Annotated in this window: 105 protein-coding genes, 3 pseudogenes and 1 riboswitch (2 of these 109 cut by a window edge); of the genes and pseudogenes, 39 read left to right on the plus strand and 69 right to left on the minus strand. The window is 61.5% G+C overall.

The window, feature by feature from the left end; all coding sequences use genetic code 11:
• Together aceB and JQN66_RS17015 are read right to left on the minus strand one after the other, a co-directional pair.
• Positions 1 to 560, minus strand: the beginning of a protein-coding gene (gene aceB / locus JQN66_RS17010) for a malate synthase A (protein ID WP_204676063.1). Its footprint begins 1,072 nt before the window's first position; the window shows 560 of its 1,632 coding nt (coding positions 1-560); the start codon lies at positions 558 to 560; the stop codon falls past the left edge of the window.
• An 80-nt stretch (positions 561 to 640) separates the two neighbouring features.
• Positions 641 to 2,026 (minus strand): NAD-dependent malic enzyme, encoded by a 1,386-nt coding sequence (locus JQN66_RS17015; protein ID WP_204676064.1) that lies wholly within the window; start codon positions 2,024 to 2,026, stop codon positions 641 to 643.
• A gap of 217 nt (positions 2,027 to 2,243) precedes the next feature.
• Between JQN66_RS17015 and JQN66_RS17020 the strand changes: the two genes are divergently transcribed.
• Positions 2,244 to 3,017 (plus strand): IclR family transcriptional regulator, encoded by a 774-nt coding sequence (locus JQN66_RS17020; RefSeq protein ID WP_188947994.1) that lies wholly within the window; start codon positions 2,244 to 2,246, stop codon positions 3,015 to 3,017.
• 91 nt (positions 3,018 to 3,108) lie between these two features.
• On the opposite strand, the gene JQN66_RS17025 is transcribed toward JQN66_RS17020, so the two are convergent.
• Complete coding sequence (locus tag JQN66_RS17025) at positions 3,109 to 4,266, minus strand: hypothetical protein (protein ID WP_204676065.1); 1,158 nt, start codon at positions 4,264 to 4,266, stop codon at positions 3,109 to 3,111.
• Between the two features lie 398 nt (positions 4,267 to 4,664).
• On the opposite strand from JQN66_RS17025, the gene JQN66_RS17030 reads away from it, so the two are divergent.
• Positions 4,665 to 6,386, plus strand: coding sequence for a 3-ketosteroid-delta-1-dehydrogenase (locus JQN66_RS17030; RefSeq protein ID WP_204676066.1), 1,722 nt, complete (start codon positions 4,665 to 4,667; stop codon positions 6,384 to 6,386).
• A gap of 308 nt (positions 6,387 to 6,694) precedes the next feature.
• Here the strand turns inward: JQN66_RS17030 and JQN66_RS17035 are convergent, their stop codons facing one another.
• The 4 genes and pseudogenes from JQN66_RS17035 to JQN66_RS17055 form a co-directional block, all read right to left on the minus strand.
• Positions 6,695 to 8,548: an ABC transporter ATP-binding protein gene (locus JQN66_RS17035; protein WP_204676067.1), complete on the minus strand. Its 1,854-nt coding sequence runs from the start codon at positions 8,546 to 8,548 to the stop codon at positions 6,695 to 6,697.
• 463 nt (positions 8,549 to 9,011) lie between these two features.
• On the minus strand, positions 9,012 to 9,977 hold the full coding sequence (locus JQN66_RS17040; protein ID WP_204677679.1) for an ROK family protein: 966 nt from the start codon (positions 9,975 to 9,977) through the stop codon (positions 9,012 to 9,014).
• A 60-nt stretch (positions 9,978 to 10,037) separates the two neighbouring features.
• Positions 10,038 to 11,231 (minus strand): annotated as a pseudogene (locus JQN66_RS17045) (low temperature requirement protein A).
• 140 nt (positions 11,232 to 11,371) lie between these two features.
• On the minus strand, positions 11,372 to 12,637 hold the full coding sequence (locus JQN66_RS17055; protein ID WP_204676070.1) for an MFS transporter: 1,266 nt from the start codon (positions 12,635 to 12,637) through the stop codon (positions 11,372 to 11,374).
• Positions 12,638 to 13,079: 442 nt separating this feature from the next.
• Here JQN66_RS17055 and JQN66_RS17060 point away from each other — a divergent pair.
• The 5 genes from JQN66_RS17060 to JQN66_RS17080 all read left to right on the plus strand — a co-directional run bounded on the left by JQN66_RS17060 (position 13,080) and on the right by JQN66_RS17080 (position 17,737).
• Positions 13,080 to 13,989 (plus strand): IS5 family transposase gene (locus JQN66_RS17060; protein WP_239464072.1). Its coding sequence is split into 2 segments (ribosomal slippage): positions 13,080 to 13,448 and positions 13,450 to 13,989, totalling 909 coding nucleotides; the frame shifts between segments, so codons are not numbered across the junction.
• Positions 13,943 to 14,494, plus strand: coding sequence for a cupin domain-containing protein (locus JQN66_RS17065; RefSeq protein WP_239464073.1), 552 nt, complete (start codon positions 13,943 to 13,945; stop codon positions 14,492 to 14,494). Before JQN66_RS17060 ends, JQN66_RS17065 begins: the two co-directional genes overlap by 47 nt.
• 42 nt (positions 14,495 to 14,536) lie before the next feature.
• Positions 14,537 to 15,439: an EamA family transporter gene (locus JQN66_RS17070; protein ID WP_239464074.1), complete on the plus strand. Its 903-nt coding sequence runs from the start codon at positions 14,537 to 14,539 to the stop codon at positions 15,437 to 15,439.
• Positions 15,440 to 15,493: 54 nt separating this feature from the next.
• Positions 15,494 to 16,186 (plus strand): SDR family oxidoreductase, encoded by a 693-nt coding sequence (locus JQN66_RS17075; protein WP_204676072.1) that lies wholly within the window; start codon positions 15,494 to 15,496, stop codon positions 16,184 to 16,186.
• A 558-nt stretch (positions 16,187 to 16,744) separates the two neighbouring features.
• Positions 16,745 to 17,737: a DNA-3-methyladenine glycosylase family protein gene (locus JQN66_RS17080; RefSeq protein ID WP_239464247.1), complete on the plus strand. Its 993-nt coding sequence runs from the start codon at positions 16,745 to 16,747 to the stop codon at positions 17,735 to 17,737.
• A gap of 176 nt (positions 17,738 to 17,913) precedes the next feature.
• Here JQN66_RS17080 and JQN66_RS17085 read toward each other — a convergent pair whose 3' ends face one another.
• On the minus strand, positions 17,914 to 18,861 hold the full coding sequence (locus JQN66_RS17085; protein WP_204676074.1) for a patatin-like phospholipase family protein: 948 nt from the start codon (positions 18,859 to 18,861) through the stop codon (positions 17,914 to 17,916).
• A gap of 268 nt (positions 18,862 to 19,129) precedes the next feature.
• Here JQN66_RS17085 and JQN66_RS17090 point away from each other — a divergent pair, with 268 nt between their 5' ends.
• Positions 19,130 to 19,924 carry a carbon-nitrogen hydrolase family protein gene (locus JQN66_RS17090; protein WP_204676075.1) on the plus strand — a complete coding sequence of 265 codons (795 nt, stop codon included), beginning with the start codon at positions 19,130 to 19,132 and terminating at the stop codon, positions 19,922 to 19,924.
• 126 nt (positions 19,925 to 20,050) lie between these two features.
• Here JQN66_RS17090 and JQN66_RS17095 read toward each other — a convergent pair whose 3' ends face one another.
• Together JQN66_RS17095 and JQN66_RS17100 are read right to left on the minus strand one after the other, a co-directional pair.
• Positions 20,051 to 21,415 carry an APC family permease gene (locus tag JQN66_RS17095; RefSeq protein ID WP_204676076.1) on the minus strand — a complete coding sequence of 455 codons (1,365 nt, stop codon included), beginning with the start codon at positions 21,413 to 21,415 and terminating at the stop codon, positions 20,051 to 20,053.
• A gap of 325 nt (positions 21,416 to 21,740) precedes the next feature.
• Entirely contained in the window at positions 21,741 to 22,430 is a 690-nt protein-coding gene (locus JQN66_RS17100) for a TetR family transcriptional regulator (RefSeq protein ID WP_204676077.1), read from the minus strand.
• Positions 22,431 to 22,528: 98 nt separating this feature from the next.
• On the opposite strand from JQN66_RS17100, the gene JQN66_RS17105 reads away from it, so the two are divergent.
• A complete protein-coding gene (locus tag JQN66_RS17105) occupies positions 22,529 to 24,148 on the plus strand; it encodes an amidohydrolase (protein ID WP_204676078.1) in 1,620 nt (539 codons plus the stop codon).
• Between the two features lie 63 nt (positions 24,149 to 24,211).
• Complete coding sequence (locus JQN66_RS17110; RefSeq protein WP_204676079.1) at positions 24,212 to 24,694, plus strand: hypothetical protein; 483 nt, start codon at positions 24,212 to 24,214, stop codon at positions 24,692 to 24,694.
• A gap of 153 nt (positions 24,695 to 24,847) precedes the next feature.
• Here the strand turns inward: JQN66_RS17110 and JQN66_RS17115 are convergent, their stop codons facing one another.
• The 4 genes from JQN66_RS17115 to uraD all read right to left on the minus strand — a co-directional run bounded on the left by JQN66_RS17115 (position 24,848) and on the right by uraD (position 28,292).
• A complete protein-coding gene (locus JQN66_RS17115; protein ID WP_204676080.1) occupies positions 24,848 to 26,383 on the minus strand; it encodes a nucleobase:cation symporter-2 family protein in 1,536 nt (511 codons plus the stop codon).
• A 75-nt stretch (positions 26,384 to 26,458) separates the two neighbouring features.
• Positions 26,459 to 27,382, minus strand: a complete 924-nt coding sequence (gene pucL, locus JQN66_RS17120; protein ID WP_204676081.1) for a factor-independent urate hydroxylase — start codon at positions 27,380 to 27,382, stop codon at positions 26,459 to 26,461.
• Positions 27,383 to 27,386: 4 nt separating this feature from the next.
• Positions 27,387 to 27,743: a hydroxyisourate hydrolase gene (gene uraH, locus JQN66_RS17125; RefSeq protein ID WP_188947979.1), complete on the minus strand. Its 357-nt coding sequence runs from the start codon at positions 27,741 to 27,743 to the stop codon at positions 27,387 to 27,389.
• Positions 27,744 to 27,797: 54 nt separating this feature from the next.
• A complete protein-coding gene (gene uraD, locus JQN66_RS17130) occupies positions 27,798 to 28,292 on the minus strand; it encodes a 2-oxo-4-hydroxy-4-carboxy-5-ureidoimidazoline decarboxylase (RefSeq protein ID WP_204676082.1) in 495 nt (164 codons plus the stop codon).
• Positions 28,293 to 28,612: 320 nt separating this feature from the next.
• Between uraD and JQN66_RS17135 the strand changes: the two genes are divergently transcribed.
• On the plus strand, positions 28,613 to 28,795 hold the full coding sequence (locus tag JQN66_RS17135; RefSeq protein WP_188947977.1) for a hypothetical protein: 183 nt from the start codon (positions 28,613 to 28,615) through the stop codon (positions 28,793 to 28,795).
• A gap of 90 nt (positions 28,796 to 28,885) precedes the next feature.
• Here the strand turns inward: JQN66_RS17135 and JQN66_RS17140 are convergent, their stop codons facing one another.
• From JQN66_RS17140 to JQN66_RS17150, 3 genes are all read right to left on the minus strand, one after another.
• Positions 28,886 to 29,221 carry a cupin domain-containing protein gene (locus JQN66_RS17140; RefSeq protein WP_188947976.1) on the minus strand — a complete coding sequence of 112 codons (336 nt, stop codon included), beginning with the start codon at positions 29,219 to 29,221 and terminating at the stop codon, positions 28,886 to 28,888.
• Between the two features lie 158 nt (positions 29,222 to 29,379).
• Positions 29,380 to 29,904, minus strand: a complete 525-nt coding sequence (locus JQN66_RS17145; protein ID WP_204676083.1) for a hypothetical protein — start codon at positions 29,902 to 29,904, stop codon at positions 29,380 to 29,382.
• 46 nt (positions 29,905 to 29,950) lie between these two features.
• Positions 29,951 to 30,652 (minus strand): TetR/AcrR family transcriptional regulator, encoded by a 702-nt coding sequence (locus JQN66_RS17150; RefSeq protein ID WP_204676084.1) that lies wholly within the window; start codon positions 30,650 to 30,652, stop codon positions 29,951 to 29,953.
• 121 nt (positions 30,653 to 30,773) lie between these two features.
• On the opposite strand from JQN66_RS17150, the gene JQN66_RS17155 reads away from it, so the two are divergent.
• Together JQN66_RS17155 and JQN66_RS17160 are read left to right on the plus strand one after the other, a co-directional pair.
• Entirely contained in the window at positions 30,774 to 33,020 is a 2,247-nt protein-coding gene (locus tag JQN66_RS17155; RefSeq protein WP_204676085.1) for an ABC transporter permease, read from the plus strand.
• Between the two features lie 164 nt (positions 33,021 to 33,184).
• A complete protein-coding gene (locus tag JQN66_RS17160; RefSeq protein ID WP_204676086.1) occupies positions 33,185 to 33,949 on the plus strand; it encodes an SDR family oxidoreductase in 765 nt (254 codons plus the stop codon).
• A gap of 32 nt (positions 33,950 to 33,981) precedes the next feature.
• On the opposite strand, the gene JQN66_RS17165 is transcribed toward JQN66_RS17160, so the two are convergent.
• From JQN66_RS17165 to JQN66_RS17175, 3 genes are all read right to left on the minus strand, one after another.
• Positions 33,982 to 34,422, minus strand: a complete 441-nt coding sequence (locus JQN66_RS17165; protein ID WP_204676087.1) for an SRPBCC family protein — start codon at positions 34,420 to 34,422, stop codon at positions 33,982 to 33,984.
• Between the two features lie 54 nt (positions 34,423 to 34,476).
• Positions 34,477 to 34,737, minus strand: a complete 261-nt coding sequence (locus JQN66_RS17170; protein WP_188947970.1) for a hypothetical protein — start codon at positions 34,735 to 34,737, stop codon at positions 34,477 to 34,479.
• Between the two features lie 96 nt (positions 34,738 to 34,833).
• Positions 34,834 to 35,286 (minus strand): MarR family winged helix-turn-helix transcriptional regulator, encoded by a 453-nt coding sequence (locus tag JQN66_RS17175; protein WP_204677683.1) that lies wholly within the window; start codon positions 35,284 to 35,286, stop codon positions 34,834 to 34,836.
• A 171-nt stretch (positions 35,287 to 35,457) separates the two neighbouring features.
• Here JQN66_RS17175 and JQN66_RS17180 point away from each other — a divergent pair, with 171 nt between their 5' ends.
• Positions 35,458 to 36,459: a pirin family protein gene (locus JQN66_RS17180; protein ID WP_204676088.1), complete on the plus strand. Its 1,002-nt coding sequence runs from the start codon at positions 35,458 to 35,460 to the stop codon at positions 36,457 to 36,459.
• A 24-nt stretch (positions 36,460 to 36,483) separates the two neighbouring features.
• A complete protein-coding gene (locus tag JQN66_RS17185; RefSeq protein WP_204676089.1) occupies positions 36,484 to 36,816 on the plus strand; it encodes a GNAT family N-acetyltransferase in 333 nt (110 codons plus the stop codon).
• A 10-nt stretch (positions 36,817 to 36,826) separates the two neighbouring features.
• Here the strand turns inward: JQN66_RS17185 and JQN66_RS17190 are convergent, their stop codons facing one another.
• The 5 genes from JQN66_RS17190 to JQN66_RS17210 all read right to left on the minus strand — a co-directional run bounded on the left by JQN66_RS17190 (position 36,827) and on the right by JQN66_RS17210 (position 41,729).
• Entirely contained in the window at positions 36,827 to 37,015 is a 189-nt protein-coding gene (locus tag JQN66_RS17190) for a helix-hairpin-helix domain-containing protein (RefSeq protein ID WP_204676090.1), read from the minus strand.
• A gap of 13 nt (positions 37,016 to 37,028) precedes the next feature.
• Positions 37,029 to 38,411: an MFS transporter gene (locus tag JQN66_RS17195; protein ID WP_204676091.1), complete on the minus strand. Its 1,383-nt coding sequence runs from the start codon at positions 38,409 to 38,411 to the stop codon at positions 37,029 to 37,031.
• A 53-nt stretch (positions 38,412 to 38,464) separates the two neighbouring features.
• Positions 38,465 to 39,208 carry a ZIP family metal transporter gene (locus tag JQN66_RS17200; protein ID WP_188947965.1) on the minus strand — a complete coding sequence of 248 codons (744 nt, stop codon included), beginning with the start codon at positions 39,206 to 39,208 and terminating at the stop codon, positions 38,465 to 38,467.
• A 61-nt stretch (positions 39,209 to 39,269) separates the two neighbouring features.
• The gene (dnaB, locus tag JQN66_RS17205) at positions 39,270 to 40,625 is read right to left on the minus strand and encodes a replicative DNA helicase (RefSeq protein ID WP_188947964.1); all 1,356 of its coding nucleotides are present in this window, start codon (positions 40,623 to 40,625) and stop codon (positions 39,270 to 39,272) included.
• Between the two features lie 603 nt (positions 40,626 to 41,228).
• Entirely contained in the window at positions 41,229 to 41,729 is a 501-nt protein-coding gene (locus tag JQN66_RS17210) for a flavin reductase family protein (protein ID WP_204676092.1), read from the minus strand.
• 94 nt (positions 41,730 to 41,823) lie between these two features.
• A riboswitch (SAM riboswitch) is annotated at positions 41,824 to 41,940 on the minus strand.
• 254 nt (positions 41,941 to 42,194) lie between these two features.
• Between JQN66_RS17210 and JQN66_RS17215 the strand changes: the two genes are divergently transcribed.
• Positions 42,195 to 43,136 carry a DMT family transporter gene (locus JQN66_RS17215; RefSeq protein WP_239464075.1) on the plus strand — a complete coding sequence of 314 codons (942 nt, stop codon included), beginning with the start codon at positions 42,195 to 42,197 and terminating at the stop codon, positions 43,134 to 43,136.
• A 758-nt stretch (positions 43,137 to 43,894) separates the two neighbouring features.
• Here the strand turns inward: JQN66_RS17215 and JQN66_RS17220 are convergent.
• The 4 genes from JQN66_RS17220 to JQN66_RS17235 all read right to left on the minus strand — a co-directional run bounded on the left by JQN66_RS17220 (position 43,895) and on the right by JQN66_RS17235 (position 47,493).
• Positions 43,895 to 45,025: a ferrochelatase gene (locus JQN66_RS17220; protein ID WP_204676093.1), complete on the minus strand. Its 1,131-nt coding sequence runs from the start codon at positions 45,023 to 45,025 to the stop codon at positions 43,895 to 43,897.
• A 1,225-nt stretch (positions 45,026 to 46,250) separates the two neighbouring features.
• On the minus strand, positions 46,251 to 46,505 hold the full coding sequence (locus tag JQN66_RS17225) for a hypothetical protein (RefSeq protein ID WP_188947961.1): 255 nt from the start codon (positions 46,503 to 46,505) through the stop codon (positions 46,251 to 46,253).
• Positions 46,506 to 46,517: 12 nt separating this feature from the next.
• Entirely contained in the window at positions 46,518 to 47,039 is a 522-nt protein-coding gene (locus JQN66_RS17230) for a hypothetical protein (protein WP_204676094.1), read from the minus strand.
• Positions 47,040 to 47,211: 172 nt separating this feature from the next.
• Positions 47,212 to 47,493 (minus strand): hypothetical protein, encoded by a 282-nt coding sequence (locus JQN66_RS17235; RefSeq protein ID WP_204676095.1) that lies wholly within the window; start codon positions 47,491 to 47,493, stop codon positions 47,212 to 47,214.
• Between the two features lie 224 nt (positions 47,494 to 47,717).
• On the opposite strand from JQN66_RS17235, the gene JQN66_RS17240 reads away from it, so the two are divergent.
• The 3 genes from JQN66_RS17240 to JQN66_RS17250 all read left to right on the plus strand — a co-directional run bounded on the left by JQN66_RS17240 (position 47,718) and on the right by JQN66_RS17250 (position 49,991).
• Positions 47,718 to 47,954, plus strand: a complete 237-nt coding sequence (locus tag JQN66_RS17240; protein ID WP_188947958.1) for a hypothetical protein — start codon at positions 47,718 to 47,720, stop codon at positions 47,952 to 47,954.
• A 251-nt stretch (positions 47,955 to 48,205) separates the two neighbouring features.
• Positions 48,206 to 49,303: a fatty acid desaturase family protein gene (locus tag JQN66_RS17245; RefSeq protein WP_204676096.1), complete on the plus strand. Its 1,098-nt coding sequence runs from the start codon at positions 48,206 to 48,208 to the stop codon at positions 49,301 to 49,303.
• Positions 49,304 to 49,787: 484 nt separating this feature from the next.
• A complete protein-coding gene (locus tag JQN66_RS17250) occupies positions 49,788 to 49,991 on the plus strand; it encodes a cold-shock protein (protein ID WP_131089371.1) in 204 nt (67 codons plus the stop codon).
• Between the two features lie 154 nt (positions 49,992 to 50,145).
• Here the strand turns inward: JQN66_RS17250 and JQN66_RS17255 are convergent, their stop codons facing one another.
• Together JQN66_RS17255 and JQN66_RS17260 are read right to left on the minus strand one after the other, a co-directional pair.
• Complete coding sequence (locus tag JQN66_RS17255) at positions 50,146 to 50,331, minus strand: hypothetical protein (protein ID WP_204676097.1); 186 nt, start codon at positions 50,329 to 50,331, stop codon at positions 50,146 to 50,148.
• Between the two features lie 455 nt (positions 50,332 to 50,786).
• Positions 50,787 to 52,577, minus strand: a complete 1,791-nt coding sequence (locus JQN66_RS17260; RefSeq protein WP_204676098.1) for an NAD(P)-binding domain-containing protein — start codon at positions 52,575 to 52,577, stop codon at positions 50,787 to 50,789.
• 343 nt (positions 52,578 to 52,920) lie between these two features.
• Here JQN66_RS17260 and JQN66_RS17265 point away from each other — a divergent pair, with 343 nt between their 5' ends.
• Complete coding sequence (locus JQN66_RS17265; protein WP_204676099.1) at positions 52,921 to 53,481, plus strand: hypothetical protein; 561 nt, start codon at positions 52,921 to 52,923, stop codon at positions 53,479 to 53,481.
• Positions 53,482 to 53,658: 177 nt separating this feature from the next.
• Positions 53,659 to 54,492 carry an IS5 family transposase gene (locus JQN66_RS17270; protein WP_204676100.1) on the plus strand — a complete coding sequence of 278 codons (834 nt, stop codon included), beginning with the start codon at positions 53,659 to 53,661 and terminating at the stop codon, positions 54,490 to 54,492.
• 321 nt (positions 54,493 to 54,813) lie between these two features.
• Here the strand turns inward: JQN66_RS17270 and JQN66_RS17275 are convergent, their stop codons facing one another.
• On the minus strand, positions 54,814 to 55,329 hold the full coding sequence (locus JQN66_RS17275; RefSeq protein WP_204676101.1) for a hypothetical protein: 516 nt from the start codon (positions 55,327 to 55,329) through the stop codon (positions 54,814 to 54,816).
• Positions 55,330 to 55,962: 633 nt separating this feature from the next.
• Here JQN66_RS17275 and JQN66_RS17280 point away from each other — a divergent pair.
• Positions 55,963 to 56,595: a hypothetical protein gene (locus JQN66_RS17280; RefSeq protein WP_204676102.1), complete on the plus strand. Its 633-nt coding sequence runs from the start codon at positions 55,963 to 55,965 to the stop codon at positions 56,593 to 56,595.
• 14 nt (positions 56,596 to 56,609) lie between these two features.
• On the plus strand, positions 56,610 to 57,206 hold the full coding sequence (locus tag JQN66_RS17285; RefSeq protein WP_204676103.1) for a hypothetical protein: 597 nt from the start codon (positions 56,610 to 56,612) through the stop codon (positions 57,204 to 57,206).
• A gap of 610 nt (positions 57,207 to 57,816) precedes the next feature.
• On the opposite strand, the gene istB is transcribed toward JQN66_RS17285, so the two are convergent.
• Together istB and istA are read right to left on the minus strand one after the other, a co-directional pair.
• Entirely contained in the window at positions 57,817 to 58,581 is a 765-nt protein-coding gene (gene istB / locus JQN66_RS17290) for an IS21-like element helper ATPase IstB (protein WP_204676104.1), read from the minus strand.
• The gene (gene istA / locus JQN66_RS17295) at positions 58,578 to 59,819 is read right to left on the minus strand and encodes an IS21 family transposase (protein WP_204676105.1); all 1,242 of its coding nucleotides are present in this window, start codon (positions 59,817 to 59,819) and stop codon (positions 58,578 to 58,580) included. The genes istB and istA overlap by 4 nt, the downstream gene beginning before the upstream one ends.
• A gap of 423 nt (positions 59,820 to 60,242) precedes the next feature.
• Here istA and JQN66_RS17300 point away from each other — a divergent pair.
• A protein-coding gene (locus JQN66_RS17300) for an IS5 family transposase (protein ID WP_239464072.1) occupies positions 60,243 to 61,152 on the plus strand; the annotation gives its coding sequence in 2 pieces (ribosomal slippage) (positions 60,243 to 60,611 and positions 60,613 to 61,152; 909 coding nt in all).
• Here JQN66_RS17300 and JQN66_RS17305 read toward each other — a convergent pair.
• From JQN66_RS17305 to JQN66_RS17335, 7 genes are all read right to left on the minus strand, one after another.
• Positions 61,080 to 61,919 carry a hypothetical protein gene (locus JQN66_RS17305; RefSeq protein WP_204676106.1) on the minus strand — a complete coding sequence of 280 codons (840 nt, stop codon included), beginning with the start codon at positions 61,917 to 61,919 and terminating at the stop codon, positions 61,080 to 61,082. The two genes, JQN66_RS17300 and JQN66_RS17305, sit on opposite strands and share 73 nt — an antisense overlap.
• A 532-nt stretch (positions 61,920 to 62,451) precedes the next feature.
• Entirely contained in the window at positions 62,452 to 62,610 is a 159-nt protein-coding gene (locus tag JQN66_RS18550; RefSeq protein ID WP_239464076.1) for a helix-turn-helix domain-containing protein, read from the minus strand.
• Positions 62,603 to 63,727: a tyrosine-type recombinase/integrase gene (locus JQN66_RS17315; RefSeq protein WP_239464077.1), complete on the minus strand. Its 1,125-nt coding sequence runs from the start codon at positions 63,725 to 63,727 to the stop codon at positions 62,603 to 62,605. The genes JQN66_RS18550 and JQN66_RS17315 overlap by 8 nt, the downstream gene beginning before the upstream one ends.
• 370 nt (positions 63,728 to 64,097) lie before the next feature.
• Positions 64,098 to 64,334: a hypothetical protein gene (locus JQN66_RS17320; RefSeq protein ID WP_161447939.1), complete on the minus strand. Its 237-nt coding sequence runs from the start codon at positions 64,332 to 64,334 to the stop codon at positions 64,098 to 64,100.
• Positions 64,335 to 64,362: 28 nt separating this feature from the next.
• A complete protein-coding gene (locus JQN66_RS17325) occupies positions 64,363 to 65,544 on the minus strand; it encodes a hypothetical protein (protein ID WP_204676107.1) in 1,182 nt (393 codons plus the stop codon).
• A 1,218-nt stretch (positions 65,545 to 66,762) separates the two neighbouring features.
• Positions 66,763 to 67,569, minus strand: coding sequence for an IclR family transcriptional regulator (locus tag JQN66_RS17330; protein WP_239464078.1), 807 nt, complete (start codon positions 67,567 to 67,569; stop codon positions 66,763 to 66,765).
• Positions 67,570 to 68,024: 455 nt separating this feature from the next.
• Positions 68,025 to 69,401 (minus strand): MFS transporter, encoded by a 1,377-nt coding sequence (locus tag JQN66_RS17335; protein ID WP_204676109.1) that lies wholly within the window; start codon positions 69,399 to 69,401, stop codon positions 68,025 to 68,027.
• A gap of 305 nt (positions 69,402 to 69,706) precedes the next feature.
• Here JQN66_RS17335 and JQN66_RS17340 point away from each other — a divergent pair, with 305 nt between their 5' ends.
• Positions 69,707 to 70,501, plus strand: a complete 795-nt coding sequence (locus JQN66_RS17340) for an N-carbamoylsarcosine amidohydrolase (RefSeq protein WP_204676110.1) — start codon at positions 69,707 to 69,709, stop codon at positions 70,499 to 70,501.
• Positions 70,502 to 70,967: 466 nt separating this feature from the next.
• Entirely contained in the window at positions 70,968 to 72,320 is a 1,353-nt protein-coding gene (locus JQN66_RS17345; RefSeq protein WP_204675975.1) for an integrase core domain-containing protein, read from the plus strand.
• Between the two features lie 596 nt (positions 72,321 to 72,916).
• On the opposite strand, the gene JQN66_RS17350 is transcribed toward JQN66_RS17345, so the two are convergent.
• Positions 72,917 to 74,089 (minus strand): helix-turn-helix domain-containing protein, encoded by a 1,173-nt coding sequence (locus JQN66_RS17350; protein ID WP_188949339.1) that lies wholly within the window; start codon positions 74,087 to 74,089, stop codon positions 72,917 to 72,919.
• A 243-nt stretch (positions 74,090 to 74,332) separates the two neighbouring features.
• Here JQN66_RS17350 and JQN66_RS17355 point away from each other — a divergent pair, with 243 nt between their 5' ends.
• From JQN66_RS17355 to JQN66_RS17365, 3 genes are all read left to right on the plus strand, one after another.
• Positions 74,333 to 75,937, plus strand: coding sequence for an acyl--CoA ligase family protein (locus JQN66_RS17355; protein WP_420870939.1), 1,605 nt, complete (start codon positions 74,333 to 74,335; stop codon positions 75,935 to 75,937).
• A 77-nt stretch (positions 75,938 to 76,014) separates the two neighbouring features.
• Positions 76,015 to 76,593 carry a dihydrofolate reductase family protein gene (locus tag JQN66_RS17360; RefSeq protein ID WP_188949337.1) on the plus strand — a complete coding sequence of 193 codons (579 nt, stop codon included), beginning with the start codon at positions 76,015 to 76,017 and terminating at the stop codon, positions 76,591 to 76,593.
• An 87-nt stretch (positions 76,594 to 76,680) separates the two neighbouring features.
• A complete protein-coding gene (locus tag JQN66_RS17365) occupies positions 76,681 to 77,775 on the plus strand; it encodes a PQQ-dependent sugar dehydrogenase (protein ID WP_204676111.1) in 1,095 nt (364 codons plus the stop codon).
• Between the two features lie 79 nt (positions 77,776 to 77,854).
• On the opposite strand, the gene JQN66_RS17370 is transcribed toward JQN66_RS17365, so the two are convergent.
• Positions 77,855 to 79,330, minus strand: a complete 1,476-nt coding sequence (locus JQN66_RS17370; protein WP_204676112.1) for an acetyl-CoA hydrolase/transferase family protein — start codon at positions 79,328 to 79,330, stop codon at positions 77,855 to 77,857.
• Positions 79,331 to 79,639: 309 nt separating this feature from the next.
• On the opposite strand from JQN66_RS17370, the gene JQN66_RS17375 reads away from it, so the two are divergent.
• The 4 genes from JQN66_RS17375 (at position 79,640) to JQN66_RS17390 (ending at position 82,104) form a co-directional block, all read left to right on the plus strand.
• On the plus strand, positions 79,640 to 80,113 hold the full coding sequence (locus JQN66_RS17375; RefSeq protein WP_204676113.1) for a hypothetical protein: 474 nt from the start codon (positions 79,640 to 79,642) through the stop codon (positions 80,111 to 80,113).
• 98 nt (positions 80,114 to 80,211) lie between these two features.
• A complete protein-coding gene (locus JQN66_RS17380; RefSeq protein ID WP_204676114.1) occupies positions 80,212 to 80,817 on the plus strand; it encodes a DUF305 domain-containing protein in 606 nt (201 codons plus the stop codon).
• Between the two features lie 14 nt (positions 80,818 to 80,831).
• On the plus strand, positions 80,832 to 81,473 hold the full coding sequence (locus JQN66_RS17385) for a CueP family metal-binding protein (protein WP_204676115.1): 642 nt from the start codon (positions 80,832 to 80,834) through the stop codon (positions 81,471 to 81,473).
• A gap of 265 nt (positions 81,474 to 81,738) precedes the next feature.
• Entirely contained in the window at positions 81,739 to 82,104 is a 366-nt protein-coding gene (locus tag JQN66_RS17390) for an SPW repeat domain-containing protein (protein WP_188949331.1), read from the plus strand.
• Between the two features lie 144 nt (positions 82,105 to 82,248).
• Here the strand turns inward: JQN66_RS17390 and JQN66_RS17395 are convergent, their stop codons facing one another.
• From JQN66_RS17395 to JQN66_RS17425, 7 genes are all read right to left on the minus strand, one after another.
• Positions 82,249 to 82,566, minus strand: coding sequence for a helix-turn-helix domain-containing protein (locus JQN66_RS17395; protein ID WP_204676116.1), 318 nt, complete (start codon positions 82,564 to 82,566; stop codon positions 82,249 to 82,251).
• 260 nt (positions 82,567 to 82,826) lie between these two features.
• Complete coding sequence (locus JQN66_RS17400) at positions 82,827 to 83,669, minus strand: bifunctional hydroxymethylpyrimidine kinase/phosphomethylpyrimidine kinase (protein ID WP_204676117.1); 843 nt, start codon at positions 83,667 to 83,669, stop codon at positions 82,827 to 82,829.
• Positions 83,670 to 83,795: 126 nt separating this feature from the next.
• A complete protein-coding gene (gene rplI / locus JQN66_RS17405; protein WP_188949328.1) occupies positions 83,796 to 84,254 on the minus strand; it encodes a 50S ribosomal protein L9 in 459 nt (152 codons plus the stop codon).
• A gap of 18 nt (positions 84,255 to 84,272) precedes the next feature.
• Positions 84,273 to 84,512 (minus strand): 30S ribosomal protein S18, encoded by a 240-nt coding sequence (gene rpsR / locus JQN66_RS17410; RefSeq protein WP_013350683.1) that lies wholly within the window; start codon positions 84,510 to 84,512, stop codon positions 84,273 to 84,275.
• A gap of 62 nt (positions 84,513 to 84,574) precedes the next feature.
• On the minus strand, positions 84,575 to 85,138 hold the full coding sequence (locus JQN66_RS17415) for a single-stranded DNA-binding protein (protein ID WP_204676118.1): 564 nt from the start codon (positions 85,136 to 85,138) through the stop codon (positions 84,575 to 84,577).
• Positions 85,139 to 85,193: 55 nt separating this feature from the next.
• On the minus strand, positions 85,194 to 85,490 hold the full coding sequence (rpsF, locus tag JQN66_RS17420) for a 30S ribosomal protein S6 (protein ID WP_047120541.1): 297 nt from the start codon (positions 85,488 to 85,490) through the stop codon (positions 85,194 to 85,196).
• 200 nt (positions 85,491 to 85,690) lie between these two features.
• Positions 85,691 to 87,757 carry an acyltransferase family protein gene (locus JQN66_RS17425; RefSeq protein ID WP_204676119.1) on the minus strand — a complete coding sequence of 689 codons (2,067 nt, stop codon included), beginning with the start codon at positions 87,755 to 87,757 and terminating at the stop codon, positions 85,691 to 85,693.
• 180 nt (positions 87,758 to 87,937) lie between these two features.
• On the opposite strand from JQN66_RS17425, the gene lhgO reads away from it, so the two are divergent.
• On the plus strand, positions 87,938 to 89,146 hold the full coding sequence (gene lhgO / locus JQN66_RS17430) for an L-2-hydroxyglutarate oxidase (RefSeq protein WP_204676120.1): 1,209 nt from the start codon (positions 87,938 to 87,940) through the stop codon (positions 89,144 to 89,146).
• Here the strand turns inward: lhgO and JQN66_RS17435 are convergent.
• The 3 genes from JQN66_RS17435 to JQN66_RS17445 form a co-directional block, all read right to left on the minus strand.
• A complete protein-coding gene (locus JQN66_RS17435) occupies positions 89,143 to 89,691 on the minus strand; it encodes an LURP-one-related/scramblase family protein (protein WP_204676121.1) in 549 nt (182 codons plus the stop codon). The two genes, lhgO and JQN66_RS17435, sit on opposite strands and share 4 nt — an antisense overlap.
• 76 nt (positions 89,692 to 89,767) lie before the next feature.
• Positions 89,768 to 90,259 (minus strand): helix-turn-helix domain-containing protein, encoded by a 492-nt coding sequence (locus tag JQN66_RS17440; RefSeq protein WP_204676122.1) that lies wholly within the window; start codon positions 90,257 to 90,259, stop codon positions 89,768 to 89,770.
• A 198-nt stretch (positions 90,260 to 90,457) separates the two neighbouring features.
• Entirely contained in the window at positions 90,458 to 91,720 is a 1,263-nt protein-coding gene (locus JQN66_RS17445; protein ID WP_239464079.1) for a M18 family aminopeptidase, read from the minus strand.
• A 248-nt stretch (positions 91,721 to 91,968) separates the two neighbouring features.
• Between JQN66_RS17445 and JQN66_RS17450 the strand changes: the two genes are divergently transcribed.
• Positions 91,969 to 92,442 (plus strand): LapA family protein, encoded by a 474-nt coding sequence (locus tag JQN66_RS17450; RefSeq protein ID WP_204676124.1) that lies wholly within the window; start codon positions 91,969 to 91,971, stop codon positions 92,440 to 92,442.
• Here the strand turns inward: JQN66_RS17450 and JQN66_RS17455 are convergent, their stop codons facing one another.
• The 5 genes from JQN66_RS17455 to JQN66_RS17475 all read right to left on the minus strand — a co-directional run bounded on the left by JQN66_RS17455 (position 92,443) and on the right by JQN66_RS17475 (position 97,427).
• Positions 92,443 to 93,135: a response regulator gene (locus JQN66_RS17455; RefSeq protein WP_204676125.1), complete on the minus strand. Its 693-nt coding sequence runs from the start codon at positions 93,133 to 93,135 to the stop codon at positions 92,443 to 92,445.
• A 3-nt stretch (positions 93,136 to 93,138) separates the two neighbouring features.
• The gene (locus JQN66_RS17460; RefSeq protein WP_204676126.1) at positions 93,139 to 94,434 is read right to left on the minus strand and encodes a sensor histidine kinase; all 1,296 of its coding nucleotides are present in this window, start codon (positions 94,432 to 94,434) and stop codon (positions 93,139 to 93,141) included.
• Between the two features lie 25 nt (positions 94,435 to 94,459).
• Positions 94,460 to 95,314 (minus strand): ABC transporter permease, encoded by an 855-nt coding sequence (locus tag JQN66_RS17465; protein ID WP_113607306.1) that lies wholly within the window; start codon positions 95,312 to 95,314, stop codon positions 94,460 to 94,462.
• Positions 95,315 to 95,320: 6 nt separating this feature from the next.
• Complete coding sequence (locus JQN66_RS17470; protein WP_113607305.1) at positions 95,321 to 96,247, minus strand: ATP-binding cassette domain-containing protein; 927 nt, start codon at positions 96,245 to 96,247, stop codon at positions 95,321 to 95,323.
• A gap of 154 nt (positions 96,248 to 96,401) precedes the next feature.
• Positions 96,402 to 97,427, minus strand: a complete 1,026-nt coding sequence (locus JQN66_RS17475) for a YdcF family protein (RefSeq protein ID WP_239464248.1) — start codon at positions 97,425 to 97,427, stop codon at positions 96,402 to 96,404.
• Positions 97,428 to 97,610: 183 nt separating this feature from the next.
• Between JQN66_RS17475 and JQN66_RS17480 the strand changes: the two are divergent.
• A pseudogene (locus tag JQN66_RS17480) lies at positions 97,611 to 98,361 on the plus strand (transposase).
• A 253-nt stretch (positions 98,362 to 98,614) separates the two neighbouring features.
• On the plus strand, positions 98,615 to 98,836 hold the full coding sequence (locus JQN66_RS17485; RefSeq protein ID WP_204676128.1) for a hypothetical protein: 222 nt from the start codon (positions 98,615 to 98,617) through the stop codon (positions 98,834 to 98,836).
• Between the two features lie 36 nt (positions 98,837 to 98,872).
• On the opposite strand, the pseudogene JQN66_RS17490 reads toward JQN66_RS17485, so the two are convergent.
• The 9 genes and pseudogenes from JQN66_RS17490 to JQN66_RS17530 form a co-directional block, all read right to left on the minus strand.
• Positions 98,873 to 99,769, minus strand: a pseudogene (locus tag JQN66_RS17490) (IS982 family transposase).
• 495 nt (positions 99,770 to 100,264) lie between these two features.
• Positions 100,265 to 102,235 carry an acetoacetate--CoA ligase gene (locus tag JQN66_RS17495; RefSeq protein ID WP_204676129.1) on the minus strand — a complete coding sequence of 657 codons (1,971 nt, stop codon included), beginning with the start codon at positions 102,233 to 102,235 and terminating at the stop codon, positions 100,265 to 100,267.
• Complete coding sequence (locus JQN66_RS17500; protein ID WP_053799248.1) at positions 102,232 to 102,705, minus strand: cupin domain-containing protein; 474 nt, start codon at positions 102,703 to 102,705, stop codon at positions 102,232 to 102,234. The genes JQN66_RS17495 and JQN66_RS17500 overlap by 4 nt, the downstream gene beginning before the upstream one ends.
• A gap of 134 nt (positions 102,706 to 102,839) precedes the next feature.
• On the minus strand, positions 102,840 to 103,856 hold the full coding sequence (locus JQN66_RS17505; protein WP_204676130.1) for a fumarylacetoacetate hydrolase family protein: 1,017 nt from the start codon (positions 103,854 to 103,856) through the stop codon (positions 102,840 to 102,842).
• Positions 103,857 to 103,939: 83 nt separating this feature from the next.
• Positions 103,940 to 104,704, minus strand: coding sequence for an ABC transporter substrate-binding protein (locus JQN66_RS17510; protein ID WP_181728098.1), 765 nt, complete (start codon positions 104,702 to 104,704; stop codon positions 103,940 to 103,942).
• A gap of 62 nt (positions 104,705 to 104,766) precedes the next feature.
• Positions 104,767 to 105,798, minus strand: coding sequence for a fumarylacetoacetate hydrolase family protein (locus JQN66_RS17515; RefSeq protein ID WP_204676131.1), 1,032 nt, complete (start codon positions 105,796 to 105,798; stop codon positions 104,767 to 104,769).
• Positions 105,799 to 105,827: 29 nt separating this feature from the next.
• Positions 105,828 to 106,766 (minus strand): VOC family protein, encoded by a 939-nt coding sequence (locus JQN66_RS17520; RefSeq protein ID WP_053799251.1) that lies wholly within the window; start codon positions 106,764 to 106,766, stop codon positions 105,828 to 105,830.
• Positions 106,767 to 106,823: 57 nt separating this feature from the next.
• Positions 106,824 to 108,329, minus strand: coding sequence for a bifunctional 3-(3-hydroxy-phenyl)propionate/3-hydroxycinnamic acid hydroxylase (locus JQN66_RS17525; RefSeq protein ID WP_082344920.1), 1,506 nt, complete (start codon positions 108,327 to 108,329; stop codon positions 106,824 to 106,826).
• Between the two features lie 102 nt (positions 108,330 to 108,431).
• Positions 108,432 to 109,808, minus strand: a complete 1,377-nt coding sequence (locus JQN66_RS17530; RefSeq protein WP_053799253.1) for an aldehyde dehydrogenase family protein — start codon at positions 109,806 to 109,808, stop codon at positions 108,432 to 108,434.
• A 171-nt stretch (positions 109,809 to 109,979) separates the two neighbouring features.
• On the opposite strand from JQN66_RS17530, the gene JQN66_RS17535 reads away from it, so the two are divergent.
• Entirely contained in the window at positions 109,980 to 110,993 is a 1,014-nt protein-coding gene (locus tag JQN66_RS17535) for an ornithine cyclodeaminase family protein (RefSeq protein WP_053799254.1), read from the plus strand.
• Between the two features lie 41 nt (positions 110,994 to 111,034).
• Positions 111,035 to 112,054, plus strand: coding sequence for a dihydrodipicolinate synthase family protein (locus JQN66_RS17540; RefSeq protein ID WP_053799255.1), 1,020 nt, complete (start codon positions 111,035 to 111,037; stop codon positions 112,052 to 112,054).
• Positions 112,055 to 112,312: 258 nt separating this feature from the next.
• Here JQN66_RS17540 and JQN66_RS17545 read toward each other — a convergent pair whose 3' ends face one another.
• Positions 112,313 to 113,674 (minus strand): MFS transporter, encoded by a 1,362-nt coding sequence (locus JQN66_RS17545; RefSeq protein ID WP_082344921.1) that lies wholly within the window; start codon positions 113,672 to 113,674, stop codon positions 112,313 to 112,315.
• 12 nt (positions 113,675 to 113,686) lie between these two features.
• Positions 113,687 to 114,203: the end of a substrate-binding domain-containing protein gene (locus tag JQN66_RS17550; RefSeq protein WP_204676132.1), read on the minus strand. It continues 743 nt past the right edge of the window; the window shows 517 of its 1,260 coding nt (coding positions 744-1,260); its start codon lies beyond the right edge, outside the window; its stop codon occupies positions 113,687 to 113,689.

A 114,203-nucleotide genomic window follows, 5' to 3' on the forward strand; every position in this document is an offset into this window, starting at 1 on the left:
TCGACCAGCGCGCCGACGCCCGGCTTGCCGTCGATCAGCACGTTGTTCTCCGGCAGGTGCCAGCCGCGCGGGCGGACCACCACGGTGGCCAGCGGCTCGTCGGTGCGCAGCGCGTAGGACTTGCCGCTCTTCGCATCGGTGAAGGCCAGGTTGCCGCGGGCGGCATCCGACAGGTTCTTCACTGCGTCGATGACGTTGTTCCAGCTCGGGGTGGAGGCGTCCTCGAGGTCAGCCAGCCACACCTTGGCGCCGGAGTTCAGCGCGTTGATGGCCATCTTGGCCGGGGTGGCCGGGCCGGTGATCTCCACGCGGCGGTCGGTCAGCGCGGCCGGGGCCGGCGCGACCTTCCAGTCGCCGTTGCGGACCTCTTCGGTCGCCGGGTCGAAGTCGATGCTGCGGGCATCGGAGAACTGCTTGCGGCGCACGTCGCGCTGGGCCAGCAGCTCGTTGCGGGTGCCGGCGAACTTCTGGTGCAGCTTCTCGATGAATGCCAGCGCGTCATCCGAAAGGATCTCTGCCGCGCCCTCGAACTGGGGAATGCGGGATAGTGAAATGCTCATGTGGGTTGCTCCTTAACCTCTGTGCTCTGTTCCAGTGATGCGGCCCCGAAGGGCCAGGGGTGACGAGCCCCGGGTCTTGCCTAGTCCTTTTTCGCAGCGAGTTCCACGGCCACGGCTACGTCGGTGGCGACCTGTGGGTCGAACACCGAGGGAATGATGAAGCCGGGATTCAGCTCATCGTCGCTCACCCGGGCGGAAATCGCGTCTGCGGCGGCCAGCAGCATCTCATCGGTGATGTCTGCGACGCCGGCATCCAGCAGGCCGCGGAAGAAGCCCGGGAAGGCCAGGACATTGTTGATCTGGTTCGGGAAGTCACTGCGCCCGGTGGCGACCACCGCGGCGTGACGGCCCGCAACCTCCGGATCCACCTCTGGATCCGGGTTGGCCATGGCGAAGACGATCGCGCGCTCGTTCATCGCGGCAATATCGGCTTCGTCCAGGACATTCGGGGCGGAGACGCCGATGAAGACGTCCGCGTTGACGACGGCTTCCTTCAGCGATCCGGAGAAATTCTCAGGGTTGGTGTTCTGCGCCAGCCAGACCCGGTGCTCGTCGGCGTACTGCTCGTCGCGGGTGATCGCGCCGTTGCGGCCGCAGGCGATGATGTTCTTCGCGCCGCGCGCCGCCAGCAGCTGGATGATCGCGTTGCCCGCGGCGCCCACGCCGGAGACCACGATGCGCACGTCCTCGATCTTCTTCTCGACGACCTTCAGCGCGTTGTCCAGGGCGGCCAGGGTGACGATCGCGGTGCCGTGCTGGTCGTCGTGGAAGACCGGGATGTCCAGTTCCTCGCGCAGGCGGGCTTCGATCTCGAAGCAGCGCGGGGCGGCGATGTCTTCCAGGTTCACGCCGCCGTACACCGGGGCCAGGGCCTTGACGATCATGACGATCTCGTCGGTGTCCTGGGTGTCCAGGCAGACCGGCCAGGCATCGACGTCCGCGAACTGCTTGAACAGCGCGGCCTTGCCTTCCATCACCGGAAGCGCGGCGGCCGGGCCGATATTGCCCAGCCCCAGCACGGCGGAGCCGTCGGTGACCACGGCAATGGTGTTGCGCTTGACCGTCAGGTTGCGGGCATCGGCAGGGTTCTCCGCGATGGCCATGCAGACGCGGGCCACACCCGGGGTGTAGGCGCGGGAGAGGTCGTCGCGGTTGCGCAGCGCGACCTTGGGGACCACTTCGAGCTTGCCGCCCAAATGCATCAGGAAGGTGCGGTCCGAAACGTTGCGGACATTCACGCCGTCCAGCTCGTTCAGCGCGTCGCGCACCTGCTCGCCGTGGGCGACATCCATGGTGTTGCACGAAACGTCGACCACCATGTGGGTGTGGTGGGATTCGGTCACGTCGAGGGCGGTGATGTGGGCACCAGCCGAGCCAACCGCTGCAGCCAATTCGCTGGTCGCGGTGATCGACGCTGGGGTCTCCACGCGAAGCGTCAATGAATATCCCGGGCTAGGTGCTGCCATGAGGTCCTCCTGTAAAAGTTTCCGTATAGTGGATACTAATATCCTCAAAATGAAAACGCAAGGTCATTTTGTGCAGTGTGACACAACTTTTCACACTTATTTTTTTCGCATCATGGAATCCTTGCTCGCCATGGGGCTATTCTTAGAGAAAAGATTTCGCATCGCAGAAGTTAACTACCAACAACTTCCACGATCCAGAGGCTACGAGGAGTCATAAATGACGCAGACAACCAGCAAGTCGACGACCGGCGGCGTCCAGTCCGTTGAACGCGCGTTTGAACTCCTCGAAGTCATCGCCCGTGCCGGAGGGGAAGCGGCCCTGAGCGAACTGGCCGCTGACACGCCATTGCCGCTGCCGACCATCCACCGCCTGCTGCGGACCCTGGTCGGTGTCGGCTACGTGCGGCAGCTGCCCAACCGCCGCTACTCGCTGGGCCCGCGGCTGATCCGCCTCGGCGAGGTCGCCAACCGCCAGCTGGGGGCCCTGGCTTCCCCTGTTCTCAAGGAGCTGGTTGCCAAGCTGGGCGAATCCGCGAACATCGCAGTGCTGGACGGGGACATGGTCACCTACATCGCGCAAGTCCAGTCACCGCACTCCATGCGCATGATCACCGAGGTCGGCCGCCGCGCCATGCTGCACAACTCCGGCGTCGGCAAGGCGGTGCTGTCCGTCCTCGACGACGACCGCGTCCAGCGCCTGGTGGCCCAAGCCGGCATGCCGCCGAAGACCGCGAACACCATCACCACGCTGGGCAAGCTGTTCACCGATGTCGAAGCGACCCGCGAGCGCGGCTACGCCATCGACGAGGAAGAGCAGGAGCTGGGCGTGCGCTGCATCGCCGTCCCGGTTCCCGGTGCGCCGACCCCGATGGCCATCTCGGTGTCTGGGCCGGTCACCCGCGTGGACGAGGCCTTCATGGCGCACGCGGTGCCCGAGCTCCAGGAGGCCGCCCGCGAGCTCGGCCGCCAGCTCGTTGCCGCCGCGGACTAGCGCATCGGATCCTGCTGCCCGGGCTGCCCGCATTTCACCATGCGTGGCTCCCGGGCAGTTTCTCCTTAATGGGCGCGAAGCTGGATTCGCCCTACTTGAGGATCTCGCTGGCGAAGCTCACAGAGCCCGAGCCGCTCTTGGTACTCCACGCCAAGGCCTTGTCGTTGCCGAAAATATTCTCGAAGTTGTTTTCCGGGCTGAAGGCAAAGAGCTCGCCCGTCGCCGCATCGAGAGCTACCGCTTCATTGCCCAAGGCCCCCAGTTCATCCATCTGTTCTGCAGACCAGGCAATGAAGGAGTAGGATCCCGAGGTTGACTGCCCGAAGGGGATCCGGCCATCCGGTATCTCGATGAGCCAAGCCTGTTTGGTCTCGAAATTCAGCACGGCCACGTCGAAGCTGTTTTCACCCCTGTCAAGGTTGAAGCTCATGCTGGAACCGCCCTTCATGATCGGCCTCGGGCTATACGGGTCGCCGCTAAATCCTCCCAGTTCGAACTCGTCCGTGGCACGAAGCAATTCGGTGCCATCGAGAAGCCGCACGCCGCCGATTTGGTTCATTTTGTCCGCGGATCGAGGCTCTTCCTGCTTGAGCACGGCGATGCCCTGGTCGGTGCGGTAAACGGCCCCCGCGTTCTCGGCTTCTACTTTTTTGCTTCCACCGGCCAAGGGGATCGAAGCCACGCGGTAGGCATTCGCGTCCGCTTCGCTCCAGTACACCTTGCCGCTGTCCAGGACGAGGGACTCGCTGTTCGAGTCGCTGACCTTCTGGAAGTCCCTGATCTCCTGGATCCCGCCCTTGTCGTCGTAGGCCATCAGGGTGGTGGAGCTTCCGTCGCCGCCGCGGACTGTTGCCACAACGGCATCGCCGTGGATGGACCACGAGGTGTCGTCCGTGGCGGCGTCTCGCTTGGCATCGGACCAGTACAACGAGTACGTGCCTGATTCGTCGACGGTGTAAGGCAGACCCTTGCGCATCACGACGGGGCGGGCATCACTCAAGACGCCCAGCAGCTGCTCTCCCTCGGGAAGATCGTGCGCTGCGCGATCGGCGATTTCGTCGTCTGGCCGCTTCACCGCGTCCCCCACCGAAACAACCGAAGCTTCAACCGGAGTGCCGTCCGCCCAGCTCAGGCCCTCGATCCGGCGTCGCTGTTCAGCCGCAGGCGGGCTGGCATCCTGCGTAGTCGGGGTACTCGAAGCACTGGAGGAAACGCTGGGAGGATTCGAGGCTTCCGCAGACTGCTCCATGCCGTTTCCTCCGGTGGAGCAGGAGGCCAGCAAGAGTCCAAGTCCGCATAACCCGGCGATAACAGCCGGAGGGCAGAATGTTCGAGTCGATGGTGGCATGGATGGATTACCTCCATAGATATCGGAAGAGGTCCGTTCCGCCCATCGTTCATTAATCTATCGATGTTTGCAACCCCTTGCCGGGAATCGGGATCTTCGCGCTGCCGCACGATCATCAGCGGCCGGCCGACGAGCCAGCTCCCTGTTGGGGAGGCGGCGCCGCACCCCTATAGGACAGTTCCCCGGTCGTCAGGTTGCAAATCCCTGTTATCGGGACTGCACTTCGGACAGGGCTGTCGCTTGGCTAGCATGAACTAACTCAGGGCTCACGCCCGGCGTCGTTCATAGGAGACCGCTTCATGGCATCGAAAACCGCTCTTGCACCCGTCAAAATCGACCAGCTCGAAGTCGACCTGCTGGTCATCGGCTCCGGCACCGGCCTGGCCACCGCGTTGGCCGCCAAGGAACTCGGCTTGAACGTAGCCGTGGCCGAGAAAACCAAATACGTGGGCGGCTCCACCGCCCGTTCGGGCGGTGCCTTCTGGATTCCCGCCAACACGGTGCTCAAGCGCGACGGAGCCGTCGACTCCCTGGACCGCGGTGAGAAGTACATCGAGTCCGTCGTGGACGGCTCGGGGCCGGCCGAGCGCTGGAAGGCCTTCCTGGAGTACGGCGACGAGACCGTCAAGATGCTCGAACGCATGACCCAGCTGAGCTTCTTCTGGTCCAAGGGATACTCCGACTACCACCCCGAAAAGCCAGGAGGCAGTGCCGCGGGCCGCTCGGTCGAGTCGCGCCCCTTCGACCTGAACAAGCTCGGCGACCAGCTGCGCCGCTTCCAGCCGGCCACCATGGCCGCTCCCATGCCGATGCCGGTGACCGGCGCTGACTACAAGTGGATGAACCTCATTGCCAAGGCGCCGCACAAGGCATTCCCGCTGATTGTCAAGCGTCTCATCCAGGGTGCCGGAGGGCTTTTGATCGGCCGCAACTACAGCGCCGGGGGCCAGGCCATCGCCGGGGGCATGTATGCCGGGGCGCTGGATGCAGGCATCCCGGTCTGGACCGAAGCAAAGCTGGTGGATCTGGAATTCACCGACGGCGTTGTCACCGGGGCGCTCCTGGAGCAGGCCGGCGAACGCGTGAGCGTGCGCACCAAGTATGGCGTGGTGCTGGCCGCCGGCGGCTACGACCACAACATGAAGATGCGCCAGGAGCACCAGAGCCCCTCCCTCGTCGAGGACCTGAGCCTGGGCGCCAAGGGCAACCACGGAGATGCCATTGAAGTGGCGCAGAAGCACAACGCCCAGCTGGCGAGCATGCAGCAGTCCTGGTGGTTCCCGGCAGTGTCGCCGCTCAAGCCCGGATCCTCGGCAAAGATCCTGCTGGCCGAGCGCTCGCTGCCCGGATCCTTCATGGTCGACCAGTCGGGACGCCGATTCATCAACGAGTCCACCGACTACATGAGCTTCGGCCAGGAGATCCTGCGCCGCGAAGCGGAAGGCGACCCGGTGGGCCAGATGTGGCTGATCTTCGACCAGACCTACCGCGACAGCTACATCTTCGCCGGGCAGTGCTACCCGCGCATGGCACTTCCCGAGTCCTGGTACAAGGCGGGCGTCGCACATAAGTCTTCGTCAATCAGCAAGCTCGCCAGCAAGATCGAGGTTCCCGTGCAGGCTCTGGAGAAGACCCTGGATGCGTTCAACGAGGGGGCAGGAACCGGCATCGACGACCAGTTCGGCCGCGGCGAGTCCGCCTACGACCGCTACTACGGCGACCCGACCCAGCACCCGAACCCGAACCTGCGCGCGTTGGACGGCAAGACGTATTACGCGGTGAAGATCGTGCTCTCGGACCTGGGAACCTGCGGCGGCGTGATGACCGACGCCCATGGCCGCGCACTGGACACCTCGGGCGACGTCATCGAGGGCCTTTACGCCCAGGGCAACACCGCCGCGAACATCTTCGGCAACGTGTACCCGGGCGCCGGCGCCACCATTGGGCAGGGGCTGGTCTTCGGCACCATCATCGCCACCCACGCCGCGCAGAAGGCCCGCGACCTGGTCGCCAGCGCGTAGTCGTCGCCCTGCACCACGGGCAGCTGCGCGAGATGTGCGGCGGCGGACATGATGGAAATCGGCCGCGCTGGGCTGGACTGGCAGTAGCGGACGTTGGATCTTCGGACCCAGCCTCCGCTGCCGCCGCTCCGGCCCAGCGCGTCTGCGCCGGCAGGGCAGACGGCTTCCGGGGCCGGCGGGAATGTAATTGCCGCCCGAAGGATCTGCAATCATCCTTCGGGCGGAAAACTCCACCTTCCCTGCAAATACACGGATCCGCAGGGGCCTGCTGAACGTAGCGGGTTCGCCGGTGGTAAATAATGCAGAATCTACTGGGCGAACTGCGTCTCGTAAAGCTCGGTGTATTTCCCGCCCAGGGCCAGCAGCTCGCTGTGCGTGCCGCGCTCGATGATGCGCCCGCCCTCGACCACCAGGATCTGGTCCGCGGAACGGATGGTCGACAGCCGGTGCGCGATGATCAGCGCGGTGCGGTTCTCCAGTGCCTCGGTCAGGGCAGCCTGCACCGCCGCCTCGTTCGCCGAGTCCAGCGCCGCCGTCGCCTCGTCCAGGATGACCACCTGCGGGGCCGCCAGCAGCAGCCGGGCGATGGTCATGCGCTGGCGTTCGCCGCCGGAGAGCCGGTAGCCGCGCTCTCCCACCACGGTGTCCAGCCCGTCGGGCAGGGCGGCGATGACCGGCTTCAGCCGGGCGCGTTCCAGTGCTTCCCAGAGCTGCGAATCTTCGGCTCCGGGGCGTGCGAGCAGCAGGTTGGAGCGGATCGACTCATGGAACAGGTGCCCGTCCTGGGTGACCATGGAGACGGTTTCGCGCAGCGAATCGAGCTTCAGCTCGCGGATGTCGGTTCCCGCCAGTTCAACGGTCCCGGAATCCACGTCGTAGAGGCGGGCCAGCAGGGAGGCGATGGTCGACTTGCCTGCGCCCGAGGAGCCGACGAGCGCCACGGTCTGCCCGGCCTTCACCTCGAAATCGATGTCGTGCAGGACTTCCTGTCCGCCGCGGGTATCCAGCACCGCGACCTCTTCCAGGGAAGCCAGCGACACCTTGTCCGCGCTCGGGTAGGAGAAGTTCACGTGGGAGAACTTCACCGGTACCGGCCCGGGTTCCAGGCGGCGGGCGTTGGGTGCATCCTTGATCAGCGGTTCCAGGTCCAGCACCTCGAACACCCGGTCGAAGCTGACCAGTGCGCTGGTGATCTCCACCCGGGCGTTGGCCAATGCAGTCAGCGGAGCGTACAACCGGGTCAGCAGCATTCCCAGGACCACCACGTCGCCGGCGGCCAGTTCCCCGCGCACCGCATACATGCCGCCCAAGCCATATACCAAGGCCAGAGCCAAGGCGGCGACCAGGGTCAGGGTCGCCACGAAGTAGTACTGGCGCATGGTCATCTTCACGCCGATGTCCCGGACACGGCCTGCGCGCAGCGCGAACTGGTGGGATTCATCCTTGGGCCGGCCGAAAAGCTTGATCAGGGTCGCGCCGGGCGCCGAGAACCGCTCGGTCATCTGGTTGCCCATCGCGGCGTTGAGGTCCGCGGATTCCCTGCGCAGCATCGCGACGGATCGCCCGAAATGCCGCGCGGGAAGCAGGAAGAGCGGAAGCAGCACCAGCGCGATGGCCGTGACCTGCCAGGAAGTCGTGAACATGACTGCCGCGGTGAGGATCAGCGCCACGGTATTGGAAACCAGTCCGGACAAGGTTCCCGCGAAGGCGGCCTGCGCGCCGATCACGTCGTTGTTCAAGCGGCTGACCAGCGCGCCGGTGCGGGTGCGGGCAAAGAACGCCACCGGCATCTTCTGCACATGGTCGAACACCGCCGTGCGCAGGTCGAAGATGATTCCCTCGCCGAGCTTGGAAGAGAACCAGCGGACCACGATGGAGACGATCGCGTCCAGCACCGCCACCGCCGCGATGATCAGCGCCAGGTTGATGATGATCCGAATGCCGCTTTGGGCCACAATTTCATCCACGATCCGGCCCGCGAGCACGGGGGTGATGACCGCCAGCACCGCCGAACAGATGGAAAAGACCACGAAGATGAGCAGTCGGGTCTTGTAGCCCGCGGCAAATTTCAGAACGCGTTTCGGCGTCGTAGGGGCGTAGGCCTTGCCCTTGTCCCCCGACAGCCTCCAGAGGGAATGCCAAGCGGCATTTTCCATGCTCATTGTGTCTTCTCGCGTTCCTACTCGGGCCAATGCTGCAACTTACCTGCTCATGGTGTCAGCAAGCGGGCCGTTGCTTCCAGCTAGGGTCAGCTTAGGCGACGACCTGCATTCCAGGAGCTCCTGCCTGAGGAATTATCCAGACGCCCATCCGGAGCGCTCCCCCAGCCGCACGCAGGGCGGCTGCCGGGCGCAGCCAGCCTCGCAGGCTCCGGCAGATGGGCGACGCAATTCCCGTGCCGCTCCGGCGCTCCCTCCAGGATCGGCTACGCAGGCAAAAGAGCCCTCTGACTTGACGCCGCGCATGTCGCAGCAGCTTCCCGCCCGGGACGGCACGGCGCGCCATTGGCCTGTTCCTGGCTATGCCGTTCCACGAAACTCCGTTGTCAACCAACCCGCTGGCAACCACCCACGCCGCGCGCCGAGACCCGCGTTCCAGTTCATTTCCGAGATTCGGCGCGATTTTTCATGCCGCTGAGGCTGAAGCCCGAGCCAGGTCCGCGGCCCCGATCAATCCGGCCAAAGAGCCCAACTGCGCGCGGCAGACCTGCGCGAAGGGGCGGAATCCCCGCCCGGACAGGGTGCGCCGGTAGTGCGCTTCGGCCACGGCGAGCAGCTCGGTCTGCGCCGAACCCAGGCCGCCGCCGATGACCACCATGCCCGGATCCAGCACGGAGACCAGGTTCGAGATGCCAAGTCCCAGCCACTGGCCCATTTCCTCGACCAGGTCCCTGCAGGCCAGGTCACCGCTGGCCGCGAGCTCGGTCACCAGCGCGCCGGTCACCGCCTCCGGATCGTCGTTGCATGCCTCGCGCAGGTTGTGGGCGATGGGAGACTTGGATCGCACCAGTTCAGCGCCGTCGCGGCCCAGCGCGTTCCCGGAGGCGTACTGCTCCCAGCAGCCGCGGTTTCCGCAGGCGCAGCGGTGTCCGCCGGGCACGATCACCTGATGGCCGAACTCGCCGGCGATGCCTGAATTGCCGCGGTGCACCTCGCCGCCCAGGATGATCGATCCGCCGATCCCGGTGCCAAGGGTCAGGCAGACCACGTCATTGACGCCGCGGGCGGCGCCGAAGCGGTATTCGGCCCATCCGGCCGCGTCCGCGTCGTTGACCAGGGTGACCGGCTGGCCCAGCTGGCCTTCCAGCCGGTCGCGCACGGGCTCGTCGCGCCAGGACAGGTGCGGGCTGAACAGCACGCGGCTTGAATCGCGGTTCATCCACCCTGCGGCCCCCACGCCCACGGGGCAGCGCAGGTCCCCGTCGCCCAGCTCCCGGACGAGCTCCACGATGGCCCGTTCGGTGGCGGCCACGTCCCGGGCCGGCGTGGGGCGGTGGATCTGCCTGGTGACGGCGCCGCTGGAGTCAACCAACGCAGCAAGGATCTTGGTTCCGCCAATGTCGACGCCGATGGAAGGTTCGGAGGTTTGCATAGTCACACAGCATAAACCCGGCCGCGCCCAACCCGGAAAGCGGAGGATGCCCTTGAGCCGCTACCCGGCCGCTGGGGCCGCGGCGGACTCCTCCTGCTCGCGGACCCCGGAGGCCTCGATCAGCACCACCAGCAGCACCATGACTGCCGCGGCGCCCAGCACCGAGATCACCGCAATCTGGACGTCGGATTCGGCGGTGGGCGTCAGCTGCGCCAGCAGCGGAGCGCCGCCGATCAGCAGCGCGCCCACGGGGAAGAGCCACTTATACGCCCCGCGCAGGCACAGCCGAAGGATCAGCGCCCAGACGCCCAGGAGGAAAACCGACACCGGAATGCTCAATGTGGCCACCGCCGCGGCGGAGCTCAGCCCGGAGCTGCCGGCCTCATGGTCGAGCAGCACCTTGACCCCGGCGGAAAATGCGCCGGCGGCGGCGAAGACAAAGTAGTGGCCATAGCCGAAGATCATCGGCGCCCGCCGCGTGCGCAGCCAGGTGCTGGCGTTCGAAGAGAAGTACACCCACCAGAGCCCGGCGGCCAGGATGAATCCGCCCACGCCGAGCAGCGAAAACTGGAGCAGCTGGTTGGCGTTCTCGACCGCGTTGGCCGCCGCGACGGTGGAGGCCAGCACCGATTCGCCCAGCACGATCAGCGTGAAGCATCCGTAGCGGTCGGCGATGTGCTCCGGATGCCACGGCGTCTGGCCGCTCCGCTCGGCGATCAACGGCACCAGCAGCTCCAGGGCGACCAGGAGAAGGAACACCGGAATGGCCCATCCGGCGGGAGTCAGCGGATAGCAGACCCAGAACACCTGCACCACGGCGATGCCCACCGCATAGCGCAGGGCGGTTTTCCGCAGCCCCGGGTGGCTGCGCGATGCCCGGATCCACTGCGCCACCAGCGCCAGGCGCATCACCACATATCCGGCGATAATGAGGTGGAAGTTCCCGTCGGCCATCGCCGGGGTGGTTCCCACCGCGAGAATCACCACGCCGGCCATCTGGGTCAGCGCCAGCACCCGGTAGAGCCAGTCATCCGCATCGAAGGCGCTGGCGAACCAGGTGAAATTCATCCAGGCCCACTACACCGCGAAGAACACCATCAGGTAGGCCCGCAGCCCGCCGGCGATATCGGCGTGGGTTTCAGCGGCCACCAGCTGGGCCGATGCCAGCGAGACGGATACCGCGAAGATCAGGTCGAAGAACAGTTCCAGCGGACTGGAGGACCTGAAGATCTCCGAGGGATCCCTCGGGCGCATGCGCTTGACCCGCAGTTTGCCCGGGGCGTAGGGATGATTGTCCGGCACGTCGACCACGCTTCGTTCCTGAGTCTAAAAAATATCTGGTGCTCAAGAATACGAAGCACGGCGGCAAATAATCTACGGCTTGCGCAGATAAGCTACTGGGCCTCGCCGAGCAGCACGTCCTGCGCAACTTCCTGCGCACTCTCGTGCACGGCGCCGATGTGGCTGAGCCTGCGTCCGGCGAGGGCGAACACCAGGATGGACATCGCCACCGCGCCGGCGCCCAACCAGTACGGAGCCGCAGCGCCCAGGGCTGCCGCCAGCGGGCCCGCGACAGCCGGGGCCACCGCGCCGCCGAGGAATCGCACGCCGGAGTAGGTGCTGCTGGCCACGTTCCGCGGCAGATCGGTCGCTTCCATGACCGCTTCGGTCAACGCGGTGTTCATGACGCCAAGCACCAGGCCGGCAACGATGACCAGAATGACCAGCGTCGTCAATTGCTCGTGGAAGAGCGCCATCGAGCCCAGCAGGGCGGCAAGCAGACCCAGCATCGCGAACAGCACCGGACGCAGCCCGAATTTGCGGGTTGCCGGCGGCGCCACCAGCACCGAGGTGATCGCCAGCGCCAACCCCCAGCCGAAGAACACGAGTCCGAGCTCGGTGGCGCCGAAGTCCAGCCCGGCAGCATGCGCCGCGGCTTCCAGGGGGAAGGGAGTGTAGGCAAGCAGGATGAAGAAGCCGAAATTGTAGAACACCGCCGTGAGGGACAGGGCCAGCAGGGCCGGATTGCGCAGCGCCTTGAAGCTGGCGGCGATGGAGATCTTGGCAGGTGCAGGGGCCCCGGACGGCAGCTTGAGGAAGGCGAGGATCGCCACGAGGGCGATGCCCATGAGCACCGCGGTGCCGAAGAACGGGCCGCGCCACGACAGGTTGCCCAGCACTCCGCCAACCAGCGGCCCGACGGCCATGCCGACACCCAGCGCCGCCTCGTAGAGGACGATTGCCTGGCGGCTGCCCCCGCTGGCGGCGCCGACAATGGCGGCCAGCGCGGTGGAGATGAACAAGGCATTGCCCAAGCCCCATCCCGCGCGGAATCCCAGGATCTCGTTGACGCTGGAGCTGGCGCCGGCCAGCGCAGCGAATGCGACGATGAGGACCAGCCCGATGACCAGGGTTTTTTTCACACCCAGATGCCCGGACACCCAGCTGGTGAAGAACATCGCAATGCCGGTGATGAACAGGTAGCTGGTGAACAGCAGCATGGTTTGGGACTGGCTTGCCTCAAGCGCCCGGCTGATGGCCGGGAGGATGGGGTCGACCAGGCCGATGCCCATAAAGGAGACCATGCAGGCAAAGGCGATGGCCCAGACCGAGCCCGGCTGCTTCAGCAGCGACGTCCGTGTGCTTCCGGCTTGCGTCATTCGATCGTTCTCATTTCCCGCTGATGCGATGTCTTTCTCTTGCGCGCGATCTGCGCTCTTCGTGAATATTCATGGCGGCTGCCCCGGCACCGCCCACTTGCCGACCCGTGGAGCTCAAGGGCAATGAGCTATTACATAGTGACACTATACATTCGCTCACATAGCTTGGCTATGTAAAATCTGCAGGCTCTCAGGGGCCTTCGACGCGCTTCCTGAGAGCGGGCGCGCAGTAAATGTGGATCAGTGCACCATAAGTGCACTATTATGCATCCATGGACGAGAATACCCAGAGGCTTGCCAATTCCATTGGCGCGAGGGTCAGGCAGGAGCGCCTGTCCCTTCAGTGGACCTTGGACCAGCTGGCGGATCATGCCGGCATCAGCCGGCGCATGCTAGGGCGTGTCTCCTAAATCTAGTTGTGTGCACGCGCCATGATTGAGTCGTGGCACAAAGGTCTAGATTTACGCAGTTCACGAATGCGCAATGGGAACGAGTCGAACCACTCCTGCCATCGAACGAAGGCCGTAAAGGCCGTCCCTTCAGTGACAACCGCCGCGTCGTAGAAGGCATCATCTACCGTTACCGGACCGGAATCCCGTGGCGTGATCTCCCTGACCGGTATGGCCCTTGGCAGACCGTCTGGAAGCGGCATCGCCGCTACGCAACCGACGGCACCTGGGACCGCGTATTCGCGCACATCCTCGCCGAGGCCGATGCCGTAGGTGATATTGACTGGAACGTGTCGATTGACGCGACGATCAGCCGTGCTCACCAGCACGGCACGAACCTTCCGCGTCCGGACCAGGACACAGGGGGCTCTATCGAATTACAAGAATCTGCCGTTATGCGAGGTTGAACCGGAAGGTCATGGGATAGGGAGATCGCGCGGAGGGTTGAGCACGAAGGTGCATTTCGCGGTCGATGGGCATGGCCGCCCATTATCGATTGTGGTCACGGGTGGGCAACGTCACGACGGCGCGATGCTCCAGGAAGTAATCGGCGATATTCGAGTGCCAAGAACCGGGTCGGGGAACGCGCGGACGCGCCCCGAGTCGCTGCTTGCTGATCGTGGTTACACGTCACGAGTGAACCGCACGTACCTGCGTAAGCGGGGCATCACTGCTGTGATTCCGGAGAAATCTAACGAGATCGCTGCCAGGAAGCGTAGGGGTCGCGCGGGTGGGCGCCCGCCGGGGTTCGATGCTGAGAAGTATAAAGATCGCAACGTGGTCGAGCGGGCGTTTGGATTGATGAAGCAGTGGCGGGGGCTTGCGACTCGTTATGACAAGCTTGCGGTCACGTATCGTGCGGGAGTGGTGTTGGCAGCGATTCTGGTCTGGCTACGGATATAAGAGACACGCCCTAGTCAATGTCGAGCAGGGAGCCGCGAACCCCAGCGTCGGAACGCTGCTCCGACTCAGCGACTCCCTCGGGGTCGGCCTGCCTGCGCTGGTTGAGCCGCCACAGCTCAAAGCCGTCAAGATCACCCGCCGGGGTGAGGGCGCGGTACTGTGGGCCGGCAAGCACGGCGGCCGCGGCGTGCTTCTGGGTGGCACACGCTCCCCCAATGTCATCGAGCTCTGGGACTGGACCCTCAAGCCGGGCGAAAGCCATGACAGCGACGCGCACGTCGCGGGCACCGAAGAGCTCCTCCAGGTACTGGAGGGCGAACTCACGGTGCGGGTAGGCACCGAAACCCATGTGCTCGGAGAATCCGATGCACTGTGCTTCCCGGGCGACGAGCCCCACGCCTACGAGAACAATTCAAACGCACCATTGCGCTTCACGCTGACCGTCTTCGAGCCGGGGGTCGGAACGTCCCACCGCCAGTTGGGCTCCGATGCACCTGCCAATTAACTTCATCCGGGCTACGGCCGGGAACCGTTTGAGGAGTCGACGATGACGGCGCGCCTTACCGGCAACAGCCTTCCTCCATGGAGCATGGCGATCGCCGCCATGCTCTCCATCCAGCTGGCCAACGCCCTGTCCGTGGGAGTGCTGCGCGAAGTCGGCCCGGCGGGCACCGCATGGCTCCGGCTCTGTTTCGGCGTTGTGTTCCTCTGGATCATCTCCCGCCCGGCGATCCGTTCCATCCGCCGCAAGGACCTTCCCTCGCTGCTGATTCTGGGCACCGTCACCGGCTTCATGACGGTGTTCTTCCTGGGAGCAGTGGAACGCATCCCGCTGGGCACGGCGGTAGCCATCGAGTTCCTCGGGCCGCTGGCAGTTGCCGGCATCATGAGCGGCAACCGCAGGGCCCTGATCTGGCCCGCCACAGCACTGGTCGGCATCATCCTGTTGACCGAGCCCTGGTCCGGTTCCTTCGACCCCATCGGTGTCGGACTGGCTCTGGCCGCAGGCGCATGCTGGGCTTTGTACAACATCCTCACCCAGCGCGTCGGCGACCGATTCGCCGGCATCAGCGGCTTGTCGCTGACCATTCCCATCGCCGCGCTGGCCACCCTTCCGGTCGGGCTTCCCCAGGTAATCAACGGCAATCTCGTCTGGTGGGTACTGCCCGCGGCGGCCGGGATCGCCTTGATTACGCCGGTCATCGCCTTCGGGCTGGAGATGCTGGCGCTGAAGCGCATGAATCATACGTCCTTCGGCACGCTCCTGTCAGTCGAACCGGCTTTTGGCGTGCTCATCGGCCTGCTGGTTCTCGGCCAAGCCCCTTCGACTTACCAGGCTATTGGCGTCGTCATCGTCGTGATCGCCGGCGCCGCCGCCCAATGGGATGGAGCGCGAAAGTTCAGCGGCGAACTCACCGAAATCGCGGCCCCCACACAGGGCCCGCAGTAGCGTTCGCTCCCGGAACACCCCTATCGCACCGTCACAGCAAGCAAGGATGACAGCATGAAACCCAGCGCCCTGATCACCGGAGCCACCGGCGGCATTGGACACGCCATCGCCGGAGCGTTGGCACCGACCCATCACCTCTTTCTGGCGGGGAGGAATATCGAAGCGTTACAGCTCGTTGCTGCCAGCTTTCCGTCCGCCACGCCACTGCTCGCCGACCTCGGGTTCCCGGGCGGCATGGATCAGCTCGCTGCGCAGATCTCCTCCCTTGATGTCTTGGTGCACAGCGCCGGGATACTTCGCATGGGAACCGTGGAAGAGACAGCTCAGAATGACTGGGAGCAAAGCATGCAGGTTAATGTGCTTGCTCCGGTAGAGCTCACCCGCGCCCTACTGCCAGCCCTGCGCAGGGCGCACGGCCATGTGTTCATGATCAATTCAGGCCTCGGGCACCGCACCATTGCAGGGTCGGGTGCATACAGCGCCAGCAAATTCGCCATGAAAGCGTTTGCTGACACCCTCCGGCTCGAAGAAGCTTCGAATGGCCTCAAGGTCACTTCCATCCATCCGGGGCGTGTTGCCACACCGATGCAGGAGCAACTGCATTCTTGGGAAGAGAAGGCCTACGACGCGGAAAACTGGGTCCGCCCCGAACAAGTTGCTCAGGCTCTCATGACCGCGCTTGCTTTGGGTGGCCGCGCGAACTTGGATTCGATCGACATCAATCCTTCACCGCGGCCAAAAGCCTAAGGTTGCCGCGCGAAGTTGAACGAAAAATTTGTTCATCCTTGCCGGACTTCTACCAATGGCCCATCGGCGAATTGATCAAAAAATTTGTTCAGATGAGACTCAGCTCGAACACCCACCGATTGGCGGCTTCGAATCGGGCATCAGAAACCCTCCCGCCAATGCAACTGGCATTGGCTGGGCCGCTGGCAACGGAATCTGATCAAAAAATTTGTTCAGTGCGGTTTTCTGCTCGCGGATCGACACCCCCAACGAAAAGTCACGCTGATTCCACAGGCAGCGACCACTGAACAAAAAATTTGTTCACTTCAGTGCTTTCTGAAGGGTTTTCAGAGTAGTCTGGCGAGATCTGAACCCGCATCTCACGGGAACTGCCACCAGATCAAGATGAATCTAGAACAACAATGATGCAGTTAATTCGAATTTTTCACCACATTTTTCTTCCTATTTCGCATCCCAGTGAATTCTGCATCGAACGGTTACACTCGTTGTGATTTCGAATTCTCGACGTATTCTTTGGATGGCAACGTGACTGCTGATAGGAACCATGCGCTCCCCCGTGTGGGGTCGCCCTTTGGCCAGCAACGCCCCGACAGCGCTGAAACCCCGGTTCTCAACATCGAGCTGCCAGCTCGGCACCCCTTTGATGCCCGGGGGATTTTTTCGTTCCTGGAAGCAAGGGCGATAGCTGGGGTCGAGATTGCGGATCTTTCACAGCAAGACAAATTGATATATGCAAGATCATTCATACTCCCAAGTGGGCCCGCCGCCGTTCGACTTGTCGCACGCAATCATGGATCCGAAGGCTGGTCCCTGACTGCCGAGCTTGAACTCGCGGATTTGTGCGATCAGGCTGCTGCAATCTCCCGGATACGACGCCTCTTGGATCTTGACGCCGACTCCAGCGCCATCGATGCAGCGCTGCAGGAAGACCCCGCACTGGCTCCGAGTGTTCTTCGTACCCCGGGAATCCGGGTGCCAGGCGCGATCGACCCGCATGAGCTGGTCATCCGAGCCATTGTCGGCCAACAGATTTCGGTCAAGGCAGCTCGCACTCATCTCTCCAGGCTCGCAACTCAAGCCGGCGCCCTCTACACGTCGAACTTCGACGGTTTGGACAGGCTCTTTCCCACCTCCCGGGAGATCATTGAAACCGTGCCCGAACCGGCAGCAGAAACCCCGCTGGATCCCCAGCGCGTTCTGCGGCTCCCCCGCCGGTCGATCTCCGCACTTCGCGGTGCAGCCAGTGCGTTGGAGAGCGGTGAACTGGCTATCGGGTTCGAAAGCGATCCCGAACTGCTGCGGCAGAACCTGCTTCGCACCCCTGGCATCGGGCCGTGGACCGCCGCCTATCTCTCCATGCGCGTGCTCGCTGATCCAGATGCCTGGATGCGCAACGATGTCGCATTGGTTTCAGGAGCGGCACGCCTCGGCATTCTGGAGCCGCCGCATTCGAAGAGCTCCAGCCACCGATTGCTCGAGGACTACGCCCAGCGTTGGTCCCCCTGGCGCTCCTACGCTTCCATGCACCTGTGGCAGGCAGCTTCAGGCTGATCCCGGTCGCCGCCTACCGATATCTTGCCGCCGAAAGTGACGCTGTCCGCCCAAAGCCTCGAATGGCTGGATACGCGCTCGCGTCCCGGGCGGTCGGCGAGCGCCAGCAGGACATCTATTTCTGCAGTAGGCCGAACTACTGCGTTGACCTGCCCGGTGCAGGGTTCCGCGGCGGATCAGCACCAAATTGCCCGGAGCTCTCCGGCCAGTTCCCGGCCTTGGCGAAATCCCTCGCGGGCAGCCGCCGGGCGGAGTGCCTGGTTCATGGCGTTGACTCCCAGATGGGCTTCGGCGGCGGCATCCGGCACGATGACCTGGACCTGGCTTCCGGATGCGCGAAGCTGGTCCACCTGCGCCGACAGCTGCATACCCCAGCGCTCCGGGTGCAGGCTCCGCCCGCCGAGCGGTGAAAGCACCAGCACCTTGCCGTAGCCCTGCGCCAGATCGGCGTTCTCATTCCGGCGGTAGCCGCCGTCAATGTACGCGCGTTCCCCGAGCCAATACGGCGGACCGCTGGAACAACTGGCGGCCACCGCATCAACCAGCGGAACCCCGCTGGAGTTGTCGAAGACCACCGGCTCGCCGCCCTGCGCCTGCACCGCGGTGAGGTAGACCAGCCGCTGCGGCCAGTCCGTCTCCTCCATGCGTGATTGGACGATGGATCTCCAGCGAAGGCTCAGTTCCCTGTCGCTGGCACCGGGCAGATCCAGCGCCGCAGCACCCATCCTGCGGTGCATATCCCCGGGGCCGGAGGAAGCTGCGCTGATTGACGTGATGCGGGACAGCTGGTCGGGAACGCGGACCGAACCCGGCGCGGCCGCAGGACGCGGGAATGATGCAGATGGCGCCGGGCTGCCGATGATTGCCTGGTAGAGCTCTGCCGGGGTGGAGCTGGCCAGCTGGGCGGCCGCGGTGGAGCCGGCGGAGGTTCCCACGGTCAACTGCGGTGTGCTGACGTCCAGGTCTTCGGAGGCCAGACCTGCAAGCACGCCGATGAGCCAGGCGTTCCCCGTGGCCCCTCCGCCGCCGAGCACCAGGGCTCGTGCGCCGGTGGTTTCGGGCAGGTGGGAAAGGTAGGGGTACGCCGAGCTGGCGCGGGATGTCGGAAAGGAGAAAAAGTTCATGGCGGGTGCCTTTCGGAAGAAGTCCTCGGGCTCACCAGCGGCCGCGGCTAGGAGTGCCGGGCCGTCGTACGGGACAGGGGTGCGCCCACGGTCGGTCGTGCGGACATCGGGCACCACCTCCATGCAACGAGTACGAACTGCGTGCATTCATCATAAGTCCGAATCCGGCGCGCGCGACTGGCCGCATTGCCATTTTTCAGCCCGCCTACGTAGAGTCGAAGTAGATGCGGCGCGCTTCAAGCGCCGACGGCGAAGGGACAGGAACATCATGAAGATCGCGCTGGCACAGGTATTGAGCACCGGCGATCCCCAGCGCAATCTGGCGATCATCCGCGACCATGCCAAGCAGGCCGCCGAGGCGGGCGCGTCGCTGATCGTTTTCCCCGAAGCCATGCAGGTCGCGTTCGGCAACCCCGTGGAAAAGTTCGCCGAGCCCGTCAACGCCCGCTGGGCCGGGCTGCTGCGCCAGCAGGCGCGCGACCACAACATTGCGATCGCCGCTGGCATGTTCACCCCGGGCGAGGGCGGCCGGGTGCGCAACACCCTGCTGGTGGCCGGCCCCGGCGTGGACACCCATTACGACAAGATCCACCTCTACGACGCCTTCGGCTATCTGGAGTCGGATGCCGTCACCCCGGGCGACACCCCGGTGCAGTTCGAGCTGGACGGCGCCACGATCGGCCTGGCGATCTGCTATGACCTGCGCTTCCCGCAGCTGTTCGTGCGCAACGCCCGCGCCGGCGCGCAGATCAACATCGTCTCCGCCTCCTGGGGCGGCGGAGAGGGCAAGGCCGAGCAGTGGAAGGCGCTGGCCCAGGCACGCGCGCTGGACACCACAACTTTCGTGATCGCGGTGGACCAGGCGGATCCCGAAAGCGTCGGCCGCCCGCTGAAGGGCGCCGCGCCGCTGGGCGTGGGCTACTCGATGGCCGTCGACCCGCTGGGCCGCGTCATCGCGCAGGCCGGGCGCGAGCCCGAGCTGCTCATCGTGGACCTGGACCTGAACCTGGTCGATGAGGCCCGCAGGAAGCTTCCGGTGCTGGCCAACGCCGTCGACCTGTAGTCCTTTGCGCTGGGTACCCGCGGATAACGCGACGGAGCGGGCACCAGTGATAGTCAGATGCCCTCCCCAGAAGAGAGCTGCATGGATCACGGGTATGGCCTTACCCGGGCAGGCGATGCTCTCCCGCTACTCGGATAGATCCAGCATTGGTGCCTTGCGCTTGAATCCGCCGGTGACGTAGCCGAGGTAGGCAAGACCCAATACAATCCATGCCAAGCCGATCTGGAGAGACAGCGGGCTCAGGCTGGTCCAGAGCCAGATGGTCAGGCACAGGCCGACCAGCGGCAGCAAAAGGTAGTTCACGGTCGAAGCCAGACCTCGCTGACGGTGTGCTAGGAAGTAGTACTTGATCACGGCAAGGTTGACTGCGGAGAATGCAACCAAAGCGCCGAAGCTGATCATCGCCGACACCATTTCCAGGCTGGCGAACAAGGACGTGAGCGAAATGAGCGAGACGATCAGGATCACGAAGGTCGGTGTCTTGAATCGTGGGTGCAGATAGCCGAACACCTTGCGCGGGAGAACTCCATCCCGGCCCATGCTGTAGAGAATACGCGCCACCGAAGCCTGCGAAATCAGGGCGGATCCGAGTGCGCCGCAGATGAATCCTGCCGTGAAGAAGATGGTCAGGAAGTCTCCGCCCGCCGCGAAAATCACCTCGATCGATGCGGAGTCAGCATTTTCGAATTCGTGGCTGGGGTATACCAAGTGAGACAGGTAAGCCAGGCCCACGAACATGAGTCCGCAGATCAATGTGGTCAGTAGAATTGCCCGCGGCATGTCCCGTTTCGGGTTGCGTGCTTCTTCGGCGAAGGTCGTGATGGAGTCAAACCCGAGGAACGACAGGCACAAGATCGCTGCTCCCGCAGCCAGTGGCGCGAAGCCGCCGAGCTCTCCGTTCCCCCGGAACGGCGCCCAGAGATCCACGGAGGCCTGCTCCTTGAGGTAGGCAACCGAAAAAATGACGAACAGGATGATGAAGAGAAACTGGAAGCCGATGATAACGATGTTCGTCCGCGCCACGGAGACAATTCCAACGACGTTCAGCACCGTCACCACTACCATTCCAGCCAGCATGAACGCCCACGGCGGGACGGCCGGGAAGAACTCATGCATGTAGATCCCGAGCAGCAGGTAATTGATCATCGGCAGGAAGAGGTAGTCCAGCAGCAGGGCCCAGCCGGCCATGAACCCTATATTCGGGCCGAAGGATCGCTGCGTGTACACATATGCCGACCCGCCGACTGGGAAGGCCCGCGACATCAGACCATAGGAGCGCGCGGTGAAGATCATCGCCACCATGGTAATCAGGTACGCCAGCGGCAATCGCCCGCCGGTAATTTCGGTGACGATGCCGTAGGTGCTGAAAATAGTCAACGGAACCATGTAGACCATGCCGAAGAGCACCAGATTGGGCAGGCCTAGAACCCGGTTCATCTGGTCGGTGGCAAGCACTGCGCCACCCGGTGGCTTGAGTAGAGATTTCGACATAATGGGCACCTTTCCGTCCGCTACCCGGCATAATGCACCTGCTAGAAGTGCAGGGGCTGGAAGCCAAGGGCCAGATTTAAATGAAGAACGTTCACTAAAGGTAGTGACTGGAGTCACTTGGCGCAAGGGCGAGACTGGCGCCATCAGCAGCGCAAGGGGTCTCGGAAAGCCCGTCCAGCATAGTGAATGTGGCGCTCAATTCAGGGATAAAGGGCATTCGACTAGGTGAAACAGAGGATCGCCGACGCTAGAACCGGCCGGCTGAACACCGAGTGCGCGCCCGTGAAAGAAAATTTATACTGTTAATTTACACGCAACATTGGCGTTACATGCCGCCGCGATCTCGCTGTCCCACTTCTCGCTCAACGGCTGCGATGATGGCGCGCAGCCCGAAGTCGAACGATTGCTCGCTGACTGTCGAGCGCGCTTGTCGCGCAAATTTCCCACCCAGCTCCAGGACTTCCGCATGGCGGGTCTCGCGGGCTGCAGAATTCCCCTCGGGCACCACTGCAACATGGGCTCCGGGAGCTACGATGTCCAGAGCTGCGCCAACCACAAGGGATTCAAAGGCAATCATGATCATGAGGATCCGAGGAACGGCCACTCCGGCTCGGCGAAGAATGCCACCCAGCTCCTCATAGATGAGACCCGATTCGGATTCTTCCGTGATCGGCGTGGCTACTATCAGCTCGACGGCCGCAGGAACCCGCAGCAAGGCGTCCCGGAACAGCTGGCCGAAATGGAACAGCGCTTCTGGCCACGGGAGCACCGCGATCAGGCTCTGGTCAATGGAGCGAATCATGTCGCGACGCATGAGGTTGATCAGGTGCTGCCGGTTGTCCACGTGGTTATAAAGCGCCGGTGTTCGCACGCCCAGCGAACGGGCGAGCTTACCCATTGAGAAGTCTTCGGCCCCACCCTCATCGAGCAGCGAGAAGGCGGCCTCGACGATGCGTTGCTGAGTGAGGATCGGCTTGGCCGGGCGTCCGGCAACACGATGCGGCGTAGAAGACATGCACTAACTCCCTTGGTTATTTCCTATCCAATCATGGACAGCAAAGGACCCAGTGGTTAGACTCAACGATAATTAACACCATTCATTTAGGAGTCGAGTTGACGCAGACGCCCCAAACCGTGATCTTCGCGGACACCATTCACAGCCTGGACGGCGAAAAGCAGTACACCGCCATGGGCATCACTGCGGGAGTAGTGACGCACCTCGGCTCCCGCTCCGAGGCAACTGAGTGGTCGGGACCGGACACCAAGTTGATCGATCACGGGACGGCAACCATCACCCCAGGTCTCGTCGATGCGCACATTCATCCGATCTTCGGCCAGTCGGTCGCCCGCGGAGTATTCCTGGGCGATGCGAAGGATCTGGACGACGCACGCGAGATTTTCGCCCGCCATGCCGAGGCACAGTCCGGAGATGCACCGGTGCTCGGCTACGGCCTGAACGTAGCGGTCTTCGGCGAAGCCGAACCCCACGGCGGGCTGCTCGACGAGGCAGCTCCCGGACGGGCCAGCTACGTCACTTGTTTTGATGCGCACTCGGCTCTGGCTTCGCAGCCCATGCTGGCAGCAGCCGGCATCACCGGCACGGAGACGTTCGACGATGCCTCCAGCATCGTGGTGGATTCCGAGGGTCGGCCTACGGGTTTCATCCGCGAATTCTCCGCCATGGCCCTGGTGGAAGAGGCTCTGCCTCCACTGACCATCGAGGACAAGGTCGACGGACTGGAACGCCTGTTGCGCGGCATGGCCGCCAGCGGCCTGACCGGCGGTGAAATGCTGGATCTGGCGGATCCCGACTCGCTGAAGATCCTGCGCAGGCTCGAAGAACGCACGGAACTGCCGATCAAATTGCGAGTCGCTCCCTGGATCATGGCCAGCGACGCTCCCGAGCAACTGCGGCATCTGATCGAGCTGCAAGGACAGCACGGCAGGCGCTGGCAGGTGCGGGGCGTGAAGCTGATGATCGACGGTACCGTCGACAACGGCACCGCCTGGCTCTACGAACCGGACACCGAGGGCGAGTCCACCGAGTCCCTGTACCTTGAGCCCCAGCGGTACGTCGACAACCTGCGGACGCTGGCCGAAGCAGGTATCACCACCACGACCCACGCCATCGGCGACCAGGGCATCGGGTTCGTCATCAAGGCCATCAGCGAGCTGCCTGGGAATGGCGTCCTGCACCGGATCGAGCACCTGGAGGAAATGAACGACGAAGACTTCACCGCACTCAAGTCCAGCGGCGCCACGGTGAGCATGCAGCCGACCCACTGCACGCACTTCGTGCGCGCCGACGGTTCGGACGCCTGGTCCCGCCGGCTGGGCGACCACCGTGCCTCGTTTGCCTTCCGTCTGCGAGATGTGCAGGACGCCGGGATGATTCTGGCTCTCGGTTCCGACTGGCCCATCGCCCCGTACGACCCGCGGCTGATCCTGGCCGATGCCCAGACCCGCCGGCGTACCGAGGTCCCGGATAGCGATTCGGCCCAGCCCCGTCACAAGCTCAGCGCACGCGAGGCTCTGGAAGGATACACCGTGAACGTGCACGCCAGCACGGGTTCTGTTGGCGGACGGCTCGTGCTCGGCGCACCTGCGGACCTGACAGTCTTCGCGGAAGATCCGCTTTCGCTGGCTCCCGAGCAGCTTTGCACGGTTGGCGTGCTGGGAACGTACGTCGACGGGCAGCCGGTCAACACCGGCGACCCGCTGCTGACCGCCTGAGCATCGGCAGGGTGCCTGCCGGCGAGCGCGCATGGCCGAGGTGTGATGGCCTAGTCTGGGCAGATGAACCGTCTGCGCCTGATGCATCCTTCGGAGCTGCTGTTCCCGCTCTTGGCACGCGGAACCTCGGCAGGTCTTGCCGTGGCCTCGTTGTGCATCGCGGTTCTGACACTCATTGAGAATGACGGCTACGCTGTCATCTCAATCCTGTATGGCGTACCTTTCGGGGCGCTGTACGGGCTGCTGGTTGCGGGCGGGATCTACGCCGTCCTCGCCTTCCGTCATCGCCGCAGGCCCGACGGTGTCATGCAGCGGCTAGTTCCGACAGCCGCCGCAGCTGCGGCGGTCCTCTGCCTTCCTGCGGGCATTCTGGTAGCCGGGCTCGTCGGCTGGGAAGGCGCAGGTTTCCTGCTGCCGGCCGCGGCGTTCGTCGCCTTGGGCGCAGCGGTCGCCGCATGGCGCACGCAGTCGGCACTACGCGCCACCGAGCATAGGCTGAATGCGGGGCGCCCGGAACCGTTTCCGAGTCGCACGGCCCGGGGCTAGGCCTGCCGTGGCATTTCGGCCAGCCCTTTGCTCCCATCAGAACAGACAACGCCCGCAGGCTTGGGGCCTGCGGGCGTTGATTCCGCTCAGGATGGATCCTTGCCGGTCTCTTCGCGGTCGTTCCGGTCCTGTTCGGGTTCTCCCGGGTTCGACTCAGTGTTCCGAGTTCCCGGCGAGCCTGGGTGCAGGCATCTGTATCGCCCCGGTCTGGATCTTCTCGTAGTCCTCGGAGGTGACCACCGGAATCTCGTAGCCGTCCTTGTCAATCAGCTTGCCGCCCTCGAAGTGGTCGCCATCGATCAGGCCGCAGATCTCCTCTTCCCTCACCATACGCGGCGGGGCCGCGGCGAAGACCGAGTTGTTTTTGGTGTTGCCAGCCTTCAGCACGTTGAACAGCAGGTTCAGCAGCACGGCCATGACCGCGGCCGAGGAGATGCCCGAGTGGAAGATGGTTTGGAACCACACCGGGAAGCTCTCATAGAAGTCGGGCTTCACGATCGGCACGCAGCCGAAGGCGATGGACGCCGCCACGATGATCAGGTTCTTGCCGTCGTACTTGACCTTGGACAGGGTGCGGATGCCCGAGGCGGCCACCGTGCCGAACAGGACGATGCCCGCACCGCCCAGGACCGGGGTCGGGATGGCCGCGACCACGCGGCCCAGGATGGGCAGCAGGCCGAGGACCACCAGGATGCCGCCGCCGGCGGCGACCACGAAGCGGCTGGTAATGCCGGTGATGGCGACCAGACCGACGTTTTGCGCGAAGGCGGATTGGGTGAAGGTGTTGAAGATCGGCGCGATCGCGGAGGAGGCCATGTCGGCGCGCAGGCCGTCGGCGATGCGCTTGGAGTCGACCTTGGTGTCCGCGATTTCCCCGACGGCCAGGATGTCGGCGGTGGTCTCGGTCAGGATGACAAGCACCACGATGGTCATCGAGATGATGCCGCCGATTTCGAAGATCGGCATGCCAAAGGCCAACGGCTGCGGGAAGGCGAAGATCGCGCCGTTGCCGACCTTGGAGAAGTCCGCCATGCCCAGCAGCGCGGCGGCGACGGTGCCGATGACGATCGCCAGCAGGATTGACATGCGGGAGATCGCGGCGTTGCCGACCTTTGAGAGCAGGATGACTACCAGCAAGGTGCCGGCGGCCAGGCCGATGTTAGCCAGCGACCCGTAGTCTTCCGCCTTGGCGTTGCCGCCCATGGCCCAGTTCGCGGCCACGGGGGTCAGCGAGATGCCGATCATCGTGATGACCGTGCCGGTGACGACCGGCGGGAAGAATCTGACGATCCTTGCGAAGAACGGTGCGATGAGGAAACCGATGAGCGCTGCGACAAGGACCGCGCCGAAGACCGCCTGGATGCCGCCTCCGCCGTTGACGATGGCGACCATGGTGGCCACCGAGGCGAAGGACGTGCCTTGCACCAGCGGGAGCTGCGCGCCGAAGAACGGGATGCCGATAGTCTGCAGGATGGTGGCCAGGCCGCCCACGAACAGGCAGCTGGCGACGAGCAGGCCGATTTCTTCGGGTGAAAGACCGGCTGCGCTGCCGATAATCAGCGGCGGGGCGATGATGCCGCCATACATGGTCAAGACGTGCTGCAGGCCGTAGGCGAAAGTCTTGCCTAGTGGTAGCTTGGCATCTTCGGGACGCGTCCCTTTGATAGATTCATCTTGTGTAGCGCTCATGGCTGACCTCCTAAGTCAGTCGCTGCCAAGGGTGTGCCGATGTGTCCGCACCGGCACACCCTCGCCGCTTTTCAGTTAGATAAATGCCGGAATGTTGGCCCAGATCGGGTGCTTGGCCGCGCCGCCCTCGCGGGTCACCGTGGCTTCGATCAGCCCGTAGGGGCGGTCCGCGGCGAAGAACACTTCATTCGGGTTGTCCTGGCCGAAGACCTCGAGGTCGACCAGGAAGTGGTGCTTGTTCGGCAGCGAGAACTTGATCTCGGCGATCTGCGGGTTGGCCTCCAGCGCTGCCTTGCCCATCTCGAACATGGTGTGCTGCAGTGCCAGCGAGTGGGTGTTGGCAAACAGCGTCAGCAGCTGCTCGCGCACCGAGGCGTAGACCGCGTTGAAGTCGATTCCCGCCTCGATGGCCTCCGAGGTGTAGCGCCAGCGGGCGGTGACGTCGGTGGCCAGGATGCGGTCGCTGGTTTCCTTCAGGGTGGTGTAGCGGTCGACAGGGAACCCGTGGAACTCGGAGCCGGTGGACTTCAGCACGGTCAGGTCCTCCAGGCCGGCGACGATGCTCTTGGAGCCGTCGTCGGCGATTTCCAGCACCGCGGTGCGGACCTCGTTCTTGTTCTTCGAGAAGGCGTGGTCGTGGTCGTTGATGCGGTCCCAGAAGTACTGCTGGGCCGCCCAGCGGCCGCCGGCAATCCACTCGAACTCGCCGGTGAAGTGCGCTCCGAGGCGGAGCAGGAACTCCTCCGGGCTGTTCACGCCGTCGCGGGCCAGGCCGTAGACGGTGTTTTTCTGGGTGTCGGTCGGCACGACCTTGCCGTTGTCGCCCTCCAGGTGGGCTTCGGTGAAGTCGCCGTGCAGCTGGCTGGTGACGTTCAGGTCTTCAATCTGGTGGCGGGCGGTGTCGCGGGTGATCTTGACCAGGCGGACCTCGGCCTTGCCGTACTGGTTCTCGCCAAGAACGATGCCGGTGGATGCTGGGGCGGTGATTTCGGTAGTCATTTCTCTAACTCCCTCGGTACGTGGAATATGCAAACGGGCTGATAAGAAGAGGTACGTGGTAGTGCTCATCGACGTTGTTGACGTAGAAGTCGATGGTTACCCCGGGGAAGAAGCTTTCCGTTCCCTGCTTCCCGAAGTAGTCCCCGATTTCGAATGAAACCCGGTAGTGGCCTGCTTCAACCTGAGCCGGTCCGAGGTTTTTAATGCGGCCGTCCGCATCGGTGATCCCCGAGCCGATTTCTTGCCAGCCGGATGCCGTCTTGGCTTCCAGCGTGGCCTTGACACCGGAGGATGGCCTCCCGGTCCCGGTGTCGAGAATGTGGGTGGTGATATGGCTGCGCTCTGCGCTGTCAGCTGCCATGTGTTCGTCTCCTGGCTAATGAGGTCGGTCGATGGAGGGAAGGTGGTCTGAAAATTAGTTCTTGACCGCATCCTGCAGCCGCAGCAGGGCAATTTGGCGCAGCTGGTCGGCTACTTCGGCCAGCTCGGCCTCGTCGGTGTTTTGCAGACGGCGCTGGCATTCAGCGAGGATTTCTTCGCTGCTTCGACCGGCGGCGCGGATAAGGAAGACGCGGTCGAAACGCTGTTCGTAAGCGCGGTTAGCTTCCGCAAGGCGTTCGACAATGCCCGCGTTGAGGTCCAGGGCTGCCTGCTCGCTACGGGAGAGCGCTGCTTCCTGGCTGTTTCCGCCGGCTTGTTCTCCGATGCGCGGGTGGTGGGCCAGGGCCGCGGCGATTTCGTCGCGGCTGAATGGGGCGGCACTGCGGGTTGCAGACTCTTCGAGGTCCGCGAGCGAGGAGAAGGGGCGAGCAGAAACCAGATCATTGATCCAGCGCTCAACATCGATGCATGGACGCAGAACTTCGGCCGCTTCAGCGGCGGAGACTTCATTGAATACGTTCAGATGCATCGGGTGCTCAGCTCATTTCTAACTCAGGGGTTAACCCAGGGAGCCTTAGCTGAACACCCTTACCACCGAAAAATTCGGCTTCGACTAGATGTTGGCTCCGTGGAACTTGTTCACCACTGTAATCCAGTTCACACCATGGCCGTCAAGTGGGGCGTCGAAAAATCTTGGATATGTCAGACTTTAAGGATTCTTCCGCACCGTGGATAAGTTTTTTTGCCTGCGGCTATTGCCATCCGACCCCAACGGGTCCCATACTGGTTTCGTAAAGCAAAATAAAACTTCCACCATTCGGAAGTTGAATGATCTGAAGGAGGGTCGCAATGACCGCTATCAATCCAGCCAATTTCAACTGCTCACCGGAGGGACAGAGCCTGGTCGCGGCCACCGAAGCACTGCGGACAGGGCTCTTTCAACCGATCGAGAACCTGGACCCCGACATCGCTCCGCGCATTCGCATCACCCCGCAAGCGCCGAGCATCTGGGCCAAGCTCTTCGGCCGGTAACCAGCACTGCACCTGAGGTGCACCCAAGAACTGCGTAGAGACCATTCTCCTGAGGCGTCGGGCATGGTCTCTACGTTATTTAAGGAACAGTCAACGTCCGCTTTTGGCCACACTCAAGAGAATGCTCGATTCCTCCAAGGCAGTGACCTGGATGCGGCCGCTGGGAAGAATCAACAGATCCTGGCTTCGCCCTTCCCACTGCTCGCCGCCGGAACTGACACGGATCCTCCCGGATATCACCAGGATGGTGGCCTCGCCCGGGTTTTCATGCTCCTGCAGTTCGGTGCCCTGCGCCAGCGCCATCACGGTTTGCCGCATGACGTGCTCGTGCCCGCCGAAGACCGTGCGTGCTGCACGGCCATTGCTGGCATTCACGGCTTCGCGCAATTCGCTGCGCGCAATGGCTGCGAGTGAAAATTTCTTCATGTTATCCCCGTTTCAGGTATCAGGGAGCCTAAGCGCCCGACGCCGCCGGCATTCCGCCCCGCGACGTTGGATAACAGCATGTCCCGGAGTTCTCGGGCGGTCAAGGAATTCGCGTAAACAGGGAATCGGGGGCCGACCCGCGCCGCACCGTGCGGGGCTTAGGAATGGGCCAGCAGCTGCAGCGCGATAACCACGACGCCGACAAGGCCGAGCACGAACATCAGCCACAAGGTGCGCCAGAATCCGAGCTTGCTCCGGCGCAGCGAGAGCCACGCGAAGAACGCCAACGCAGCCACGAGCATCCACTGCCCCCAGATCAGCGCCGTGGAGGTGGAGAAGACCCCGAGCGCGCTGAGCCCCAGCAGGACCAGCGGCCCCACGATGGCTCCGCCAGCTCCCCACGCGACCTCTAGCTGATGGCGCAGCTCCGCCCGCGTGGGCAGCGACGAATGGACCGTCGAGTGGGAAATCAGGTCGGCCACCAGCCCGGCCAGCAGGATTGCAGCCACTGTCACCACCAAGCTCACGGCCGAGGCCCCGGGCTTCGGGTCATGGCTGTGCAAATTCATCGCCAGCAGCACCGCGAGCGCGGTGAAGGTGACGTAAACGCGCTCCTTCAGCCTGCTGGCCAGCTCCTGGGGCGAGGACTGATCATCGCCTCGGGATTTTCCGTAGCTTTTCATAGTGCCCTTCGATAAGTGGGTTGATCTGCAGCCTAATTTTCCGCGCCTACCCGAAGGGCGGGTCGCCGAAATCGAGGAAGTCGGATTTCGCGGTGCTCGGTGCCGCGACCATGCCCACGATCGCATCCACCAGAAAATAGCCGAGCTCATCCCAGGTGGCTTCGCGCGCACCGTCGGCGACCTGTCGTTCGAATTCAGCGCAGATCCCGAGCGTCATGTAGCCCAGAATTCCCGCCCGCGCGCGGATCACCGAGGCCGGGATTCCCTCCAGCTCAGCACGGGTGCGTCCGACCAGATCGGCCTGGAGCTCATCGCCGCTGAGCAATTCCGTGCCGATATGCGACAACCCGGGATAACCGCGCACCTGATAGAGGAATTGCGCCCGGCAATACGGCGCAGGCTGGTCGGACAAGTAGTAGATCCACGGGAGCACCCGGTGGGTCACCACCTCGCGCAGCCCGCCGTCAAGGTCCTCGCTCACCGGCAGTCCTGCACGGAATCTGGACACCTCGGTGATGGCGCGCCGGATCAGCGCATTGAGCAGGTCGTCGCGGGTCCCGAAATGGTATTTGATCGCCGAATGATTCGCCGTGCCGGCATGTTCGGTGATCCTGCGGTTCGAAACGCCGTCGATCCCGTGGACGGCGAAGAGTTCTTCCGCCGCATCCATCAGCGCTTCGCGCGCCTTCTCGCTATGCCGGCTCATGCCCGCACACCCCTTCCCCGCGCCACTTGCTTCGGTCGCCAAGTCTATCCCCATGACCTTCACAGGAAATTTTACGCCATGTGGCGTAAATTAGTTGATAGACTGCAACGAAGGCGTTATTCGAACGCCGCCGAAAACGATCAACATCGAGGAGCACGACAGCTTGAGCAACCACACCACCGGCCCCGGACACCAGGCTCCGCCCCGGCGGAAGTCCAGGCGGGAGGAGGAAGCCCCCGATCCGCAGGCTGTCGCCGCCAAGCGCGCCAAGGCCGAAAAGATCGGGCGCACCGCAGCCGTGTTCATCATGCCGCTGCTGATCGTCGGCATGATGATCTGGGGCTACCTGGGCGCCATGCACCACCAGGAAGCCCGTGACATGCCGGTGGCGATCGCCGCCGCCAGCACCACGGAGGCCGAGGACTTCGCCGCCGTCCTGGAGCAGGCCAACGGCCCGGCCGTGGAGGCAAGCATTGTCGGCTCCGAGCGCGAGGCCCGCGACGAGGTCTACAACCGCGACGCCAGCGCCGCAATCTATCTGGACGGCAAGACGGCCGTACTCTACACCGCCAGCGGCGCGGGTGTCTCCGCCTCCGCCGCCGTGGAGTCGGTGCTCACGCCGGTGCTGCTGGACGAAGGCCTGAAGATCTCGGCTGAGGACGTCGCGCCGCTCCCTGAGAACGACCCGAGCGGCATGGGCGCCATGTTCCTCGCCACCGCGATGGTCACCGCCGGCTACATGCCGTGGTCGCTGGCGTTCTCCAACTCCCCCGAGCTGTTGCGCCGCCGCCGCGCCTTCCCGCTGCTGGCCGGCTGGTCGGTCCTGATGTCCGCGCTGGGCGCGCTCATCGCCGGCCCGATCCTCGGTGTGCTGGACGGCGCGCAGAGCCTGCAGGTCATGGGCGTACTGGCCCTCGGCGTGTTCGCCGTGGGCGCCGGGCAGCTGCTGCTGACCCGCTTGTTCGGCGCAATGGCCGTGATCCCGGGCATGTTCCTGTTTATGGTGCTCGGCCAGCCGGCCTCCAACTTGGGAATGTCCATCCATGTGCTGCCCGAGTTCTACACCTTCCTGCACCAGTTCCTGCCGATGCCGGCGCTCGGCGAGGCACTGCGCTCGGTAATGTATTTCAACGGCGACGGCGCGGGAATCCACCTGCTGATCCTGGTCGGCGGAGCCGTTGCGGCACTGCTGCTGACCAACGTGCTGGACGCGGTGCGCACCGCCAAGGGCAAGAGCCCGACCCCGACCGAGGTCAATGTGGCGGGCCTGCATGGCGGTCCGCGCCCGAAGCGCCGCGCCTGGCGCTACATCACCCTGGGCGCCATTCCGCTGGGCATGATCGGCATCATGCTGACCTTCATGCTCGGCGCCATGCAGTCCACTGCCGTGCGCGACATGCCCGTAGCCGTAGTCGGTTCCACCATCGAGCAGGCCGAGCAGACCGTCGCCGGGCTGGAAGCCGACATGGAGGGCATGTTCGACTTCACCGCGCTGGATGACGCCGGCGAAGCCGAGGCCCTGATCCGCGAACAGGAGCTGGCCGGCGCGTTCGTGCTGCCGTCGCAGGAGAACCCGCAGGCCGTGCTCTACACCGCACAGGCTTCGGGCAACTCCGCGGTGCAGGTGCTGACCACCGTCTTCGGACAGGTCGCCGGCGCACAGCAGCTGCCGCTGGATCACCAGGAGCTGGCCCCGCTGCCCGAGGGAGACAACGTCGGCATGGCCGCCATGTACCTGGGCATGGGCTGGATCATGGCGGGCTTCATGGGCATCATCGTCGGCGACACCGCCGCCCCGCACGCCCGGCGGCTGAAGAACCTGCTGCCACTGGTCGCAGGCTACTCCGCCTTCATGTCCGCGGTGCTCTACCTGATCGCCGGCCCGTTCACCGGCGCGGTCCAGGGCCACTTCTGGTCCCTGTGGGGCACCGGCATGCTGGCGATCAGCGCCGTGGCCATGTTCAGTACGATCTTCAGCCGGCTCATGGGCATGATCGCCATGCTGCCCATCCTGGCCGTGGTGATGTTCCTGGGTGTGCCAGCCTCCAACGCGTCGCTGTCGATCTACATGGTGCCCGAGGCTTTCGGCCGGCTGCACGGCATTCTGCCGATGCCTGCCGCAACGGAAGCCATCCGCTCGATCCTCTACTTCGATGCGGCCGGCCTCGGAACGCACCTGACCACCCTGGCCATCTGGGGTCTGGCCAGCCTGGCCGTGGTCATGGTCCTGGACCAGCTCAAGCCGGTCGTCGATTTCTTGCACCCGGTGCCCGAGGAGGAGCTCGCTGCCTTGAAGGGCGGGAAGCACCAGCCCAAGGCCGCCGAGGCCGCCGTGTTGCCGAACGGGGTCGACGCCGAGGCCGGCCAGCCGGCCGGAACCGAGCGGGAGAAGGAGCCGCTGGGCGTCTAGCCGCATTGCCGCCAGCCGGGCCCCGGGGATTTTCCCCCGGGGCCCGGCTGCTTAAGCCGCTCCGGGCGCAACATCCCGGGCGGTTCTGGGACTTGGGTGCCGCGGTTCCTAGGATGAGAGCAGACGCCTCACCAATGTCCCGCTGAACACTCCAAGGAGAATTGATGACCCCGGCACCCGAGAACCCGTCGGCCGCCCGCACCATCGTGATTACCGGCGGCGGTACCGGCATCGGCAGGGCCGCTGCGCGGCTGCTGCTGGCCCGTGGCTGGAATGCGGTGCTGGCAGGTCGGACCGAAGCCACTCTGGTCCAGGCCGCCGATGGCCACCCCAATGCCCTGGTGGTTCCCGCCGACGTCACCAACCCGCAGGCGGTGGACTCGGTGTTCGCGCAGGCTGCGCAGCGCTTCGGCCGCGTGGACGTGCTCTTCAACAACGCCGGGATCTTCGGCCCGGCGGTGGCCATCGACGAACTGACCTCCCAGGCATGGGACGAAGTCTGCAGCATCAACCTCACCGGCGCGATGAATGCGGCGCGGGCGGCCTTCGCCCACTTCAAGCTGCACGGCGGCGGACGCATCATCAACAACGGCTCGATCTCCGCACAGGTTCCGCGGGTGAATTCGGTCGCCTACACGGTGACCAAGCATGCAATCGCCGGCTTGACGAAGTCGCTGGAGCTCGACGGGCGTCCGTATCGAATCCGGGCAACCCAGCTGGACATCGGGAACACCGCCAGCGACCTGCTGGATGATTTCGGGGCGACCCAGGGCGCGCTGCAGCCCAGCGGCCAGCGCGTGGTCGAACCGACCTTCCCGCTGGCCGAAGCGGCGGATGCGGTGGCCTACATCGCCCAAATGCCGCTGGGAACCTCAATCAACCAGTTCACCATCACCGCCGGCGGCATGCCGTACATCGGGCGAGGCTAGCGCCAGGGCCGGGCCGGCGCCCTCGGTCCGGGCTAGAAGAACTCGGACAGCAGGTTCTCCAGTTTGGAGAACGCCGAGTTCCAGGCCTTGGTGCTGGATTCGATGACCTCGTAGGGCAGCGGGCCCTGCGTCAGCGTAATGCTGGTCTTCCCGGCGAATTCACGGAAGTCGACGCGGGTGCTGATCACCAGGTCCAGGGTCATTTCGTGCGGCCCGTCATCGCTGACCAGGCATGTGTACTCGTCAAAGGCGGTGATGACCGCCTTCAGCGGGACCTTGGCCTCCGGGTTGTCGACCTGCACCATGGTCAGTTCATGGCGGCCGCCGACCATGGGTTCGAAAATGATCGAGTCATCTTCGATGGTCCAGCCATGGGGCCCCCACCACTGGCAGATGATTTCCGGTTCCACGAAAGCCGCCCAGACCGCGGTGCGCGGCGCGGAAAATTGGCGGGACAAAACCAGTTCAGTCATCGAATCCATGCTTAGTAGATTATCGCGTTCCGCCGGCCCCGGTCGATGTGAGATCTACTGCCCTGGGCGGCGACGAGGCTCCATGCGGCTGGCGGTATATATGGTCAACTCATCGGCCTGGGTGCCAGCAGCCTCGTGGGCCTTGAGCACCCTGTAGGCGCGGTCCCATTTGTGCCGTTCGCGCGGGCTGTCGCCGAGGTTGCGCTCGGCCGGGCCGAAGATGCTCAAACCAAGGTACTTCAGACGCCACAGCGCCCGATAACCCAAACTCAGGCCCGTGGTGTCTTCGATGATGGGCAGCGGGGACTCATCCATGATGGTCTTTCCTCTTCGGTGTTATCGGAAACGCCGTCAGCATCCCCTGGTATCCCAAGTCTACGATATTAGTTGGTGCACCAACTAATTGACGGTTCACTCCTTCGGGGCCGCCGAACCGGCGGCGATCATCCGGTCCAGAATCGTGCGGAGCTCCACCGCGTCCTCCAGACTCAGGTGCAAGCGCTTCATCATTTCCTTCGGCACCTTCACGGCCTCGTTTCGCAGCGCCGCGCCCCGTTCGGTGGTCGTGATGACGATGGCCCGCTCGTCGTGGGGATTGCGGGTCTTGGTGATCAGGCCGGCGGTCTCCAGGCGCTTGAGCAGCGGGGATAGCGTTCCCGGATCCAGGCGCAGCTGGCCGCTCAGCTCTCGCGCGCTCATCGGCGCGAACTCCCAGAGCGCCAGCATGACCAGATACTGCGGATGCGTCAATCCCATGGGGTCGAGTACGGGCTTGTACGCCGAAATCACCGCACGTGAGGCGACCGCCAAACCGAAGCACACCTGCTTCTCCAGCTGCAGCAGTTCCTCGTCTTGCAGATTCATGCTCTCCACGGCCTCTACTTCTCCTCGTCACGACGCTGTCCTTCTAATGATCGTACGCTGTTGCCGGGAATTGGCGACCGCGAATCTTGCCGCCAACGGCGCCTGAGACCCGCCGCCACGCCGCCGGCCAATAGGTAGCGAAAGCCGGTTCCACTGCATAGCCTTATGCCTATGAGCAACCTTGAGCAGGCACCGGCAGAAATCGACTGCTGCGCGGGTCGATCCCCGTCCGAAATCGAGATCCTCGAACCACGCGAGGTTCCCTTGGGTGGGTTGCGGGCCATGACGGTATTCCGCACGCTCCCCCAGAAGCAGCGCAGCCTCATCGGCGCGTGGTGCTTCCTCGACCACTACGGACCGGACGACGTCAAGGTCACCGGCGGCATGAATGTTCCACGGCACCCCCACACTGGGCTGCAAACCGTCTCCTGGCTCTTCAGCGGCAACATCAACCACCTGGACTCGGCAGGCTTCGCGGCCACCGTCCGCCCCGGCGAAGTGAACCTGATGACCGCGGGGCGCGGCATCAGCCATTCGGAGATCCTCACCGAAGGCACCACCATCCTGCATGGGGCCCAGCTGTGGACCGCCCTGCCCGACAGCGCGCGCAACATGCAGCCGACCTTCGAGAACTACCGCCCGGAACCGCTGCAGGGCGAAGGCTGGTCCCTGTCGGTATTCCTGGGCAGCCATGCCGTCGGCTCGCAGCGCTCCACCTCTCCGGTCAAGACCCACACCGAACTTTCCGGCGCGGAGCTGCGCCTGGAACCGGGAGCCGAAATCGAGATCATGGTTCCGGAGCATCACGAGCACGGCATCCTGCTGGATTCCGGCGGCCTGGAAGTCAACGGGCACCAGCTGGAAGCCCGCGAGCTGGGCTACGTGCGATCAGGCTGCAGGTGCCTGCGCCTCAAGGCCGGGAATGAACCCGTTCTCGCCCTGGTCATCGGCGGCGAGCCGCTGAACGAAGACATCTTGATGTGGTGGAACTTCGTGGGACGCTCCCATGATGAGGTACTGGCGTTCCGCGCGCAGTGGCAGGCGGAAATCGGCGCCGAACCCGGCGACGCCAGCGAAGACCGCTTCGGCCCGTTCCCGCCGGATACCCCGGCAGCACTTCCGGCGCCGGCGCTGCCGACCGTCAAGCTGCGCCCACGCGTCAACCCGTCCTAGTACCTCTGCAAAGGAAACAAAGTCATGAGTGAAATCAAGCCCGTATTCCTCCCCGAGCGCCAGCGGTTTGCCCTGGACGACAACGGCAAACGCATCGGCGCGGCCCACTACCGCGACTACGACGGGTCCGACGGGGTGGAACGCGTCTTCTTCCACACCACGGTGGACGAGGAGTACGGCGGGCAGGGCCTGGCCAGCGTCATGGTGAAGTTCGCACTGGAAAATACCATCTCCAGCGGGGCGAAGATCGTGGCCGTCTGCCCGTACGTCAAGGGATACGTCGCCAAGCATCCGGAGTACCAGGCGCATCTGGTGCAGCCTGCCCCGAGCCACTTGGGGATCCTGCCGCGCGGTTAAGCCCGGAGTTTCAGGGGTTCATCTCCAGTCCGCGCGCGGCCAGCTCTTCGCGGAGAATGCGGATGGCCTTCGGACCGACGCCGTGCAGCGCAAGCAACGCCGCGGCGCCGACCTTGCCCGCCTGCTCGAGGCTGGTGATGCCGGCCTGCTCGAAGGCCCTGGCGGCGGGGTTGCTGGTTTTCGGAAGGTCGGTGTCCATGGCCCCAGCGTAGTCAAGCGGAAGGCTGGGCGACAGGTTTGGTGCGCGGCGAAATGAGGATGAGGAGCAGCGCCAGGATCAGGCAGAAGCCGAACACCGAGATGAAGCCCCACCCGGCGGCGGCCGTGGCGAAAATGACTCCGCCCAGCGCCGTTGCGCCCGCGGTGCCCAGCGAGTCGGCCAACGTCATGGCCGAAGAATTGAAACCCTGCTCATGCTCGGCCGACAGCTTGAGCATGTTCACGTTCTGGCGCGGGTAGATCATGCCCATGCCGAAGCCTCCTACCGCCCAGCCGAGGATCAGCACCGCAACCGGCGGGTGGTACACCGCGGTGAGCAGCGCCGTCGAAATCGCGACGGTGCTGGCCAGCGCGCCGATGGTGATGCTGCGCGGATTCGAGAGCCGCTCGCCCAGCTTTCCCTGCAACCACGAGCCCACTGACCAGCTCAGCGCCGAGGCCGTCAACACCAGCCCGGCGCGGTCCGGGCTCAGGTGGTAGTCCTCGCGCAGCAGGTAGGGCAGGTACACCTCGACGCCGAAAAATGCGCCGGCCGTCAGCGTCCGCGTGCTCATCGTGGCCGGCAGGCCGCGGCGCGCGCTGAAGGTGCCCTTGGGCAGCAGCGGACGGATGGTGAACAGCGCCAGCAGCAGGGCCGCAAGCAGGGCGGGCAACGACCAGGAACTGCCGCTGCTTCCCAGCAGGTTCATGGCGATGACCGCCGCTCCGGTCAGCCCGGCCAGCAGCAGGCGTTTCGCGGAGACCGGGCCCAGCTCGCTGTGCGACTCCCTGGGCAGCCGGTTCAGCGCCGGGACGATGGCGCAGAAGGCGAGGGCCACCAAGCCCATGACGCCAAGGAACACCCAGCGCCAGCCGATGAACGTCGCAATCATCCCGGCCAGCCATGGGCCGATCAGCGCGGGCAGCACCCAGGCGGTGGCGAAGAGCGCGAAGATCTTCGCGTGCAGGCTGCCGGGGTACGCCCGGGCGATGAGCACGTAGATCGCCACGGTGATCGCGCCACCGCCGATTCCCTGGAGGATGCGTCCGGCGATCAGGATCTCCATGCTGGCCGCGGTGCCGCACACCAGCAGCCCCGCCAGGAAGACCGCTACCGAGGCGAACAGCGGAATCTTCGGGCCCCAGCGGTCGGTGATTTCTCCGGCCGCCACCATGCCCAGCATGCCGCTGGCCATGGGCGCCGCGAAGGACAGGGCGAACAGCCGCTCGCCATCCAGGATCTCGCTCACCAAGGGCATCACCGTGGTGACGGCCATGGCCTCGAACGCGACGAGGAACACCAGGATGAACATGCCCAGGGTCGTGGACAGGTACTGCGGCGCGTAGATGGTCTCGAGGCCGGGCACACCGGTGCGGGAGCTCTTGTTCAGGGGCATGGGTTCATTCTCGCAGAACCGCGAAGGCTTCATTCCGCCCCCGGGACCGGCGGCTATCCGCCGATGGCATGCAGCGAAAACGCGCTGAGGAACCCGGCGGTGACCAGCAGCCCGGTGTAGTCGTGGTCCACCGCGTAGGCCTCGGGAATCATGGTGTCGGCAATCATCGTAAGGATGCCTCCCGCCGCCACGGCGGTGGTGAAGGCCAGCACCTCCGCAGGCATGCCCTCCAGGGCGATCGCCCCGATGAAGGCGGCCAGGCCGCTGGCCAGCGCGATCGACGCCCACAGGGTGAAGACCGAGCGTCCGCTGCGCCCGGAGGCCTTCATGTCGGCCGAACTGGCCAGTCCCTCGGGAATATTGGAGACGAAGATGGCGATCAGCATCGTCGGATTCACGCTGGCCCCCGCGACCAGCCCCAGGCCCAGCGCCACGGATTCGGGGATGCCGTCGATGAGCGCGCCGACGGCGATGGCAGACCCCGAGGAGGACTCGGCTCCGCCGGCACCCCGCGCACGCCTTTTCCTGCGGCTGCGCTTGGCCAGCAGCGTGTTGGCCCCGAAGTAGAGCAGGGCGCCGGCCACGACCCCGGCGACGGTCGCGGCCAGCCCGCCCAGGGTGAAGGCTTCCAGCACCAGCTCGAAGCTCAGCGCGCTGACCAGCACACCGGCGCCGAAGGCCATGACGGCGCAGACCCAGACCCGGGAAATTCGCAGCCACCAGGCCGCGGCCGCTCCGATCAGCAGGGCCGATCCGGCCGCGGTGCCCCAGAGCAATGCTTGGAGGGAGACGAACATGGCACCCACTATAGTTGGCGGTCAGCCAACCCAGCAGGTGCCATGGAATGTTTACTTGCGCCTAGCCCTCGGAGGACATGTTGCTGAAGCGCGAGTAGTGGCCCTGGAACGCCACGGTAATGGTCTTGGTGGGGCCGGCACGGTGCTTCGCAATGATCACGTCGGCTTCGCCCGGACGGTTTTCCTTGTCGTAGACGTCGTCGCGGTGCAGCAGGATGACCATGTCGGCGTCCTGCTCGATCGAGCCCGATTCACGCAGGTCCGAGACCATGGGCCGCTTGTCGGTACGCTGCTCGGAACCGCGGTTCAGCTGCGACAGCGCGATCAACGGCACATCGAGCTCCTTGGCCAGCAGCTTGAGGTTACGCGAGAATTCGGAGACTTCCTGCTGACGCGATTCCACGCGCTTGCCCGAGCTCATCAGCTGCAGGTAGTCGAGGATGATCATGCGCAGCTCGTTGCGCTGCTTCAGTCGTCGGCACTTGGCGCGGATCTCCATCATGGACATGTTCGGCGAATCATCGATGAACAGCGGGGCCTCGTTCAACCGGCCCATGGTGGTGGCGATCTTGGTCCATTGGGCGTCTTCCACCGAACCCTTGCGCAGGTCCTGCAGCTGGATGGACGCTTCCGCAGAGAGCAGGCGCATCGCGATCTCGTTGCGGCCCATTTCCAGGGAGAAGAACACGGTGGCCATGTTGTGCTTGATCGCCGCGGACCGGGCGAAATCCAGCGCGAACGTTGATTTGCCTACGGCGGGACGGGCGGCGATGATGATCATCTGCCCGCCCTTCAGGCCCTGGGTCAGTTCGTCGAATTCGTAGAAGCCGGTGGGCACGCCGGTGATGCCGTCGCCGGCGTTGGCGGCGTTCTCGATCTCGTCGACGGTGCCCTCGATGATCTCGGACAGGCGCACGTAGTCCTCGCTGCCGCGGTTCTCGGAAACCTTGTAGACCTCGGCCTGCGCCTCATTGACGATGGCGTCGACCTCGCCATCCGGCGAGTAGCCCATCTGGACGATGCGTGTGCCGGCGTCCACCAGACGGCGGAGCACGGCGCGTTCGCGCACGATTTCCGCGTAGTAGCCGGCGTTAGCGGCGGTGGGAACCTGCTGGATCAGGTTGTGCAGGTAGGCGGCGCCGCCGACGCGCGAAATTTCATTGCGCTTGGTCAGCAGGTCGGCCACGGTCACGGCATCCGCGGGTTCGCCACGGCCGTAGAGGTCGATCACCGCTTCATAGATTGCTTCATGGGCGGGGCGGTAGAAGTCGGTGCCGCGGAGGACCTCGACGACGTCGGCAATGGCATCTTTGGAGAGCATCATGCCGCCAAGAACTGACATTTCCGCTTCGATGTCCTGCGGCGGCTTGCGCGCCGCATCGGATCCTCGTTCTTCGTAGATCGGCTCTGCACTCATTACAGACACTTCCATCCCCTATGTACACGCTGGGAAACCACTCTTGCCCCGACGGCAACTGCCTATCGTTTCAGTACCAACCGACAATTAGGCCCAAAGCCCTTGTGGATAGTCGTTCCCAGTGCCAACACTAGGTGGGTTATTAACAGAGGTAAACCCTGATATCCACAGAATGTGTGGATAACACACCCCTACCTGTGGATTCCCCTGTTCACTACGTGGGGATAACCCTGTGGATTACCCCACTTAATGGGCCTTAAATACGCTTTGACTTGGATATTCCTGTTCTCACAGCTGTGGATAGAGGGTTAATTTTTTCTACTACCCACAGGCCCCCAAAGCGTTATCAACAGCCAAATACCCGGAATCTAGGCGTTTCTCACAAGTTATCAACCCTATTCAACAGGCTATCCACAAAGCTGTGGATAGTGTTGTGGACAGCCGTTCTGTCACAATCGCTCGACTGGCCATGAAAACCAGCGGCTCGGCGCGCGGTCGGCGATGAAAATCATTCCATCCCCGTGGGCAGCCGTCACGCCCGATGTTAAATGACGCTGCGGCGCGAAGGTTCTCCCTCCGCGCCGCAGCGTCAAGTGATATCAGTTAAACGAATTCGGGCACTGGCAATGAGTGAAATCGCGAATCGTGGAAGATCTGCGGGGAATGGTTGGAGAAATCATGGCCATGCACCTCCAGGAAGATCACCCAGTGATCTCCGGCTTCCACTTCGTTGTAAATTGAGGTCTCCAGCCAAAGGGTGGACTCCTGAATGAAAAGTGCCCCCTGCTCCGTTTCGTGGGTTTCCACGCCGGCAAAACGGTCGCCGTGCTTGGAGGCAATCTGCCCGCAAACCCCGTCATTGCGTTCACTGAGCACCGAGACGCCGATGCGGTCCGCGGTACGCAGCTTGGGCCAGGTATTGGAAGTCTTCTGCACCGCAAACATGACCAGTGCCGGCTCCAGCGATACGCCGACGGTAAAGGATGATGCAACGAGGCCGGTTTTCTCTCCGTCGAGAACGGTGCATAACGCGGCGACACCGGATGGATGCTGCGCGAAAACCTTGCGCAAGGTCAGCGGGTCAAGATCCTGATTCAAAGACATGGCTCGATTCCTTCGGGTCGTGCCCAGCGAGCGTGAACGTCCGGCGGTGGCGCACGGACTCCCCTGCGCGATGCCAGATGTTGGCACACTCGATGTGCGGTACTTGTGCCACGCGTTCTTGCGTGGAACCGAATCCTCACCTGGAGCACCCCACTACCGTTGAGAGGGTTGCCGGCCAGCAAGCCAGGGCTTATAGCTGACGCTCTTGATTCTGGTTAGAACGATATGGGCGGTTACGCCATATGGTCAAATATTTCGCTTCTTAAATCGAAATACTCAAGTATTCATTCGACCCGAACCAAGCTGATGCGTTCATAATCATTCATTTATTCGCCAGCGGTTGGAATCGACGTGCATTCGTGCTGGGCCCGCACTTCCACGACAGCTTCTTGCGCACGGTCGGATCCGAGCTGGGGCAGCCGTTGGTTTTGCCGGTCCGGTGATCGTCACTTTAAAATATGCAGAATGATGCGAATTTCCGCGGTGCGGCAGTATGTTTCGATCAGCCGCCAGGAAACCGCGTTGCTTGCCATCACCGCTGTCTGGGGCTCGACCTTTCTCCTGGTCCATCTGGCCATGCGCCACAGCGGGCCGATGTTCTTCGTCGGCGTCCGCTTCCTCGTGGCCGGTCTGGCTGCGGCGCTGGTTTTCCGCCGCTCCATGCGCGGCATGACACGGCTGGAACTCGGTGCCGGCACGGCGATTGGCCTGATGATTTTCCTGGGCTACGGCCTGCAGACGCAAGGGCTGCAAACCATCAACAGCAGCACCTCGGCGTTCCTCACCGCACTCTACGTCCCGCTGGTTCCACTGCTACAGTGGGCCGTCTTCCGCAAGCGCCCCGGCGCCATGATGCTGTCGGGCGCAGGCTTGGCGTTCGTCGGGCTGCTGCTGCTCGCCGGCCCCGACGCGGTGCGCACGGGACTGGGTCCAGGCGAATTCGCCACCTTGCTCAGTACCCTTCCCATGGCCGCGGAAATCGTTCTGATCAGCGCCTTCGCCCGTAAGATCGATTTGGGGCGGGTTACCGTGGTGCAGCTGCTGGTCGCGGGCCTGTTGGGCTTCGCTGCGATGCCTGCCGTGGGCGAGGCAGCGCCGGCCTTCTCCTGGTACTGGGTGCTTCCAGCTGTCGGGCTGGGTGCCGCAAGCTGCCTGATCCAGGCCACCATGAACTGGGCACAGAAGTCGGTCTCCCCGACCCGCGCCACCATCATCTATGCAGGTGAACCGGTGTGGGCTGGCATCTTCGGCCGTCTGGCCGGGGACCGGATGTCCGCTCTGGCGTTGTGCGGTGCTGCGGTGATCGTTCTCGGCACGCTGGTCAGCGAGATTCGGTTCCGCCCGGCCAACGGCACGCCGGACGTCGAACAGATACCGAATGAGAATGCCAGGGCCAAAGCCGAATAGGCAGTAATGCATCCCCAAGTTTCAGTAGCAACCCCGGATTCTTGGATCAACGGCGCAACCGGTGCAAGTTGCCGCCCTTGAACCACGGGTTCTCAACTCGAACTGGCTTCCATATATTGCACAGCCACCCGGCCAGGTCAGGGGCTCGTGGCGGAACCCGCGCCCAGGTCCCAGCATTTGTTCACCTCGTTGGTGACCTCATCCGAGTTCAGCGGGTGGACCAGTCGTTCATTGAGTCGTAGCCGACGCATAGGCCGCCTCCTTGGCTGGGCATAAGAATGGTTCCCATCACCGCGGTGTGTTTGGGGGTGAATGTGCCCGGGGTGGCTGAACAGGTGTTCGCGGGATCTGGAATAGCCGCTTGGTTTGATCATTGGGCGCTTCCCGTGTCGCCATGACAATGCATGTCACACCAATATTGGGAGAGTTGCTCGGAACCCAATTCTTAGCCGAACCGCTGGTAGGGACTCTCTCCTCACGAGCTTGCCAATCGTCCTCTCATGTACTTTCCTGAGCGGATATCAACCTTCAACTGTAAACAATTTGGTAGCGGCGCGAAGGTGGCGGGCAATTTCGCTCCAACGCCACCAACCTGATCGTTGGATCTCTCGGATCCGACATCCGCGAATGCGGTTCTTGCGAAGTCCACTGTCTATCGTTGAGAAAAGTGCAGGCCGTGAACCAAGTGGTTCATGGCCTGCACGAGCGTTATTCTTCCTGAATTCTTATATCCGAACTTCCTCCATCAACTAATAGGATCAGTCGATGTCCGCTAGGGAATCCCAACTGGGCGTTGTGGGCTTCTGCTGTCTTCCCAAGCAGCAGGTCGTTGAACATGAACCGCTGCCAGGGCTCAACGGACCCTCGGGGGTGACCGCCGGAGCATCGACAGGCTCGCCACGATGCTGGGCCGACCGTTCCAGCGCGGCGTCGACAAGTCCCGATACGAACACCGGGTCAACCCCGACAGTCGCTGCACGCACATAGACCAGCCCTAGGTCCTTGGCGGTTTGCGCGGCCTCGGTATCAAGGTCGTATTTTACTTCCATATGATCGGAGACGAATCCCAACGGAACGACGACAACCCCCTCCGTCCCGGCGGCGGCGAGTTCCTCGAGGCGATCGTTAATATCAGGCTCCAGCCAGGGTGTTTCAGGGGAACCAGAACGGGAACAGAACACCAACTCAGCGCTCAACGGTTGCTTTTCTCCAAGTTCCTGATCGATCCACTTAATCAGTTGTAGGTGCTGCTCGCGATACCCGGCGGTCTGCCGTTCAGAAGCTTGCTGCATAGACAGTGGAATGGAATGAGTGACATAGAGCAGGCGATGCTTCTGTGGATCCAAAGGGCCGACTTTTTGGATCAAATTGGTTAGTCCACGATGTACGCAGTCCAGTTCTGCGTACGCAAAACCAGGGTGATTGTAGTACTGGCGGACCTTCTCGAAAGACACTGCCAGTCCTTCTTGGGCAAGGACATTCCGAGTGTTGGCGAAGTCTTCGCGATACTGGCGGCATGATGAATAACAAGAGTAGGCGGAGGTATCGATAGCAAGGAATCGCGAGCCTCCCGTACGCTTAGCGAAGTCACGGACAGTGTCCGTGAGGTATGGATCCCAATTTCGGTTTCCCCATAGTACTGGAGTCGTGATTCCACGTCGCTCAAACTCCCGACGCAGGGCATCAAGCAATCGGCGGTTCTGGTCGTTGATGGGTGATTTACCGCCAAACCCGTAATAGTGTTCACCGACTTCAACCAGGCGATCGTCGGGAATACCCCGCCCTGCGGTGACGTTCTGGAGAAACGGAAGAACATCTTCGTTTTTCTCCGGTCCACCGAAGGACATTAGGACGACCGCATCAAATGGCGTTAAATTCTGAGTTTCCATACCCCGAATTTTACAAGCTGTAGAAAATCAAAGCCCGCCCCACTCAGAATGTCTTCAGGTTCCGAGAGGGCTCCCCGCAACTTCCAAAAGCTGGGCGGCAGCCCATGGCCGTGCCCCGCCCCATTGCACTCTCGCATGGAGGACAAAAACCAATAATGAGGCAAGTTCCGGATCGCTGCGAAAAATTCTCTTACTCTTCCAGCAGAATCTCGAAAACATGACTACGAGTATTTGGTGGGGTACATGAGCGATTACTCCTCAGGATCGCACTGCGGCATACCGCTTCAAGGAGTGAAGGAACCAAAACGCGCACTCAAGGGGTGGTGGAGCCTCGAATCCGTGAAACCCAATTAATAAACTTGGAGAATTCCGTGTATTGCTACAACCGATCGGGGGTGAGTATTGTCGAGAGCCAGAGTCAGAACCCTCGCTGCTAATAGGCTCCGACTTTTAAGACCACGTGTGCGTGTAGCGGAAGGAGTGCCGAATATCGTTTCTAACATTCCAAGGGATTTCATGAATCACTGCGTTCTCCGCCCACCCAGCCAAACGAAAAAGCCCAGATGATAGTCCCCGCATGGTCTGGCAGAATTCGCGGATGGTGATCCCCCGCGGCTGAGCTTGTACTGGCTTATTTACAGCCGTAGAGCGCGAGACGAGCCACAGACTCAAATCATCCGTGGCTGCATCAAAAACAGCGAGAATTAGAGATGGTTTGAGCTTAAGTGATTTTCCTAGGACGCCAGTTAGGAGCTCATGCGGTGGAGTAAAAATTCTCGGTTTATCGGCTAGTCCGCCATGAGTGGCAAGATGATGCCGTGTTTCTGGACCGTCGAATAGTTGGCGAAGTTCTTGGGTAATCCGAGCTGGTGGCTGTATCTGGAACATGCGGGTCTCCGTTGTTTAAGGCTTCAGAGAAAGATGCCTCTGATTGCCTACCGTCGATGACTTCCTACATGCCGTATGTTAAAACAGTGCGAAGAGCCCATCGATGGGCATCCTTTGAGCATACTCCTCTTCGCATGAGGTTCCTACCCCGCGCGTTGACTCATAAAAACCCCCGGCACGAATACTATGGTGCTTCCCGAGATCCCTGGCGAAGTGTCTCTTTCATGAGCTAACCGTATATAAGAAGAGACCCTGTGGAACCAGCGTTGGCGGCGATCTTAACTGGTAGAGGGTGCCCCAAAAATGGGGCACCCTCAAAATAGGAGCTTTCCAAAAGCTATGGTTGAGTTGCTCGAATCGCGTCGCTTATCGAAGCCTCTGGGTTCTGACGACGATATTCCTTCAGTTCCTTGGGATCCACCTTCTTCGTGATCTCTACAGAAGGATCATTTTCCTTCCCGAAGAAGGCCCAGAGCATCACACCGCAGGCCGCGAAGAGCAGCGCAATAAGGATGTTGTTGAATGCGAAATACGTTACTGCTGCAGCAACAACGCACAGCAACGTAAGAACAGGTCTGATGTAGTTCTTCATGGCGATTACTCCTTAGGTGCAAGCAGTTTTGATGGCAGCAATGCCTAGAAGCTCGGCTCCGAGAGCTGCGGCGGCTCCGCCTAGTGCCTGGAGCTTCTCGTAGGAGAAACTTGCTCCCCACATGATCTTGATGGCCTCATTCACGCCGCCGAGAGAGTTCATGAGCTTCTTGATCTTGAGAACCTTGGCTACGGGGATCGCAGTAGTACCGATGGCAAGAAGGATAGCTCCCGAGCACTCAAGGAAACCTGCTCGCGTGGCAACTCCCTCAATGTTGCTTCCTTGCACCAGGTGCTCTGAAATCCACTGACGCGTTGCTTCGTCTCCCTGCAAGAGCACCGACTCTGGAATGTCGTCGATGATTCGAAGCAGTTCCTCCGCCTGTTTCTGATCCTCAATGATGTTCTGAGCTTCAACAGTTAACGAAGCTGAGTTCTGTACTGGCGCTGCGTTAGCTGGAGCCGCAAACGTCGCTGCTAACGCAGCAGCTGCAAGGATAGCGATGGATGGCCTGGTCAGAGTTTTTTGTGACAAGATGTTTTCCTAACTATCGTATGGATTAATCTCTCACCCCGACGCTAACAGCTCCTATTTTCGCTGTAAATCGAACTTAAGTAGGAGGGCTCCAACGGCTCGCCACAGGTGACGGTCCTTACTGCCCCGGGCTAGGTCTAGCATTCTCTCGTCAAGTATGGGCTGATGGTGTTCAATCGTGATAGACGATGTCCTCAGCAAAACACCAGATGCCGAAAAGCTCGCCGGTGTCATCGTTGGCGAGGACATAGACCAGCCCTTGGGCGCGCTTGGTGGCTTTCGCTTCCAGGCACACGTTGGCACCCAAGATGGGCAGTGTTGCCGATACTTGTTTGAAAGGGGAGTAAGAGACCGTCGTGGCATTCACATTGGGGTTGAAGCGCAGTACATCGTAGGTGACACCGTGGTATTGGAATTTGCGCTCACTTGGGTCCTCAGCGGGGGGCGGCCTCATTGGATTACTCACTCCTGGAACTGTAGGCCTGCAATTAGGAATCTGCCCCCCACTCGGAGGTTATGCACAGCTACAACACCAGGGTCGTTATGCAGCACGCCTTCACCGGACAAGAATACGAAGCTTATAAGGTTCAATATCCTGCTAGGCTCAAGAAGCCGCTGACGTTACGCCGCAAGTACTGAAGAATCATCCGATTTCATCTTCATCGACGGGAATATCTCATGGGCAATAGCCCTGAAGCAGCACTAGGAATTGCACTTCTCACTTCACTTGTGCGCCAAGACCGTGAAGCCTTCTTAACCATCGCTTCCGAGCTCGATGGCGGTAATGCTCAAGCCGTGGCCATCCTCGCGCGGCTAGGCGAGGCGATGGTTGCCATGATTGCTGACCTGCTGCAGATCAGCAATGAGGAAGCGCTCACGCGTATTGCAGCTTCCATCGCTCTGAGCAACAACTAGCGCCAAAAATCGGGGTCAGAAACAGAACCTCCACAAGTGAGAGCTGGGTAGCCTTGCTGCGTAGCATTGAGCACAGACTCGGCGTGCACCAATCGATCGCGGTCTTTTCAAAGACTGCGATTCTATGATGGTCAAAATGAGTCTGGCGCTATCGTAAAGCTCCTACGCCCGGCTAGACTGTAACCTACTGGCTCCGAATCTTGCTCAAACATTTTCAAGACATCGCGAGTCGCCCCTATCAAGGACATTATTTGCCTCGCAGTTCTCTGCTGGAATCTCCAGCTCCCACCGTAAAACCCGGTGATCCCAAAAGCTTCTTCCACGTCAAACAACTCGTCAGCCAAGCAGGACTGATCCGCCGCCGCCCCGGACACTACCTGGGCATCAGCATCGTCCTGACCACACTGCTAGCCGGCACCATCACCGGCATGGTACTGCTGGGCGAGAGCTGGTTCCAACTGCTCATGGCCGCCGCCCTGGGACTGCTGCTCACCCAATTCGCCTTCCTGGCCCACGAAGCAGCACACCGCCAAATCCTGGCCTCCGGCAAAACCAACGACAAACTCGGCCGCTTCCTGGCCAACATCGTGGTCGGCATCAGCTACCAGTGGTGGATGAACAAACACAACAAACACCACGCCACCCCCAACACCATCGGCAAGGACCCGGACATCGAATGGGACACCATCTCATTCCAGCCCGCCGACGCCCAACGCCAACGCGGCCTGCTCAAATGGATCACCCAGCGCCAAGGCTACCTCTTCTTCCCGCTGCTGACCCTCGAAGGGCTGAACCTGCACGCCCAGTCGATCAAGTACCTGTTCCTCGGGGACCGCGTCAAGCACCGCCGCCGCGAAATCATCTCGATCTTCACCCGCATCGCCCTGTACCTGGGCGCGGTCTTCCTCTTCCTCCCGGTCGGCATGGCCTTCGCCTTCCTCGGCGTGCAGCTGGCCGTCTTCGGCGTCTACATGGGAGCCTCCTTCGCCCCCAACCACAAGGGCATGCCAATGGTCCCCGCCGACGCCCGCATCGACTTCTTCTCCCGCCAGGTACTCACCGGACGCAACGTGATGGCCCGCACCGGCTTCGGCAACAGGGTGCTCTCCCACGTCTACGGCGGCCTGAACTACCAGGTGGAACACCACCTGTTCCCCTCGATGCCACGCGCCAACCTGGCCGGGGTATCGAACATCGTGCGCGCCTACTGCGCCGAGCACCAGATCCCCTACACCGTGGCCAGCGTGCGCGAATCCTACGCCCAGGTCATCACCTACCTGAACAAGGTCGGCCTCTCGGCCCGCGACCCGTTCGACTGCCCAATGGTCTCCGGCTACCGGCTTTCCTAACCGAATCTGCAGCCCCGGAGGAGAACTTCACACGCGGCTGAACGCCGATAGCCGCAAAAGGACACTCAGACTCTGAGGCTTCTCAAACTTCTGGTCCTGGAAACATGGTAAAGTTGTAATTAACAGATTCAGCAACGCGAACTAATGACTCGCGGTTTTGGATCTACTTTGGATTTTTAATAAGCGCCTCCTCGGAAGACAATTCCACGAGAGCGAATAGCGTCACTTGAAATATTCGTCCCTGCTTCTCACGCAGGGCATTCGAACGGACATACAAGGCCTAACCGCCTAGTTCGATCGACCATGCAATTATCTCCCCTGAAGCATTCTTGCTACCCAATCTCAGGAATCGACGATCGGGAAGCCTTCAAGCTTTCTCAAGCTTCACTGAATCATCAAGAGATACATCAAAGACTCACACTGCGCAGCGATAGCGGCGCAAGCTTAGACAGTCGTTATTAACGACGAACGAATAGGAATACACATGGCTACTGGCACCGTAAAATGGTTTAACTCCGAAAAGGGCTTCGGCTTCATCGCACCATCCGATGGATCCGCCGATGTTTTCGCACACTACAGCGCGATTCAGAGCTTCGGATTCAAGAACCTTGAAGAAGGCCAGACGGTTGAATACAAGCTGGAAGCTGGCCCCAAGGGCCCTCAGGCCACTGAGATCCAGGTTCGCTAAACGCACCTAGGTAATCTTAAAAGCAAGACGGGATGGGCTAAAGCCCATCCCGTCTTGCTTTTAATCTTTTCCGGCTACCGTCGCGTCAATGCTGGTTGAAACCTCCAGCCAAAAATTTTCACCCTTCAGACATAGGCAGCACCACCTCCGATGCCTACGTGGATCCAAGGTTTTGCTCCCGATGAATTGCCGTCCTTAAAACGGTGGAAAGCTCAACGTAACGCTCGTCGCGATCACTCTGGAATTCGAGACATTCCTCACTGACCGGCCCAAACAGGGTTGAAGGGTCGTCGAGGTCAAGATCGATACGAAATTCATCAATGACGTAGTCCTGCGGCACACAGCAAACGCCTGGAACGATCGCTCCAACTCCCAACGTCTACCTCCAGCGGCGCTGCCCCGGACAACCGTAACTGCTGCGACCAAAACCGAGTCCAGGGCAAACACCATATCTGAGCCCTGATCGCGCGGGCGCATCACCCGCTGGCAGTATTGATCGCAATCATCCCCGACGGGCCACCTGGGCGACGTTTCCGCGTTGAGACGTATTTGACTTTTACCTAGCCGGGACCGTTTGCCAGCCTTGGCGTTGCACAGCGCGGCGGTCATCGTTGCCGGCACGCTGCTCAGCGAAATCCCGCCTCGAGCGGCGAACGGCCAGCAGTCCCCCAGCGGGGCTCGTACGGGGACGCCTTGGCCGCGAATAGGCCGGCGAGTTTCTCCGGACGCAGCCCACAGCCCGCCCGGTCGCACCATGAACCGGGCGGGCCGAGGACCCTTCGACGCATCCCCGCGTCAGAGCCTATGGAAGCTTTCGGCGAGCGCGTATACCGGGGTGTCCAACCCCTCGTAACGGGCCTTGAGCTGCAGCCCCAGGTACTTGGAGTAATGGCGCGACTGGTGCAGGTTGCCACCATGGAACCACAGGTTCTTGACCCTGGTCGGCTTCCACATGTTGCGCAGCTCTCCCTCCCACGGGCCGGGATCCTTGGTGGTGCCCGAACCCAGACCCCAGCATTTGCCCACCTCGTCGGCGACTTCCTGGGAGATCAGCTGCGCGGCCCAGCCGTTCATCGAGCCGTAGCCGGTCGCGTAGACCACCGCGTCGGCGGGCAGCTCGGTGCCGTCGGCCAGCACCACTGAATGCTCGGTCAAGTGCGAGACCTCGCCCTTGGCCAGCGCGATGGACCCGTCGGCCACCAGCTCCGAGGCCCCGATGTTGATGTAGTAGCCCGAGCCGCGGCGCAGGTACTTCAGGAACAGGCCCGAGTCGTCATCGCCGAAATCCAGGTCGAATCCAGCGTCGGTCAGCGACTGGTAGAACTGCGCGTCGTCTTCCCTGATTTGCGCGAAGGCGGGCTTGTGGAACTCGGGAAGCACCTTGTAGGGGATCGAGGCGAAAATCAGGTCGGCCGTATTGTGATCGATCCCGTTGGCCAGCGCCTCCTCGGAGTACAGCGGGCCGAGCACGGTCTTCATCAGCGATTCGGAACGCACGATGTGCGTGCTGGAGCGTTGGACCATGACCGGCTTGGCGCCGTTGTGCACCAGGTCCGCACAGATGTCGTGGGCGGAGTTGTTCGCGCCGATCACCACGACGTTCTTGCCGCGGTAGGCTTCGCCGCCCGGGTGGGTCGAAGAGTGGTTCTGCTCCCCGGCGAAGAGGTCCTGGCCAGGATACTGCGGCAGGTTCGGGATGCCCGACATGCCGGTGGCCATGACAAGGTGCGTGGGGCGCAGGGTCAGCGGCTCCCCGTCGCGGATTACCTCGACGATCCAGCCTTCGCCCTCGGGGTCCTTGCGCACGCTGACGGCCTCGGTCAGGGACCAGTAGTCCAGTTCCATGAGCTTGGTGTAGCACTCCAGCCAGTCCCCCATCTTGTCCTTCGGGGTGAACACCGGCCAGTGGTCAGGGAACTCGATGTACGGCATATGGTCGTACCAGACTGGGTCGTGCAGGGCCAGAGAGTGGTAGCGCGAACGCCACTGGTCGCCGGGCTTGGGGTGCTTGTCGATGATCAGCGCGGGCACGCCCATGCGCTTCAGGCGCGCCCCCAGCCCGATACCGCCCTGGCCGCCGCCGATCACCAGCACGTAGGGCTGCTCCGTGATGCCCAGGGACTGCTGCGCCTTCTGCCGCCGGTCCAGCCAGTTCTCCGAGACCATGGCCGCGCCGTGGTCCGCACCCAGTGCGCGGCGCGGGCCGGACGGCTCGGGGAAGTCGCGCAGGTTCTGCGCGGTGGAGAGCATGGTCCAGCCCAGCGCGTCGCGCAGCCGGAACAGGCCCTTGCCCTGCATCGCATTGTTCTCGAAGGTGTACCAGGCCTCGATGACGCCGTCGGCTTCCGAAGCGCTGGTCACCTGCAGGTTGCGCGGCCAGGCACCGGCGTCGATGCCCAGCAGCATGGATTGGATGCCGTCGCGCCCCTCGGCGGTGTGCAGGTTCCAGGTCAGCGAGGTCAGGTCGCGCCAGTAGGATTCCTCGCCGAACAGCTGGGCCGCGGCGGTGGAATCGCCGGCCGCCAGCGCCTGCTGCAGCTTGGCCAGCCATGCTTGCGCCTGGACTTCCGGGGAGTTCTCAGCCATCGTCATCACTTCATTTCTTCCTGGAACCGTTGGGATGGTGCGGCGATTTCTGTGCCGCGTGGAATCCAGAATATGATGTGGGTCACAATTTGAAAGGGTTGCAAAAGGTTGCAGCCGAGTTGAGGTGCTTCCTTTTGGGATCATCGGCATCCTCAACCATTGAGCCTCTTGGATGCCAAATTCACTCGACCCTCTGAAGTTCAGAAAACCAGACAGCCACTGTCGAAGTACTGCGGATCATCGGCAGGCGTACTCGCCCTCGGCATTGTCGGTGTGCTGCTGTGGACACCTGAGGCGATCCACGGCCTGCCCCCAAGCAGCTCTTGATGGCGCGCATGGAACTATGCACCCAGATCAGCTTTATGACTCCTACGGCAACTACATCTTCGGCCAGATGACCGAAGCTCCGTATTTGGTCTTTGAATTCCACGAAGCGCAGGACCACTCGCTGTTGGTGAAAACTGGCGACGTGGCAGAGAAAGGCACCCCACTGGGCAAGCCCAGAACTTACAAGCCTGGTAAAAAGCCAGGTCCATCGACCTCAACGTATTTTTATCGTTGCTTGGCAGTCGTAAACATATATTGGGGTGATATTGCCCCGAACTGCGTAGGTCTTGCTCGCGGACTTGCTAAAACATATAACGCAACGAAGCGCTATAACAACGGACAGTATCCAGAACCAGAAGTGATTGTACTTGCCAGCAAGGTTATGGAATACCTTGTCCGGCTGATAGCACTGCATTTAGTCGACACCAAAGGTAACCTACTCGATAGTTTCAGAAAGGAGCCGGGCCTTCTCCGGATATCCGCCTTGCACCGGCACCTCGCGGTTTCGTTTGATGAAAACGGAACAGTGGTTCCATACGTGGTTTCGAGCGTTAATGAGCAGGAGCCCGAGGGGTAAAGAAAAATTTTCATGTGTCGCTATTCAATTAAGAGATTGCGCCAATAGGGACGGCACATCCCCAGTAAGTATTAATGCCAGCGTAATTAACCACGTCAGGCACGTCATTAAGCAGTGAAGCAGGCACGGACAGTGTTAAACAAGGTTTGTCTAGAACCGTTTACACAAGAAGGTCACGTGCCTGCCCTACCATCTTCCATCATCGAGCCCCTCTGGCGCCAATTCGAGGCACTGATCCCCGAACGGCCACGCACCCACCCGCTGGGCTGCCACAAACCAAGGATCAGCGATCGGATCATCTTCGACAAGCTCATCCACGTCCTCGTCCTGGGCGCCGCCTACGAGAAAATCAGTGACACCACCTGCTCGGCCACCACCATCCGACGCCGCCGCGACGAATGGATCAGCTCAGGGATCTTCCGCGAACTGGAGCAGATCTGCCTGGAGCCCTCCGGCCGGATCATCGGGTTGGACCTGGAGAACCTCGTCATTGACGGCTGCCTGGTCAAAGCACCGTGCGGCGGCGAAGCCGCCGGGAAATCCCCGGTAGACCGCGGCAAGCAAGGCACCAAGCGCTCGCTGATGACCGACGGGAAAGGGATCCCTGTCGGTTGTGTCATTGCCGGAGCGAACCGGCATGACTCCCCGCTGCTGCGTCCTACCCTAGAACGTCTTGCCCGTTTCGGTTACCGACTGCCCGAACAGATCACGGTCCATCTGGATGCTGGCTATGACAGCCGCAAGACGCGGGAGCTGCTTACCGAGCTGGGTTGCGGTTGGGAGATCAGCACCAAGGGCGAACCCCTTCAGGCCGGAGTGCGCTGGGTGGTGGAACGAACTAATGCGTGGCACAACCGAGGGTTCAAGAAGTTGGCGATCTGCACCGAGCGTAAGGTCCGGGTCATTGACGCGTTGATCAGCCTCGCGAACAGTGTCATCGTGATCCGCCGGCTGATCGGAGAAGCATGGGTGACCCATCGGTGGGATGCGAGGCCTAATCGAAAGCCTTAAGAACCAGTTGTTCCCTATTGGTGCGGATTCTAAGATTACCGATAACCTTAGAGCGTTTGTATGACTATCAAACGCCAGCCGCGTGGAACACTCCACGAACCCACCTCCATTGGGTGGAAGGTCGAGAAGGCAAGCAAAGATCGTTTTGCTGAGCTTGCCGAGAAATCTGGGTATACCAGTTCCGCGTTTTTGACCTTATGATGAAAACGGTCGAACTTGATAGTAGAGGAATCCCAAAGTGGGTTCCTGCTGAACTCGAAAAGGACCAGTTGCCTATCGATAAGCCTTAAACGGAAAAGGCCGCGCAGTGCGCGACCTTTTCTAAGAAGCCGAATCTAGATCTGCTCTACTCGCCAAAGTTTTCAGATCTAGATTGACCAGCAGCTTCCGGTTACCAAGCCGAACGCTCCCTTTCACTCCCAGATCATCAGCAATCCGAGTGCGCAAGGCTCCGTCGTTGGCGAGGTTGAACCAATACAACGCTGCCAGATCATAGCCCCCGGTGCCTAACCGGGCCTCGGCCATCGGTTGGTTCTCCAGGCGTTGCGCGCACGCACGAAACAGACCAGGTGAGGAAATGAACCCGGGCCTTTTCCCGTCCGAGGGGGAAGCTGGTGTAAGGTCTGCGAAGGCATTAAAGCAGGCCAGCTGCGTCAACGGGTCAAGGCCGAGGCCCCGGGAGATCGCCGCGATCGTCGCCGGAGCGATATTGCCTCGAGCGAGATGCTGCTTGACTCGCAGGCGGGGCAGATCCGCGAGGGCGGCGAGGCGCACGGCACTGGTGCCTGGAGAGACCTCATCCAGCCACGCTTGAACTTTATCGCGTCCTAGCTTCACTCACCGCTCATTCACTCATGCTCTAATGCAAGCTCGCAACGCGCCGACGGCGCAGTTCATGTGCCAACCCGTCCTAATTTATCGCGCCCTGAGGTTCTTTGAGCCAAGTTCAGGGGCGGGGACAAGACACAATCCGGCCACAAAACATTCGCCCGTCTGGAGAATTGGTTAACAACACCCAGTTTTGCATGCCATAGGCACTGAATAGAGATTTGGCGATCGATGACGGGCGCTAAAGAATCTTCTGCTTCGTTGAAAGGTGCTCGCTGGACTCCAACCGATGATGAAGTCTTTGATCGCTGGAAGCAGGTTGAAGTGGACCTGGGCCATTGGTGGGGGAGCTCCACAGTCCTGGCGCCACACGGAGACCATGTTTAGGCGGGGAGGGAGACGCAGAGACGAGTCGTAGGAGGCGATCAGTCTTCAGGGTTCAACTAACATTTCCCCCGCCACTTCATGATTTCTTTGCAACGAATTAGTAACGAAAATGGATTTCGCCGATATCCGTTCAATTTTCATCACTTGATGAAATAAACTCTCTGTAATTCAGGTCTCAAAAGTGGTAGCCGGTAGTAGGATTCCCAACTCAGTGATGACTTGAAGGCTCATCAACTTCACCTCACGGAGGAATCTTTGAAAAACGGCAAACGGCGAATTGCAGCTATAGTTACCGCCATTGGGTTGGCTTTGACAGCTTTGGTAGCGACGCCTGCGTATGCGGCTGACGGTGAGTCATATCTAGGTGGCGGAGTAGCCACTCCTGCCGCTATTAGCTACGGTGGTTTTTCGGGCACCTATTACACGGTAAACAACGTCACTAAGATCAAAAAGGTGACCCATGCTAGCAAGCATTACAACGGTACGAGCAGCAATTCCAAGGCATCATACTCCTCTGCCAAGCAGTCAACGCTAACTGCCGGTTTGACTTATTCGACCGGTGGGTCGGCCAGCTTTAATACTGTTCTGGCCAAGCTTGAAGGTAGCAGCCGATTGGACTTGGCAGCTTCGGGCTCTAAGACGAGCAGCAGCACGCTCTCAATCGATGCGACAATTAAGCCAAGAAAGTACGTTGTGGTGACGGCTGGAAACACAGAGGTCACAGGCAAGTGGAAGAAGAACTATTGCGCATCTGGCAATGCTGGGCTCGTGGTTAAGGCCAGCGGAACCGGCAAGTCTCACGCAATTCGGGAGACTGCAACCGTCCAGTGTGACCTATCGCAGCCGAAGGGATCGCTTGCTGCCCTGGCCAAATCGCGTTATTGCTAAGTTAGGTGGGCTCGATGAATCGAATCGCCGTTGTAGTTACTTTGTCTTGCTTAACCTTGGGACTCGCTTCGTGCACTAGCGCAGGAACGAGTGGGGTGCCCGAAGCGCCTACATTAAATTCGCCTTCAGCTTCGTCGTGCGATCGACCTTACGTCGTCAGTGACGGAGAGAAGAGAGCCGCCGCCGAGTTTATTCGCATCGATAGCTTCTATGACCAGGGGCTAAGCAGGACATTGCTCGACTTGAAGGCAACTTCAGCGCTTGAATGGGATCCAGATCCAAGTTGGGACAATACCGAGGAAGTGATTGATGCTGTCAATGAGGTCTCGCCCGACACTGTGGTTGCGCAGCCTTTTCCGTACGTCGAGGGGCTTGAATCCATGATGGAGACCTCTGAGCAGTCTCCTGGTTTTCTGGGGTATTACGCTGCTACGCCCTTGACTTATAGCTTTAGCGTTGAATGCCAAAATGATCAGGGAAATTGGTACAAGCTGAGTTTCTCTACTTGGACTGACTCCGATTTGGGCCTTATTGATTGCAACTTGAAGCTGGATTCGAAAGCGCCAGACGTCGCGCGCAACGCATACGGGAAGTACTGCGAGAAATCGTAAATCTCCCCAGTTGAAAGTGAAATGGGTGAGGGGACCAGTGCCGCTTTGGCACTGGTCACTTTTGGGCGGACTGCTATGGAGTACTGTCCCATGTCAGAGAGCCATGCAAAAGTTATGCATGAGCATTTGGTAATAGATCGCAAAGAACCCCGCCTATTTGGTGCTGGTGGCTTCTCGTTCCTATGCCCGCCATCGGGACACTGCGGTGAGATGTTGGATGGTTATGAAATCAATGGGCAGTTTCTATTGCCCAACGCCTGGTCGCGACGCATCGATGACGTCAACTGACTGGTGTATATCGCGGACGACCGAGCCATAACGATTCTGCAGACAAAATACCACCACTGACATGACCTTTTGTGCGTTTTAATCTGCTTTGGGACGTACTCCCCTAAGCTGATTTCAACTGGCATGCGCGGTTATTCGTGAACCGGGAATAGGCGGTTTTCCGGGCCGTTTGGGAACGTTGTTCGTCAGGTTCGGCGTGCTTCAATGTAACGGGCGTAGGCTGCGGCTGAGTCCACTGCGTGGCGTTCGATGGTGTCAACGCTAGCTGAAAATTGACCCCCTACCGCCAATCGAAAATTGACCCCTCCCCACCCAATTTCTTCTATGCCTGCTCAGCGTTGCTCAGCAGATCCCGACGGTTCTTCACCCGGTACGAATCACCAGACAACGACAACACCTCCGCATGATGAACCAAACGATCAATCATCGCCGAGGCAACAACATCATCACCAAAGACCTCACCCCACCGGCCAAAAGGCATATTCGAGGTCACCAGCACCGACCCCTGCTCATAGCGATGAGCAATCAGCTGAAACAGCAAATTCGCGGCCTCCGCATCAAACGGCAGGTAACCCACCTCGTCGATGATCAGCAACTTGTACCGCTTCAGGCGCCGCAGCTCATCGTTCAATTTCCCTGCCTGATGCGCTGCGGCCAGCCGTTGCACCCAGCCCGCAGCTGTCTCAAAAAGCGTCGGGTACCCCTGCTGGCAGGCTTTGACCCCCAGCGCGATGCCCAGATGGGTTTTCCCCACCCCGGGAGGCCCGAGCAGAATCACGTTCTCGGCCTTCGGGACGAACGTGGTCGTGGCCAGATGCGCCAGCACATCACGACGTAGCGAGGGCTGGAAATCACAGTTGAAATCCTCCACCGTCTTCATCGAGGGAAAATGCGCCCCGGCAATCCGCAACGCGGTGCCGCTGGCCTCCCGATCCGCGACCTGACGCTGGAGCACCGCGGCCAGATACTCCTCATGAGACCATCCCTCATCGCGCGCTTGATCGGCCAGCTGCTTCCACGTCCTGCGGATCGTGGGCATCTTGATGGCCCTGGCCAAATGCTCAATCGTTGCTTCCAAAGAACTCATTGCGGCTCTCCTAGAAAGTCCTGGCCGTCCAGGCCGAAGATTTTGTCGTAGTCGGATAGTTCGCGTGACTCAACCACCGGTTCGTTCACGTGGCTGGTGGTAGTACGGCGGATCTTGTTGAACGCCGAACGCAGCGTTGCAGCGACCTGCACATGGTCCGGGTCGGTAATGACCTGGTGCTTGGCCCAGCACCGCGGATGATCAGCCACCACCTGCTGATCGCAGACCCCGATGACCCGATCCATGGTGAGGGTGAAATCAACAAGCCGGCCAATCATCGAAGGGTCCACCGAGTAGTCATTGCGGTCCAGCCTCACGTAGTAGTCCCTGCTCAGCCGCACCCGATGGGTAAACCCGGTGGCCGGAGGCAGCGGCGGCAGGGCCGTCATCGCGGCCAGGTCCGTCGGGAGCCTGTCCAGGGGGCGGCCCTGGATTGAGCGGACCGTGCGCGCATTGGCTTTCGGCAGCCACCCGGACAGCTGCTGGTTGAAATCCTGCGGGGAGTTGAACTTCCTTCCCGGGAGGAAGGAGGTTTCAAAGAACTGGTTGTTGCGTTCTGTTTGCCCCTTGAACTCAGGATCCCGCGGCGGGGCCAGGAGGATCCTGGTCGCCAGCGTCCCGGCAAACGCCGCGGCGATTTCGGTGACTTTTCCCTTGCCGCCGATGGCTGACTCACGGTCCCAGATCAGTGTTTTGGGAACCGCGCCGGCCTTGTTGATCAAGCTCCACATTCCCGCAGTCAGGTCAGGGCCCTGCCGGCTGGGCAGCATCAGCGCGTCGAGCACCCTGGAATAGGACAGCGTCATCACCAACACCGGCAGCATCATCGACTGCCCGAACCCGACGGGAATACGCGGCTCGGGGAACCAAAGGTCCATTTGCGCCGCCTGACCTGGTTCGTGGACCAACCGGTCCGCGGGGTCCACGCTGGTGTATTCCGGTCGGATCAGTGCGACCCGGTTCTTCAGGGTGGAGATCGAATTCGTCCATCCGATCCGTTCGGCGATGACGGTTGCCGGCATGCGCGGGTATTCGCGCAGCAGCTTGCGGATCTCCGGTTCAAAATCATCGGCGATGGAACCACGCGCCGCCCGCTGGTATTTCGGCGGCTCGGTGGCTGCCAAGGCTGAGCGTACGGTATTGCGTGCGATGCCAAGGCGCCGCGAGATCTCTTTGATTGGCACGCCTTCTGCTCGATGCAGTCGACGGATCTCTGCCCACTGTTCCACATTGATCACTCCCTCAGAATGACTGTTGAATGGACCGGGTGGGGTCAATTTTCAAAAGTCGTTCAAGGGTCAGTATTCAGTTAGCGTTGACAGATGGTGGCCGGGGAGTATCCGAGGGCTTCAGCGATGATGGCCACTGGTGCCAGCTTGGTGAGTTCGTGGAGTGTTCCTAGCCGTGCGGCGCGGATGCTGAAAACTTTTCTAAGACGACCTGTGAGGTGTCCCGGGTTGATATGACGGCCGGGAAAACTTCCTCGGAATACCCAGTTGGTGTTGGGGTGCGAGGCGGTCAGATCATGGCCTGGCTTTGTGGCGAGTTCCCGCCATGGCTGGGCCAAGGGATCCGGCAGGGCGATTTGGACGTTTGCGAGTTGAATGGTGACTAGGGCGTGTCTCCTAAATCTAGTTGTGTGCACGCGCCATGATTGAGTCGTGGCACAAAGGTCTAGATTTACGCAGTTCACGAATGCGCAATGGGAACGAGTCGAACCACTCCTGCCATCGAACGAAGGCCGTAAAGGCCGTCCCTTCAGTGACAACCGCCGCGTCGTAGAAGGCATCATCTACCGTTACCGGACCGGAATCCCGTGGCGTGATCTCCCTGACCGGTATGGCCCTTGGCAGACCGTCTGGAAGCGGCATCGCCGCTACGCAACCGACGGCACCTGGGACCGCGTATTCGCGCACATCCTCGCCGAGGCCGATGCCGTAGGTGATATTGACTGGAACGTGTCGATTGACGCGACGATCAGCCGTGCTCACCAGCACGGCACGAACCTTCCGCGTCCGGACCAGGACACAGGGGGCTCTATCGAATTACAAGAATCTGCCGTTATGCGAGGTTGAACCGGAAGGTCATGGGATAGGGAGATCGCGCGGAGGGTTGAGCACGAAGGTGCATTTCGCGGTCGATGGGCATGGCCGCCCATTATCGATTGTGGTCACGGGTGGGCAACGTCACGACGGCGCGATGCTCCAGGAAGTAATCGGCGATATTCGAGTGCCAAGAACCGGGTCGGGGAACGCGCGGACGCGCCCCGAGTCGCTGCTTGCTGATCGTGGTTACACGTCACGAGTGAACCGCACGTACCTGCGTAAGCGGGGCATCACTGCTGTGATTCCGGAGAAATCTAACGAGATCGCTGCCAGGAAGCGTAGGGGTCGCGCGGGTGGGCGCCCGCCGGGGTTCGATGCTGAGAAGTATAAAGATCGCAACGTGGTCGAGCGGGCGTTTGGATTGATGAAGCAGTGGCGGGGGCTTGCGACTCGTTATGACAAGCTTGCGGTCACGTATCGTGCGGGAGTGGTGTTGGCAGCGATTCTGGTCTGGCTACGGATATAAGAGACACGCCCTAGCTCGCCTGTGATCGTCACGTCCTCCCAGGTCAGGTGTGCGATATTTTCGGCCTGCTGTCCGAAGACGAGGATGAGGATCGCTGCGGCCCGGTCACGGGTGTCTATTTCGTTGGTGTGGATGATCTGCTGGAGCGCTTGGTCTTGTCCTGCTTTGGCGAGTCTGGGGCTGGTGCCGCGACGGTGCGGAACGATCGCGAGCCCGGGTGGGGCAACTTTGGTCTTGATGGCCCACTTCAGGAATCTTTCTGCGACGCGACGGGTGGTCGGGCCTTCGGCTTGCCAGACGTCAAGATGGGACTGCTCTAGTTCGGGTAGCTTGATGCCGTGCTCAGTGAGCCAGTTCAGAAACTCGATGGCAACGGTGACTTCCTGTTTCGCGCGGAGGAAAGTGCCCCTGGTGATTTCGTCCATCTGGTTCATACGTCGCTGGTGGTTCCAGCGAATATACCGTCGGACGATGTCTCGGTTCGTGGTGCCGTCGATACGGTCAACGGCTTGGGTTGCCCAACTCTCGTAGCGGATTTTCAGTTCGTCGCGGCGGGAGAGCGCCCCGTGTTCGACGAGGAGGCCTCGAACGTATTCGCGGGTGGGGGAATCGGACAGTTTGTCGAGGGACTCATGGGTGATACGGGGCGTTGTTGCGAGGTTTCGAAGGAACTCCGTGACGTGCTTTTGGCGGATCCAAGTCAGGCCGCTATTAGCCCGTTTCATCGTCTTCAGTGCTACTGCCAGCGCGATCAATTCCGTAGCCATGGATCCCGTGGCTGGGTCCGTCAGTAGGTTGTCGACGACGTCGCTGAGCGTGCAGCTCCAGCAGCGTCCGCCGCTGTGGAGTTCGTCTTCGGCTCCGCAGCTCTGGCAGTCAACGTTGAGCCGGACTCCTGAACAGGTGCGGCATGCCGGCTGCTCATCGATGATGCCGGGCAGGACGCCTTCGTGGCCGCAGGCGCAGATTCCTCGGGTGCGTTTCGCCTGCTGATAACAGTAGGTACAGACTCCGCCGTCGGGCCAGCGTGCGACGGTTTGATAGTACTGGCCGCATCGGCTGCAGGGGAACGGCCAGCGGATCGGGTCCTCTGGCTGGCGGGGCCTACTCATCGTCCTCAGGAGCTATGAGACGGACGCGTTGGGCAATCGGGTTTCCTGGTTGGATACCGAGGTCTTCGCTCCGTTTCGGGGCGTTGGCTGTCGCCGCAGCACGCATCTCGAGGAAAGGTTCGAATAGGTCGTTGGGCGTGCAGTCCAGAATGTCACACAGCGCCGCGAACGTCTTGGCAGGGATACGTTACGGCGTGGACGTGACCAGGCGATACACCTGACTCTCGGAGAGATTGATGCCACGGGACTTCAGAAGTGGCATCAGTTCGGTGGTCTTCCACAGGTTCTGCTTTGCCATCAGTGCACGCAAGTTCCAGCGGTAGCCAATCCGGCGTTGTTCAGGCATTGGGATCCTCCAAGTTCGCGATGCGGTGCGCAATCATCCGTTGCACGGCTTTCTGCTTGAAGTCCGACGATACCGAGGTGTAGAGCCCGGTTGTTGAAGCATAGGCGTGTCCGACCTGTGTTTGCACGAAGGCGGCGTCGTAGCCGGCTTCGATCAGGTGGGTCACGTAGGAATGCCTGAGGCAATGCAGACCCAGCTCCGGGGGCAACCCGACGGCATCCCGTGCCGCCGCAAACGCGTCTCCAAAGGAGCCCAAAGACATGCGGGCGCCACGTTCACTGGGCCAAAGAGCCGAGGACCGTTCTGCGGTCGGGAACTGTTGCCGCATGCCGCCTGATATCCAGGCTTTGAGCTGATCTACGACCCAGTCGAACTCTGGCACAGTGAGAACCGTGCGCCGCCTGGGTCCTGAGCCTGCGGTACCTTTGGCGAACCGCACCTGGACTGCCCCGAAGCGGCTGTACTCACTAACATGGGGGTTCGGAGTGAAGTCTTCCAGGTCCAGCATGGTCAATTCACGCCGGCGAAGCCCGTAGGCGTAACAGACTTTGAACGCCACCGAGTCTCGGAACAGGGGGAGCCAGCGCTTGCTGCCGGCGGCATATTCTTGGTCCACCAGATCGTCCAGGTAATCGAACAGTCGTTGAAGTTCCGCTTTGGTGAATGAGCGCTTTCGGGCAGGCACGGCATCATCGGTCGTGTGCCGGGGCATGTTCCACTCGAAGCAGATCTGACTCGGGATGTCACCGAAACTCCGTTCGCAGAACTCGCCCCAGCCATAGCCCGGATGCGTCAGGAAAGCGCAGAACATCGCCACGGCATTGCTGTACGAACGCAACGTTCTCAAGCTGATCGGTTTCTCACCTGAACGCAGATCAGCCAGAAACTCATCAATGTCAGCAGGACGCCATTGCCATGGGAACTCACCCGTAAACCGTTGGAACCGTTCCAGAAGCTGGTAGCGCTGTTTGATGGTCTGAGTGGTGAGCCCGCGGGCCAGCATCTGTGCCTGCCACCCATCCAGCATGGCAGTGAACACCCGTTCGTCTGCCCGGAACAGCCCAATGTCCGGATCCACCAGCATCCGCGGGACGAAACCAGGAACGACATCACTCACGACGACCCCTAAACCATGGAAACATGCATTAGATGCAGGAAGCCTACGCCCGCAAGAGCGCCAAAGGCAAGAGCAGCCGCCGGCCCTATGAGCGACGAAGCATACAAAGTCCGCCTGACATACAGATACGGTGGATTCACTGATGGACGGGAGTTCTCGCAGCTACTTCTATTCCCGTAAGTTTCCAAACGGCAGCAGCAGTCAGAGCAAACATCTCAGAGCAGACCTTTAGGCGCATCGAAAAAGGAGACACGGAGGGACGTCAAACCCCTTGGACGAGTCGTCTGTGCGGTCGCTTAAATGCTTCCAATAAGTACCGGCACACAATTGGGACGCTTGGAAAGTTCTCCAGACGTCCCAATGGAAATATTTAGCTAAACGTTCCGATGGTCTGCGCTATGGCAGCAATCAGGAAGCAAACCGCGGCTATTAGTAGAGCCCAGCTGAGATAATCGAACGTGGCGATGAATCCAGAAATTCGTTTACTTAACGGTGCTTTTGCGCCAGTTGTTTGGTCCGCGGCCTGGACCGGCTGGAGTTTCCGCGCGGTGTAGAAAACGATGAAAAAAAGCAACAAGGACATAGCCCAGGTGATGATGAGGTTCATGATACGTAACCTTCGATGTAGTTGTTCACTATTTCCAGACTTCCCTTACGACTTCAAAGCAGGATTTTACACCGAAGACACTGGCCACCACGAGGCCGCCTTCTCTCAAGAGAACCAGCATAGCTGCGGATTTGGTGCTCTGCTTCCTGTGCTTCGCAAAGGCCGAGGACGCGCCCTTCTTGACGACGTCTTGAGCGAAGTTTTTTGCCCGTGCAATCAACTCGTTGAATTTGGCCTTATTTGATGTTCCGAGCTTGTTCCATGCGGCATAAGCTTTCCCAAGGCTGCTTGTTTTGGATGCTTTGCTCATTTTGGTTACAAGTTTGGCTATGCCCAGAGAGATTTTGGCGTATCCGAAGGCTCCCAGAGTTACGAGGCTGCCAACGCATTTCGCACCTTTTTCTGCCCACCACGTCCAACTTGGATCGGCAACCACGGGAAACACTGTGTCAGCTCCGACTTCCACGGTTTGCGTCAAAGTATTGCCGTCCAGGGTGTAACTGGTATTTACCGCATTGCCGGCGCCGTCTACTGCCCAAGGGGCTTCAATCGTTGCCAGTGGCTGCATCTGTGTGATTGTTTTCGTTTCAACATCTGGGATGGATGCGAGTTCATCGAATTGTTCATCGGTGATGTTATCGAGGTCATCTAGCGAGGTTATTTTCGTACCAAACACTTCGGCAACGGCAGCTTCAATCCTTTGGTCTTCACCAGGGAGATCTACCTCAACGTTGGTCGGAGCGGAGATCTCGATCGATCCATCGTCTAGCTGCTTAAGTTCGGACCCTTTGGGTAAATCCAGTTCATAGCTCAATTGTGTTGGAGCCTTTTCAGATCCTAGAACAGTGAGGAATTGCTCCCCTTGTGCCGTTGGACGTTGCACGAGGTCGAGATCTTCTGATTTGTTGGTGCTGATAGCTAGGTTGTCTACAATCTCGACAGGTTCAGTTTCTCCGATGAACTCAATTCCTGCGTCTCCGGAGGCAGCGTTCCCTTTGCTTTCGTTTAGGTCGAATTCGGCCCATGGGTTGTAATCAATTGTAAGTTCCGATGCGGATGCGTCATGTGGTGCGACGGCATCGATGAGAGCGGCGATGGAGCTTGCCTCTCCGGTTTCATGGTTCGAAACGGCCTTGTCATGCTCCTCAGGGTTGATCTGTTGAGCAATATCCACGGACGGTTGGGTTGAAATGTCAGTGTTATCGGCCATGGCTGGGGCACTGAGACCGATTGAAGAGACTACTACAGGTATGGCCACTGCAAACCCTATGAAAGAGTTTCGTCGCCGCCTTTGCAATGTGGGCATGGCTACTTTCGGGAAGGGACAATTTTTGGGCTCTTCTCAAAACAGCGGAGGAAGCATTTTTCGTCAGTTCTAGCGGTCCGACACGGACCTATAGGATTTATATCACTTCGTTTGGTGGGTTGCAATGGATAAATCAAAATAGGGTATGAAATGGCTTTTTATCCATGCAAAAGGGGGTGATGCAAAGCGCTTCCGCCAGCTGGAGGCACATCGCTGTCGAATGCGGAGTCGAAGAAGAAGCTCTGGACGCTCTCAGCAACGCTTCCGAATCTACAAATCGGCAGAGAGCTAAAGAGCTGGGCCGAGAGCAGGAGCCGAATGCCGAAACCACCGACGTAGAAGTGTGGGTTCGTGAGCACACCCGAAACGGAATAAAGATCGACGGACACTTCAGAAAGAGCCAGAACGGAAAATAATCGGCGAACCAAGGTGGCGCCGCCGGCTTGCTTGGGGTTGGTACTTTTCGACCTCATGGAAACTGGTCTGAAGCTATTGACCCCCGGATTCTTGTTCCGGGGGTCTTTTGGTCTCTTATCTCACCGACCATTTTGTTCGCATGGTTCTGCTTATGTGGGGAGCCCGCGGGCCAGCATCTGTGCCTGCCACACATCCAGCATTGCAGTGAACACTCGTTCGTCTGCCCGGAATAGCCCAATGTCCGGATCCACCAGCATCCGCAGGACGAAGCCAGGAACGACATCACTCACGACGCCCCTAAACCATGGAAACATGCATTAGATGCAGGAAAACTACGCCCGCAAGAGCTCGAGAGGCAAGAGTAGCCGCCGATCCCATGAGCGGCGAAGCAGACAAAGTCAGCCTGACATACAGATACGGTGGATTCGCTGATGGACGGGAGTTCTCGCAGCTGCTTCTATTCCCGTAAGTTTCGCGCCGATAACCTATCTTATGTAAAGCTGAAAAGACTTTATTTGCTTCTACTGCACATAATGCACTTTCGGGCAACCCAGCTCATTGATTCAATTCCGATTTTGACTTGAGGTTTATCACTGAGGCCTGTGCTTCTGACGCGATATGACAGGAAGGATCTGCTCAGTTTGGATCTTCTAGGACATGCGCGTCGCAGATGCTCGGTTAACTCTGTTTTTGTAGGCGACGACCTTACGCATCTAGCGTGCCGGAAGTCGGCGCACCAAGCCGCGCGGAGACTTGCTCGGCCGCGCGTATTGCAGCCTCGGCGAGAGTTTTTCGGCTGTTCAGCTTGTATACGCGTGACCGAGGCGCGCTGACTGTGATGCATCCTACCGCGACGCCTCGATAGTCCCGTACTGGAGCTGACACGCCATATTCTTCATCCGTGGTGTACCCATCATTGACCGCGTAACCGTCCTTGCGCAACTGCTGGAGGTGAGTGTCGACCGGTTGCGGCGCCTTGCTGTCCTGATCGGTCGTAATATGTTCTGCTTTCAGAAGCTGCGATACTTCGGTCTTTGGAAGTTCGGCGAGCAGAATGCGAACCGATGAACTCTCATATCGAGCGTAGCGAGTGCCGATGGCGGCGGTGTGCTTGACTTGGTGAGGACTAGCCACTTGTTCAACCACGATCACTTCCTTCCCGTTCCACACCGAAATCGCAGATGTTTCATGAACTTCTGCGGTCAAGTTCTCAAGATAAGGGAGAGCAGCACGCCGAACGTCCAGATCTGCTAATAACGGACCCGAGAGCATGAGCAAACCTAGCCCAAGGCGGAAACGCCCAGACTCTTCATCACGCTGGATATAGCCAGTTTCAGTTAACCCGTTGAGTATCCGGGAAACGGTGCTCTTATGCAGATTTACTCGGTTCGCGATCTCTGTGACACCCAGGACAGGACGGTCAATCGAGAACGCTTCCAGCACCGCTAAGCCATTGAGAAGCGATGCGGCCACACCCTGGGTGTTCTCCGAAGTTTTTTGTGCCTTTTCCACAGCATCCCTCTCTGCGGACCAACGCCGCTTCATCAATAATCATCGGCAATCTGAGATGTAGATCGTCAAGGTCGATCAACCGTTGCCGATTATCTTTTTGCGTCGACGAAGGAAATCACCCTTATCTTGCCTGTTGTTGCTTATTTAGCAACTATATTCCCTCTCAAGCCCATGCGGTGGATACTTGCTCGCACATGGCTCTGCAAAGAAGTTCATGTGGCATGGCATCTATTGGTAAGCCACCAGCTGCCATCGGTAACCCGGGGGCGCCCGATGTTTAAAATGGAATGTCTCTCAAGGCTCCTGGAAAAGTCCTGGACAGGATGAGTCTAGGCTTCCGGTTAAAGCCGGAACGACCGTTGCACATCCTGAAAATCAGGGAGTTGCAACGGTCGCTTCGGTCCAACTTGTTTTTCATTCTGGGAATGATTACTGCTGGTCAAGTACTCACGAAGTCATGAAACTGTCCGTTTTGTCGGTTCGCTTTTCGATTGTGCAGAAGTGGCCACGTCGTCATGGTATCGGCGTAGAGGGCGTCCAGCAGTCTCTGGAATGAAGAATGTTGCCACGAGGAATGACACGACTGCTATAGCGGCGACGTAGATCGCTGGGGAGAGCGACTGCCCAGTAGCGGCGACGAGCCACGTTGCCACGAAGGGCGCCGTACCACCGAATAGAGCGTAAGTAATGTTGTAGCAGGCACCGGATGCCGAGAAGCGTACATCTGTTGCGAACATTTCGGACATCAGAACCGAAGTCACAACGTTGGCTGCCACGGTACCAAGGCCGATCAGTAGCTGGCTTGCGATAGCGCTTCCGAAGGTTCCTTGTTCGGCGATGATGTATGCGGGAATCGTTAGTGTCGCGAGAAGTCCAGCAGCAATCTGCATTGTGATCTTACGTCCGATGCGGTCCGAAATGCGGCCCATGATCGGGGTAAATGCTGTCGCCAAGGTCAGGGATATCAAGCTGGAAAAAAGGGCCAGGTGTTGAGGTAGGCCGACTACCTTGATGAGGAATGTCGACATGTAGGTTGAGTAGATGTAGAACGAGAGGGCCGTCAGCATAACGAACCCTCCCAGCCGTAGCATTGCGCCCCACTGCGTGCGGAAAACTTCTGTTAGCGATGGAACGGGACGCGAGGCCGAATTATCGAGCATCGCTTGGAACTCTGGTGACTCGTGAAGCTTGGAACGAATATAGAAGGCGATTAGCCCCATGGGCACCGATAGCATGAATAGCACGCGCCAGCCCCAATCACCCATGGCTGCAGCGGGCAAAATGAAGCTCAATAATGCTCCAAGCCCCGCAGCAAGGGCGAATGAGGAGAACGTCGCGGCTGACATAGCCGATGAATAGCGAGCTCGACGTGTATCCGGGCTGTGCTCGACAACATAGATCGTTGCGCCTGCGTATTCGCCACCTGCGGAGAATCCCTGCAAACACCGGGCCAGCACCAAAAGTATGGCGGACCATAAGCCTAGAGTCTCGTGACTCGGTATAAGCCCGATTGCGGCCGTGGAGCCGGACATGAGCAGGACGGTCAGTACCAGAATCTTTTTGCGCCCTAACCGATCGCCTAGGTGTCCAAAGAAAATGCCGCCCAGTGGCCGAAGGCAGAATGCCACCGCGAATACGGCGAATGTTTCAAGCAAACCAATGACAGGATCCGTGGAGGAGAAAAAGGTTTCAGCAATGTGCGTTGCCATATAGCCATAGATGGCAAAATCAAACCACTCCACCACAGTTCCGGCGAAAGATGCACTTACCACCCTTCTGAGGCGCTCCGGACTCACCTTTTCTAGTGCATTGTCAGCAAGGTCGCGTTCCATTTTGTCTCCATTCGAGGGATCGTCCGTACCTTTGATGCTCTCCGTTTCAGCCCAAACTGCTAATAGGTCAATACAAACACGGTGAGCTGGATCACTGTTGTGCAAGCAACAACCTAATTCTTTACTTAGCAACAAGTCAAGGCTTTTCCTTGCCCCCTGGTCGCAAATGCAGCTTTCATCTACCAGTTCGTCGAAGCGGTGAAAATTCACTCCTTCAGAGGCTAGTCTTTTCCGGTGATCTGCATTACTGTATCGAATACAGCAACGATGTTGCTAGGGAAGAAACCATTGAACAGGGAGAGATCATGACTGAAGCATCAGGAACCTTCAACGACATCGAAGCCCGCCTGGCAGCAGTGCTGGAGGAAGCCTTCGAAGCCGGAACGAGCATCTACAACGAGCGCGGCTTCAAGCGCCGGATCGGCTACGGCAACCGCCCAGCCGTCATCCACATCGACCTCGCCAACGCTTGGACCCGGCCCGGGCATCCGTTCAGCTGTCCTGGAATGGAAACGATCATCCCGAACGTTCAGCGAATCAACGAAGCCGCACGCGCCAAGGGAGTCCCGGTCTTCTACACCACCAACGTGTACCGCAACCGCGACGCCAGCTCCGGCACCAACGACATGGGCCTGTGGTACTCGAAGATCCCCACTGAAACATTGCCGGCAGACTCCTACTGGGCTCAGATCGATGACCGCATTGCCCCCGCGGAAGGCGAAGTCGTGCTCGAGAAGAACCGGGCCTCTGCCTTCCCCGGCACGAACCTGGAGCTCTTCCTGACCTCTAATCGCATCGACACCCTCATCGTGACCGGCGCAACCGCGGCTGGCTGCGTGCGCCACACCGTCGAGGACGCAATCGCCAAGGGGTTCCGCCCGATCATTCCACGCGAAACCATCGGGGATCGCGTGCCAGGTGTTGTGCAGTGGAACCTCTACGACATCGACAACAAGTTCGGCGACGTGGAGTCCACGGACTCGGTAGTGCAGTACCTGAACGCCCTGCCGCGCTTTGAGGACACCGTCCCGAAGACCTTGTCCGATCCTCAGCCAGAGGTCGAAGCTCCGGCCGATCCGGTTTTCGCTGACCAGCACTAACCCCAAGCAGCGTTCAAAAATCGCAGAGCATGCAATTAACGGTCCGACACCCGCAAGCGGTGTCGGACTGTTGCACGTTGGAATAGAACGAACCGAAAATTACAGGCAGAAACTTCATTCACAGCAAGTGGAAGAGAACATGGGGACGTCTTGTAAGCGAAGAGTTGCAAGACGTCTCAACGGATACCACTCCCCCGGTGAAAAATCCGCGGAAACTCAATGGTCCAAAATTCTCGCAACTATGTGTCGCAACCAATGACGTAAAATCATGTCTGCGCCATTGGTTGCGAGACACTTTTTTAAAGGTGTTTTCTATCGGGACTTCGGTGACAGTTCTGTATCAGGACATCGGTGACACTTCCACGATTAAAGTGGTAACACTTCACCCGGATCTTTAACCCCGGCAAAACCACACAGCCCGCCCCGCGGCACAAGGCCAAAGGGGCGGGCTGGTGGACTGGTATTCGTGAAAAATGATCCAGTCGACCCGACAATACGCCTTGCCATCGCCCGATGGCCAGAGGACGCACCCAGAGGCGCTGTCACCGCGTTCTGCACCGAACACGACATCAGCCGCAAAACCTTCTACCACATCCTGAAACGGGCCCGCACCGAAGGGCAAGCCGCCGCGTTGGAACCGCGCTCCCGCCGGCCGAAATCCTCACCGAATACCACTAGTGAAACACTCAAGGATCAGGCCGTGGCCATGCGTAAGACCTTGGAGGATTCCGGGTGGGATCACGGGCCGATCAGCGTGCACGACAAGATGCTCAAGCTCGGCATGCAAGCCCCGTCGGTCGCCGTGTTGGCTAGGATCTTCCGCGAGCGCGGTCTGATCACCCCGGCCCCGCAGAAACGCCCCCGGTCCTCGTTTCGGTCGTTCCGCTATCCGATGCCCAACGCCTGCTGGCAGTTGGACGCCACCGAGTATGTGTTGGAAGGCGGACGCAAATGCGTGATCTTCCAGCTTATTGACGACCACTCCCGCCTGGCCGTGGCGTCCTTGGTCGCCAAGACGGAGAACGGCGCGGACGCGGTGAAGGTCTTCCGGGCGGGCGTCGCCGCCCGCGGTATGCCGCAGCGGTTGCTCAGCGACAACGGGGATGCGCTGAATCCGATTCGTCGGGGCATGACCAGTGAGCTGGTCGCCTACGCCAACAGTCTGGGCGTTGCCACGATCACCGGTAAACCGTTCAAGCCCACGACGCAGGGGAAGAACGAGCGGTTCCATTCGACCTTGTTCACGTGGCTGAAGAAGCAGCCATTCGCCAAGAATCTGGCCGAGCTGCAAGCGCAGATCGATGTCTTTGACCAGGCGTACAACACCCAACGCGGGCATCAGTCCTTGGAGGACCGGTGCACGCCGCAGGAGGCGTGGGATGCCACTGCGGTGGCCGAGCCGTTGGCGCCGGGTGAGTGGGTGAAGCTGAGCACCACACCTGCCCCCACCAGTGCAGCAGCTGCCTTCGCCGCCCTGCCGGAGGGCGCGGGCCCGGACGCGGGCAAGGACGCGGCGGCGAGCCCGGAACCAGTGAAGCTCAGCGCCACGCTACGGGCCGAGCGCATGGAACCTGCCGGTAGCCAGCTGATGAGGGTGAACAAGAACCGGTGCTTGCGGGTGGCCGGCGTCCAGCTCTATCTGGGCAAGCTGCTGCGCTCAACGAAGGTGGAGGTCCTCTGGAAGCAGGCGGAGTTGATGGTGGTCTCGATGGATGGCGAGCTGATCGCGAAATACGGTTTCCCCTTCCCCGAGGGGGTGACGTATTTGAGCCTGCAGCACGCGAAGGCGAAGTTCCAGAACATGCCTGACGTGGAGTGACTGTTACCGATGTCTCGATACATCAAGTGTTACCGATGTGGTGATACAGAACTGTTACCCATGTGTCGAGACATCACAACACTTTTTTAAAGGGCCACTAAGGAAACTAGACGGGACGTCATCGAGGTAATCGAAGAGAACGACACTAGCAATGTAACGCCACTGCAATACATGATTCTTGATTTCACTCGCCCCATGCACAAGATCCGCCTCACCGCCATTGGCCGCTGGCCCATGGACCACCTCCATCTAAGCGACCTCGCAGCGCATTGCGCGAACGCTGAGCAATGAGGCTTCCTGTTTACCATGCGCACATAGCGCTTTGCCAGCTCAACTTCGACTTTCCTCAGCCATGGGCATTGCGTCCTGCAACAGGACCGCTCCGGTCAGGACCGAAAAAGCACGTACGATTCTGCGAGTGTTCGCGGTAACCGCGATGGGACCGTAGCTACACGTCAATTACCCACGTTGACTCAAGAAAACCTCCGGCGCCGCTCACGATAAACGCTTTAGAACAGGACACCGCCTACGACAGCGCTCGCAGCGATCAGCAGCCACATCGCAATCATGGTCAGCAAGCGCAGGCTCGGTTCCAGTCATTCCGAGAAGACCACCGGCACGGTCAGCCGGTAGGGGCGCGCGGCGATGATCCCGCCGAGCTTGGCCCGCAGCCGAGAAACCTCCGCGCGCACCGTCACTGGAGTAACTGGCTCGGACCAGAGTTCGCGCAGCCCGGCCGCGTCCACGCCTTGCTCGCGGCGGGCCAGCAGCTGCAAGATCCGCCAGTGCCTAGAGTTCAGCGGCACCTCGGTGCGCTCGGATCCCACCCAGATCACCGCGCGCGGCAGCGGGCCGGGACACAGTTCCAGCACGGTTTGCTCCGCGACGGGGCGCAGCATCCACCCGCCGGGCACCGGCGCGGCGCGCATGGCGCCCAGGCCGCGTACCCAGACGCTTCCCTCGTGCAGTCCGCCGATCACCGAAAGCCGCGCAGGGCAGTCGAAGCCGCGGCTGGCGGCTACCGCGTACTGCTCGTCGACCAGCACGTAGCCCCCAGCCGGCTGGTCCACCGCGCCGCGCAGCTCGTTCAGCTTCAGCTGGTGCAAACGCAGCAGCTCGCCCTCGGCCTCGCGGGCGGTCGCGGAGACGAGCGCGAGGGTGTGCGGATGCGCAGTGCGGAATGAACCGGCCAGCGTCACGGTGGCGGCCAGCATCCCGGTGGCTGGATTGACGATCGGCGCCGAGGTGCACACCCAGGCATGCTGCTCCTCGCGGGCGTGCTCCGGACCGAAAACCTGCACGGGAATCCGCTCGGCCATGGCGGTGCCGATGCCGTTGGTTCCGACATCCGCTTCGCGCCAGCGCGCGCCGGCCACGAAACCGATCCCGTCGCTTTGCCTGCGCACCGCGCGGGGTCCGAGCACCGAGAGGATGTAGCCCTCGCCGTCGGTGATCACCAGCTGGTTTTCCGCCTGCCCCGCCATGGGCAGCAACCGGTCACTGAGCAGCTCACCGAGGATCGACAGCTCGCTGTTCTCCCGACGGAGGGCTGCCAGCTCGCTGCTCGGCAACGGGCGGGATTCCCCGCCGCGGCCCGGCGCCCGCTCCCAGGAGCGCGCGATGACCGGGCGAACCTCGCGCTGGATGCGCGCACCCTCGGTCCAGCTGCGGTGCAGCGGCAGCAGCTGGCGGGCGTAACCCAGCGGATCCACTCCGGCGCCAAGCGCAGCCTGGAGGCTCGGGGCGGACGGCGGGCGAACAGGTGTCATTCATAGAGGATGACACGCATTCAAGCGCAGGAAAAGGCTTGCATTTCCGCACCGCACCTCCCCCGCCGCGGCCCGGAGACCCCGGTGCGTTAGGCGCTGCATTGCCCCCGCTCACCGACATGAAACTACGTTTCTTGAATTGAACCTGCGTTTCATGCCACGATATTTGTTGGACGTGCGCCAGCTCACAAGATCGCGGGCGGTGCAACGTGACAGGTACAGAGATCAAAGGACGTCACCCCCATGGCCATGACTCACGCTAACCACTCCGAGCTGACTCCGCTGCGCTTCCTGGAGCGCTCCGCCGAGGTCTACCCGTCCAAGCAGGCTGTCCTGCACGGAACCCGAAGCTACACCTATGCGGAACTCGAAGCCCGGATCCACCGTTTCGCCCAGGTCATCCGCGAACGCATCAATCCCGGTGACCGCGTGGCCGTATTGGCTCCGAACACCCCCGAAATGCTCATGGCCCACTACGCCGTACCGCTGGCCGGGGGTGTGTTGATCGCGCTGAACACCCGCCTGTCCGCCCACGAGCTGCAGTACATCATGGACCACTCCGAGGCCAAGCTGCTCTTCGCCGACACCGAGCTGCTGGGCAACACCAAGATGCTGCGCGCCGAGAACCCCACCTTGCAGGCGCTGATCGAGCTCACCGACGACCAGTTCACCGGGCAGCGCCCCGACGTGGCGGTGGACGCGGTGCTCGACGAGCTGCTGGCGGAGGCCAGCGATGCGAAGCTGCCCTATTCCGTCGAGGACGAGCGCGCACCGATCACGCTGAACTACACCTCGGGCACCACCGGCAAGCCCAAGGGGGTGCTGTATTCGCACCGCGGCAGCTACCTGAACTCGCTGGGCGAGGCCATGCACCAGGGCATGAACTCCGCGACTCGCTACCTGTGGACCCTGCCGATGTTCCACTGCAACGGCTGGTGCACCCCGTGGGCGGTCACCGCCGCCGGCGGCACCCACCTGTGTCTGCGCGCGGTGCGCGAGGACTCGGTATGGGACGCCATCGAGAACTTGGGCACCACCCACCTGTGCGGCGCCCCGACCGTTTGCTCCATCATCGCCGATGCTTCCCGCGCCCACGAGCTGGACGAACCGCTGCGCATCACCACCGCCGGGGCCCCGCCATCGCCGGCCATCATCTCCAAGCTGCAGAACCTTGGCATCGAGGTGGTCCATGTCTACGGACTGACCGAGGTCTACGGACCGTACACGATCTGCGAATACCAGGATGCCTGGGACGAGCTGGCTCCGGCCGAGCGCGCCGAGCGGCTCTCGCGCCAAGGCGTGGGCATGATCACCGCCGAATCCGCGCGCGTGGTGGATCTGGACATGAACGACGTGCCCGCGGACGGGGAAAGCATGGGCGAAATCGTGCTGCGCGGCAACAACGTGATGATCGGCTACTACCGCGACCCGCAGGCCACCGAGCAGGCGTTCGCCGGCGGCTGGTTCCACACCGGGGATCTGGGTGTGATGCACCCGGACGGCTACATCCAGGTCCGCGACCGCGCCAAGGACATCATCATCTCCGGCGGGGAGAACATCTCCACCATCGAGGTCGAGCAGGCGCTGGCCGCGCACCCCGAAGTGCTGGACCTGGCAGTGGTCGGCGTGCAGGACGAAAAGTGGGGCGAGCGCCCGGTCGCCTATGTGATCCGCACCAGCGGCTCCGAGCTGGATGCCGAGGGGCTGATCAGTTTCGCCCGCGAGCGCTTGGCCGGGTACAAGGTGCCGCGCACCATCGTCTTCCCGCAGGATCTGCCGCGCACCTCCACCGGGAAGGTGCAGAAGAACGTGCTGCGCGCACAGGCGCTGGAAGAGGCCGCCGGATAACTTTCCCCGCAGGCTTCCGCGCCGCACGGCATCGGCGTAGAGTGGGCGCACCAAAAACCCGCTCCGGGAGGTCCGCCATGTCCGCAACCTATACCTTCGACGTGTTCAGTTCCTTGGACGGCTTCGGCAGCGCGGGAGGCGACTGGGGCGGCTACTGGGGCAAGCAGGGCCCGGAACTGCTCGAGCGCCGGCTGCAGCTGTACACCCCGGCATGCCGCATGGTCTACGGCGCAAACACCTTCCGGCTCTTCGAGCGTTTCTGGAGCGAGATCGCGGAGAACCCGGAGGTTGAGGACCCTTGGGGCGTCGCCATGCACGAGCAGCCCGCCACGGTCGTCTCCACCACCCTGGCCGAGCCGCTTGCCTGGCCCGACGCGGTGCTGGAGCGCGAGGACGCGCTGGCGGTGGTGGCCCGGCTCAAGGCCGAATCGCCCGTGCCGCTGCGCTCCCATGGATCCCTGGCGATGAACCATTCGCTGCTGGCCGCCGGGTTGGTGGATTTCATCCAGGTCACCGTGTTCCCGGTGCTCACCGGGCGCAGCGGCGCCTCGCCGGTCTTCGCCGGGGTGGACGACTACGATTTGGAACTGGTCGACTCCCGGCTGCTGGATGGCAGCATCCAGGAACTCACCTACCGCCCGACCCGGCACGGCTAGCCGCGCCGGGCCTGCAAGGAGGAGATCCAGGTGGCATCGGAAGGGGCAGCACCGCCTCCTACGCGGTCCACGCGGGCCCTGCACGTTATGGGACTGCTGACGGCCGGGGCGCTGGCGTTGGCCTCCTGCTCGATTCCCAACGATCCTGCACCGACCGGTCCAGTGTCGACCAGCGAGGCGCCGACCGGCGACGCCCCCATTGGGGAGGATACCGCCCAGAGCGGCACCCTGCGGACGCTGGCCGCTGAACTGGACGCCCCGTGGTCCGTGGCGGATACCGGCGATGCACTGCTGGTCAGCGAACGGGATTCCGGACGCATCGTGGAGGTCCTCGATGACGGAGATGTGCGCGAGGTCGGCCGGCTGCCCGACGTGGATTTCGGCGGCGAGGGCGGGCTGCTCGGCCTGGCCTTCAAGGCCCCGAACCGGCTCTATGCGTATTCCACGGGCCCTGAAGGCAACCGGATCCAGCGGTTCACCCTGGCCGGGTCCGCGGGAAGCTACACCCTGTCCGAGCCCCGGACGCTGCTGGACGGGCTTCCGGCCGCATCCAACCACAACGGCGGGCGGCTGGCCTTCGGGCCGGACGGCATGCTGTACGCCAGCGTCGGGGACGCCGGGCGGCCGGACAGCGCGCAGGACCCGGGCAGCCTGGGAGGCAAGATCCTGCGGCTGGAAGCGGCTGGCGGCGTCCCGGCAGACAACCCGTTCCCGGGGTCGTATGTCTACAGCTACGGCCACCGCAACGTGCAGGGACTGGCCTGGGACGCTGACGGCACCATGTACGCCAGCGAGTTCGGGCAGAATACCTGGGACGAATTGAACAAGATCACCGCGGGCGGCAACTACGGCTGGCCTGAGGTGGAGGGCGGCGCCGGCACGCAGGGCTTCACCGACCCGATCGCCCAGTGGCCCACCGACCAGGCCAGCCCCAGCGGCATCGCCATCATCGACTCGGAGCTCTACCTGGCCAACCTGCGCGGGCAGCGGCTTCGCGCGGTGGACCTGGCGGACCCGGCACGGCAGCGGGAGCTGTTCACCGGCGAGCTCGGACGCCTGCGCGACGTCGTCCCGGGAGCCGGCGGAAACCTGCTGCTGCTGACCAACAACACCGACGGGCGCGGGAACCCAGCTCCGGGAGATGACCGGCTCCTGGAGATCCCGGCACCCGGCATGGGGTAGCGCAGACGCCAACGGCCGGCACTCCCCCGCGAAGGGGAATGCCGGCCGTTGGCGAACCGCATGCGGCTGGTGCCGGAGGCTACCGGGCCGGGCGCATGTCCCCGGTCTCCTGGTAACGCTGGTGCCAGGACAAGGCCTCGCCCAGCAGGTGCGGGGTGTGCTTGCCGTAGCTTTCCTTGCGGGCGCGGTCGAAGTAGTCCTGCAGCAGCGGACGGTAATCCGGGTGCGCGCAGTTGTCGATGATCGTCTGGGCACGCTGCTTCGGCGACAGGCCGCGCAGGTCGGCCAGGCCCTGCTCGGTAATCAGGATCATGGTGTCGTGCTCGGTGTGGTCCACATGCGAGGCGAACGGAACGATGCCCGAGATCTTGCCGTCCTTGGCGGTGGACGGGGACATGAACACCGACAGGTAGCCGTTGCGGGCGAAGTCGCCCGAGCCGCCGATGCCGTTCATGACGTGCGAGCCGAGCACGTTGGTGGAGTTCACGTTGCCGTAGATGTCGGCCTCGATCATGCCGTTCAGGGCAATGCAGCCCAGGCGTCGGATGATCTCCGGGTGGTTGGAGATTTCCTGGGCGCGCAGCAGGATGCGGTCGCGGTAGTGGTCCACGTTCTTGTTGAACTCGGCGATGCCGGCCTCGGACAGCGAGAAACTGGTGGCGGAGGCGAACTCGATGGTGCCGTCCTTGATCAGCTCCAGCATGCCGTCCTGGATGACCTCGGTGTAGGCGGTCAGGCCCCTGTAGCCTCCGCGCGACAGGCCCGCGAGCACGGCATTGGCGATGTTGCCCACGCCGGACTGCAGCGGCAGCAGCTTCTCGCTCAGGCGGCCGGCGCGGATCTCGTAGTCGAGGAAGCCGAGCAGGTGGTCTGCGATCTTCTCGCTGGTGGCATCCACCGGGGCGAACGGGCTCAGGCGGTCCGGGGCGTCGGTTTCCACCACGGCGACGATCTTGTTCACGTCGACGTCCAGGTACTTCTGGCCGATGCGGTCGCGCACGGTGGTCAGGTCGATCGGCTTGCGGTGCGGAGGCAGCGCGGTGCCGTAGTAGATGTCGTGCATGCCGTCCATGGCAGAAGACTGCTGGGAGTTGACCTCGATGATGACCTTGTCGGCCATCTCCAGCCAGGTCTTGTTGTTGCCCACGGAGGAGGAAGGGATCAGATCGCCCTCGGCGGTCACGCCGACAACCTCGACGATGGCCAGGTCGATCTTGCCGTAGAAGCCGAACCAGGCGTGCTGGGCGACATGGGACAGGTGGATGTCCATGTACTCCATGTTGCCTTCGTTGATGCGGCGGCGGAGCTCCGGGTCGGACATGTACGGAAGACGGAGGTTCATGCCCTCGGCCTTGGCCAGCACGCCGTCCAGTTCCGGAGCGGTGGAGGCACCGGTCAGAACGTTGATCTTGAAGTCTCGGCCGGCATCGTGCTCGTCGCCGATGAGCTTTGCCAAAGCGCCCGGCACGGCTTTCGGGTAGCCGGCGCCGGTGAAGCCGCTCATGGCCACGGTCATGCCTGGCTTAACGAAAGTGGCAGCCTGTTCTGCGCTCATCAGTCGTTCGGTGAAGGCGCGATGGTGAATACGCTGGTGCAAAATAGCCCTTTCTCACTTCTTTGTGATCCACGTCTGTAACGAGTATCTCAACCTAATACTCTAGTGTTGCTTTCGACCCTTCGGGGCCAGCTTCTAGGCTCTATGCCGAATAAAGCAGGGGCAAAGCGGTGACCTGTCCAGAGTTTGCGATAACCGGTCACCGGAAATTCACCTTCTGCGACTAATATTCTCCCGAACACCACGCGCATTGCAGTTTCAACCACGTTCTAAGTCCATTGACAGACTCGGTGGCTAGGTTGGGTGGAGATGACTACAGCACGAGCCGCCGCACCCCGGCACCGCATCTGCGCGGTGCTGGGCCTGTTGCCGCGTGCCTTGTTTCTTGCGTTGCTGCTGATTGTCGGCCTGCTCTTAATGCACGGGATGAACCTGCACAACGAGCATGCCTCCAGCACTGGCGCCGTGACCCCCGCCAAGACCGCCCATGGGCACGCGGCGGGACCCCTGTTGCAGGGTTCGGGGCTCGTCGCCACGGGCAGCCAGCATCTTGTCGACCAGCCGAACGCGCTGGCCTGCACCGACTGCGATGAGCAGGGCGCACAGGCGGCCGCCGCCGGATGCGTGCTCGCGTTCATCCACTTTTTCCTGCTACTGCCCCGCCGCGGCAGCGTACTGGTTCGCCGGGGCTTCCCGTCGCGAGCCGGGCCGCGCCGCTCCTGGGCAAGCTGGAGCGTGCTGCGCGCGCCGAGCCTGATCAGCCTGTGTATTAGTCGAACGTGATGACCGGTGGCGGCCAGCGGCTCAGCGCTGATCCCCTGGCCGCACCCCGGCAAACCGGCGTGATTTGCGCGCCATCGACAGCACACAGGAGATCTTCCATGAAGTCCACCCCTCTGACCCTCAGCGCCCTCGGGGCGGCGGCAGTACTGGCCCTGGCAGGCTGCTCCGCGCCGGAACCGAACAACCCGGCGGAGCATTCGACCCACGACATGGGCACCACCTCGCCTTCCGACGCGTCCGTGGACGCCGCGCAGAACGAGGCCGACAAGATGTTCACCTCGATGATGGTGGTGCACCATGAACAGGCCATTGAGATGAGCGACATCCTGCTGTCCAAGCGGGGACTCGCTCCGGAAATCCAGCAGCTCGCGCAGGACATCAAGGATGCGCAGAGCCCGGAAATCGAGACGCTGCGAACCTGGCAGGAACAGTGGAATGTCCCGTCGGAACAGCCCCATTCGATGGGCGAGGATGACGGAATGGTCAGTGAAGAGAATCTGGAGAAGCTGCGCCAGGCCGAAGCGGATGAAGGCACCACACTGTACCTGGAGCAGATGATCGCCCACCACGAAGGCGCCGTCGAGATGGCAGAACAAGAGCTCTCAGAAGGACGTTTCGCCCAAGCCAAGGACATGGCCCAACGCATCGTTGACTCCCAGACCGCAGAAATTGAGCAGATGAATGACCTGCTCTCCACACACTAAGTCCGAAGGAAACAATGAACTCCACCGAGAAACCAAGCGCCTGGAGCCGCCAAGCGGTGCGGCTCACCGCCCCGCTGGCCATGCTCGCCATGGTGCTCAGCGGCTGCTCACAGGCACCGTCCCCATCCCCTGCTCCGGTGGCCCAGTCCGGTGCCGAATCCTCCGCAGATTCAGGCGAACTGCTTGAGCAGTTCGGGCTCCAGGGATTGGACGCGGCGCAGATCATCGACCAGCTGGAGCAACTGCCGGTCACCGAGCGCCCCGCCAACCTGATGGCCTCTGTCCGGCCGGGCCAGCTGGTGCTCAGCGACGAGGCCGGTCGCCAGGCCGCCATGCAGCTGCCCGAGGACAAGTTCTACCTTTCCGTCGCTCCCTACGAGAGCCAGACCCACGACTGCCACTTCCACAGTCTCACCACCTGCCTCGGGGAGCTGCAGAATGCTGACGTCATCGTCGATTTCACGACAAACGATGGCACAAAGGTTCTGGACGGCAAGAAGCTGGCAACCAATGACAATGGGTTCGTCGGCCTCTGGCTCCCCAGCGGGGTCACCGGTGAACTGACGATCACCGCCGATGGCAAAACCTCGATGCAGTCCATCTCCACGGCAGGGTCCGAGGACGCCACCTGCCTGACGACCATGCAGGTCGCCTAGGGCCGGATCCCCATGGCCAGATTCGGCACCGCAGGGCGCTGCGGTGCCGAACTGGTGTGGGCAAGAACCCCAAATATGCGGTTTCATGCCCGAGTTCGGGCGCATTACGGGCTCGCGTGGCGCGAAAATCACCAAGCTCCTAAGGAAATCTGGCCGTTACCGTTTTGTCCCCGAATAGCCGTTGACCGGCCATGGGGGCGCTCCTACATTTAAGGTGACTCCCGTCGGGGGCCCTCTGAAATCTCATGTTGGAGGTCGGATTCAAATGAAGAAATGGACTCGGTGGCAAGACTGGGTCGGTGTCGTGGCAGGTCTCTATGCCGCAATCGCATCCATCTGGCTCAATGGAACAACAACATCCATGACGCTGATGATGGTCTTCGGTTTGCTGATGGTCGTCACCGCAGTGTGGAGCGTTGCGATGCCGCGTCTCGTTTCGATGGAATGGGCACTTGCCATTTCCGGTGCGCTGCTCTTCGCATCACCGTGGATGGGACAGTTCACCAGCTATTCCATGAGCACTTGGGTGTCGTGGATCTGCGGTGCCGTTGGTGTCGCCGCCGGCTTGATGGCTCTGGCCCCGGCCATGGAAATGCGCCATGCAACAGGGGGATCGAGCACCGCGCACTAGATTCCACGCATACGATCTGTGAATTCGCATTGCCTGGGCTCCGGATGAATTACGATCCCGAGCCCAGGCAATGGTTCGTCACGAGTTCAGGCGCCTTCAGCGGTGAAAGCGGCATCGAGCTCAGGGATACCCTCAAGCAACCACTCAGCTAAATGCTGCGTGGGCGCCCTCTGCGATGTAGCGGAGTTCCAGATGGCAGCCGATGGCTTCCGCATGCCGGCGCAGGGTGGCCAGCTGGATGCGGTCCAGGTCTCCCGACTCAAGCTTCTGCACCCGGTCGGTGCTGGTCTTGAGTTTCCCGGCGAGCTCCTTGGTACTCAAGCCTGCAAGTTCGCGAAGTTGTGCCAGTGAATTTTCCTTTGAAGATTTCTGGGTTCGAGCTTCATGCTGGCGGCGATGGACTTCTAGGTCCTGTCGTTGTTGCGCCGATAGTTCGCGCGGATCAAGGAAACCGAATCCCATGTGTGCTGTTCTCCCTCGAATGATCGAACATCTGCCAACCTAAAGCCAGTGTAGGTTCGGCAAGTTGCCCGAAGATTGCGGCGCGGGGGCTACAGCATGAACGCGACTTGCGGTTCGGGAGCCAAGCTGCGCGGGCGGCCAACACAAGGTTTCCTAACGCCCCAACCAACAACGCTGCTGACGCGGGCGCAGGGGAGGATACGTCGGCTGCTGGCTTCGGCGGTTGGGCAGGATGATCTGCGGGCGTGTCCGTCGTGTTTCTAAATGCGACCGATTCGGCGTGCTTCGAGCCGCCGGCGTACCGCGGTTCCGGCTTGTTCCACGGAATCGGCGATGTCCAGACCTTGATGCAGCCCTGCCACGATCGAGGCGGCCATGACGTCCCCGGTTCCCTTGACGCGCACGTCCAGGCGCTCGTAGCCGATGGCGGCGACCTCGTCTGCTGTCACCACGAGATCCTCACCGTGTTGCCTGTCCTGTCCGTCCAGGCCGGTGGCAACCACCCATTGGCAGCGTCCGGGCAGCAGTCGGCGCGCGTCCTTGATGATCTGGTCGACGGGCTGGTCGCGCTCCGGGGAACTTTCAAGCAGGTGCTGCAGTTCAAAGAGGTTCGGAACGATCCCGGTCGCCAGCGGGAGCAGCTCCTTGCGCAGGGCCGAAGCCACCTCGGGATCGGTGTAGGCGCCCACGTCGTAGTCCCCAAGCGTGGGGTCGACGACGACGCGCAGCTGCGGGCGGCGTTCCAGCAGCACGCGAAGCCAGCCGGCTACGGCGATTACCTGGGCCGGCCCGGCGAAGTACCCGGTGTAGACGGTGGAGACCTCATCTGCGATGCCGAGCGCGGTCAGGTCATGCAGCGCGTCCGCAACCCACGGACCCGACAGATCGGCGGCATGTACCTGCGGGTAGTGCGGCAGGTTGCTGAGCATGGCGGTGGGCAGCGCCGCGACCTTCAGGCCGCGCTCCGTCAACACCGGCACCGAAGCGCTCAGGCCGACCGTGCCGTAAACCACCTGGGAGCCGATGGCGATGACATCCACCGGGCGGGAATCCAGTTCCCAGCGTTCCCGCGACAAGGCGCTGTTCTCATCCAGTTGTTCCACACCCATATCTTAACGGGAGAGGACCCATGACGCTCATTCGGAGTGTTTCGATTAAACGCCAACGGGTGGCGCACTCCCCTTGCGGAGAGTGCGCCACCCGTTGAACAGAAAGCAGGTCTAGAAGACTTACTTCTTTGCAGCAGCAACAACCTGCAGGCGCAGGTTTGCAACGACGTCCTCGTGAATGCGAACGGTTGCGGTGTAGTTGCCAGTCGACTTGATGTGGTCGCTGACCTCAATGTTGCGCTTGTCGATCTTGCCCAGACCAGCGTTTGCAACAGCAGCAGCAATGTCTGCGGTCTTCACGGTGCCGAACAGGCGGCCGTTGGAGCCAGCCTTGACGGTAACCTTGACCGGCTGGGACTTCAGCGATGCTGCAAGAGCCTGAGCTTCCTCAAGGTTTGCAACGGCGCGAGCAGCGCGAGCAGCCTTGATGGAATCAACCTGCTTCTCACCGCCCTGGGTCCAGACGATTGCGAAACCGCGTGGCAGCAGGTAGTTACGGGCGTAGCCGTTCTTTACCTCGACAATATCGCCAGCAGCACCGAGACCGGATACTTCGTGAGTCAGAATGATCTTTGCCATTTTGCTATCCCTTCTTCCTTAGCCTCGGCCAGCGCCGGAGTAAGGCAGCAGGGCAACTTCACGTGCGTTCTTGATTGCCTGTGCGATCTTGCGCTGTTCCTGCACGGAAACGCCGGTCACACGACGAGCGCGGATCTTGCCGCGGTCGGAGATGAACTTGCGCAGCAATGCGGTGTCCTTGTAGTCGATGACGGTGATGTCAGCGGCCTTCAAGGGGTTGGACTTTGGTTTGGGCTTACGGATTTCAGCCTTAGCCATCGTGGAGCTCCTTTAGTTTTGGAGCCCGCAGATTCTTCTGCGGGATGGTGAATAAATTGTGGTTAGAAAGGCGGTTCGTCGTTGCCCGGGTTGCCCCAGCCGCCACCGTTGTTTCCGCCAGTGCTCCACGGGTCGTTGGCTGGAGCGTTCCAGCCGCCACCCTGCTGCGGCTGCTGTTGCTGCGGCTGCTGCTGTGGTGCATTTTGCTGTGGTGCGTTGGAGAAGCCTCCACCGCCAAATCCGCCGCCGCCACCGCCGGAGCGCTGGGTGCGGGTTACCTTGGCGGACGCAAAGCGGAGCGACGGGCCGATTTCATCGACTTCGAGCTCCATAACGGTGCGACGTTCGCCTTCCTTGGTGTCGTAAGAACGCGAGCGTAAACGACCCTGGGCGATGACGCGCATGCCCTTGGTCAGCGTTTCTGCAACGTTCTCTGCAGCCTCGCGCCATACCGATGCACGCAAGAACAGGGCTTCCCCGTCCTTCCATTCATTGGTCTGGCGGTCAAAGGTGCGAGGAGTCGAAGCGATCGTGAAGTTCGCTACGGCTGAACCGGACGGCGTAAAACGCAGCTCCGGATCGGCGGTCAGGTTTCCGATAACGGTAATAACAGTCTCGCCTGCCATTGACTCTCCTTAGAAAAGTTTGAACGTTTGTCCTACGACGGAAGTACTTGCGTAATTAAACGCGAGCCTCTTCCGGACGGGTGACCTTGTGGCGCAGGATCAGTTCGTTGATCTTCAGCTGACGCTCAAGCTCAGCCGAAGTAGCTGGATCTGCGGTGTAGTTCACCACGATGTAGGTGGCTTCTGCCTTCTTCTTGATCTCGTAAGCCATCTTGCGACGACCCCAGACATCAACCTTGTCGATGGTGCCACCGTGGGAGCGAACAACCTCGAGGTACTTCTCGATGGTTGGCTCTACGGTGCGGTCATCGACCTCTGGATCGATGAGGACCATAAGTTCATAAGCACGCATGTGAACCCACCTCCTTTGGGCTAAACGGTCGCGGCATTTCCGCAACAGGAGGTTCTTGCGTTGCCTGAGCCGGACACACCCAAGTTTCGGGCATGCGGTAGCACAGACCTTCCAAGCTTACCCGAGGGGAGCCGTCATGCAGTAGTCATGGTGTCGCAGATCATGAAATGGGTGTCATTCCAGGGTTTACCGGCAACGTCCTAGTTCCCCAGATCCCGGTCGATCAGCGGCTGGATCCGCTCGATGAACTCCGGGGCCACGGTGCGCATATACGTATCCGAGACATGGTGCTTGTCCCGGTACACCAGAACGTTGCCCACGAGCGCAGGGCAATCTTCGCTGGTGCAGAATTCATCGGTGAGGTCCAGGACCTGCACCCGCGGTTCCAGCCTGCCGGCTTCTTTAGTGACGTCCCCGGGCGGAAGCGCCTTGGCCCGCGGGGTCGCACACCGCTGCGGATCCCCGGGATTCTCCGCCAAGCAATCCCTGGCGTAGCCCTTGAGCGCCGGGCGAGGTGTGTCAACCAGCGAGATGACGTTGATCCCGGCATCTTCGAGCTCGGACCAGGCCTCGGCGAAACCTCGTGCCGGGTCCGAAGTGTAAGCCGGTTCAGCCCAATTGGCGGTCAGCACCACGTCGATGTCGCCGCGTTCGGCCAGCCGCCGCGCGGTCTCCGTGTTGGCCTCGCTGCAGGAAATCGATCCGTCCGCCTCGGCAGTGCGCTGGGCCGTGGAGAAAGGGCAGGAGTCTTTCAGATAGGTGACCAGCTTCCAGTCGTTGGCATCAACCAGCGCCTGCACCGCCTGATACCAGTGCGTGGCGTGCGAATCGCCGACCAGCGCAATGGTGGTCTGGGCTGACGTGTTGCCGAATTCGCATTCCTTGGATTCCTCGGACTGGGGCTTTTGCACACAATCGCCGATCTGCGGGGAATCACCGCTGGCTTCACTGAGCATGGGAACGATCTGCCGGTTCTCTCCCAGATAGGCCGGCGCCCCTTGGGCCAGCGAGGCGGCGCCGAAACCGGGAGGAGGATTGCGGGTCAGCTCGGCGGCTTGCTCGTTCTGCTTCTCGGCAAGGGCGGACTGCGCCTGCTGCGGGACGAACCCCAGCGTTGCGACAAGCCCCACGGCGGCAGCCCCGGCCAGCACTGTGCGGCCGGCCCCGCGCGACAGCGCTGGCCAGCGGCGCACCGGATTCTCGACATAGCGGAAGCTGAGCTGCGCCAGCAGCAGCGACAAGGCGAGCAGCCCCACGGATTCCAGCGGGCCGGGATCGCCGCCCATGAGCTGGGTGGCGAAAACGATCAACGGCCAATGCCACAGGTACAGGGAGTAGGACACCGCTCCGACCCATTGGATCGGGCCGCTGTCGACCACCGGATGCAGCGAAAGCCGTCCTTCGGTGCGCTCCGCAGAGATGATCAGGACGGTGGCCAGGACCGGGACCAAGGCGGCAATGCCGGGAAAAGCGGTGGCGCCGCTGTAGGTAAACGCCGCACCGGCAAGCGCGGCCAGGGCGAAAAGAACCAGGACGTTGCGCAGCACTGCGGGGATCCCTTCCAGAATTCTCTGCCCGGAGCGTGCTCGCCGCGCGGCCACCAATGCCAGCAATCCACCGGCCGCCAGCTCCCAGACACGGGTGGTGGTGACGAAATAGCCGCTGGGATCCCCGGTGAAACCCAGGTAGGCCGAATAGGCCAGCGAAGCCAGCGCTGTCGCGGAAAAGCCGATCCACAGTGCACGGGTGGTCCAGCGGCGACATATGCCGGCATAGGCGGCTACAACCAGCAAGGGCCAGAACACGTAGAACTGCTCTTCAACTCCCAAGGACCAAAAATGCTGCAGTGCGCTCGGCGCCTCCTCCGCCGCAAGATAGTCCACCGACGAAGCCGCCAGCACCCAGTTCTGCACCGAAAGAGCCGAAGCCACAGCCTGAATTCCGAGCGACTTCCACATGGTGCTGGGCAGGATCAGCAGCGCACCCGCCACTACCACCACGATGACCAGCAATGCCGCTGGAAGGATTCGCCGAACCCTCCCGGCGTAGAAGGAGAGCAAGTCCATGCGGCCGGTGCGTTCGGCTTCGCGCAGCAGATGGGAGGTGATCAGGAAACCCGAGATAACCAGGAAGATATCCACCCCGATATATCCTCCCGGCAGGATCCGCGGCTCCAGATGATAGATCACCACCAGCAGGACCGCCAGGGCGCGCAACGCCTGGATCTCGGGTCGGAAATTTCTGATCGGGGCGGCAAACGAACTCATAATGATTGATCGAACCAGCCCCGGGTAAACATCCGGTGAGCACCAATCAACGGGCCCAGAAACGGACGGTTTGAAATGACTGGAAGAGCGGGCGTAATTCAATTGTTTCGCGAGTCATTCGTCGGTAGCGTTGCCTGATGTTCCGTTGATTTTCCGCGCCACCCGACGTAAGGACATGCAATGCCCCAAACCAAGTCGTTTGCAGTGGTAGGCGCCGGGATTATCGGCGCCGCTGTATCCCGCGAACTGCTGACCAGATACCCCGAGGCAAGCATCACTATCGTGGAAAAGGAACACAGCGCGGCCGCGCACCAGACTGGACACAACTCGGGCGTGGTCCACGCTGGCCTGTATTACGAGCCAGGGGGCCTGAAGGCCAAGCTGTGCCGCCGCGGAGTCGAATTGCTCAAGGAACTTGCGGTGTCCCGCTCCCTTCCCTATGAGGAATGCGGAAAACTCGTGGTTGCACTGGACCCCGAGGAAGAACAGCGGTTGGAGAACATCTTCGAACGGGCACAGGCCAACGGGGTACCCGGGATCTCCATGCTCGGCCCGGACGGCATCAAGGCCATTGAACCCAACGCTACGGGGCGCATGGCGCTGCACTCCCCCGGTACGGCGATCATCAGCTATGCCGCGGTGACCGATGCGCTGATTGACGAAGTCCGCCTGGCGGGCGGCGACGTACGATTCGGCTGCACTGTCGAGCGCATCGAGGAACTGGCCACCGGGGTCCGCCTGCACACCAGTACAGGGCAGATTCGCGCGGATCACGTCATCGTCTGCGCAGGTTCCCAGTCCGACCGCCTGGCACGTGGTTCCGGCGCCAGTGCCCAGCCGAGCGTGGTGCCGTTCTTCGGGCAATATTTCCAACTGGAGGAAAGCTACCGCACCATCCTCAACGGGCTGGTCTATCCAGTGCCGGATCCGAAATACCCGTTCCTCGGTGTCCACCTGACCAAGCGGGTGGATGGACAGATGATGGTGGGGCCCAATGCATTCCTCTCGCTGTCGCGGGAAAAGTACCGGGGACTTGGCCTGGATTTCAAGGACCTCGGCGAAGTTCTGGCCAACACCGGCTTTTGGAAGTTCGCCGCCCGGAACATGCCGACCGCGGTGCGTGAAGCCCGCACAGTGATCTCGGAGCAGTTCTTCTTGAAGGAAGCCGCCAAGTATGCTCCCTCCCTGGAGGGAGCCAAGGCAACCCGGCTAACCCGCGGCATCCGCGCCCAGGCCATGGACGCCGATGGCAAGCTGCTTGATGATTTCGCCATCGACTACCGCGAACATGCCACGCATATCCGCAACGCCCCGTCCCCCGGCGCCACGAGCTCGCTGGCCATCGCCGAATACATCGTGGATTCGCTGGCGCGCAAGAGCATCGCCTAGTCGCGCTTTTGCTTCTCCCGGATCAGGTCCAGGGCGAGCACCGAGCCGATGCCCACCAAACGATGGCCTGCCCTGATATTCGGGGCGAACCGCACCGAGTAGGTGGATTTGCCCATCAAGGCGTTGCCCAGGCCAGACCAGTTGCGCGACACCGTCGCGATGACTCCGTCCGGTGCGCTGATCTGGAACTCGAAGTCCCAGAGATCGCCGATCAGATCGATCTGTTCACCCTGGAATTCCACGGTCACCCGGGTCTTGAACATGGTGATCCGTTTAACCAGGCTGGCGACCGGGCGGCCTTGGCCGTCCAGGATCTCCATGCGTTCACGCCCCAGGGTCATGGTGTCCTTGACCTGGAGGACCGGATTGCCCGGGCCGTCGAACACCGTCAGCTGCCGGGAACCGGCGAACATGCGACCCAGTGCGCTTCCTCCGGTCTCCACGTGGGCGACCTGCATCCCCTCGCCGTCCAGGATCGCAAAATCGTTCTTCATAAGGTTCTTGGTCTGTTGGATGACCAGCACGTCCGGTTCGAAGATCGTCATGCCAGCGATTATGCCATCAGCACTTGGCCGCCACAGGCCAATCGGGACCGTTTGACCTCGCGCGGTTCGCTGCGAGTCAGCCAAGGATGCCGCGGTCGGCCTTGGATAGCGGGTACCGCTCGTCGAGCTTCGGATCCAGTGCCAGCCGGAAGACCGCTTCCAGCACCAGCCGCCCGGCACCCCAGTACACCGGGATCACCAGCCAGCTGAACCAGCCCCAGTTCATCGAGAAGGCAAGGACCACCGTGGCGAAAACCAGCACGATGCCCACGCCTCGATAGATCAGCACCACGCCCTTGGTATAGGAATCGCGCTGCTCCTGTTGCTGGGCCATCCGTTGCTCCAGGCCGTCGACGGATGCCTGGAACTGCGGAGTCTGGACACTGGCAAACAGCTCGCCCACCGGCACCTGGAGGGCGGCGGCGATCCTGGAGAGGGTGTCCATGTTGGCGTCCTGCCCGGCTTCGAGCCGCTGGATCGTCCGGACTGTGACCGAGCTTTGGGCCGCCAGCCGTTCCTGCGTCCAGCCCTTGGAACGGCGAATTTCTGCAATTCGTGATTCATTCATGCCAGTCACCCTAGCCATACTCGGCCCGACAGCACCACGACTTCGACCCGACAACTACCCGACAGCACCGCGACATGGCACGGAAGAGCGGTCCGACAGACCCCAACTCCCACTATATTCCTCAAAGGGCATAGATCCTGGCGGTGCCTGCCGCGGCAGGATTCCATGGACGGGAGTCCTGCCGCGGTCTGGATGCCGCTACTCGCCGAAGAAGACGCGGGCCACCTTGGACAGGTACCACGGGTCGTCCACGCCGCACATCTCGCGAGCCGAGTGCATGGACAGCAGCGCCACGCCCACATCGACGGTGCGGATGCCGATGCGGGTCGCGGTCAGCGGACCGATGGTCGAGCCGCAGGGAACCCGGTTGTTGGAGACGAACTCCTGGTAGGGTACCCCGGCGGCTTCGCACCAACCGGCAAATGCGGCGGCGCCCACGGCATCGGTGGCGTAGCGCTGGTTGGCGTTGATCTTCAGCAGCGGGCCGGCGTTGACCTGCGGGCGGTTCGCCGGGTCGTGGCGCTCGGCGTAATTCGGGTGCACTGCATGGCCGGCGTCGGCCGACAGGCATACGGAGTTGGCCAGCGCGCGGGCGGTGTCCTCCACCGAGGCGCCCAGCGAAGCCTGGATGCGCGCCAGCAGTTCCTCCAGGAACGGGCCGCTGGCGCCCGAACGCGACTCGGAGCCCAGTTCCTCGTGGTCGAATGCCGCCAACATGGCGATGCGTCGACCCTCGGGCTTGCGCGCATAGTCGGTCAGCGCGATCAGGCCCGCGTGCACCGAGGACAGGTTGTCCAGGCGCGAGGAGGCGAAGAAGTTCTTGCCTTCCCCGAACACCTCGCCGTGCTGCGCCGGGGCGGTCAGCACGTCGTAGCCGGCGATGTGGGCCGGGTCCACGCCGGCTGAGGCGGCCAGCACGGCCAGGATATCCGCGTCGGCCAGATCGCCGGCGCCGAAAATCGGGTTGGTGTGGGTCTGGCGATCTAGGGCCAGTCCGTCGTTGACCTGGCGGTCCAGATGGATGGCCAGCTGCGGGATGCGCAGCAGCGGCTCGGTCTGCGCCAGATGCACCGAGCCGTCGCGCAGCACCAGGCGGCCGGCGAGTACCAGTTCGCGGTCAAGCCACGAGTTCAGCAGCGGCCCGCCGTAGACCTCGACCCCGGCCTGCCACCACCCATTGGATCCGGTGGTCGGCTTCGGCTTCAGCTTGAAGCCAGGCGAGTCGGTGTGCGCGCCGAGAATGTGGAAGCCGGTCGTGGCGGTGGCGCCCTCGGGCTGCACCCAGGCGATGACCGCGCCGTCGCGCACCACATAGTAGGCGCCGGACCCGAGGTTCCAGGCCTCGGCTTCGTCCAGCGCGGTGAATCCAGCGGCATCCAGCCGCTTCGCCGCGCTCGCGGCGGCGTGGTAACTCGACGGGGAGGTCGCTACGTATTCGGCCAAATCTGCAATGTGTGCCATTGCCGCGGCTTGTGCCATGACTGGATGCTCACTTCTTTCGAGATCGGTTGTCATCAAGTGCTGCTGCCCGACGGGATCTGCCGGGTTATCTCCAGCTTAGTAGCCTGCGCCGTGGAATGGCTCGGTGCACGGCCCGGACCGCGCCAGCCGGGGAAATGCCCGCGAATTGCGCCACCGGGCTTGACGTGGACCTCGCTCGGCGTAAATGCTGTGATCAGGCCTACGCCGACCAAGAAAGCGAGTACAACATGCCAAAGACCAACCGCACGCCCGAAGATTTCCCGGAGCACCGTGAATCCCTCGAGCCGCAGTCGGAGACCGAGGCCGGAGTAGACCTTGAGCCGAGCACCACGCTGAGTTCAGGCCCTGCAACTGTCGACACCGAGCCCTACGTCCCGGCGGAACCGGACCCCGAGGGGCTGCTTCCGCTGCCGGTGCAGGACACCGAGGACCGGGCCCAGTCGACCAGGCTCGCCCGGCTGTGGACGGCGACCGTCATCAGCGTGCTGCTGCTGATCCTGCTGATTGTTTTTATCGCGCAGAACCAGAATCCCGTGACCGTGCAGTACTTCGGGCTGCGCGGCGAAATCAGCCTGGGGCTGGCCCTGTTCATCGGGGCGCTGGGCGGCGCACTGGTGGTCGCGGCCATCGGGGCGGCGCGCGTGATCCAGCTGCGCGCCACGGCCCGCAAGAAGCGCAAGGCCGAGCGGAAAAGCCGGTAGCTAGAAATCCAGTCCCTGCGAGGGGATGACCAGCCCGGTCTCGTAGGCGTAGACCACCGCCTGCACCCGGTCGCGCAGGTGCAGCTTGGTCAGGATGCGTCTCACGTGGGTTTTCACCGTCGCTTCCGAGAGGAAGAAACGGTGGGCGATCTCCGCGTTGGACAACCCCTCGGCGAGCGCGCGCAGCACTTCCTGCTCCCGAGGGGTCAGATCGTCCAGCAGCGGGTCGCGCTGCGGCGTGGCGGCGGTCTGCGCCTTGCCGCCGTTGCGCACATAGGTCTCCAGCAGCCTGGCGGTCACGCGCGGCGCCACCACGGCATCGCCTGAGGCAACCAAGCGCACGGCGGAGACCAGCTCCTCCGGGGCGACGTCCTTGAGCAGGAAGGCGCTGGCACCGGCCTGCAGCCCGGAGAATGCGTATTCGTCCAGGTCGAAAGTCGTCAGGATGATGATCTTGGTATCCGGGTGCGCCTTGGCGATGCGGTCGGTGGCTTCGATCCCGTCCATGTTGGGCATGCGCACGTCCATGAGCACCACGTCCGGGTGCAGGGCCGCGGTCTGCGCCAGCGACTCCAGCCCGTCGGCCGCTTCGCCGACGATCTGGATGTCGTCCTCGCCCTCGAGGATCAGGCGGAAGCCCATCCGCAGCAGGGGTTGGTCGTCGACCAGAAGCACCTTGATTGTTTCGTCCATGTCCTACCCCTTTGCAGCTTTCTGGTTACCATTCTTCGCGCTGCACTCGGGCAGCTGCAACATCGCCTTCACAATCCAGCCGCCGCTGGCCACGGGGCCGGCGTCCACCGTGCCGTCGAAGAGCTCGGCGCGCTCGCGCATGCCGCGCAAGCCCCGGCCGCTGCCCACGCTCGGCACCCGGGTGGCGTCCCCGTTGTCCATGATCTCCAGCCGCACCTGGTGCCTGCCGCGTTCCAGGCGGACCTGGACGTCGCTGACGTTGCGCGCGTAGCGCAGCGAGTTGGTCAAGGACTCCTGGATGATGCGGAAGATGGTCAGCGCGAACGCCTTGTCATCCGGCAGCGGCTCGCCCACGTAGGTGTAGGTCAGCGGCAGGCCGGCGGCCCGGAAGCCCTCGAGCAGGTGCTCGATGCCGCCTGAGGTGGGCTGCGGGGCCAGGTCCCCGCCCTCGCCCTCGCGCAGCACGCCGAGCATCCGGCGCATGTCCGCCAGCGCGGCGCGGCCGGTGCCGGACAGCTCCGCAAGCACCTCCTCGGCGCGCTCCTGATCGCGGCGGCCCACCACGCGGGCGCCTTCGGCCAGCGCGATCATCACCGACAGCGAGTGCGCCACCACATCGTGCATCTCGCGGGCAATGCGGTTGCGCTCCTGCACCTGCGCCAGCCGCGAGACCTGCGAGGCCCAGTGGTTCAGCTCGGCCTCGTGGATGCGGGCGTTGCGGATGTACACGCCGATGGCGGCCGCGGTGACATAGAAGCCGATGAGGAACGCCGCGAACACCCCGATGATGACGATGGCCAGCGTGGATTCGCTGATTCCGTCCGAGGGGTCGATCTCCATGCCGCTCATGTCCGGGAAGCCGACCAGCACCATCAGCACCATCTGGAAGCTGCCGGCCAGGATGGCCAGCGGAATCGAGCGCCGGGCCGAATAGCTGGTGGCCACCATGTAGAGGGCGATCATCATGCCCAGGCCCTCAGCCCCGTAGACCGAGCCGACGTCCAGGATCGAGATGCATTCCAGGGCGAACACGATGCACAGCACCGTCATGGGCGCCCGGCGGCGGAACAGCAGCGTGCCGGCGGTGGCCAGGGTGATCAGCAGCAGCACCAGCCCGTGGTTGCCCGGCATGTCGGCCATCAACAGCACCCCGGGCAGGGTTCCGAGCAGGTAGAAGATCACGACGCCGACGGACACCAAACGCGGATGGGTCCTCAGGTACCTGCGTACCCGGCCCATCCGCTTGGCGGCCAGTTCGTCGAAGGAGGCTACCGACTCCTGCAGCGAAAGGTTGCTCATGGTTTCCAGTCTAGTTTTCCGGTTCCTACTTGATATCGCGGCTCTTGAGCAGGATGCCCGCCAGCAGCAGCGGGAGCACGATCCATCCGGCCACCCCTGCCAGCTGCTGCCAGCTTTCCAGCGTGCTCGGGTAGCTCAGCGGCAGGGCCAGCCCCAGCCCCAGCTGGTCCGGCATGAACCGCGCGTAGTCCTTGAACCAGTCGGTCACCGCCATCAGGATCTGCGCGATCAGCGGCAGCACGAAGAACACCGCCACCAGGCTGGTGATGCCGCCGGCGGAGTTGCGCAGCAGCAGGCCCAGCGCCAGTCCCAGCAGGGAGGCCATCACCACGGCGAGCGCCCCGTACCAGAGCACGCGCTGGAACGCCTCGCCGCCCAGGTCCAGGGTCAGCGAGTAGTTCTCGGCCAGCGGGCGGCACACCAGGTAGGCGGCCAGCGTGGATACCAGCTGCACCACCGCGCTCAGCCCGGTGATCACGATGATCTTGGCGGCCAGCACGCGCAGCCGCTGCGGGCTGGCCAGGAAGGTGCTCACCGCAGAACCGGTGGTGAATTCGCCGCTGAACAGCAGCACGCCAAGCACGCCGAGGATCAGCTGGGAGAACATTAGCCCGGAGGCCATGGTTTCCACGGTGAAGTCGGCGGTGCCCATGCTTTCGGTGCCAGGGATCTGCCCGGCATCCGGTGCGCTCTGCATGAAGGAGCCCACGCCCCATACGCCGAGCGCGGCAATGCCGACGTACACGGCGATCGAGACCAGGATCAGGATGCGCGTGGAGTTCAGGGAGAAGAAGCGGATCATTTCACTGCGCAGCACACCGCTCAGGGTGACCTTTCCGCCGGTGCGCGGTGCGGCCGCTGCCGCAAGTTCGGTGCTCATGGTTTCCTACTTCCCAGCCGGATTGTCGTTGGACATCTGCGAGCGGTACTCGATGGCGTCGCGAGTCAGTTCCATGTAGGCGTCTTCCAGGGTGCGCTGCAGCGGACGCAGTTCGCTGAGCACGATCCCGGCTTCCAGCGCACGGCGGCCGATGTCCTCGGATTCCGGCCCGGTGACCTCCAGCGTGGTGGCGTCCAGCCGGCGCAGCTGCACCCCCTCGGCCGCCAGCGCGTTCATCAGCAGTTCGATGTCCCGGGCGCGGACCACCGTCTGGGCCAGCCCGTTGTCGATGAATTCGCTGATCGGGGCATCGGCCATGATCCGGCCCTTGCCGATCACGATCAGGTGGTCCGCGGTCTGCGCCATCTCGCTCATCAGGTGAGAGGAGATGAACACGGTTTTGCCGGCGGCCGCCTGCTGGCGGGCCAGGTTGCGGACCCAGGCCACGCCTTCGGGGTCCAGTCCGTTGACCGGCTCGTCGAGGATGAGCACCTGCGGGTCGCCCAGCAGGGCGGTGGCGATGCCCAGGCGCTGTCCCATGCCCAGGGAGAAGCCGCCGACCTTCTTGCGCTGCACCGGCCCCAGGCCGGTCAGCTCCAGCACCTCGTCCACCCGGGACTTGCCCAGGCCCGCGGTGGCCGCCATGGCCCTCAGGTGGGAGCGCGGGGTCAGCGACTTGTGGACCGATTTGGCTTCCAACAGGGTGCCGACCTCGGTCAGCGGGTGGGTGGAGGACTTGAAGTTCTTCCCGTTCACGAGCACCTGCCCGCGGGTGGGGTTTGCCAATCCAACGATCATTCGCATGGTAGTTGATTTGCCTGCGCCGTTGGGGCCGAGGAATCCGGTGACGATCCCCGGTTGAACCGTGAACGACGCGTGGTCGACCACGGTTTTTGCACCGTAGTTCTTGGTCAGTTCCTGTACCTGGATCATATATCCAGCATAGGAACCCGCCGGGGTTGGCGAACCGCCCGGAATGCTGATCTTGGACCTCCCTCGAAAGGAGGATCCGCATCCGCCCCGGCGCCGTTCCATGCACCCGAGGGTGCATTAATCGAGGTGTGCTCCGGGTTTCGGGGTGCGGCTCCTAGGAGACCGAGGTGGCGACGAACAGCGCGCCGACAATCATCAGCGCGAACGGCAGGCCCAGGAGGAGCATGAACTTCAGGTTGTCGCGGGCGATCGCCACGCATTCGCGCAGGAATGCGCTGGGACGGTAGTAGGCGGCGGTCTTGCCGCCGAACGAGCGCGCGTCCAGCCCCAGCGTCCGCGAGGCCAGCCCTGCGCGCAGCGCATGGTAGTCGCTGGTGACCAGCCACAGGCGCCCGTCACCGCGCTGTGCCCGGACCAGCTGGTTGGAGAATTCCAGGTTTTCGATGGTGTCCTTGGCCCGGTCCTCGACCAGGATCTGCTCCTGCGGGATCCCCTGCTCCGCCAGGTAGCGGCCCATGCTCACGCCTTCGGGCTCGATCTCGTCGCGCCCCTGTCCCCCGGTGGGAACCATGTAGGGTTTCGGGTCGCGCTGGGACCGGTAGAGCTCGATGCCCTTGTCCAACCGCCCGCGCAGCAGCGGGGTGACCTGGCCGTTGATGGTCCGGGCACCGAGCACGATCACCGCGGCGCCCCGGCCCTTGGCCGGGAACCTGGCGTTCACCCACGAATACAGCAGCAGCATGGCGAAGATGCTGGCGCTGAACACGGAGGCGAAGAACATGATGAATGCCAGGGACAAGCTCCACCATTGGGAGATCATCACCAGGCCGAGGGCCGCCACCGGTAGCGCGAACACCAGGATTCCCGCGATCAGCGAGAGCAGGTTGGGGATCTTCGCGCCCTCGCGCCGCCACATCAGGATGCCGTTGTAGATCAGCGCCCCGCCGAACACCACCAGCATCAGCGGCATGAGCACAACCAGGATCGCCATCAGGAACCCGAAACCGGGCACGAAGCTCGTGAGCATTTCGGAGATCGTGGACAAGGTGAGCAGCACCAGCGGCAGCAGGGCCGCGGCGAGCACGAGCCTGCGCGGCTCCTTGCGGTACAGCAGGATGAATGCCGTCCACAGCACCGCGAGGAACGCCAGGGAAATTAAGTCGTAGCCGAAGTCTTCCATCACGATCCAGCTTAGAGATCGCGCCAATAGGAGTGAAACATCCGCAGTAAGTATTAACGCCAGCGTGATCAACCACGCCAGGCACGTCATCAGGCAGTGAAGCAGGCACAGACAGCGTCAAGCAGGGTTTGCCGGGAACCGTTTACACGAGAAGGTCACGCGCCTGCCCTCCCGTCGTCCTACATCGAGCCCCTCTGGCGCCAATTCGAGGCACTGATCCCCGAACGGCCACGCACCCATCCACTGGGCTGCCACAAACTCAGGATCAGCGACCGGATCATCTTCGACAAGCCCATCCACGTCCTCGCCTTGGGCACTGCCTACGAGAAAATCAGCGACACGACCTGCTCGGCCACTACCATCCGACGCCGCCGCCACGAATGGATCACCTCAGGGATCTTCCGCGAACTGGAGCAGATCTGTCTGGAGCCCTCCGGCCGGATCATCGGACTGGACCTTGGAGAACCTCGTCATCGATGGCTACATGGTCAAAGCACCCTACGACGGCGAAGCCGTTAGGAAATCCCCAGTGGACCGCGACATGCAAGTCACCAAGAGCTCGCTGATGACCGACGGGAAAGGCATCCCGGTCGGCTGCGTCGCCGTAAGCGCGAACCGGCATGACTCCCCGTTGCTGCGTCCCACCCTCGAACGCCTTGCCCGTTTCGGCTACCGACGGCCAGAGCAGATCACCGCGCACCTGGATGCTAATTATGACAGCGCCAAGACCAGGGACCTGTACACCGACCTGAGTTGCGATTGAAGGATCAGCACCAAGGGCAAGGTCCGGGTCAATGATGCCATGATCAGCCCCTCGAACAGTGTCATCGTGATCCGCAGGCTGATCGGGAAAGCGTGGGTGACGCATCGGTGGGATGCAAGGCCTCATCGAAAGCCTTACGAACCAGCTGGGCCCCATTGGCGCGGTCTCTAAGTTCATCGTGGACCGAATCAAATGTTTCCCTGATTCGGTCGATCGATCACGTGCACCCAGTGACGTGCAACTCATGAACGGCACGTCACTGATCCTCCTACGAAAGCATGATTTACAGCTCAAGTTAAGCATGTATAAGGTCGAAATGAAGATTAAATCTATCAGGTGGTCCTCATAGCATGGTCTCATTCAAAAAATTACTTCCACTTCAATCGCCGTTGTCGTTTCTCTTGCACTTGCTACAACGATGTGCATGCCCGCAAAAGCGGCTCCTGCCGTCGTTGCTTCAGGTGAAACTGCTGTGACAGCAGCTTCTCAGCCTGAAACCAACAATCTGGCAGAAAAAATGAGGTCTCTAAAAAATGGGGAGTCTTCCACCTACTCGTCGCCTACTGGCGACAACTTCAAAATCATTAACATTAATGGCCAATTGAATTTTTACGCTAGCGGAAATCCATCGATTGTCTCACCCTGAGCTAGATGATTAATTTCTAATGATCGCCCCGCGTCCTCAATGGTCATACGCGACCAGAGAGCGCTTGCGCGGGGCGCCAATCTTCCAGTTGTGCCAGATCCCTGCCGCCATGGCCAACAGCTTGCACGCCACCCTCGCCATCACCCCCTCCAAGGTCCGGGCCCCGTGGCGTTCCAAACCCAACTGCCCTTTGAGGGTGTCGAAGATCGACTCGACCCACTGGCGGATCCCGCCGAAATCCCCAAACCGCGGCTTCTCATCCTTCCGATCAGGGCGCAGCAAATGCGCTTTGAGGTCCCCGCTGATAAACGCTTCGAACTGTTTGCCGGAAGCCCTTGTCCGCCAGGATCACCTGCCCGTCGGCCACCAGGTCGCTACTGGCATCAAGCATCGTGGCGATCGCTTCACGCTCACCGATCTTCGGATTGGCCAACCCCCAGATCACCGGCATGCCCTCAGGGGTGGCGACCAGGTAAAGCCGGAACCCCAGAAATACCGTGAATGCGAGGCGCAGTACCCGTAGCCGGCCTGCCCGGCCAGGTCCGAGCGTTTCACCGTTTCGCGTGACTGGCCGCAGGGCACCGGGGTGGAATCCAGCAGCCGCAGCACGTCGTTCCAGGTGGGGACGTCCTTGGCCAGGACGCTCAGGGTATGGGACACCAGGGGCGCGGCGGCGCGGATCCTCTTGTTGTATCCGGATTGCTGGGGAATATGCGGGAACATGCCAGCCAGGTGGGTGCGGGCGTAGCGGATCCACCGGGACTCGGAAGCGTCCCCGTGCAGCAGGTGCTGGGCCACAGCCAGGCAGAGCAGTTCCGCGTCGGTGAGTAATTGCCGTCGTCCTCGTCGTGGCCTTGCGGGCATGGTTGGGATGACATGGTCGGTGACGAACACGTAGAGTGTTGTCAGGAGGGTGTTTAGGTTTTTGTTCACACCATAATTCTTAACACTCTCCGCTAAGCATTAAAAGGCCTCCTGACCAGATTTTTGATCTGTTTCAGGAGGTCTTTTGTGTTGGAGTAGTTTAGGACTTACTCATCTAGATCGTTTGAAAGTTACCGATTTAGGCACCCTCTGCTCGTTCAGAAATTCGGACACGCCAGTTTTGCAGAAGCTTCCTGCGCCTGTGAATACCTCGAAAGGACACGCCAGGTGGTCTGTCTAAGACCCTGTGCTACGTGTGAGTTTCTACGGATAAACAAGGCACCAGGCACACAGGTGACCAGATGCTCCAGGCCGGTGAAAGCGGTGAGGGCTGGTGCAGTGAAGGTAAAGTAAGCAACGTCAAGGTCTCTCGAAAATGGCAAGTGTGGTAACTTCCATTTTTCTGGAAGACCTCGACTTTTTCGTGCTTGGGCAACATGCCCGGATTCCCGTGGGCTGGTTTTCTTTGGTCACACTCTCAATCTTGAAGATCCGCTTTAGTTCTTATAAATTCACCGATTGCTTCTCCAGCGCAAACTCGGAGTACACTTCCAGCAGTTCTGGATCATCCACTGCACCCAGATCTGCAACCTTCTCAAGCGGGGTCCCTTGAAGCATCCGCTTGACCGGAACCTCGAGTTTTTTGCCAGTACGAGTATGCGGAATAGCTCGCATGAACACAATCTCATCTGGTAGGTACCGGACCGATAGATTCTCCCGGATGGACCCGATGATTGCATCCTTAGCTACCTCTGGATCTGCCCCATTGGTCAATTGAACGAAAAGCGGCATATAGTACTCGGTACCCAGCTCCACCCCAACAACCAAGGCTTCGACAACCTCAGGCAGGGATTCAACAGCAGCATAAATATCTGCTGAGCCAAGTCGCAATCCATTACGGTTGAGCGTTGAGTCTGAACGACCATGGATGAGGATGCCTCGACGGGTGAACTCAATAAAGTCTCCATGGCGCCATACTGCAGGATACGTACTGAAGTAGCTCTCGTGATACCTAGTACCGTCATCTCCCCAGAAACTCAGGGGCATTGAAGGCATCGGCTGAGTGACTACTAGCTCGCCCTTGCCCGTAGTCGGGTCGCCTTGCTCATCCCATGATTCAACCCGCACGCCCAACGCTGGCGCTTGGATATACCCAACGTGGACAGGCATAGTCGGAGATCCACCCACGAATATCGAAGCAATATCCGTTCCGCCGCTCATAGAAGCCAGCCAGATGTCTCCCACATGTGCGTAGACCCAGCGGAATCCATCCGCGGACAGCGGAGAACCCGTAACTTGCAAGCTCTTCAAGGACACAAGATCATGCTGGCTCTTTGGCACCAAATCCGTGTTGGCACATGCATGGACAAAGCCCGCACCCACACCCAGAACCGCAACACGCTCGTCCGCAGTAATTTGCCAGACCCTATCCAGTGAAGGGAAAACCGGGTTGCCGTCAATAAGCACGGCCGTTGCTCCCACACCCAGAGCACTGACCAGTGCATTCCAGAGCACCCAGCTGGTCGAGGCCACGTTTAGATAACGATCTCCTGGCCGCAGGTCAGAGTGAATCAGAAGCATTTTCAGCTCCTCAAGCAAGGCTCCGCCATGACCGTGCACAATACCCTTAGGAATACCCGTAGTACCGGAGGAGAACAGCACCCATAGTGGGTGGCTGAACTCAACGTCCGCAAAACGCAGTTCTGCAGGTTCGGCTACCGCCTTTTCCCAGGTGCTTGCCGGGATCTTAGTGTCGAATGTAGGAATCGAAGTGTGTCGCTCAACCCAGATAAGCTGTTCCACGGTGGGCAACTGAGCGATAATTTCATTCAGTTCATCCCGACGGTCACGGTCCTTGCCACCCAGCATGTAGCCAGGCGCTGCAAGCACTACTTTCGGTTCCAGCTGAGCAAAACGCGAAACGACTGCGCCGGCACCAAACTCGGGGGCGCAAATCGACCAGATGGCACCAAGCGAAGCTGTGGCGAGCAGACCCACCACTGCTTCGGCGACATTCGGGAGGATCGCAACAACACGATCACCCTGACCCACGCCTTGCGTACGCAAGTACTGTGCGAGGGCCGCAACTTCGCCGCGCAAAGACTCCCAACTCGTTTCCTCACGCCCGCCATCTTCCGAAATGGCAATTAACGCGGTGCCCTCATGACCATGAAGCAGGTGCCTGGCAAAATTCAGCGTACGTCCGGGGAACCATTTTGTGTGGGGCATTGGGTCTTGGCTTACAACGTCACCGGCCACACCCCCAAATTCCACTCCAGCGAATTTGGCAAAAAGTTCCCAGAATTCTGCAGGCTCATCAACTGACCACTGCCAGAGTGAATCATAGTCATTTTTGGAGTCATGGCCATGCTGCGCAACGAACTCGGCAAACCGTGCGACACCGGTCTGCATAATTCCTGCGCTATCCGGCTGCCAAATCATTTCACCATCTGCTGCGGCGATATCGATAATCATGATGCATCCATAGACGTTGAATTTACTCGACGCTGACTCGCAATCTCTGAAGCCGAGATCGGTTCGGTGCCAATCAACACAAACAGGACTCTTGCAGTTTTGTCAGTTCGATTTGACCATGCATGACTGGTAGCTCGCTGTACCGCCACGTCTCCGGCTCGCATCGTGGCCTCACCATCATCAACGAGTAGAGTGATTTCGCCTTCCAGAACTACCGCGTAATCCAAGGATTCGGTGCGGTGGAACCAGAAGTGCTTCCCTCCGCTGCGTTCAGCACCGACTTCCGCTTCCTCATGGCCGTCCAACTCGTCAAAGATCGCCGAATTTGCTTCCTTGGGGTAGACGGAATCAGGCGGAAAATCCGCGATCCGCATAATCGTCTCTCCCGGGGCCGGGAAACTTGGAATTTCCGTGTCAGCACTGGCCATGTCAGTATCGCTGACGTGGTCGATAACGCCGGCCTTGGTCATCCACGGAACCGTGGCTCCAAAGCCTGGAATCGCGTCCGAGGAGAAATGGTGCGGTGCGTCTGCGTCCGACAGTATGACTGCGAGACCTTGGTCATTGTGGCCGGTAACTATCCGGCGAACTGGCGGGCGGGACATTACGCAACCCAGTTTTCGTGTGGGTACTGGCGTGGTTCTGGCCACCAAGGAGCCTTCTCGCGTTCCTTGGATATTGGGGTTCGCAGCGTACCAACGCCCTCGACCTCGAGCTCGATGACATCGCCCGGCTTGAGGAACGTACCGATTTCTGCACCGGCACCGAAGCCCATGGTGCCGGACCCGATGAGGTCCCCTGGCTGCAGGCGGTCCGAGATCGAGACGTAGGCCAGCAGTTCCGCGGGGGTGTAGACGAAGTCCTCGACCTTGGTGTCCGAGAGCACCTCGCCGTTGACGCGGACCTGGCCGTGCAGTCCCTCGAGGGAGTCGATTTCGTCCATCGTGGTGACCCAGGGTCCGATGCCGTAGCCGAAGTCCTTGCACTTCTGCGGGCCCATGCCGATGGGCATTTCCGCGCCCTGGATGTCGCGGGCGCTGAAGTCGTTGAAGACGGTAATGCCGAAGAGGTGCTCCATCGCGTTATCCGGGGTCAGGTTGCTGCCGGACTTGCCCACGACGTAGCCGATCTCCAGTTCCCAGTCCAATTGTTCGGTGAAATCAGGGTAGGGCAGTTCCTGGTTATGCCCGTAGGACATGGCGGTGGTGCCCTTGAAGTAGCCCGGGCGGTCGTAGATCGAGCGTGCCGGCTGCGCCTTGGCAACAATCCGGTGGAAGTTCTGGATGTGCTTCTCGAAGGTCAGCCCGTCGCGGATGACCGGGGAGTCAACGGCCGCGCGCCAAGAGACTTCATCAATGGCGAAAGAAGCATCATCAGCTGCACCCAAGGCGTCATGCGCGGCGTCAAGGAAGATAGAACCTCCCCCGAGTCCCGCGGCCAGGCTTCCGGGAAGTACCGCCAGAGCAAGTTCTCGGGCGCGCTCTGGTTCGGCACCTTTGCGCTGCAAGGTCAGTGCGTATGACCTCGCCAGATCGATAACTCGGCCGGAGTCCGGCTCCGCGGCAACCAGGCGAATCTGTTCACCATCGGGGGTGTCTACTGCAATGCGCCCAAATTTCATGGCTTCTCCTGCTCTGTAATAGATTCGATACGTATAGTATCGCATTAAGGTTACGAAAATGCAATGCTTCAAAAACTCATGGTTCAGCTGGCCCGCAGCAGCGGCCCAGTTTCGCACAATTCCGCCAGCGGCTTGCGGCCTGAGAGCATTCCGAGTCCACGGCGAATCTGCGTGAGCAGCTCCAGGCCCATGGGATCCACCGATAATGTCCTCGCCCGCGCAGCCCATGCAGTTGCCGCGGCGGACTGATAGCCATGACGCTCAAGCAGCGCCACGCCGGCCTGCTCGTCCATCGATTCACCGGACGCGGCACCGCGTGCCAGCGCACGCATGTATCCGGTGAGCTCCTCAGATCCCAATAACTCAGTACGCACCACCAGACCTTGGCCCGGCAGCTGCGGCAGAAGTTCGTTCACCTCTGACACACACCTCATACCGGCTTGTTCAGCAAGCTTGTCGAATGGCGGGCCGAGCAGGCTCGCGTCGATTTCTCCGGCTAGCAGTGCTTCAAATCGTTCGCGTACCCCGCCGATCACCACATAATCCACGTCGATTCCTGCGCCGCCCAGCAGATGCCGTGCAAGTAGGGCAAAACCGTTATCCGGGGCGTCCACGGCGAACCTGAATCCAGCCAGATCCGCCATAGTTGCCATCTCATCACGCGCATAGATGCCCAGCGGGGTGGTCGCCTCGACTTGAGCAATGAGACGCAACCGAGCACCGGCCCGGTCCCATTCGAACAAGTTATCCATGGCGGTGATGGCCACGTCAATGGTGCCGTCCAGCAGCCCGGCGAGCTGCTCCGCGCTGGAGGTGGTCCGGGTGGACTGAACCTCAACGCTATCCAAGAATCCCAGCTCGGTAGCCAGCAGGTAGGGTACCGGCGGAACGAAGTGGCTTTGGCGCAGTATCACGAGGCTGCCCCACCGGCCGCGGCAACCGCAATCGGACGGTCTGCGTACCAGGGAGGCAACTGCCCGGAAGGTCCGCGGACCGTCGAGCGCTGGGCCCCGAGACCGGTGATCTCCGCTTCCATCACATCTCCATCACGCAGGAACCGACCCCAATGCGAACCATTGCCCGCCGGAGAACCGGTGATCAGCACATCACCGGGTTGCAGTACCGCGACAGAGGATGCGTAGGCGATCAGGCTCGGGATGTCGAAGAGCAGGTCATCGGCCAGGGCATCTTGCATCAGCGTGCCATTGAGGCTCAATTGGATCCGCAGCTTTGCCGGGTCCGGCACATACCGCTTCGGCACCACATAGGGCCCTGTGGGGAAGAAAGTCGGCTGGTTCTTCGACCGGAACCAGTCGGTACCCATCATCGCAATGTCGGTGCGCGGCACGAGAGCGCGCGAAGTGACATCGTTGACGATAGTGTACCCGGCGACGTAATCCATGGCACCTGCTGCCGCAATCCGGTGCGCCTTACGACCGATGACCACACCCAGCTCCAGCTCCCAGTCGACGTTGCCGCCGACATCGGGCAACTGCACGTCGTCATATGCGCCACAGACAGCGGAGGGGATCCCGGTCCAGACGTACGGATCACCCGTACGGCCACGTTCGTCGATTTCGGCCGCGGCGTCGGCCGCCAACTGATTCTCGTCGGCACCTTCTTTCCCCAGCTTGTGGGCAACGCTCATCTGAATGACGTGCTCACGGTAGTTGGCCCCGGCGGCGATGATGGTGCCCACCGGCTGCAGCGGCGGAAGCACCCCCAACCCCGCCAGCGGGCGTGCACCTGCGGCGGCAGGGTCGAGGAACTCGATTAAGTCCAGATTGTTGTCCCAGTCGGCAAACAGGTCCCCGATCCGGGTGATGCCCGGCAGCACGCTGCGCAGGTTCACGACCTGGTCCTCAAAGACGGCCCCGGGAAATTGCTCCGTGCCATCCTCGAAGGTGCCCAGCTTGAATCCGCCGATGCGAGTTTCCTTCATGGCTCCTCCACGTTCCATCATGTTCTTGCCTATACCGGTGGCGGGACAAAAAGACCTTTGTCCTTGTCGTTGAACATTTCCTTGGCAATGAATTCATCCATATCCCCGCCGGTGCCCCACTGGTCCGAGGTCATCGGATCAGAAGTGTCGTAAATGCTCGGGTGCCAGGTGTCCTCGTCGATCGAATCAAGTTCGGTGGTGAATTCCATGGTGTTGCCGTTGGGATCGTGGAAGTAGGTGAAGGTGTTGTCCCCGGCGCTGTGGCGTCCCGGTCCCCAGATTTTCTTGAATCCCGAGCGCAACAGCTTGCCGCTGCCGCGCATGTACTCGTCGATCCCGCGCAGTTCGAAGGACGCGTGCTGCAGCGAGGCGTGCGGGCCGCGGGCAATGGCGATGGAGTGGTGCTGCGAGTTGCATCGCAGGAAGTAGAACAGATCCCCCACGCGCGGGTGGTTCAGTGTGTCGGAGAGCCGGAAGCCCAGGTGCTGCTCATACCAAGCGAGCATCTTCTCCGGTTCCGGGGAGTTGAGCACCACATGGGATAGGCGCACCGGGATGGCTTCGCGTTCCTCGATTTTGCGGTGCTTGCGCACCTCGACATCCGAGGAGACCTCGATGGTTCGTCCTTCCAAGTCGAAGAATCGGAAGCCGTACCCCCCGCCAAGCGTTTTGAGGTCATCGGGTTCGCCAATGAGCTTCACCCCCTTGGCAATGAGGTCCGAGGCAAGCTGGTCCACCGCGGCATTGTCGGCAGCGCCGAACGCGACCATGTCAAGGCGCTTTTCATCGGCCTCGCGGACGCGGACCGAGTATTGCTCCGGGGAACCTTCGGCGGCAAAGTAGGTCACTCCGCCGTCGTCCTGCATCTCGGTCAATCCCCAGTGGTTCTTGTAGAAGTCAACCTGTTTTTTGTAATCGGGCACCGCGATATCGAAGTGACGCAGGTGTGTGATTGGGCTGAAGGCCATGATTTTCTCCTGTAGTTCTTTCCGCCTGGGCGGAGGTGTGTCTTGAGAATTTTTGGGCTAGAGGTTCGCCGGCACGTCGTGGCCGACCTTCGGGATGCTGGCAGCGATGCGTTCGAGTGCTTCGGGGGTATCCCCGAGACCCAGGATGTAGCGGTCCGGACGGACAACCACGACCTTGGCACCGGCGGCTTCAAGAATCCGGCCGGCCTTGGCAGGATCAAACAAGACGACAACGAAATCGTTGTCCTCGAGCTGGCTGCGCAGCCCAGCCGGCACGGCGGAATAGATCTCCGGAGTTGTTGCCACCAAGAAGCGGGAACCGACCATGTCATCCAGGCGCACCCCGTCGGCGAGGATCGGCTGCGTGGCCAGATGTCCGGCGCGGCTGTCGATTTCCCCCTCGTGCAGACCCGGCCCCAGTGGGGGTGCGACGGGTGCCGAGGCCGCGGGATTGGCGCGGATGAAGGCATCACGCTGCTTAGCGACCTCTGCATCGGTGGTCTGCAGGAAGCCCGCGGCATTGGCAGCCTGCTCCACCCAGAACCGTGCGTGCGGCAAGCGTTCTGACTCATAGGTGTCAAGCAGGCTGTCATCGGCAGCGCCGCGCTTGACTGCGTCCAGCTTCCAGACCAGATTGGCGACGTCGCGCATTCCGGCGCACAGGCCCTGTCCGAAGAGCGGTGGAGCCTGGTGGGCGGCATCGCCGGCCAGGAAAATGTTGCCGGCACGCCACCGCCGGGAAATGCGTCCACGGAATGTGTAGGTCGCCAGGCGGTCTGCAGTGAATTTACCTGCCGGCAGCACTCCGCGGCTGAGGCGCTCAAGGCCCGCCGGGGTAGTAATTTCCTCGGGGTCGTCCCCCGGCATGAGCATAAACTCCATGCGCACACGTTTGCCGGGGAGCCGTATCCACAAAGCAGGGCGGGTATGGTGACCCAAGAAGATCATGTCCGAGGACAATCCGGGGCTGTCTTCAAGGATCCCGTCGGCAACCAGCCATTGCGCATCCTCGCCGATTTTTTCGGTTTCGATGTTCAGCGCTTTGCGGCTCTGCGAGCGGGCTCCATCAGCTGCGATGGCCCAACGGGCGCGGATCAAGGATTCCTCGCCATCCTCGTTCTGCACCGCAACTTCGACGCCTTCGGCAACATTGCGCACTGAAAGCACCGTCATGCCGCGGCGCAGCTCAACGCCTGGCAGTTCCTCTACGACCTCATGCAACAGGCATTCGATCTCAGGCTGGTGGAAGGTCAGATCGTCGTGCCATCCCTGCGCCCCGAGCTGGCCGGTTGGCACGGCAATCAAGACTTCGCCCGCCTCGTTCTCGATATGCATCGAGGCCATCGGCAATGTGGCCTTGGCGAAGCGCTCTGCCACTCCCAAGGATTGAAGAGTGCGGAAGATCTCTCCATCAAAATGCACAGCGCGTGCCGTCGGCCACGCCTGAATCTCGCGCTCTACCCCAACGGCGCTCAGGCCGGCGCGACCCAGCAAGGCCAATGCAGTAACGCCCACCGGTCCACCGCCAACCACCACCACGTCAACTTCAACGATCTTTGCCATCCCACTCCTTCAAGTTCAGTACGTATCGTTTCGAATAAATGTAACACCCGTCACGACCGCACACAAGTGGCCAGGCCGGCAGGACTGAATGAATGCTCCCGTCTAGGCCTTCCATACCGTTTTGAGGTTGCAGAATTCGCGAATACCTTCGGCGGCCAGCTCGCGGCCAAAGCCCGAGCGCTTAATCCCACCGAATGGCAGCTCTTGATTTGAGACCGTCATCCCGTTGATGAACACCGCTCCCGCCTCGAGCCGCTCCAGGAACCACTGCTCTTCGGCGGCGTCATTGGTCCACAGCGCGCTGGAGAGGCCAAAGGTGGTCTGGTTGGCAACCTGCAGTGCTTCTTCCCGGTCCCGGACCCGGTATAGCGAGGCAACCGGGCCAAAGGCTTCCTCTTGGACCAGCCGCATTTCGTCACTTAGCCCGGCAATTACCGTAGGCAGGTAGAAATACCCTTCACCCTGCGGGGCTGAGCCCCCGACAAGCACCTGTGCACCCAGGGCCACCGCGTCATCCACGAGACCGGCCAATTCGTCGCGTCCATCGGCGGTGGCCAGTGGACCAACTTGCGTCGCCGGATCCATTGGGTCGCCCACCACGAGCTCACCCATCAGCCGTGCAAATTCAGCAGCAAATTCGTCATAAACATCGGTATGCACAATAAAACGCTTTCCCGCGATGCAGGATTGGCCATTATTGCTAATCCGCGCCCTCACTGCAGTAGCCGCCGCAGCAGGAACGTTGGCCGAATCCATGACAACAAACGGATCCGAGCCACCCAGTTCGAGCAACGACTTCTTCACATGATCCGCAGCAATCGAAGCCACCGAACGCCCTGCAGGTTCGGAACCGGTCAGGGTCACGGCCTTAACCCGCGGATCCGCGATAACCGGGGCGACCGCGCTGCCACCGATGAGCAGCGTGCGGAATGAGCCCGCAGGGAAGCCCCCTCGTTCAAAGAGAGTGTCCAGGTAGATTGCCGACTGCGGCACATTCGAGGCGTGTTTAAGCAGACCGGTATTGCCCGCCATCAGCGCAGGAGCTGCGAAGCGGATGACCTGCCAAATGGGGTAGTTCCACGGCATCACCGCAAGCACGGCGCCTAATGGCTGATAAGTAGTCCATGCCTTTGAAGCGCCAACAACCGACGGGTCTTCCAAAGGAGTATCGGCCAAGAACTTTTCGGCATTATCAGCATAGAAATGCATCGATGCCGCGGACTTGCGCACTTCGGCGACCGATTGCGCGATAGGCTTTCCCATCTCCAGGGTGATCAGCCTTCCCAGCTCTTCAGCTTCAGCTTCCAGGAGCTGGGCGGTTGCTTTCATCCATTCGGCCCGCCGCGCGTAGCTGGTTCCACGCAGGATCTTCGCTGCCTCGTCGGCACAGGCGATGCGGCGCTCCACTTCTTCGGCGGAGTGGGCCTCAAAGACTTGTTCGGTGACGCCGGTGGTTGGATTCACTGTTGAGATTGCCATGGTTTTCAATTCCTTTGCTGGGGTACGTTTTCGTCATTTTCGAAAACCTGTTGCTCCGAGTATATGAGATACGATTCGTATCGGATAGTATTTATCCTAACGCCATGTGATGTGATGCACATGACTGAGCATGCTTCGTCATGTTCCAGACTTTCAAAGGAGTGAACGCCCATGAGTGCAGAAGGAAATCTGCCGCAGGACTTTCCGCTGTTCCTGACCGACGCTGATGTCGCTCACCTCTCGGATTGGTCCAGTGCTATTGAGGCAATTCGCGAGGCCTACAGCACCGATAACGACGAGCTGCGAACCCCGGGACGAATTTTTGCTCAGTCCCCGCAAGAGTGGTTGCGCATCATGCCGTCGGCACCTGCCAGCGGTAAGGTCTTTGGTGCTAAGTCCATCGCCGGGTCATTCACCGATGGGCTCACCGTCAGCTACCTGATCTCCTTGTTCGATAAGAACACCGCAGACTTGGTGGCACTGATAGACGGCAACCGGGTAACCGGTTTGCGCACCGCCTCAACCACCGCTGTTGGAGTTTCCACTATCGTGCCGCAGCGCGCAATGCGCGTAGGCATTATCGGCTCGGGATTCGAGGCCCGCTCCCACCTCACCGCCTTCTCCCACCTGATGAAGTTCGCAGATATCCGCGTGTTCAGCCCCACTGTGGCCAACCGCGAAGCTTTCGCGAAGGAATTCGACGGTGTTTTTGACGCTCCGGCACTCGCTGTCGGCTCGGCTCGCGAGGCTGTCGAAGGCGCGGACCTGATCCTCTGCGCCGCCCGCTCGCGCAATGAATCGCCCACCGTGCAAGCCGACTGGGTTGGCGCCAACGCTTCGGTTGTCTCCATCGGTTCCACTACCCCGACCCAACGTGAACTACCCGTCGAATTGATTGGCCGGGCAAGCACCATCGTGGTGGACACCTATGAAGAAGTAGTCCATGACAGCGGCGACATGATCGCCGCGCGCGCAGCCGGAATCGATGTAGATGCCGTAGTACTGCCATTGCAAGCTGCGCTGGGTGCTGAGAGGCAGATCGACACCGAGACGGGGATCAGGATTTACAAGTCAACGGGCTCTGGCCTGCAGGACATTGTTGTGGCTGAGATGCTGCTGAACCGAGCACGCACTGAGGGAGTAGGCACGGCACTGCCCGTCGGCATCGTTACAAGCCGCAAATAACTAACTTTTTAAGATACCAACCCAAAAACAAGGAGTACCTCATGGTGGATTACGCCAAGTCCGAAGCTCGTTCCTGGGCCCGAGAGAATTTCACCGGCACCGTCGCGGTGACCCACCCGTCTTTCACGCCAGATTTTTCTGCAATCAATGAAAACGCAATTCGCCATGACATCCTGCTGCTCAAGGAACGCGGTTATGCCGGTTCGCTGATTGTGGCCGAAGCGAATGTGACTCCGGAAGAAAACGCGCGGATCACCGCGATTGCCCGCGAAGCGGCCGGTCCGGACTTCGCGTTGTTCTTCCACGCGATCTTCGGCACCCTGGAAGAGAACATCCACGCCGCAAATCTGGCCGAAGCCGCGGGCGCAGACCGCACGCTGCTTGCCTACCCAGCATCCTTCTGGCCAACAAATTATGATCAGGTGTTCGACTACACCAAGAAGTTCACCGATGAAACGAACATGGCAGCCATGCTCTTCCCGCTGCCAGCGTGGGGATTTGAACGCATCCACCCGGCTGGCATGAGCGTTGAGTTTGTGCGCCGCATACTGGACGCGATGCCAAGCATCGTGGCGATCAAGGCAGAACAGGGTTACCCAGGCATTCCCGGCGTCATGGAGATGTACCACCACTTCCGTGATGAGGTCGTCATCTCCTGCCCCATCGAGTCCGAAATCATTCCGCTGATGTCCGTCTTGGACATGCAGTTCTCCGGTACTGCGAATACCAACTGGATGGGTGACTACTACCCACGCGCGTTCGAGCTGGCCCGGACCGGCAAGTGGGAAGAAGCCATGGAACTGTACTGGAAGGTCCAGCCAGCTCGCGCGGCAAACGGCGCAGTTTCCGCGACCTCCACCCCGGGTACCAATATGATCAACCGCACCCAGTGGAAGTACCAGGAATGGCTTTCGGGCTTCAATGGCGGTGCACTGCGTCCACCTGCAGCCAAGCTTCCTGACCGCTTCATGAAGCAGCTACGCGCAAGCCTGGAAGCTTCCGGCCTTCCGGTCACCGACTCACCGGATGAAGAATTCATGCGCGGACGCGTCTCCGCCTAGCAGCCAGCGCACTGCAGCACGAGGGTTCATAAGCCCCCTGAGGAAACGCAAACCAGCTCTTTGGATTGCATACTTCCCCAGGGGGCTTTCAGTGCGTGGCAGCAACACATGACCCAGGCCGGAACACCGTTTTTGCTATGCCTGATGCGCGTAGCCATGCGCGCAAAAAGACTCCCGTTGCAGCGAAGTATCGTGAAGATATTTCGCCGCAACGAGAGCCTCAAAGCTCGCTCGGACTATGCGCCATTGATCAGTGGGTCAGTCCCCCACGCTTTGCAATGGTGTTTTTCTTTTCGGTCCTGGTTTGGCAGCGTTCGAACCATCAAATGTTTCTTCCGCTGCTTGGAAGTGCCGGGACTGCTGACGCAATCCAGCCAACGCGCCAAGCAGGACCCCGATAGGCAATAACAGCACCAAAAAGATACCAGACAAGCCCATACCGGTGGCGATCAGTGTTCCTCCAACTACCCCGCCTGTCGCGGAGCCGAGTCGGCCACCGAATTCAGTGACTCCCATGCCCAAACCACGCGCGCTCTCCGGGAAGCTCATGGCCGCAAGAACTCCACGAGTTGGCCCAAAAGAACTGGGCAAAATAAAGCCGGTAATCCCCAGAATGACTAGCAATGAACCAAAACTTGGTTCACGCGCCATAGAAACCACCAGTGCCATGACCGCGGCCAGACACAAGGCACCACCAATCACCGTGAATCGGGAGCCGCGTACCAGGAGCAACCCCAGTACGATGCTTCCCAGCACGCTGGTGAACCCGTAGAGACCCACAATGGTGCTGCTTTGCACCGTGCCCAAGCCAGGAACGGGCAACTGCAACAGTGTAGGCAGATACTGTGCAATGAGCAGCTGAGTGCCCAACGAAAAGAAGCCAAAGATCCACAGCAGCAAAGTGGTGGTCACAAACTTCTTCCCCAGGTCACTGCGGACCGAGACCCGATCTTTTGCCAGCACTTTCACCGGTATATTCCCAGCCAGCTTCACCGCACGGCGCGCCGGTGACTCGGGTACTACGAAGGCCAGTACAACGATAATCACCAGGGGAATCACGCCGCCAACTATCAGCAGCGCCCGCCATCCTACGGTGGGCAGCAGGAAGCCTGCGAGGGTGGCGCCAATGGTGGTTCCCAGTCCAACACCGGCATAGGCCGCTGCGAGCAGGGCGGCCCGACTACGTGCCGGAACCAGGTCCGCCAGCAAGGTGTTGCCGGAGGCCATCGCAGCACCCATTCCTACACAGCCAAGAAGACGCCAGATGACAAATTGCGTAAAATCTGCGGACGTACCTCCCAGCGCGGTGGCGGAGCCGAAAATAACGACACTGAGGATGAGAATAGTCTTGCGTCCCCACCTCACTGATAAGGCACCGGAAATAATGGCGCCCAAACCCATCGCGAGGAATCCCACGGCGACGACGAAGGCGATGCCGCCGCCCACCGAAACTCCCCAATCTTTGATGAGCGTGGGGAAAACGTGGCTGACTATCGTCACGTCCATGCCGTCAGTCAACAGCACCAGCGTAATCATCGTGAAGTAGAGCCAGTGGCGCCCAGTCAGACGCTCACGGGGTGCATGCGCAGCAGGCACAACATTTTCAGTGTCGTGATTCATGCCTAGTTCGCCTTATTTGCCGGGATTCGAAAAGAACTGGTCAAGCTTCTCGGTGGGCAGATAGTCATCCGGGCTTCCGGCCAGATCGGTCAGATCGCTAGGTTCCCACGCGGCGTCAGCAACCTGCTCAAGGTTCTCGCGCGTCACAAGCACCGAAGGCTCCACAATCTGGTTGATCTTCGGGCCTTCACCCTTCAGTATGCGCAAGGCCACCTCAACGGAAACTTCGCCGGTGCGAACTGATGGAGTAGTGGTTCCAAAGTACGGGTACTCGGGATTGGCCAAGGCCCAGGAGGCAAAGCCGTGGCTTGAACCGTCATCTGCAATCGGTGGAACGTCCATGCCAGCTTCTTCAAAGGCATTGCGAATACCAACACCCATGGTTCCGGCCTGCATGACCGCATCAACGCCCGCCGGGTTAGTGGCAAGGAACTTCTGTACCTCAGCCTGCGCGGTGGCCGGCTGGAAGAATCCGGTCACCGAACCAACGACCTTTACATCCGGGCAAGTCTCCAAAATGGCGTCCATG

Source organism: Glutamicibacter protophormiae, from assembly GCF_016894325.1.
Classification (GTDB): domain Bacteria; phylum Actinomycetota; class Actinomycetes; order Actinomycetales; family Micrococcaceae; genus Glutamicibacter; species Glutamicibacter protophormiae.

Bases quoted from the DNA above. Each gene is read 5' to 3' on its own strand.
- JQN66_RS17015 (WP_204676064.1), bottom strand. From the start codon at position 2,026: ATGGCAGCACCTAGCCCGGGATATTCATTGACGCTTCGCGTGGAGACC.
- JQN66_RS17020 (WP_188947994.1), top strand. From the start codon at position 2,244: ATGACGCAGACAACCAGCAAGTCGACGACCGGCGGCGTCCAGTCCGTT.
- JQN66_RS17025 (WP_204676065.1), bottom strand. From the start codon at position 4,266: ATGGAGCAGTCTGCGGAAGCCTCGAATCCTCCCAGCGTTTCCTCCAGT.
- JQN66_RS17030 (WP_204676066.1), top strand. From the start codon at position 4,665: ATGGCATCGAAAACCGCTCTTGCACCCGTCAAAATCGACCAGCTCGAA.
- JQN66_RS17035 (WP_204676067.1), bottom strand. From the start codon at position 8,548: ATGAGCATGGAAAATGCCGCTTGGCATTCCCTCTGGAGGCTGTCGGGG.
- JQN66_RS17040 (WP_204677679.1), bottom strand. From the start codon at position 9,977: ATGCAAACCTCCGAACCTTCCATCGGCGTCGACATTGGCGGAACCAAG.
- JQN66_RS17055 (WP_204676070.1), bottom strand. From the start codon at position 12,637: ATGACGCAAGCCGGAAGCACACGGACGTCGCTGCTGAAGCAGCCGGGC.
- JQN66_RS17070 (WP_239464074.1), top strand. From the start codon at position 14,537: ATGACGGCGCGCCTTACCGGCAACAGCCTTCCTCCATGGAGCATGGCG.
- JQN66_RS17075 (WP_204676072.1), top strand. From the start codon at position 15,494: ATGAAACCCAGCGCCCTGATCACCGGAGCCACCGGCGGCATTGGACAC.
- JQN66_RS17085 (WP_204676074.1), bottom strand. From the start codon at position 18,861: ATGAACTTTTTCTCCTTTCCGACATCCCGCGCCAGCTCGGCGTACCCC.
- JQN66_RS17090 (WP_204676075.1), top strand. From the start codon at position 19,130: ATGAAGATCGCGCTGGCACAGGTATTGAGCACCGGCGATCCCCAGCGC.
- JQN66_RS17095 (WP_204676076.1), bottom strand. From the start codon at position 21,415: ATGTCGAAATCTCTACTCAAGCCACCGGGTGGCGCAGTGCTTGCCACC.
- JQN66_RS17100 (WP_204676077.1), bottom strand. From the start codon at position 22,430: ATGTCTTCTACGCCGCATCGTGTTGCCGGACGCCCGGCCAAGCCGATC.
- JQN66_RS17110 (WP_204676079.1), top strand. From the start codon at position 24,212: ATGAACCGTCTGCGCCTGATGCATCCTTCGGAGCTGCTGTTCCCGCTC.
- JQN66_RS17115 (WP_204676080.1), bottom strand. From the start codon at position 26,383: ATGAGCGCTACACAAGATGAATCTATCAAAGGGACGCGTCCCGAAGAT.
- pucL (WP_204676081.1), bottom strand. From the start codon at position 27,382: ATGACTACCGAAATCACCGCCCCAGCATCCACCGGCATCGTTCTTGGC.
- uraH (WP_188947979.1), bottom strand. From the start codon at position 27,743: ATGGCAGCTGACAGCGCAGAGCGCAGCCATATCACCACCCACATTCTC.
- uraD (WP_204676082.1), bottom strand. From the start codon at position 28,292: ATGCATCTGAACGTATTCAATGAAGTCTCCGCCGCTGAAGCGGCCGAA.
- JQN66_RS17135 (WP_188947977.1), top strand. From the start codon at position 28,613: ATGACCGCTATCAATCCAGCCAATTTCAACTGCTCACCGGAGGGACAG.
- JQN66_RS17140 (WP_188947976.1), bottom strand. From the start codon at position 29,221: ATGAAGAAATTTTCACTCGCAGCCATTGCGCGCAGCGAATTGCGCGAA.
- JQN66_RS17145 (WP_204676083.1), bottom strand. From the start codon at position 29,904: ATGAAAAGCTACGGAAAATCCCGAGGCGATGATCAGTCCTCGCCCCAG.
- JQN66_RS17160 (WP_204676086.1), top strand. From the start codon at position 33,185: ATGACCCCGGCACCCGAGAACCCGTCGGCCGCCCGCACCATCGTGATT.
- JQN66_RS17165 (WP_204676087.1), bottom strand. From the start codon at position 34,422: ATGACTGAACTGGTTTTGTCCCGCCAATTTTCCGCGCCGCGCACCGCG.
- JQN66_RS17170 (WP_188947970.1), bottom strand. From the start codon at position 34,737: ATGGATGAGTCCCCGCTGCCCATCATCGAAGACACCACGGGCCTGAGT.
- JQN66_RS17175 (WP_204677683.1), bottom strand. From the start codon at position 35,286: ATGAATCTGCAAGACGAGGAACTGCTGCAGCTGGAGAAGCAGGTGTGC.
- JQN66_RS17180 (WP_204676088.1), top strand. From the start codon at position 35,458: ATGAGCAACCTTGAGCAGGCACCGGCAGAAATCGACTGCTGCGCGGGT.
- JQN66_RS17185 (WP_204676089.1), top strand. From the start codon at position 36,484: ATGAGTGAAATCAAGCCCGTATTCCTCCCCGAGCGCCAGCGGTTTGCC.
- JQN66_RS17190 (WP_204676090.1), bottom strand. From the start codon at position 37,015: ATGGACACCGACCTTCCGAAAACCAGCAACCCCGCCGCCAGGGCCTTC.
- JQN66_RS17195 (WP_204676091.1), bottom strand. From the start codon at position 38,411: ATGCCCCTGAACAAGAGCTCCCGCACCGGTGTGCCCGGCCTCGAGACC.
- JQN66_RS17200 (WP_188947965.1), bottom strand. From the start codon at position 39,208: ATGTTCGTCTCCCTCCAAGCATTGCTCTGGGGCACCGCGGCCGGATCG.
- dnaB (WP_188947964.1), bottom strand. From the start codon at position 40,625: ATGAGTGCAGAGCCGATCTACGAAGAACGAGGATCCGATGCGGCGCGC.
- JQN66_RS17210 (WP_204676092.1), bottom strand. From the start codon at position 41,729: ATGTCTTTGAATCAGGATCTTGACCCGCTGACCTTGCGCAAGGTTTTC.
- JQN66_RS17215 (WP_239464075.1), top strand. From the start codon at position 42,195: ATGATGCGAATTTCCGCGGTGCGGCAGTATGTTTCGATCAGCCGCCAG.
- JQN66_RS17220 (WP_204676093.1), bottom strand. From the start codon at position 45,025: ATGGAAACTCAGAATTTAACGCCATTTGATGCGGTCGTCCTAATGTCC.
- JQN66_RS17225 (WP_188947961.1), bottom strand. From the start codon at position 46,505: ATGAAGAACTACATCAGACCTGTTCTTACGTTGCTGTGCGTTGTTGCT.
- JQN66_RS17235 (WP_204676095.1), bottom strand. From the start codon at position 47,493: ATGAGGCCGCCCCCCGCTGAGGACCCAAGTGAGCGCAAATTCCAATAC.
- JQN66_RS17240 (WP_188947958.1), top strand. From the start codon at position 47,718: ATGGGCAATAGCCCTGAAGCAGCACTAGGAATTGCACTTCTCACTTCA.
- JQN66_RS17250 (WP_131089371.1), top strand. From the start codon at position 49,788: ATGGCTACTGGCACCGTAAAATGGTTTAACTCCGAAAAGGGCTTCGGC.
- JQN66_RS17260 (WP_204676098.1), bottom strand. From the start codon at position 52,577: ATGGCTGAGAACTCCCCGGAAGTCCAGGCGCAAGCATGGCTGGCCAAG.
- JQN66_RS17265 (WP_204676099.1), top strand. From the start codon at position 52,921: ATGCACCCAGATCAGCTTTATGACTCCTACGGCAACTACATCTTCGGC.
- JQN66_RS17285 (WP_204676103.1), top strand. From the start codon at position 56,610: ATGAATCGAATCGCCGTTGTAGTTACTTTGTCTTGCTTAACCTTGGGA.
- istB (WP_204676104.1), bottom strand. From the start codon at position 58,581: ATGAGTTCTTTGGAAGCAACGATTGAGCATTTGGCCAGGGCCATCAAG.
- JQN66_RS17305 (WP_204676106.1), bottom strand. From the start codon at position 61,919: ATGGCTACGGAATTGATCGCGCTGGCAGTAGCACTGAAGACGATGAAA.
- JQN66_RS18550 (WP_239464076.1), bottom strand. From the start codon at position 62,610: ATGCCTGAACAACGCCGGATTGGCTACCGCTGGAACTTGCGTGCACTG.
- JQN66_RS17320 (WP_161447939.1), bottom strand. From the start codon at position 64,334: ATGAACCTCATCATCACCTGGGCTATGTCCTTGTTGCTTTTTTTCATC.
- JQN66_RS17325 (WP_204676107.1), bottom strand. From the start codon at position 65,544: ATGGCCGATAACACTGACATTTCAACCCAACCGTCCGTGGATATTGCT.
- JQN66_RS17335 (WP_204676109.1), bottom strand. From the start codon at position 69,401: ATGGAACGCGACCTTGCTGACAATGCACTAGAAAAGGTGAGTCCGGAG.
- JQN66_RS17340 (WP_204676110.1), top strand. From the start codon at position 69,707: ATGACTGAAGCATCAGGAACCTTCAACGACATCGAAGCCCGCCTGGCA.
- JQN66_RS17350 (WP_188949339.1), bottom strand. From the start codon at position 74,089: ATGACACCTGTTCGCCCGCCGTCCGCCCCGAGCCTCCAGGCTGCGCTT.
- JQN66_RS17355 (WP_420870939.1), top strand. From the start codon at position 74,333: ATGGCCATGACTCACGCTAACCACTCCGAGCTGACTCCGCTGCGCTTC.
- JQN66_RS17360 (WP_188949337.1), top strand. From the start codon at position 76,015: ATGTCCGCAACCTATACCTTCGACGTGTTCAGTTCCTTGGACGGCTTC.
- JQN66_RS17365 (WP_204676111.1), top strand. From the start codon at position 76,681: ATGGGACTGCTGACGGCCGGGGCGCTGGCGTTGGCCTCCTGCTCGATT.
- JQN66_RS17370 (WP_204676112.1), bottom strand. From the start codon at position 79,330: ATGAGCGCAGAACAGGCTGCCACTTTCGTTAAGCCAGGCATGACCGTG.
- JQN66_RS17375 (WP_204676113.1), top strand. From the start codon at position 79,640: ATGACTACAGCACGAGCCGCCGCACCCCGGCACCGCATCTGCGCGGTG.
- JQN66_RS17380 (WP_204676114.1), top strand. From the start codon at position 80,212: ATGAAGTCCACCCCTCTGACCCTCAGCGCCCTCGGGGCGGCGGCAGTA.
- JQN66_RS17385 (WP_204676115.1), top strand. From the start codon at position 80,832: ATGAACTCCACCGAGAAACCAAGCGCCTGGAGCCGCCAAGCGGTGCGG.
- JQN66_RS17390 (WP_188949331.1), top strand. From the start codon at position 81,739: ATGAAGAAATGGACTCGGTGGCAAGACTGGGTCGGTGTCGTGGCAGGT.
- JQN66_RS17395 (WP_204676116.1), bottom strand. From the start codon at position 82,566: ATGGGATTCGGTTTCCTTGATCCGCGCGAACTATCGGCGCAACAACGA.
- rplI (WP_188949328.1), bottom strand. From the start codon at position 84,254: ATGGCAAAGATCATTCTGACTCACGAAGTATCCGGTCTCGGTGCTGCT.
- rpsR (WP_013350683.1), bottom strand. From the start codon at position 84,512: ATGGCTAAGGCTGAAATCCGTAAGCCCAAACCAAAGTCCAACCCCTTG.
- JQN66_RS17415 (WP_204676118.1), bottom strand. From the start codon at position 85,138: ATGGCAGGCGAGACTGTTATTACCGTTATCGGAAACCTGACCGCCGAT.
- rpsF (WP_047120541.1), bottom strand. From the start codon at position 85,490: ATGCGTGCTTATGAACTTATGGTCCTCATCGATCCAGAGGTCGATGAC.
- JQN66_RS17425 (WP_204676119.1), bottom strand. From the start codon at position 87,757: ATGAGTTCGTTTGCCGCCCCGATCAGAAATTTCCGACCCGAGATCCAG.
- lhgO (WP_204676120.1), top strand. From the start codon at position 87,938: ATGCCCCAAACCAAGTCGTTTGCAGTGGTAGGCGCCGGGATTATCGGC.
- JQN66_RS17435 (WP_204676121.1), bottom strand. From the start codon at position 89,691: ATGACGATCTTCGAACCGGACGTGCTGGTCATCCAACAGACCAAGAAC.
- JQN66_RS17440 (WP_204676122.1), bottom strand. From the start codon at position 90,259: ATGAATGAATCACGAATTGCAGAAATTCGCCGTTCCAAGGGCTGGACG.
- JQN66_RS17445 (WP_239464079.1), bottom strand. From the start codon at position 91,720: ATGGCACACATTGCAGATTTGGCCGAATACGTAGCGACCTCCCCGTCG.
- JQN66_RS17450 (WP_204676124.1), top strand. From the start codon at position 91,969: ATGCCAAAGACCAACCGCACGCCCGAAGATTTCCCGGAGCACCGTGAA.
- JQN66_RS17455 (WP_204676125.1), bottom strand. From the start codon at position 93,135: ATGGACGAAACAATCAAGGTGCTTCTGGTCGACGACCAACCCCTGCTG.
- JQN66_RS17460 (WP_204676126.1), bottom strand. From the start codon at position 94,434: ATGAGCAACCTTTCGCTGCAGGAGTCGGTAGCCTCCTTCGACGAACTG.
- JQN66_RS17465 (WP_113607306.1), bottom strand. From the start codon at position 95,314: ATGAGCACCGAACTTGCGGCAGCGGCCGCACCGCGCACCGGCGGAAAG.
- JQN66_RS17470 (WP_113607305.1), bottom strand. From the start codon at position 96,247: ATGATCCAGGTACAGGAACTGACCAAGAACTACGGTGCAAAAACCGTG.
- JQN66_RS17475 (WP_239464248.1), bottom strand. From the start codon at position 97,427: ATGGAAGACTTCGGCTACGACTTAATTTCCCTGGCGTTCCTCGCGGTG.
- JQN66_RS17485 (WP_204676128.1), top strand. From the start codon at position 98,615: ATGCCCGCAAAAGCGGCTCCTGCCGTCGTTGCTTCAGGTGAAACTGCT.
- JQN66_RS17495 (WP_204676129.1), bottom strand. From the start codon at position 102,235: ATGATTATCGATATCGCCGCAGCAGATGGTGAAATGATTTGGCAGCCG.
- JQN66_RS17500 (WP_053799248.1), bottom strand. From the start codon at position 102,705: ATGACCAAGGCCGGCGTTATCGACCACGTCAGCGATACTGACATGGCC.
- JQN66_RS17505 (WP_204676130.1), bottom strand. From the start codon at position 103,856: ATGAAATTTGGGCGCATTGCAGTAGACACCCCCGATGGTGAACAGATT.
- JQN66_RS17515 (WP_204676131.1), bottom strand. From the start codon at position 105,798: ATGAAGGAAACTCGCATCGGCGGATTCAAGCTGGGCACCTTCGAGGAT.
- JQN66_RS17520 (WP_053799251.1), bottom strand. From the start codon at position 106,766: ATGGCCTTCAGCCCAATCACACACCTGCGTCACTTCGATATCGCGGTG.
- JQN66_RS17525 (WP_082344920.1), bottom strand. From the start codon at position 108,329: ATGGCAAAGATCGTTGAAGTTGACGTGGTGGTGGTTGGCGGTGGACCG.
- JQN66_RS17530 (WP_053799253.1), bottom strand. From the start codon at position 109,808: ATGGCAATCTCAACAGTGAATCCAACCACCGGCGTCACCGAACAAGTC.
- JQN66_RS17535 (WP_053799254.1), top strand. From the start codon at position 109,980: ATGAGTGCAGAAGGAAATCTGCCGCAGGACTTTCCGCTGTTCCTGACC.
- JQN66_RS17540 (WP_053799255.1), top strand. From the start codon at position 111,035: ATGGTGGATTACGCCAAGTCCGAAGCTCGTTCCTGGGCCCGAGAGAAT.
- JQN66_RS17545 (WP_082344921.1), bottom strand. From the start codon at position 113,674: ATGAATCACGACACTGAAAATGTTGTGCCTGCTGCGCATGCACCCCGT.